Genomic DNA, 89,241 nt, shown 5'->3' with positions numbered 1-89,241 from the left:
ATTGCGCAAGCAAGTAAGATCCCTCAAAGACGATGAGGTAGATAGGTTCGGGGTGGAAGCGCGGCGACGCGTGCAGCTGACGAATACTAATCGATCGAGGACTTAACCAAACAGTTTGTTCAATGTCGCATATCCGGTTTTGAGGGCGCAAGTGAAAAGTTTTTTCAAAAAAAGCTTGATATACTTTATATTATTGGTATAATAAAACTTGTCTTTCAAAATAAAATTAGTCTGGTAATGATGGCAAAGAGGCCACACCCGTTCCCATCCCGAACACGGCAGTTAAGCTCTTTTGCGCCAATGGTAGTTGGGGGTTTCCCCCTGTGAGAGTAGGACGTTGCCAGGCTGATCAATATTATTCCGAAGTAGCTCAGTGGTAGAGCACCGCACTGTTAATGCGATGGTCGTAGGTTCGAATCCTACCTTCGGAGCCATTCTTTTGGAGAGCTGTCCGAGTGGCCGAAGGAGCATGATTGGAAATCATGTAGGCGGGCAACCGTCTCAAGGGTTCGAATCCCTTGCTCTCCGCCAGTAGATATCTTCAATAATTAAGGCCCCTTGGTCAAGCGGTTAAGACACCGCCCTTTCACGGCGGTAACACGGGTTCGAATCCCGTAGGGGTCACCAACACTTTAAATACCTGGAGGATTAGCTCAGCTGGGAGAGCATCTGCCTTACAAGCAGAGGGTCGGCGGTTCGATCCCGTCATCCTCCACCATTTCCTAAATACATAAACTTCAACAAGGCATTAAAAAGTTTCTTCTATATAATACAATGGCTATTGAAGAAAGTATAAGGAAAGAAAATCATCACCTATATTATTGTCGCGGGGTAGAGCAGTTCGGTAGCTCGTCGGGCTCATAACCCGGAGGTCGCAGGTTCAAATCCTGCCCCCGCAACCAAAATGGTCCCGTGGTGTAGCGGTTAACATGCCTGCCTGTCACGCAGGAGATCGCCGGTTCGATCCCGGTCGGGACCGCCATTTTTACAGAACAAAATGGGTCAGTAGCTCAGTTGGTAGAGCATTAGATTGAAGCTCTAAGTGTCGGCGGTTCGATTCCGTCCTGACCCACCATTTTTTTATATCTCCATGCCGGAGTAGCTCAACTGGTAGAGCAACTGACTTGTAATCAGTAGGTTGAGGGTTCAAGTCCTTTCTCCGGCACCACTAGGTGGGGTAGCGAAGTGGCTAAACGCGGCGGACTGTAAATCCGCTCCTTCGGGTTCGGCAGTTCGAATCTGCCCCCCACCACCAGTTTTATAGGGGCATAGTTTAACGGTAGAACAGAGGTCTCCAAAACCTCCGATGTGGGTTCGATTCCTACTGCCCCTGCCAATTTTTAAATTATATGATGGCGGTCGTGGCGAAGTGGTTAACGCACCGGATTGTGATTCCGGCACTCGGGGGTTCAATTCCCCTCGTCCGCCCCATGTTTTTTATTTTAATGAATGATTTAGATACTAATGATAATATGGCGGTCGTGGCGAAGTGGTTAACGCACCGGATTGTGATTCCGGCATTCGGGGGTTCAATTCCCCTCGTCCGCCCCATCCAGTTATTGGGGTATAGCCAAGCGGTAAGGCAACGGGTTTTGATCCCGTCATGCCCTGGTTCGAATCCAGGTACCCCAGCTTTTGCGGAAGTAGTTCAGTGGTAGAACGCCACCTTGCCAAGGTGGAGGTCGCGGGTTCGACCCCCGTCTTCCGCTCCAATAGTTCTGGCGGCATAGCCAAGTGGTAAGGCATGGGTCTGCAACACCCTTATCACCGGTTCGAGTCCGGTTGCCGCCTCCATAATAATTTGCCGGCGTGGCGGAATTGGCAGACGCGCGGGACTCAAAATCCCGTTCCTTCACGGGAGTGTCGGTTCGACCCCGACCGCCGGTATCTTCGAAAAGGACCTGCCTGTCCTTTATAAACCACCAGTTTTGATTAACTTCAAAACTGGTGGTTTTTTTGTGGTTTCTTCCTTTAGCATAGAACTTTGCATCTTTTATTATAAATGATATTGTTATTAATATTCAGATAACTTATCGAAGTGGAGGAAATGCTATGGCTTATAAATTGATTAAAAATGGGCATTTAATTGATGGAACAGGGAATCCGATATTTCATGAAGCAGCAATACTTTTAAACGGCAACCGCATAGAAGCTGTAGGGAAGCTTTCAGAAATGAAAATTCCTGAAGAAGGTGTAGAGGAGCTTGATGCACAAGGCGGTTATATTCTTCCAGGATTGATTGATGCACATGTGCATATCGCCATGCAGATAAAAGATATACGCGAAACTTTAAATACACCGTTCGCCTTAAAATTTTATGAAGCAATCGGCTATATGAAAAGCACTCTGAATGCCGGAGTGACTACTGTCCGTGATGCAGGGTTTGCGGATTTCGGCATTAAACAAGCAGTAGAAAAAAGGTTGGTTGCGGGTCCGCGGATGCAGCTGAGCATTACTCCTTTAACAATTACAGGTGGGCATGGAGACTCATGGATGAGATCGGGGCTGGACATTACCGCTAAAAGCTATCCGGGAATGCCAGAAGGGATTTGTGACGGCCCTGAACAAGTGAGGCAAAGGGTTAGGGAAATGCTCAGAGCGGGTGCTGAAGTAATTAAAGTTCATGCGACAGGAGGGGTGATGAGCCCGACAGATCATCCGGAATTCACTCAGTATTCCCAAGAAGAGTTGTCGATTATTGTAGAAGAAGCGACATTCCGGCGTGGCATAAAAGTAATGGCACATGCGCAAGGAGCAGAAGGTATAAAAAATGCCGTGCGTGCAGGCATCCATTCAATTGAACATGGCATCTTTTTGGATGATGAAGCGATACAGCTGATGCTGGAAAAAGGGACTTATCTGGTGCCGACTTTACTGGCCCCGGTATCAGTTGTAGAAGCGAGTAAAATGAATGAAAGCATGCCGGATTATGCAGTAAAAAAAGCGGCTGAAATAGTGGAGGTCCATAAAGAAAGCATAGCAAAAGCTCATCAAGCTGGAGTCAAAATCGCAATGGGGACTGATGCTGGGGTAATGGCCCATGGCACAAACTTGCGTGAACTGGGCTTAATGTGTGAGATTGGCATGTCTCCAATGGAGGCCATTGTAGCAACCACTAAAGTAGCTGCAGAGTGTTTGGGATGGGATGAACAAATTGGAACTGTCGAGGCCGGAAAATTGGCGGATATAATTATCGCAAAAAATAATCCTCTAGAAGATATTCGCTCTCTTGAAAATACAGACAATATAGTAGCCGTGATCAAAGATGGATTTATAGAAAAGAATTTGATTTTCTAAACACCTTAATTAGGCAGAAATATAGACGGAGTCGAAAAAAGCGAGTAATGCAGTTTTTGAATAATTTTGTAATGTTACAGCAATGTAAATTTATATTAATATAGTATGAATTTAATGTAAATTAGTATATTATATAAAAGCTCAGAGTTTACTTTATGAATATAGCGGAGGTAAGAAAATGGCTTTCAAAAAGAAAGACAAGTTTGCAGTTTTGTTAAGTAATATCGCGTTGAATTTAAAAGAAAGTGCTGCCTATTTTGCAGACTTTAAGTTGAGAGAAGCCAGCGATTTGAAAATTTTCTCTAACACAATGAAAGATTATGAGACCAAAGGGGACAATTATGTCCATACAATCATTCAAGATCTAAACCAAGCTTTCATCACGCCGATTGAACGGGAAGATATCTTGGCGCTTGCTATGAATATGGATGATGTTTTGGACGGCTTGGATCACACAGCTTCTATGTTTGAGATGTATTCCATTGTTAATGCCGATGAATTTATGCTGGAATTCGTTGAAGCGATTCGTTTAAGCACAATCGAAATCGAAACTGCAGTAGATTTGATGTCTTCTAAGAAATTGCCTGCAATGAGAGAGCATGCGATAAAAATCAAAGACTACGAATCAAAATGTGACGTCATCAGACGCCATGCCATCAAGCATTTGTTTCAGACGGAAAAAGATCCAATCCGCATTATGCAATACAAAGAAATTTATGAAGAATTAGAAGAAATTGCAGACCATTGCCAAAAGGTAGCAAATACATTCGAATCAATCATAATGAAAAACGCTTAAGGAGCAAGATGACTCATGGATATGGTTCTGCTTTTAACGGTATTAATTGTCGTTTTTGCTGTAGTCTTTGACTTCATAAACGGATTTCATGATACGGCCAACTCAATCGCTACTGCGGTGTCAACGAAAGCATTGAAACCGCGCCATGCCATTTTATTGGCTGCTGTAATGAACTTTGTAGGAGCTATGGCATTTACTGGCGTTGCTAAAACAATCACTAAAGATATTGTGGATCCGTTCACTTTAACTAACGGATCAGTTGTGATTCTTGCAGCTTTGCTGGCTGCAATTGTCTGGAACTTGGTTACATGGTATTACGGGATTCCAAGTAGTTCATCCCATGCCTTAATCGGCTCTATTGCTGGTGCAGCGATTGCCGCAGCAGGCTTTGCAGCTTTGAATTATGGAGGATTTTTAAAGATTCTTCAAGCATTGATCTTTTCGCCAATTCTGGCCTTTGTTGCCGGTTATATTGTCTACAGCATCTTTAAAGTGGTGTTTAGAAATCACAATCTTACCAAAACAAATCGAAATTTCCGCTTTGTTCAAATTGCGACTGCGGCTTTGCAGTCTTTCTCCCATGGGACAAACGATGCCCAGAAAGCAATGGGGATCATAACGATGGCATTGATTGTAAATAACTATCAATCTTCGGACGACATTCAGTTCTGGGTACAGTTTGTGTGTGCGCTTGCGATGGCTCTAGGGACTTCAGTAGGCGGTTGGAGAATTATTAAAACAGTAGGCGGCAAGATTATGAAAATTCGTCCTGTTAACGGAGTAGCGGCTGACATTACGGGTGCTGCGGTGATCTTCGGAGCGACATTCATCCATTTGCCAGTCAGTACTACACACGTCATTTCTTCATCCATTATGGGTGTAGGTGCTGCTCACCGGCTTAAAGGTGTTAAATGGGGGACAGCACAAACAATGTTGATCACATGGATCATCACCATGCCAATTTCTGCACTGCTGGCTGCAGGTTTTTACTTTATTCTTAATATTTTCCTATAAGGTAATAAAAAAAGAACTTTGAAATTCAAAGTTCTTTTTTTATTAATACTATCGCGAAAAACTATTGGCGTTTCAACTAATATATGTTATATTTATTAATGTCCTTTTTGACATGCCGGCGTGGCGGAATTGGCAGACGCGCGGGACTCAAAATCCCGTTCCTTCACCGGAGTGTCGGTTCGACCCCGACCGCCGGTATCATTATCATCGCCATGCCAAGCGATGACTTAAGAAAGCCAATGTTCTGAGACCTTCAGAGCATTGGCTTTTTTTGAGTTTCATAAAGACATCAGCTATTATTTCCTTGGTTAAAAGCAGTTAGTGCGGGGGAGCAGCGGCCTTGCCCGTGATGATCGGACTCGCCTATGGCAATCTGCAATAAGGGTTAATTGCAGAATTGGAGGCTTTACCTATCTATACGTGTTTAACATCCCCTATGCGCAGCAGGCAAAGAAAATCTTTTCGGTAGTTCCGTTCTTGTCCCTGGTTACTTATTTAGGGACAATCAGTGCCTCTTGTCCTTTGGCAGTTGCTATCCTCATGAGATTTAATTAAAAACAGTTATTCAAATACAAAAGCCAGTGCAGAAGAATCACTTCTGCACTGGCTTTTTTGTTATTCATTTTTGCCCAGTCATTTAGCGAATTTACAGCTTACCAGCTTGTTCTCCGGTGTAAACATTCCGTCCGGATTCTTTTTAAAGAGCCATGCATGCAAGTCATAATGCTTACCTTTAGAACCATCGTGGTTTTTCATTGGTCCCTGGAATTTCTGGTTGAATAATTTTGGCGTTTTATCAGTTTTTTCATCCGGCACATACCATTCAGCTGCGACTAACTTATAGCTTCCATCTTTCAGTGGCTCATAAACCAAAATTTCAGGTTTTCTAATGTCAAGTTTCGCATCATCTGCCCGGCTCGGTTTAACCAAGTGAATCCCCATTTTCGGCACGCAAGCTCCAGGTACTAATCCGGTGAATCCTTCATCGAGTGCGACTTCAATGTCCCGATACTTCTTAAGTGCCTTTTTGCTGATGGCTAACTCCTTCCGAACACTGTACTTGTAATCGTCGTCATCGTCATCGTGGTGGTGTGGATGAGCACTGACTGTAGACATGGCAGACAGGCTGAGAAAAGTGACCATGAGGGCAACGAGAAGCCTTTTCATTGTACTTCCTCCTTGATGGATATTTGATATATGTATTAAATATTTAATGTTATTTTCACCTACATTATATACCTGATGCTGTAAAATGCAATACAACTGTATAAAATAATCCGAATATTTAATTGATATATAATACTTCTAATTGGTCTTTGTTTATCTAATTTCTTTTGCTGAAAGAGAATGCAGGATGCCAATAAAAGAAAGAAGCAAAGGCCGAAACATGAAGAATAAGAATTTGTTCTGTTACTTCCCCCCTTTTGAGAGGAATGCAGGCGGAATAAGTTGAAGTATTAACCATAGGAAAAGAAGAGCCAAAAGGGGATGTGAAAAGTTAAGTATCAACCGGTTGGATTAGTTGAAATAAATAGGCTGAGAGGGGCGGCTCCATGCCAACAACAAAGTGGCATCAACTCACTGTACAGGAAGTTATGGAAGTGCTGCAGACAGATGTAAACAAAGGTTTGACAGAAGAAGAAGCAGCAAATAGAAGCAGACAATGGGGATTGAATGTGCTGCCGGAACCCGAAAAGGAATCAGCCATTTTGCGTTTTATCAAACATTTTAAAGATGTACTGATTTACGTATTGATGGGAGCCGCGATCATTACCATTCTATTGGGGCATTATATTGATACATTAGTCATTTTGCTGGTAATTGTGATCAACGCGGCAATCGGGTTTATCCAGGAAAGCAAAGCGGAAAAAGCATTGGAAGGCATACGGGAAATGCTGTCCTTAAAAGCGACGGTGGTCCGGAACGGGACGAGAGCGGCTATCCGTTCTGCGGATCTGGTGTCAGGAGATATCGTTGTCTTAAGTGCTGGAGATAAAATTCCTGCAGATATTCGTATTTTCGAAGCAGTCAATCTGAATGTAGAAGAATCGTCTTTAACGGGTGAATCGGAAGCGATAGAGAAAAGCAGGGCGGCTTTGCCAAAAGAGGCAGTTCTGGCCGATCGGCAGAACATGGTATATGCAGGCACCTCTATTTCTTCAGGATCCGGCCTTGGAATAGTAGTTGAAATTGGCAATAATACGGAATTGGGAAAAATCAACGCTTCTATTTCTGCCGTGGACCAGTTGCAAACTCCATTGCTCAAACAGATTTCAGAATTTGGAAAAGTCATTTCTGCTATTATCTTGATAAGTGCGGTTGTGATGTTTCTTATTGGCTATGTCTTCCATGATTATGGAACGGCAGAGCTGCTATTGTCTATTATCGGTTTAACAGTAGCGGCGATTCCTGAAGGGCTTCCTGCTGTCTTGTCCATCATCCTGGCAATTGGTGTGCAAAGGATGGCAGGAGAAAATGCCATCGTCCGCAGTTTGCCTTCTGTTGAAACATTAGGTGCAGTGTCTGTTATTTGTTCAGATAAAACCGGGACGCTAACTAAAAATGAAATGACCGTCACATCAATTTTGCTGAAAGATGAAGACTTCGAAGTAACAGGCACAGGCTATTCTCCAGAAGGCTCCATTTTAGTGAATCAGCAAGAAGCCAGGCTTTCAGAGTCTCCAGAACTCAAGCGATTCCTGGATTGTGTTAAAACAGTCAACGAAGCAGACTTGAGACGCGACGGACAAGGTCAGTGGGTCATCAGTGGAGATGCTACAGAGGGATGTTTTGTCACATTGGCAGAAAAAGCGGATGAAAAGGTCGATAAATTGAAAAGCCTATCGAAGATTCCTTTTGATTCGTCGTATAAATATATGGCGTCGCTTGTGGAAATCGAAGGGGAAAAATTCATTTTCGTGAAAGGGGCTCCCGAACCAATCTTTGACATGGCAGAATTGGAAACAAAGTCTGATCAATTGATGATGTGGCAAAAGAAAATACAGGAACATGCGAAAAAAGGAGAACGGCTAATAGCAGCAGCTGTAAAATCGGTTGATTTTTCGGCCAGGAGCATAGACCATAGCGACATGGAAAGCGGCTTTGAAATAATCGGCCTGGCGGGAATTATCGATCCGCCCCGTGAAGAAGTGATCGACTCTATCCAGCAATGCAAAAAAGCGGGGATCCAAGTCAAAATGATTACAGGCGACCATAAGGAAACAGCGTTGGCAATCGGCTCTACAATGGGCATTGGAAGCAATGGTCTGGTACTGGAAGGCAAAGATTTGGAGCGCATGGACGATGAGGAATTGGCGGAGGCTGCTTTAAAATATGATATTTTTGCCCGCACAAGCCCGGACAACAAATTCCAATTGGTAAGGGCGCTTCAAGCTGAGGGACATATTTGTGCGATGACTGGAGATGGAGTAAATGATGCCCCCGCTTTGAAACGGGCGGATATTGGTGTGGCGATGGGCATTAAAGGGACGGAAGTATCAAAAGAGGCAGCAGAGATGGTTTTGGTGGATGATAATTTTAATACGATTGTCAAAGCGGTTAAAGAAGGCAGGCGTGTTTACGACAACTTGAAGAAAACGATTCTGTTTATCTTGCCGACTAATGTGGCGGAAGGTTTTTTGATTTTTGTCAGCATCTTGTTCGGAACAGTGATGCCATTGACTCCCGTGCAGATTCTATGGGTCAATATGATTTCAGCTGTCACGATTTCCATGGCAATCGCTTTTGAAAAGCTGGAGGCCGGTGCAATGGAAAGGCCGCCCAGAAAGCCGGACACGAAGCTGCTGAGCCCTTATTACCTTTTTCGCATCGCTTTTGTTTCTGTCGTAATCTGCGGCGGGATATTGTTTATGCTGTCTGAAGTGAGGGAGGAAAACTATGGCGCAGCCATCCTTCATACAATGGCGCTGCAAGCGCTGGTGATATCTCAATTGCTTTATTTATTCAATTGCAGAAGTGAAAAGGGCTTTGCGTTAAACCGGAATTTCTTTTCGAATAAAGCCGCCTTTTTGGTATCCGGCATTTTAATCGCTGTCCAGCTGGCGGTCACATACGTTCCCTTCATGAATGTATTATTGGGTACCGCACCACTTGCACTGGAATATTGGACTTGGCCTCTGCTTATCGGTGTCAGTGTGTTTGTAACTGTAGAACTGGAAAAATGGGTGGTCCGCAAATTTTTTAAGCCATCCTCATAAGAGCTGAAAAATCTGAACCACATAAGTTGAAAGAGTTTTCTCCAATTATTTTATCAGCTTTAAGAGGAAAGCAAGCAGTAGAGGTTGAAGCAATAATACCTGATGAAGAACACTTAAAAGAGGATGTGGAAGATGAAAATCAATCGGCTCGATCATTTGGTTTTAACAGTAGCAAGCATTGAAGACACTTGTGAGTTTTATCATCGGGTTTTGGGGATGGAAATCAATGCATTCGGAGACAATAGAAAGGCCTTGAAGTTTGGAAACCAGAAAATCAATCTTCATGAAGCAGGCATAGAATTTGAGCCGAAAGCTAAAACCCCTATGCCCGGAAGTGCCGATCTTTGTTTTATAACGGATACCCCTGTCCCTGAAGTTATTTTGCATTTGAAAAATTGCCAAGTCGAAATCGAAGAAGGGCCAGTTAAAAGGACGGGAGCAACAGCTTCAATCACATCCGTCTACATAAGAGATCCTGATGAAAATCTTATCGAAATTTCTAATTATCATTAAGGAGCCGAAGGGATTTTTGTCAAAAGAAAATCTCTTTTTTTGCATGTATAGTATTATAGAAGAAATAAATTGCAGGAGGTCATTAGATGGAGTATGACGTAATTATAGTAGGAGCTGGCTCAATGGGCATGGCAGCCGGATATTACTTGGCGAAAAAAGGGAAGCGGATCCTCTTGCTGGACTCTTATGACCCGCCGCATACAGAAGGTTCGCATCATGGAGACACCCGCATCATTCGGCATGCCTACGGGGAAGGAGAAAGCTATGTGGCGATGGCTTTAAGAGCACAGGCATTATGGAATGAGCTTCAAGAACTGTCAGATGAAAAACTATTTGTAAATACGGGAGTCATAAATATTGCTCAACCAGATTCCCTGTTCATTCAAAATGTCATTAAGAGTGGAGAAAAATATTCGCTGAACGTTGAGCAATTATCCGCGGAGGAAATCAATCAAAGATGGGAAGGCTTTCAGGTGCCAGAAGGCTATATTGGCTGCTATGAATTGGATTCCGGTGTCTTGATGAGTGAAAACTGCATCAGAGCATTCAAAAAAGAGGCAATAAAACATGGTGCTGTCTTAAAAGCTCATACCGCTGTCACTTCAATTTCCATTTTTGATGAACATGTGCAGGTGGCGACAACAGATGAAAGTTTTACAGCAGATTCGCTAATTCTCACACCAGGTGCTGCAGCCAGAAAGCTGCTGCCTTTGGTCGGTTTAGAATTGCCGCTGCAGGAGTTGAGAAATACATTTTCATGGTTTGAAACAGACGAAAGCATTTATCCTGCTAATCGTTTTCCAGCTTTCACTTTTGAACTGCCTACAGAAATGTATTATGGTTTTCCGAGCATCAACGGAGCAGGTGTTAAAATCGGGCGGCATGATGGAGGGCGTCCGCGGGATATGCGCAAACCGCCAGAGGAGTTTGGAACGCATCCACAAGATCAACAAGATGTCAGCCGTTTTGCTAATCGATATATGCCAAAGGTCGGGCAACATGTTTCGGGCCAGCCATGCACTTATACGAACACACCGGATGAGGATTTTATTATTGATAAGCACCCTGATTATGAACATGTCATTCTTGCCTGCGGTTTCTCCGGCCATGGATTTAAATTCAGCAGTGCAGTTGGAGAAATTCTAAGTGAATTGGCAACAGGAAATCGTCAATCTGCACTGGATATTAGCCCGTTCACTATTAACAGGTTTTAAACATATGGAACTAATGGAATTTAAGCCGTTTTTTAGAAACGGATTCATTCACTTTGAAAAAAAGGATTTAAGTCAATAGAGTATAAACCGGTACATGGTGTTCCGGTTTTACTCTATTCTATCTGTCATCTTTTCAAGTAGAAACTGCAGCCGTGCATAATTCTCTTCACCAATTCTCCGTCTTATCTTTCCGCGTTTCATCGTCAACGCCAATCTATGTTCATCAATCAGCAGGAGCACGTCGAAGATAAACGGCTCTGCGTATTGAAGGGAAGAAAGGATTGGATAGGCAAGGTACATTGAAACATGTTCGTGACCATAAAAATTATCTTTTTCAAGAGGCAAATGTTTGCGCACATAAGGTTTACCGATGTCATGGAGCAGTGCCGCCCACAATAAAAGTTCCCGTTCTTTAGGATCCAGGACTTCAAGGTGGATTTGTTTAAACAGTGTATACATGCAGTTAATAATTTTGCTCATTTCTTCTTGGTTGCTAAGAGCTTTGGTTTCTTTGAACGCTGCATACAATGACAGGATTTCTTCAAAAGAAGCGGCTTCTTTCTGGATGAGATGCCGGATTGGCTGGATATTTTGTGATGCCAAGGAGGTCTTGAAATCGGATAAGATGCTGACTTTATTGAACTTCTCATCTTTTCTTGGAAATTCGAAAGAACGGATATAGCGTTCGAGAATCGCTTCAGGCACCCGCTCCCTATCAGTTCGCTTCTGGTTTCGTTGTTTCAGGATTTCGTAAGACGTCCAGAACATGACCGCTTCTGTTTGGGCTCCGAGCTTTTGGATCCGGTTCAGGAAATTTCTCCTTTTTGAAGAAGCCAAGTTGGTGGCATCGTAAATAACATCATGGCCAGCTTTAAGGGAAAAAACAGTCTGCTGATACATTTCTTCAAAAACTTCGCGATGATGGATGGGCTGCCCAATTTCAAATTTTCCATGGGCGATTTGATCTGATGACAAATGCACCCATCCAGGTTCAGTTTTAACCATTCTTCTTGCATAAGTCGACTTTCCGCTGCCCGGAAGGCCAATCAGCATTTTTAAGCGAGGCATGTGCCCACTCCTCTCAAACCATTTTTCTGTCATCACGCTGTACTTAATTGTTATAATAACTGAATATCATAAATACTCTACGATAGTGCATAAAGAGGAGGGCATTCATGAAACAGATACATAGCGATATCCTGCAATTTAGAGGAACTCATTACGATTTTGGGTGGAAGCAGGGGCAGCTTTTAAAAGATTCGATCACGCTTGAAAACCGAAGAAAACAGTGGAAAGTGAAACGGCCGAGGTTTCAAATCGATATAGAAGAAACGAAAAACGCTTTCGAACGTTTTGCTCCAGGGATTTGGCAAGAGTTGAAGGGTTTGCGTGACAGCCTGGAATTGCCGATGGAAGAGATCGTGCGTGATTTTGGAGGCTATCGGATTGATGCGATGCCTTCAGGCTGTTCGATCGTTACAGGGGACGGCTTCATGGTGCGCAACTATGATTTCCATCCGCAAACTTACGAAGGACGTTTTAGCTTGTTTCAGCCGACCGACGGCGGTTATGCCATTATTGGACCGACATCGCGGATTACAGGACGCATGGATGGCATGAATGAAAAAGGCCTCGCAATGGGCTATAATTTTACCCATCGCAAAAAGCCGGGCGATGGTTTTGTCTGTTATATGATTGGCCGCATCATTTTGGAAACATGTGCGACGGTGCAGGAAGCAGTCGAGTTAGTGAAAGAAATTCCTCATCGCGGCTCCTTCAGTTATGTTGTCACGGATATCAGCGGCGAGACGTCGGTCATTGAAGCCAGCCCAAGAGCGGTTGAAGTAAGGAAAACAAATGTCTGCACCAACCATTTTGAAATTCAGACCCATGAAAACCGCAATTACTTAAAAGATTCTTATCAGCGGCTTGAAGCAATCGAGGCACAGCCTGAAGAGACGACAGATGCCTATAAAACTTACCGTCTCTTTAATGATCCGAATAAAGGCGTATTTTCATCCGATTATAAAAGCTGGGCCGGCACAATCCATACATCTGTTTATTTGCCTAAGAATAAGCAAATGTGGTTTTCAATCGGAGGCAATCAAGAACCATTTGTTTTTGACTTTGGTGAATGGCTTCAAGGAGAAAATCTGGCGGCTGATAAAATTTATGGAGAGATTGATACGGACATTGGTTTTGCCCATATGGAAAAGAACTACGCTTATAAGTGAAAAAGGAGTTGTCCCAAAAGTAATTTGGGACAACTCCTTTTACATTTCAGCCATATGGACAAATGGCAGATGTGTATCGATTTTTCCATTTACTTTTTTGGCATACAGCCGCTCACCTTGAAGCCAGCGTTCAAAATCAAACATCAGCGGGAGCCGGTCGGGACCAATCGCAAATCCGACTTCCAGGCTATGCGGGAAATAAGATGCGGTATGCAAAGTGCCGGAAGCAGTAGAGTATTTTTTGGAAAAGACGCCTTGATCGGAATCATTGAGCAAGCGAAAAGCGCTGTAGGCATCCGCCATATTCTGATATGCGAGCATGGTCTCTTCACGTCGGCGGGAATCATCTGTCTGATAGCGGTTTTCTTCTGTCAGCAATTCGAAATGATTGGTGGAAACCGCTGATTCACGGACCAGCACAGAGCGTGGTGAAGCTTCCACAACAACTGATTTTCCTCTGCGGTCAAGGAGTACATAGCTGAATGAACGGCGATGGGGAATTTCTTTCAGCAAAGCAATCGCTTCATCAATTGAAGCACAATTCTCTAAAATCAGCCGGCCAATCATATTGCAGATAAAGCCGTCTTCTGAGTTTCTGCGGTTGATGAAGTTATAGCCCATCGCCAAGCCTTTTTCGTTTAGCCCATCAGTCCGCCCGGTGATTTGCATCGTCGGGCCGATTGTAGCATAGCCGCCATCTGTCGGTTGATATAGGGCAAAACGGCCTTCATAGCCTTGCGGCGCACTGTCGTAATTGCGGACCATAAAATCGGAACCGGTGAAAATGGAACAGCCGCTTCGCACATATTCCAAATAATAACCGCCGAATTCCCGGATTGCATCATGCATATTCCATTTGAGGCTATCGGCCAATCCATTGATTTCTTCCCAAACTTTGGGTGCGAAAGCCAATAGCAACTGCTTGGTTTGCTGTTCATTTATCAATAAACTTTTGCTTGTTGAATTTCTTTGTTTGCGGCGGTTCGGCAAAAGAATCGAATCTTTCAGACCTTCGCCTTGCATATATCCGAAATCATAATGGCTTCCCCGGAATTGGATAATATCACTATGCACTCGTTTCACTTGAAGACCCTCTTTATTTAAGAATTAATCCGAGTGTACTCTACAATCCTTAGGATTTAAAGAATTTTGCTTTATCCATATATTTCTCCCTTCTAATAGAAAAAACTATTCTTCCACTATAGAAAGTTAGTGACAGGAATAAAAAATAAATAGCATTCAATATGATTATAAGGTACTATCTTTTTGTAGGTAATTATATTTATTTAGGGGGAACTATTAATGGTCAATAAAGTGCTTTTGTCAATAGTGTCGGCGGGTCTTTTAGCTATTTTTTCGGGGGCTTCAGCTGAAGCAAACACCACTGCAACATATAAAAACTTGATGGAACAACAAAGTGAAAAAAAAGCGTTTAATAATGAAGCCGCTTTATATCCGAAAGTTTTATTAGATGAGAAGTTTAAAAGCATTACTAACTTAAACAACTTTCGCTTCCAAGCAAGTAATATAGCAGCAAGTACAGATTATTTAGTTGAACAAGAGCCCAATGACGACTTTGGCTATGCTGACCTTCTGTCATACAATAAGCCGACTTTAGGACAATTACTGCCTTACGATGATTTCGATTTTTATAAAATCGTAGTTCCAAGAGATGGCATGATAGGTGTAGGCGGTTCGAGCAATACATATGCCATTAATTTACTTTATGCCGTTGTTGAAAAAGATTGGGCGGAAAGCAGTAAACTTCAATATTTAGGATACGAAGACGATGGAGAACTGGAAATCCAGTATTATCAAGCAAAAGCGGGAACATATTATGTTGTGGCAACGGATGATGATTTTTCTGAAGGATGGAACGACAATACAGAAAGTGATATCTATGCAATTACTACAGCTTTTGCGGATAATGTAGCGCCTGGAAAACCGACTGTAAACAAAGTGGATAATAACGATGTAGCAGTGACAGGAAAAGCCGAAGCGGGTGCTACAGTTACTATCAAAAGCGGGACTACTGTCATCGGTTCTGCTAAGGCATCAAGCACAGGTGCTTTTTCTGCAAAAATTGCAGTGCAAAAGTTAGGGACAAAATTAACGGCAACCGCGAAAGACAGTTCAGGGAATGTCAGCGTAAGCACCAATGTGACAGTAGTCGATGGAGTGGCCCCGACTAAACCAATTGTAAATAAAGTGGATAATAATGATGTAGCGGTAACAGGTAAAGCCGAGGCGAATTCGACAGTCACCGTTAAAAGAGGAAGTACTGTATTGAGTTCAGTTAAAGCAACTTCAACTGGAACATTTTCAGCTAAAATAGCTGTTCAAAAAGCTGGAGCTGTTTTGACGATTGCAGCAAAAGATAGCGCAGGAAATACAAGTGCAAGTGCTTTGATAACTGTAGTGGACGTTATTGCCCCAACTAAACCGGTCATTTATAAAGTAGATAGCAATGATTTAAAAGTAACCGGAAAAGCAGAAGCCAATTCAACTGTTACAGTAAAAGTGGGGACAACAACTCTGGGGTATGCCAAAGCTTCATCAACCGGTTATTATTCTGTGCCGATTAAAGCCCAAAAAAGAGGTGTGATCATCACTGTAACCGCGAAAGACAAAGCAGGAAATACTAGTGCGAAAGCTAGCCTTACTGTCGTTAATCCATAAATAAACCAAAATACCACTGCCTTTTTGAAGGTAGTGGTATTTTTTATGACAAATTAAACCACTTGAATCTCGGCTTCTCCGCCATTGATCCCTATAAACATATTAGAAGCAGCGGTCAATAACTGCAGCGCCACATCCTTCTCCATCGATGGCCGCAAATAAAAGATATGTAATGCGTTTCGAGTAGCTTCCGTCACTGCCGTCCGCTTGGAGTCGACATATGGGCTGCCAAAAGCACCTTGTTTGTCTTTCGAAACAAGAATATTCGTTAAGGTATTCACTCGGTTATTCAACCCTTCAAATTGATCACTGGAGGTGCCAAGCGCAATTTCGACATTGCCTTCAATATTGTCGGCATCATATAAGCCCAGCGGAATTTCGTATTGCAGCGACAAGAAACTGTTCATATCAACAGCAGAATGGATCGGTTTCAAGTAATTTTGTTTTTTGATGCGGCGGTACAGCGCTTCTGCAGAAGGACGGTAACGGCTTGGATCAGCGCCTAAAGCTTTCCAGATCAACTGCCATTCCAGAAGGCCTGGAAAATCGGTCAGCTCTTTTTCTTCGAGATCGAAATACAATTGTTCCTGGAAAAGCTGGAGCCGGCCTTTTAACATTTGAGGTGAATCGGAAACGGTGATATTGTTATAATGAATGAATCCTATTTTAAAGTCAGGTAAGATTTCAATAATTTTAGGATTGATTGACAGTTCCATTGCAATCTTCCTTTCAGATGATGTATTAGGGATATCGTATCATATATTAAGAATGAGAGGTTACAACATGAATCTTGATCAATTTCAAAAAGAGCTTGTTGCGTATGCCTCGGAAATCGGAATTGATAAAATCGGTTTTGCATCGGCGGAACCTTTTTATAATTTAAGACACCGGCTGATTCGCCAGCAGCAGTTGAACTACCAGTCGGGATTCGAAGAACCGGATATTGAAAAGCGGATACGGCCCGCTCTTTTGCTGGATGAGGCCGTTAGTATTATTGCGATTGCGATTGCCTATCCATCTAAGATGAAGGATGCACCTCAAGGCGTAAAAGGAGCCCGGCGAGGCATTTTTTCACGGTCGTCATGGGGGAAAGACTATCATGCGGCATTGCGTGAGCGTCTGACGCTGCTGGAGGCTTTTATCGCCGCTCATTACCCGGAAGCCCGCATGCGTTCCATGGTGGACACCGGTGAGCTGTCAGACCGTGCGGTAGCGGAACGTGCGGGAATCGGCTGGAGTGCCAAAAATACGTCCATTATTACGCCGGAATTCGGTTCTTATGTTTATTTGGGTGAAATGATCACCAATATTCCATTCCGTTTTGATGAACCGATAGAAGATCAATGCGGCGACTGCCGATTGTGCATTGATGTTTGTCCGACAGGGGCCATTGTTGAAGGCGGCCAGCTGAATGCCCAGCGTTGCATTTCTTTTTTAACGCAGACAAAAGGCTTTTTGCCGGATGAGTTCCGCAGCGTTATTGGCAACCGTTTGTATGGCTGTGATACATGCCAGACGGTCTGTCCAAAAAACAAGCGCAAAGCCAATCAGATCCATCAAGAATTCGAACCGGATCCTGAAATTGCGAAACCTCTGTTGGAACCGCTGTTGACCATTTCAAACCGGGAATTCAAAGCGAAGTTCGGCTATGTCTCCGGTTCCTGGAGAGGCAAAAAGCCGATTCAGCGCAATGCCATTCTGGCGCTGGCCCATTTTAAAGAAGAAAGTGCTGTACCAGCGTTGATCGGACTTCTAACAGGAGATGACCGGCCAGTAATCCGCGGGACAGCAGCTTGGGCACTTGGCAAGATTGGTACGGCCGAAGGGCTGGACGCGCTAAAGCAAGCGCAGCACGCAGAGAAAGATGAAGAAGCATTAGCAGAAATTCAAAAAGGGTTGGCTTTTTTCGCCGAAGAAATGAAAGGATAAGTGAAAGATTTGGCTATACACATTGTTTTATATCAACCGCTGATTCCAGCAAATACAGGAAATATTGCACGTTCATGTGCAGGAACAGGGGTAAAGCTCCATTTGGTCCGTCCGCTTGGTTTTTCAACAGATGACAAAATGTTGAAACGGGCAGGATTGGATTACTGGGAGCATGTTGATCTCATGTATCATGATTCTTTGCAAGAACTATTCGATCACTATCCCGGCGGAGAATTTTATTATATTACGAAGTTCGGGAAGAAAACGTATTCGACATTCGATTTCTCGGATCGTGAAAAGGATCATTTTTTTGTGTTCGGCCAGGAAACTAAAGGGCTGCCGAAAGAATTGATTGAACAGAACCTGGACCATTGCCTGCGCATTCCAATGAACGAGCATATCCGTTCACTGAATTTATCCAATACCGCAGCGATTCTAATGTACGAGGCATTGCGCCAGCAGGACTTTCCAGCATTAACTTAAAAAGAAGCATGAAAAAAGGACAGCCGCTGGGCTGTCCTTTTGCTTTTGCATTATTTCTTTTCGAAAGTACCTGGTTTGTCATCGTAGCCAGCAGTAAGGATAGCTGACAAGAACGCTACACAAATACCCAGAATAAGGATTAAGTTCAAACGTAACGACCTCCTTGAAATTTGCATCTGTGTTTAGTATAGCGTAATGGCGGGAAAAATGAAATATAACTGCTAATTGAAATGTGGAGAATTTCTGTCCAATGGTCCGTAATTTTCTAAGGTTTTTATTAAAAAAATGAAACTAAAGCGGATTTTAGCCGTATATAGGACAGATAGTATTAAAAAAGAGGTGAAAAGAATGAAAATGAAAATTTCAATCGCTTTATTATGGATTACCGGTTTAGCGGAAGCGGCATTGGCTATTCCGTTTATCGGCGGAAGTCTTGTCATTTCGACAGGCTATGCAGCGCTTGGTGTAATGTTTGTTCTTCACGCAATCACCTTGTTCTTCTGTTTCCGTGAATACTCACCGAAAAGCGGTTCGATTCTCGGAATTATCACTAGCTTACTGGCATGGATTCCGCTGATCGGCTGGGCAATGCACTTGCTGACCGCACTTGTGTTAATCATTACTGCTGCTGTTTCCGGATCCAGAGCTAGAATATAATAAATAAAAACCGCCTTGATGGCGGTTTTTTTCTATTTAATGAGGTGCAATTATGATTTGAATTGTGAATAACACGGCAAATACATATAAAATTGGATGAACGGTTTTTCCTTTTCCTTTGAAGATTTTCATCAGCGGATATGAGATGAAACCAAGGGCGATACCAGTGGCGATACTTGAAGTAAGCGGCATTGCAAGGACAATCAAGAAAGCCGGGAAGGCTTCATCGAATTCTTCCCATTCAATATGTTTTACCGCGCCGATCATCAAACTGCCGACAATGATCAAAGCAGGAGCGGTAATCGCTGCAACACCTGACAATGCAGAGACCAGCGGACCGAAAAAGGCGGCAAGGATAAACAATACGGCGACAGTCAAAGAAGTCAATCCTGTCCGGCCGCCAGCGGCAACACCTGCAGAGGATTCTACATAAGCGGTTGTCGGACTGGTTCCGACCATTGCGCCAGCTGTCGCTGCAACAGAATCGGCCAGTAAAGCTTGGCGCATACGTGGCATATCATTGTTTTTCATCAGCCCTGCTTGTTTAGCAACGCCAATCATTGTGCCGGTCGTATCAAAAAGAGTGACCAATAAGAAAGAGAAGACGACTCCGTATAAACCGAATTCGATGACCATCTGGAAGGCTTCAACCGGATTCCAGACGATAATGCCTTCCGGAAGTGAAGGAAGCTGAACCAGCGCACCTTCGAATTTCAATTGCCCCGTAAAGAAAGCAATGATTCCCGTCACAATCATACCGAAGAATATTCCACCATGAATGTTCAGCGACATAAAAATCAAAGTGATCAATAATCCCAACAAAGTCAGTGCAACGGGTGCAGATGTTAAATCACCCAAACCTACTAAATTTGCTTCATTGGCTACAATCAATCCACTGAGCCGCATGCCGATAAAAGCGATGAACAGCCCAATGCCAGCGGTGATGGCATGCTTCAAGTTTTCAGGAATTGCCTGAATCAATATTTTTCGCAAACGAGTCATTGATAACACAACAAATATAAGACCGGCAACGAACACAGCAGAGAAAGCAGTGAGGTAATCAATTGCCCCATCAGAGGCAAGCACCAATGAAGTGAAATATGCATTCAAGCCCATTCCTGGAGCGATAGCAATTGGGTAATTAGCGAATAATGCCATCCATAATGTGCCGATTGCGGCAGCAATAATGGTCGCCATGAAAACCTGGTCGAAAGGAACGCCTGCAGAACTTAAAATAACTGGATTGACGATTACGATATAAGCCATCGTCAAAAAAGTCGTCATGCCGGCTAGAACTTCAGTTTTAACAGTAGTGCCGTTTTCTTTTAAATGAAACATATAATAAACTCCTTTCAAAACACGAACGTTTTAAACAACATTTTATATATTATTCGCTTTTAGAAAAGAAAGCAAGAGGTTTAATTAAAAATGATCCCGATAGTCGAAATATATTGAGGACACTTGTACAATAGGAAATGAAAGGATGATGAAGATGGATTTAACAATTAAATCGACTAAAACATTACATAATGGTGTAGAAATGCCGCGCTTTGGCCTTGGTGTTTACAAGATGACCGACAAAGAAGCGGCAGTGGAAGCCATGCTGGCGGCAATAGAAGCTGGTTACCCGGCAATTGATACTGCAGCGATTTATCAAAACGAAGAAGAAGTCGGGGAAGCTGTCCGTGCATCCCGCGTTAAACGTGCAGACTTGTTTATCACTTCTAAAGTCTGGAACACCGATCAAGGTTATGACAATACGCTGCGTGCTTTTGAAGCATCGCTTAAGCGGCTTGGTTTTGATTATCTCGATTTGTATTTGACCCATTGGGCAATTCCAGAGACATATGAAGAGACTTACCGTGCTATCCAGCGTTTGTATGATGAAAAGCTGGTGCGGTCAATTGGAGTATCCAATCACCAGCAGCATCACTTGGAAAAGATATTGGCCAAAGCAAATACGAAACCGATGGTCAACCAAATTGAATTGCATCCGCAGCTCACACAGGAACCGCTACGCCAATTCTGTGCAGACAATGACATCGCTGTGACTTCCTGGTCACCGCTGGCACGCGGGCGCCTACTGGAAGACCCAGTGCTTGCGAAAATCGCTGAAGCCCATGGCAAGACGATTGCCCAAGTCGTGATCCGCTGGCATCTGCAAAGTGATTTGATCGTCATTCCGAAGACAGTTACTCCGTCACGCATCCTGGAAAATGCGGATGTCTATGACTTTATGTTATCCGAGGAAGAGATGAAGATGATTGATGGTTTGAACCAGGACTGGCGTACAGGTACGCACCCTGATCAAATCAGTGTATAAATAGTTAAAAGCCGCCAGCATTTTTGGCGGCTTTTTTTATATTGAAAGATAAAAGAAGGGAAGAAACTGTGTTATTATAAGTCTGAATATTTCGCATATTATACTAGGAAGGGGTCTTTTATGAGCAAAAAAGAATTTATCCTGGATCAGCTTGCGGTATGCCGCAATACGGACAGTTGGTTCAAACCATTAAGTAAGGCACTAGAAGGAATAACAGCGGAGCAGGCTGGCTGGAAGCCAAACGGAAATTCTCATACCATCGCTCAAATCGCGAGCCATCTGCTTTTTTATAACGAGCGGTGGATTCGGCGGTTCGATGGAGAGATGATTGATGATTATCCAGAAACCAATGCTTCTACATTCGAAAACTTAAATGAGCCTTTAGAAGTGAACTGGAGGAAGCTAGCAGAGAATATTGATCAAAGCTTGGAAAAGTGGCAACAAGCAATCAAGCAGACAAGTGAGGAAAAACTTCATAGCAATATCCCGGGATTTCCCGAAGAAGCGGTTTGGTGGGAAGCGCTATCCAATCTTTGTACCCATAATGCTTATCATATCGGACAAATCATTTACATCCGCAAAATGCAGGAATCGTGGGAAATTGCAGAAGACTGGTATTAAAGAAATAAAAATGCACCGGGAATTTTCCCGGTGCATTTTATCTTGTCAGCGTGCTGTATCTTCAACGACGATTTTTTCATTGGTGAACGGATGGATGAACGACATGCGGAACGCATGGAGGTGATATGAACCGTCTTGTGTTGACGGTCCTTCATACAGCTCATCACCAATGATTGGATGTCCGATATGGGACAAATGGGCACGGATCTGGTGCGTGCGCCCGGTTTCCAAAGTCAGATGGAGCAAAGATTTGCCTTCCATCTGCTTTAAGAGTTTATAATGCGTCACCGCACTTTGGCCGGTAGGGGAAACGCGCCGGCGCGTCGGATGGTGTCGGTCACGGCCCAGCGGAAAGTCGATTGTGCCCGATTTATTATGGACTTTGCCTTTCACGACTGCCTCATAGTCCCGGACCAGCTGTTTTTGTTCCAGCATGCGGTCGAGTACGTTTTTAGCGACCGGATGCTTGGCTACCATCAGCAAGCCGGATGTTCCTTGATCGAGCCGGTGCACGTGCTCGCCGTAAGTTCCGCCGCCTCGAATGATATGGCCGAGGATGGCATTGATGAATGTATCGGTCTGCCCGATTTCGTTCGGATGCGTCGCCATGCCTTTTGGTTTTCTGGCAATGATAAAATGGTCATCTTCAAATAAAATCGGTAGTTCTATATCGTGATTCGGTTCATAAGGGGAATCCGCCGGCGGCAAGTCAAAATGCAGCATAGTTCCTTTTGGCAGCGGTTCTTTCCAAATGACTTCCTGGAATTTATCATTCTTAACGCTTTTCGCCATCCGCATTTCGTGGACGACTTTTTTACCGAGGCCCCAATCTTTTCTTAATAACTCTTCAACGGTCATGCCATCGTCTTGCACTTCATAACTCCATGTCATCTTTATTCCTCCATATAAAAGGGCCATGCGCACAGCACATGACCCTTATGCCTATTATTTTAAAACTACTTGGTTAAAGAATTCTTCAATGTTTTCTTTCGGCTGAGATCCAACCCAGCGAGCCACTTCTTTGCCGTCCTCAAAATGTATGAGTGTCGGCGTTGCTTCGATGAAATATTGCTGCCAGCCTTGCTCATACTCTAACAGATTGTACTGCTTGACGTCTACGCCCATATCTTCAGCAACTGGCATTAACACCGGCGTAGTAGCCTGGCAATGTGGGCAAGTCGGGCTGAAGAAGTAAACCGTAGTCGGCTCACCGCTTGCAATCTGCTCATCCAAGGCATCGGGCAGAATGATGTTCTGGTAATTCTCATCATCCAACTGATCAATTGTCGCTTGGTTTAAATCTTCTTTATCATATGGATTGTCGGCCAGTTTTTGATTGTTCGATTGGTTAGTCAAAAAGATGATTAACCCGAAAATCAGAACTACAACCGCACCGATGATTAACATTTTCTTCATTTTACTTTTCCTCCTTCAAAGACTTCCATAAGTAAAGGCTCATCCCGGCAATCAATATGAAAGCGATCAGCGCTAAAAATGGAATGGTGATGAATCCGAAATAATTGATGTACTGGCCTGTGCAGGGCACACGTCCGCATGCCGGAGCTGAGTCGGACAGAAAGTCCAGTTTTTGGATTCCGTAATGGTAGAGTGAGATGCATCCGCCAATCACTGAAAATATAAGTGTGGTAAGTGCAATTCTAACATTTTTCTGAACATAGGCGACGCCGATAATAATTACGAGCGGGTACATGAATATCCGCTGAATCCAGCACAACTCGCATGGCTCATATCCCCGGATCTCAGAAAAATACAGTGAACCCATTGTAGCAACAAGTGCCACTCCCCACATTGAAAGCAAAATATTCTCTTGGCGCTTCGACATTGGCTGGTACCTCATTTCAAAATTTACTTCCTTAAAAGTATAATTGTTATATGCAAACAAGTAAATTAATATTAACTTGCGCATTTATCCTATATAATAAAGTTTGAAACTTTTGTGAAGGAGTGTCTGCAGTGCCAGAACAATTCGATTTATCCGATTTCGAAAAAAGTATGGTCATTCGGGAAATGACTTATTCTGATATTAATGCCATCCTGGAAATGCAGCGTCTGTGTTTTCCTGGGATGGACCCATGGAAAGAAGAACAATTACGAAGCCATTTAGGCATTTTTCCTCAAGGTCAGCTTGTCGCAGAATTGGATGGCAAAGTCATTGGTTCCTGTTCAAGCTTATTGATCAACTTTGATGAATACGACGATCGCCATACATGGGACGATGTGACTGACGGTGGTTATATTACGAATCATAACCCGGATGGTTACAATATGTATGGAATTGAAGTAATGGTGCATCCGGATTTTCGCCGGATGCAAGTAGGGCAGCGGCTCTATGAAGCAAGAAAAGAACTGGCTCGTGAATTGAATTTAAAATCCATCATTCTTGGAGGGCGCATTCCGAATTACCATAAGCATGCGGATGAAATGTCACCCCGGGAATATGTGGATGCAGTATCACGCCATAAAATCTATGATCCAGTTTTAACATTCCAATTGATGAACGGTTTCCAATTGATGCGCATCAATCCGAATTATCTGCAGGATGATTTGGCATCCGGGAAGTACGCGACATTAATGGAATGGAACAACGTCGATTATAAACCGATTTCCAAGCGGCATTTTAAAACAAGCTTACCGGTGCGGATTTGTGTGGTCCAGTACTTGATGCGTGCCATTGAATCATTTGACGACCTTGCCAATCAAGTAGAATACTTCGTGGATGTAGCATCAGATGCACATTCCGATTTCGTAGTATTCCCGGAGATTTTTACAACGCAATTGATGTCATTCTTGAATGAGCCATCACCTAGTCAGGCAGTCCGCAAATTGACGGAATACACGCCGCAGTATATTGAATTGTTTACGGACCTTGCGGTGCGCTACAACGTCAACATCATCGGCGGATCGCATTTCGTGAAAGAAGAAAACGATGAAATTTACAATATCGCTTATTTATTCCGCCGGGATGGTTCCATTGATAAACAATACAAAATCCACATCACACCGAATGAGCGGAAATGGTGGGGAATTTCTGCTGGAGACTCCGTGCGTGTATTTGATACGGATTGCGGTAAAATCGCTATTCAGATTTGCTACGATATCGAGTTCCCGGAACTTGCGCGTATTGCGACAGATATGGGTGCGAATATCATCTTTTCGCCTTTCTGTACAGAAGACCGCCAAGGCTATTTGCGCGTTCGTTATTGTGCACAAGCCCGCGCTGTGGAAAATCAGATTTATACTGTTATTTCCGGAACGGTCGGCAACTTGCCGCAAACAGAAAATATGGATATCCAGTATGCCCAGTCCGGCATCTTTGCGCCGTCTGATTTTGAATTTGCCCGTGACGGCATTGTTGGAGAAACCAATGCAAATCTTGAAATGGTGCTGATCGGGGATGTCGATCTTGAAATCCTTCGCCGCCAGCGCCAAAACGGTACCGTCAAGCAGCTGAAAGACCGCCGCCATGACGTTTACAGCATAAATTATAAAAAAGATTGATCGCCAAGCCGCTTCCAAAAAAGGAAGCGGTTTTTCTTTGGAATTTTTGGTAAACTATATGGTATGGAGGGATGCATATGACATGGAAAGAACGTATCAAACGATGGTTGGAACATGACAAGCTCGATGAACAGACAAAAGAGAGTTTGACGCTGCTAAAAGATGATGAAAAATTGGCAGAAGACGCGTTTTATCAAGATTTGGTGTTTGGTACAGGAGGCATGCGAGGCGAAATTGGTCCTGGCACGAACCGCATGAATGTCTACACAGTCCGGAAAGCATCTCAAGGAATAGCGAATTACATTAAAAAAAATGGCGAACAGGCTATGGCGCGCGGGATGGTCATTGCCTATGACAGCCGCCGGATGTCTCCGGAATTTGCGCAGGAAGCAGCGCGCACATTTGCGGCAAATGGCATCCATACGTATTTATACAGCGGACCGCGGACAACGCCCCAGTTGTCATTCAGTGTCCGGTATCTGAACGCCTTCATGGGCATTGTCATCACAGCAAGCCACAATCCGCCTGAATACAATGGCTATAAAGTTTATGGCGAAGACGGTGCACAGCTGAATCTGGAAGACGCGGACCGGGTTATTGAATACGTCAGCAAAGTGGAAGATGAACTGAATATTGTCAATGACACCTATCAGCAAGATCTTCTTGTGGCCATTGACGAGAAACTTGACCAAGCTTATATCACAAATGCTTTAACGGTCCAGGAACATTCCGCATCACCCATTTCAGCGGTTTTCACTCCGCTTCACGGAGCGTCAGGAGCCACTGTTAAACGGCTGCTTGAAGCTGCAGGCTATAACGGCATCACCTATGTGAAAGAACAGATGGAACCGGACGGTGAATTTCCGACTGTTAAATCACCGAACCCTGAAGAAGCATCGGCTTTTGAGATGGCGCAAGTTTACGGCAAAGATAACGGAGCGGATTTATTGATAGCAGTGGATCCCGACGGTGACCGTGTTGGAATCGCAGTCTGGAGCGGCAGCCATTACGAATTGCTGTCGGGCAATCAAACAGGTGCCATTCTGATTGAATACGTACTGCGGCAAAAACAGAAAAAAGCTACGTTGCCGGAAAACGGCCGCATCTTTAAAACCATTGTCACTTCGGAGTTTGGCCGCGTCATTGCCGATTCCTATGGCGTCGACTGTGTCGATGTATTGACTGGTTTTAAATTTATCGGAGAAAAGCTGAAAGAAAATGACAGCACGAAAGAATTTGAGTTTTTATTCGGCTATGAGGAAAGTTATGGCTACCTGATCCGTGATTTTGCCCGTGACAAAGATGCCGTGCAGGCCGTCTTATTGCTTGTAGAAGCTGCTGCTTATTACAAAACACAAGGCCAAAGCCTGCATGATGTGCTGATCGAGTTATATGGCCGTTTTGGCTGGTACCGTGAATCGCTTGTTTCGGTAACGAAAAAAGGCGTAGAAGGCGCGCAGGAGATCCAGAACTTGCTGGCAGGCATGCGTGAAAAACCGCTTCAGGCCATTGCTGGAATTCCAGTAGTTTCTATAGAAGATTATGAAACACAAAACCGCATTTTCGTGGATTTGAACACGGATGAAAAAATCGAACTGCCGCAAGCGAACGTCATCAAGTATTTCTTGAAAGACGGTTCCTGGGTTTGCCTGCGTCCGAGCGGCACCGAACCGAAAGTGAAATATTATTTCGGTGTCTTTGCCGATACGGAGCAGGAAAGCGACGAAAAATTGGAGCTTATTAAAGAATCGTTTCTTGATGAAGTAAATAGCAGGTAATGAGATGCTTCACTCAGTAAGGAGTAAAGCAGGATAACAAGAAAGCTCCCTCATGAAGGGAGCTGAGCTTGTAGACAAAAGAATATACTTTCAATCAAGTGAATAACTATCAAAAACAAGGTTCTCCCCTCGGTTCCTGCGCTTCAACCGGACGCTTTCCGCGGGCTCGCGCCGAACTAACTCGGGACTGGCGCCCGAGTTAGTTCGGCACTTCGCTATCCCGCAGGAGACGCCGGTTTCCGCTGCGGAACCTGGCGTGAAGTGAAAAGCGGCATCCTGGATGGAAGGGATTCCTTGAAGTAACGCGACACCCCCAACCGGACCGGCCACGAGACTCCTGTGGGAACAGCTCGAGCTGAAGACCCCGCAGGAACGCCAGTGACGAGGAGGCTGAAGCCGAGCCCACGGAAAGCGAAGTGGCCGGTCCGGTTGGGGTTTATACATTCTTATTCATTTCAAGCACACTTTGTCTACAGTCTGAGCTCCCTCATGAAGGGAGCTTTTTCATTCAAAAGTACGAGGCAAAGGTCTTTGGAAAACGTGTATGGTAGAACTAACGGTGATGGGGTGAAGAAAATGGTGTTGGATGATCATTCCAATGTGACATTATTAAAGGAAATTGCAGAGCTGTTGAATGAGGAAACCGACATGGACCGCATGCTTGAAGGGGCTGTTTGGAAACTGTTGAATGGTTCCAATTTTGAGACTGCGTGGATTTTCTTCATTGATGGACAGGGCAAGCATCGATTAGTGGCGGAGGCAAATTTGCCTCCGGCTTTAAAAAACAACGGCTGCCGGCATCTGCAAAAAGGCGGCTGCTGGTGCGTCAAACGTTTTCGCGACGGGGAACTTGAAAAAGCTTCCAATATTATTGCTTGCCAACGCATTGAAAATTCCATCGTGTCGAATTCGGGAGATTCCGGGGGCATCACCCACCATGCGACGGTGCCGTTGCAGTCGGGAACTGAAAAGTTTGGGCTTCTCAATATCGCTGCTTCTGAAAGAATCGGTTTTTCAAAAGATGAATTGGCGCTTCTGGAGTCAGTGGCTTTCCAAATCGGTTCAGCGATAAAGCGAATCGGTTTAACGAGACAAGAGCAAGAGTTGGCTCTTGTAAAAGAACGCAATCGGTTGGCGCGTGATCTGCATGATTCGGTAAACCAGCTGCTGTTTTCTGTCACGCTGACGGCCAGAGGCGGCATTGAAATGTCCGAAGACCCGGAAATTCAGGACACTTTCCGAGACATCCAACATTTGACACAGGAAGCGTTGAATGAAATGCGGGCTCTTATTTGGCAATTGCGTCCGAAAGGCCTGGAAAGCGGATTGCTTGAAGCGATTAAAGGGTATGCTGAAATGCTTGGATTATCTATGGAGCTGAAAGTGACAGGGGTCATCCAGCTGCCTTCCCGGACAGAGGAGACGCTATTCCGGATTTCGCAGGAAGCATTGAATAATATAAGGAAACATGCAGGCGTTAACAACGTTCAACTGTATATGTCTATAACTTCTTCAGATGTTTTGCTGGTCATAAAAGATGAAGGCCGTGGATTTCTGATTGACGAGCGGCTGTATATTCCATCAATCGGCATTCAAAGCATGCGTGACCGTGCAAGTGCTGAAGGCGGCACAGTCGACTGGTCAAGCAAAATAGGGAAAGGGACAGAAATTCTCGTTCGGATTCCGTATTAAATAAGGAGTGAGTAGCAAGGTGAAAGTACTGATTGCTGATGATCACCATGTAGTTAGGCGCGGATTGTTATTTTTTCTGAAGACGCAGAAAGACATTGAAGTTGTCGGTGAAGCGGTAAATGGAAAAGAAGCGGTGGCCATGGCTGGGCAATTGCAGCCGGATATTGTGCTGATGGATTTGGTAATGCCGGAAATGGACGGCATCGAAGCCACCAGGGAAATCAAAGAACGCCATCCCCACATTATTGTATTGATGCTGACAAGTTTTTCTGACCGAGATCATGTAGTGCCCGCCATCGAAGCAGGAGCTGCGGGTTATCAGCTAAAAGATATTGAACCGGATGAACTGGTGGCATCGCTGCGCAGTTTGATGCGAGGAGAAAATATCCTGCACCCGAAAGCGACTTCAGAGCTGATGAAAGAGCCAGCCGAAGCTGCGCCGCATACCGTCAATTTATTAACGCCGCGGGAAAAAGATGTTTTGGCGGAATTGACAAAAGGCAAAAGCAACCGGGAAATTGCATCGGCTTTGTATGTAACTGAAAAGACGGTCAAGACGCATATATCCAATATTTTCACTAAACTTGAAGTCCAGGACCGGACGCAGGCGGCTCTTTATGCGGTCAAGCATGGCTTGACCAAAGCGCCAAAATAAAAGAAGCAGACCGTACGGAAGACCGTATTGTGTCTGCTTCTTTTATTACTTTCACTATATGCAGGGAAATACCCTCATGGAGCAAAGTTTCCATTAACGTTTTTTGACGGGGCGCTTTCTGTTGTCTTTCGTAATTTGTTTCCATTTATTGCGTTCCGCTTTCTGGGCAGCGGCATCGCTTTTTCGTTCCATATGCGCCAGTTCCCGTTTCAGCTTGACATAACTTCTAAAACGATCGTGCTGCAATTCACCTGTCAACAAGGCTTCCTGCACGCGGCATCCGGGTTCGTTGCCATGCTGGCAATCACGGAACCGGCACTCATCTGCCAATTGTTCGACATCCGAAAAACCGCTTTCAATGCCTTCTTCGTAATCCCCGAGCTGGAACTCACGCATTCCCGGCGTATCGATCAATAACCCTCCACCAGGCAGCCGGACCAGCTCACGGTGTGTTGTGGTGTGCCGGCCTTTGCTGTCGTCTTCACGGATGTCCTGGACAGCCATCAATTCACTGCCGGACAAAGCATTGATCAGTGATGATTTTCCAACACCAGATGAACCGAGCAATGCGCCGGTTTTATTTGGCGCAAGGAGATTTTGCAGGTCTTCAATTCCTTCGCCGGTTACATTGGACACCGCATGGACCGGAACACCGAAAGCCACCGATTCAACGTCCCGCAAATAAGGTGCCAAATCGGCACATTGATCTTTTTTAGTCAGCACGACGATGGGATTTGATCCTGAATCCCAAGCTGCCAGTAAATATCGTTCCAAGCGGCGGACGTTAAAGTCATGGTTCAAGGACATCACCAAAAAAACATAGTCGACATTGACTGCAATCAATTGGATATTCGATGTATCACCAGCCGCTTTTCGTGAAAACTGAGAAGAGCGGGGAAGGACTTGATGAATAATTCCTTTTTCCTCACCAGGCATCTGTTCCACCATGACCCAATCGCCGACCGCAGGAAATTCGCTGTGCAAGTGCTGATGACGGTATTTTCCGGAAAGGGTGCTTAGCCATTCTCCGTTATTCGTAACTACCCGATAAACATTTTTATGTTCCAATGTAACGCGCCCCGGTATACCAGCAGCACCAATTTTTTCTTGCAATGAATTGTTCCATCCAAATTGTTCAATTAAATTCAATGTTAGTTCCTCCTATTATGCATAATAAAAAACCATGGATGCGCGCAAATCGCAATCCATGGTCCCCGGGCATAATGGAAGAAGCGTATCGTCAGCGATACACAGAGCGGGACATTATGGATTGGATTTGCGTATTCAAAAATAAAATAGCCATAATGCCTCACCTCTTTCTTCAAGTTAATTTAAAGATACTGCAACCGGATACAAGGGTCAAGGTTTTTTTAAATTGAAAATATAAATTTATCCAACGATTCAGGATTTTTGTTATTTTCATTGCCGAAAAGGGAATAAAAGAAAAAGGACATAAAAGAGAAATATACATCGTATGAAAGGAGGAAATCGTATGGTTGAAGCTAAATGGCTTAAATTAGGCGCAGCTGCCGCTCTTTCTATTAGCATGCTCGGTGCTTGTGGGGATGGAGACGGAGACGACGATAATATTGAAGTTGAAGACCCGGCACGTGATGAAAACGATCAAGATGACGATAGCGGTACAGACTCAGACGAAGAATTGGAAGATGACAGCGATGAAAAGAAACAAGATGGAGATGCACCGTAATACTGGTAAAGAAGCCACAGCAATGTGGCTTTTTTTATTTATGAATAAAAAGGATAGAAATGAAAAGTTTGGATGAAACGCTCTTGCTTTTATAAATTGGAAGCGCTACCATTAAGCTAATATTCTGAACATACCGGATGGTTAGCAATAGAGAGGTGGAAAGTTAAAATGGATTTTTCATATTCAGAGAAAACAGTTAAACTCCAGGAAAAATTGATTTTATTCATGGAGGAGCATGTCTATCCGAGTGAAAAGATTTTTGAAGAGCAATTGAATGCACAGCAAAGCCGCTGGGCCCGAGTTCCGCCAATTATGGAAGAATTGAAACAAAAAGCGAGAGAAGCGGGCTTATGGAATTTGTTCCTGCCGGAAAGCGAGTACGGGGCAGGATTGTCCAATCAGGAGTATGCACCGTTATGCGAAATAATGGGAAGGTCACTGATCGGCCCGGAAGTCTTTAATTGCAACGCGCCGGATACCGGCAATATGGAAGTGCTGGTCCGTTACGGCACGGAAGAACAAAAAGAAAAATGGCTGAAACCGCTTCTTGCAGGAGAAATCCGTTCGTGTTTTTCCATGACTGAACCGGACGCAGCTTCAAGCGATGCGACGAATATTGAAGCTTCGATTGTCAGGGACGGCGATGAATATGTCGTTAATGGCCGTAAGTGGTGGTCGTCAGGAGCAGGGGACCCGCGCTGCAAGATTTCCATCGTAATGGGGAAGACCAATCCTGATGGACCAAAATATGAACAGCAGTCCATGATCTTGGTGCCACTCGATGCACCAGGCGTGAAAATTGAACGGCTGTTGTCTGTTTTCGGCTACGATCATGCGCCGCATGGCCATGCGGAAATCATGTTTGACAATGTGCGGGTGCCGGCAGCCAATATGATCTGGGCGGAAGGAAAAGGGTTTGCCATCGCTCAGGGACGCTTAGGACCAGGCCGCATCCATCATTGCATGCGGCTGATTGGCGCAGCAGAACGCGCGCTCGAGGAAATGTGCAGACGTGTGCAAAGCCGGCAGCCTTTTGGCAAGCCGCTCGCAAGCCAAGGCGTTGTCCGCGAATGGATTGCTGATTCAAGAATTGAGATTGAACAAGCCCGTTTGTTGACGCTAAAAGCCGCTTATATGATGGATACAGTTGGCAATAAAGAAGCAAAAGCGGAAATAGCGATGATAAAAGTGACAGCCCCAAATATGGCGCTCCGTGTAATTGACCGGGCAATTCAGGCATTCGGGGCAGCAGGAGTAAGCGAAGACTTTACATTGGCGGCACAATGGGCGAACGCACGGACACTTCGGTTGGCGGATGGGCCGGACGAAGTTCACCGCAACCAAATTGCCAGCCTGGAATTAAAAAAGTATAAGGAGCCTGAAGAAGCGAAAGACGGTATAACACCCATGAAAGCAAGATAACCATAACGAACAGCAAAAATATCTTGTTTTCCAATTGCAAGAAGGACGGCAAATACTGAGGAGGTTTTGCAGGTGGCAAAAAAAGTGGAAACTGTAACAGGGCCGATTGTTCCGGAAGCTATGGGAAAAACATTAATCCATGAACATTTCATTTTTGGTTATCCAGGATTTCAAGGAGACATTACGCTGGGGCCATTCAATCGGGAAAGGGCGATAGCGACTGGCGTTGAAGCTGCTAAGAAAATGATGGCTCATGGTGTACAGACTGTTGTAGACCCAACTCCGAATGAATGTGGACGTGACCCGGAAATATTAGAAGAGATATCCCGGCAAAGCGGACTGCAAATCATCTGCGCCACCGGCTATTATTACGAAGGGGAAGGTGCAACTCCATATTTTAAATTCCGTGCCACCCTTGGCAGTGCTGAACAGGAAATCAATGAAATGTTTTTGGCGGAAATAAAAGATGGAATCGGCGGGACGAATATCAAGCCGGGAATTATTAAACTGGCTTCCAGCAAAGATGTTATCACGGATTATGAAAAAATGTTTTTCAGAGCTGCTGCACGAGCTCAAAAAGAAACTGGCATCACGTTGTTGACCCATACTCAAGAAGGGACTATGGGACCCGAACAGGCGCAGTTTCTGCTGGAACATGATGCAAATCCGGCTGGAATCGTCATTGGTCATATGTGCGGCAATACGGATACTGCCTATCATAAAAGAACACTCGAAACGGGTGTATACATTTCATTCGACCGTTTTGGGCTGCAAGGGATAGTTGGAGCACCGTTAGACCATCAGCGAATCAGCACTTTACTAGAGCTGCTGGATGCAGGTTTTGAAGACCGCATCATGCTTTCACATGATTCAATCAGCACTTGGCTTGGCCGCCCTCCTGTGATTCCAGAGGCTGTACGACCGGCAGTAGCGAACTGGCATCCGACACATATATTTGAAAATGTGGTGCCAGAACTTAAAAAGGCCGGAGTAACAGAAAGCCAGATCGATAAAATGTTTACGGATAATGCAAGGAAATTATTTGCAGGGGAAACGGCTGCAGTATAAACGACAGCCCTTGCTTTTAATAAAACGTAGGTTAATACTATTGCTCCTGCATTGCTCCTGCATCGCTCCGCTAGCTTCGTCGCAAAGGAGTTGTCCCAATTTACTTTTGGGACGACTCCTTTTTTGTTTCTAAAATTGGAAATTTAAGCATATAGAACGAGACAGAAAGTTGGAAGTGCGGGTATATGTATGAAAAAGGAGGGGAAACGATGAATATGCACAATTCAGGTGAAGCAGGATTATTTACAGAAGGTTTTATCCAAAACCCATATCCAATCTATGAGAAGCTTCGAAAAGAAGATCCAGTGCATCGGGTGCGCTTTCCGGATGGTCAGCTCGGCTGGCTGGTAACTGATTATGAAGATGCAGTTGCCGTATTGAAAGACCAGCGCTTTACGAAAGATATGTCGAAATTATTCGGTGGATCGATGGATCAATTGTCAGTTTTTACACAGAATATGCTATTTTCCGATCCGCCAGACCATAAACGCTTGCGCGGCCTTGCTCAACAAGCGTTTACTCCAAAAATGATTTCAGGGATGCGAAATCGTATTCAGGAAATCACCGATGGATTACTGGATGAAATGGAAAAGAAACAGCAAATCGACTTAATCGACGAATTTGCTTTTCCGCTCCCCATCAGTGTCATTTGTGAGATTTTAGGAGTTCCAGTAGAAGACCAAGACAAATTCCGTCTTTGGTCAAACTCATTGATTGAAGGAACGAGCGGTGAAATTGGAGTCACTGTTTATGAACATATGAATCAGTTTATTCAATATTTAGGGCAATGGTTTGCGAAAGTGCATGAACACCCGGGAGATGACTTGATCAGCCAGTTGATCATTGCTGAAGAAGAAGGAGACCGGCTGACGGAAAAGGAATTATACGGCATTGTTACGCTGCTCATTATTGCTGGCCATGAGACAACAGTAAATTTGATCGGCAATACGGTGCTGGCATTATTGGCATTTCCAGAGCAGCAGCAGAAACTAAGAGAACAACCGGAATTGGTTTCTCAAGCAATCGAAGAATCGCTTCGCTTTAATGGACCGGTCGAGTTTAGCACTTCCCGTTGGGCAAACGAAGATATGGAGTTTAGAGGCAAACGGATTCAAAGAGGAGATTTAGTGGTGGTTTCGCTGAATGCTGCTAACCATGACCCTGAAAAGTTCAAGGACCCTCAACTTTATGACATTCAGCGGGAAAAAAGCCCGCACCTTGCTTTTGGCATGGGCATCCATTTTTGCCTTGGGGCACCTCTTGCAAGGCTGGAAGGAGAGATTGCCATTTCCAGTTTACTTAAGCGTTTTCCGAAATTGAAACTGGCAATCGATGAAAGTGAACTTGTATGGCGGCCAGGAATGATTGTCCGTGGCGTTAAAGAAATTCCGCTGCTAGTTGAATAAATAAACAGCCGGGCTGGCCAGTCCGGCTGTTTATTTTGCATTGTTTGTTGAAAGGGAATAGGGCAAAAAGATGCTAATCGAAAAAGAAAGAAGGGATGACGTTGAAGCCCATTTCATATTATCGACCTTTCAAATCTGGTGGAGCTGGCAAGAGAAAATGACTGTGCAATTGAAGTAGCCATAAAAAAGGGGGATTATGTCTATGAAGGCAAACCGCTCTTTTATCTTTATTCCGATAAGAAAAAGGAGCTTCCTTTAAATCAATATATAACCATTGGAGATGAAAGGACAGCAGACCAGGACCTCGGCTATGCAATCCAAAAAATTGTGGAAGTCGCGATACGGGCAACTTCCCCAGGCCGGCAAGACCCGAATAACGCAAAAGATATCCTCATCCGCCTCGGGCATTTACTGGGAGATATGAGCCACTTAAAGACAGATGGCCTGGTCTTGACCGATGAAGCAGGCAATAACCGTCTCCTTTACCGATTTGAATCTTATAGCGATATTCTTTATAAGGCTTTTTATCAAATATCCTACCATAGTAAAAAAGACATTTCTCTCCATTCTTCCATGACAGACGCTTTAATCGTCACAGCGGCGCTTGCTCCGGCGTTGAGGTATGACACCATCTGGAAACTCCAACTTTATCTGCTGGAAGCCATAGATGACGGCGAATTGAAAATCCTCGACCGTGAGTTTCTTCAAAAAAAAATCGATGAATTAGCAAGAATTACTAACCAGCATTCCGTTGCTTTAAAAGCTAATGAATGAGCGGAAAAATAAAAAAAGAGAAAAGTCAAGAAAAAATTTAAAAAGCGATTAAAAATTTAGCAAATGGGTAAAAAATCAGTAACAACAAGTAAAGGGGGAAAGAAAAATGAATCACTTGAAAGCATTGGTAATGAAGTTCGTCATGATTGCAGCAGTCTTACTAATTATTCTTACTTTGATGTTTAATGTGCCTTTTGCTGATACGTTATGGATTAGTTTAGTGTTGACATTAGTCGCTTATGTGATGGGCGATTTGATGATTTTCCGAAAAGCCGGAAATCGCTCAGACCAAAACAAACGAAATGCAATTGCTACCGTTTCAGATATTGTGGTTGCATTTTTGGTTATTTGGCTGATGGGAGATGCACTTGTTGGCAATAATATAGATATTATTACGCCAGCAATTATTTCAGCCTTGGTTATCGGTGGCGGGGAATGGTTCTTCCACAAATATCTCGACCGCAGTGTCTTCACTGAAAAACACGACAACACGAGACCAGCAGCACGATAGATAAGAAAAAGACTCCTGAAAAGGAGTCTTTTTTGTTGCTTCTATTCTTCTAAATCAATCCGTTCGTGGCTTCCGCCAGCCTCTTTAATATTGCTGATCAGTGTGCCGCTCATCTCAAAAATCTTGCCTGATGACATTTCAATGACATCACCATTCTTAAAGAACATAGCGACAGATTGTACCGAGCGGGTATTGTCTTGCGTTCCAATCCGTTCTTCAATTTTCTCGAAGTCCTCCCATTGATAGCTTTGAGAAGAAATAGAGAAAGGGCCGTTATAAGTAAATCCATTCGGCGTCACATAATAATAATCACTGAGCGACAGCAAAACCCCTAATATTCCTACTGCAAACAAAAGGCCCGCAGCCAAATACCTCTTCATGCGGTTTTCAAGCAGTGCCAGTGCGAAAAAACCTGCGGCAATCAATGCGAGGCCAAGTCCTCCGGTAATTAGCGAGACAAAAGAAGTTCCGACTGCTGTTGCAGCAGAAGTGATAAAGATTACTTTTAATGGATAGAAAACAGCAACTGGTGCCACTGCAGAAGAAATCAATAAAATAATAGCGAACGCGATGTAGACAATTCTTTTTTGATCGGCAAAGTCATACATAAGCCATATCTCCTCATTCGGACCATTCTGGATTGTCGTAGTCCGGTTCTATATGTACGAGTATGACGCAATTCGGTTTCACTTTTTGAATTTTCCTCTCAATTTCTTCTGTTATCCAATGGCTTTCTATTACATTCAACGAAGGATTTACAGCAATAGTCAAATCGATGAACATAACATTGCCGTGATTGCGGCCTTTGAAGTCCCGCAAAATGCTGACTCCCGGCACTTTTCTGACCAGCACCGACATCGTTTCTACTTCATCTTCATTAAAGCCATCTGTTAAGGTCAAAACAGATTCTTTAAAAATATCCAAAGCTGTTTTGAGAATGATTAGACCGACGATAAATGCAGTGATGATATCAAGTATCGGAGCGCCAAAAACGGCTCCAATGATTCCAATGCCCGCACCGATACTGACAAGCGCATCGGAGCGGTTGTCATAAGCCGCAGCTCTGACAGCAGAACTTTTGATTTGCCGGCTGAGCTTCAGGTTATAGCGGTACACTACGTACATTACCAAAGCACTGAAAAAAGCTATAGCTGCTGTGTAAAGCGATGGAGCAGCTTCAGCAGGGTCGAAAAAGTTACGGATGGCCCCGAAAAGCACTTGCAGCCCGATAACCGCCATAATAAACGAAGCGAGCAAAGATGCGATCGTTTCTGCACGCAAATGGCCGTAATGATGATTTTCATCCGGCGGCTTCTGCGAAATCCGCAAGCCGACCAATACGGCTACTGAAGCTATAATGTCGGTCAAGTTGTTTAAACCATCCGCTTTTAATGCTTCGGAAGACCCCGCAAAGCCGAAGGAGAGCTTTATTGCGCTTAGAAAAACGTAAGCCCCGATGCTGATCCAGGCCCCTTTTTCCCCTTTACGCAAATTTGTATAGAGCTCCATAATGTTTCCCGCCTCCAAGTCTTCTAAACAAAGGGAAACGACCCTCGAATGAGAGCCGTTTCATAAAATTTCTTCATTTATCATTATTTTCGCTTTTATAGTTCCGAGTAAAGGATTGAGGACTATCAACCTCTTTGGCTAAAAACCTGGTTTACTCCGAAATTTTGCATTTTTATTGTAGCAAAACTTTTAAACATAAGCTATCCTCAGAAAGTATTATTTTTATCTTCCATTTCAGTCTTGAAGAAAGCATTTATGCTCTGTATCTGAATTTTGGTCGTTAACACATAATAGAATTTCTACACGTTAGAAAGAACCATTAAAATCATTGTTGTAATTAAATTTACAAAGTTGTAATAGTCACTCATATAAGCAATCAGTTATGCTTGAGAGAATGGTTAAGGTAATTCTAAAAAAGAAAAAACAGCTTGACCAAAGAAATAAACTTTTAAAGGAGAGAATTATGGCACAGAAAAATTACATAGAAATTTTAAAAGCTTCTACAAAATTAGGGCTGACATCATTCGGAGGACCAACTGCACACTTAGGTTATTTCCGGGAAGAGTATGTAGTAAAACGAAAGTGGCTGGACGAAAAAGCTTATGCGGATTTAGTGGCATTGTGTCAATTCCTTCCGGGACCGGCAAGTTCACAAGTAGGGATTTCAGTCGGCATGCTGAGAGGTGGAATATTTGGCGGCTTTCTGTCTTGGTTCGGTTTTACGATGCCGTCTGTAATCTTATTGGTGTTATTTGCGTTGCTTGTGACAAACGGATCGTTCGACAGCGGCTGGATTCAAGGCTTAAAAATAGTAGCTGTGGCAGTAGTGGCGCATGCATTAATGGGAATGGGCAAATCGCTCGCTCCTGATAAACCGAGGATTGCCATTGCAGTTGGTTCTACAGTAGCAATTTTAATGATGCCTACGGCTTGGGCGCAAATCGGAGTCATCGTGCTGACGGGAATTATCGGTTATTTTCTTTATAAAGACGTAGAAGCACCGGAAGCAGTAAAGCTGGCTTTGTCTTTTGGCAAAAAGACGGGACTGGCAGCATGGGCGATTTTTGCGGGGCTGCTGATTGGCTTGCCATTGCTTCGCCCGGTCATTGAATCAAGCTATTATGCCATATTTGATATTTTCTACCGCGTCGGATCAATTGTTTTTGGCGGGGGGCATGTGATATTGCCGATGCTTGAACGGGAAGTAGTGCCGGGTTGGATGTCAGCGGATCTCTTTATTTCCGGTTATGGGGCTGCTCAAGCCGTCCCTGGTCCATTGTTCACGTTGTCCGGTTATCTGGGACAATTAATGGGCGGTGGCTTTGGAGTCTTGCTAGCTGTAGTTGCCATGTTTTTGCCATCGTTTTTATTGGTAATCGGCACATTGCCGTTTTGGAGCATCATCCGTACCAAGTCTGGAGTCCAAGCTGCCTTAAAAGGAGTTAATGCGGGTGTTGTCGGCATTTTGCTTGCGGCTTTGTATGATCCGGTTTTCACATCTGGAATCCGCGGGCCCGTTGACTTTGCGATTGCGATTATCGCCTTTACAATGTTAGTCTATTTTAAACTGGCACCTTGGATTGTCGTATTGGTTACCGCAATTCTGGGAGCGGGGGCATACGCATTTCTATAAGAAGGGGGATGTAGGATGGCAAACGCAGATAAACGAGAACGGGAAGACTCGCTTGATCGTTTTAAAGAAGAGTTTTATCAAGGGGAAAACCAGATTTACATGGACGGAAATTCACTTGGGCTGATGTCGAAAAGAGCGGAAACCAAGCTACTGGAATTGGCAGGCAGCTGGAGAAGCCATGGCATCGACGGCTGGACAGAAGGCAGCCACCCGTGGTTTACACTAGCAGAAGAGTTGAGTGCACGGATTGCCCCTCTCGTCGGGGCATTGCCACATGAAGTGATGGTCACCGGATCAATTACTTCGAATATCCACCAGATGCTTTCGACGGTTTTCCATCCAACGGAAAACCGTTCCGTCATTGTAGTGGATGAGTTGAATTTCCCATCGGATATATATGCGGTGGACAGCCATCTCCGCCTACGCGGGTTAGAGCCTGAAAAGGCCATCAGAAAAATTCAGAGCCGAGATGGCTATACGTTGGCTCTGGAGGACATTGTAAAAGAATTAACGGAAGATGTAGCTGTTTTATTGCTGCCATCCGTTTTGTACCGAAGCGGGCAATTGCTGCCGATTCGAGAAATTACACAAGCTGCGCATCAAAAAGGCATTCTCGTCGGTTTTGATTTGGCCCATTCGATCGGTGCGCTTCCACATGACTTGCATAACGATGGAGTGGATTTTGCTGTCTGGTGTCATTACAAGTATATGAATTCCGGTCCAGGCGGCACAGGCGGATTGTACCTCCATGAGCGCCACCACCATTTGCTGCCAGGAATGGCTGGTTGGTTCGGTTCGGATAAAACAAAGCAATTCGATATGGATCATTCATTTACAAAAGCGGAAGGGGCGGGAGCTTACCAAATGGGAACCCCGAATATCTTCAGTATGGCACCGCTGCTTGGCAGCATCGAGATATTCGAAGAAGCGGGCATTGGGGCCATCCGTAAAAAGTCGCTACAGTTGACCCGGTTATTGCGGGAATTGGTAGCCGAACAGATTCCAGAATTGAAAGATGTGACACCGGATAAAGATGAAGAACGGGGAGGGCATATCGCACTGGCCCATGAAGAAGCCGCCCGGATCTGCAAAGCTTTAAAAGAAGCGGGCGTTGTACCTGATTTCCGGGCACCTAACATCATTCGGCTGGCGCCAGTCGCTTTATACACTTCTTTTGAAGATGTGGAAAAAATGGTCAGCCGCCTGAAAATGATCATGGACAGGGAATTGTACAAGAACTATACCAATGAACGAAATGTGGTGGCGTAGATGAGGAATAGAAAAATTTACGATATTTCAATGGAACTTAGTGGACAGACACCGGAATGGCCAGGAGACATCCCATTTCAATATGAGCTAGCGGCAACGATTGAACAAAGCGGTTCGGTCAACGTCGGGAAAGTAGTCACCAGTACGCATATCGGGACGCATGTCGATGCCCCATTCCATTATGACAATGACGGCATAAAAATTGACGAACTGCCGCTTGACTATTATTTGACTACAGCACAAGTGATTGATGTAAGAGGCAAAGCCGAGATTACCCGCACTGATTTGCCGGATGTGGCACCTGAAGTAACAGCAATCTTGCTGAAGAGTGATTCGTGGGAAGACCGAACAAAATTTCCGGAAACCTGGCCGCTTTTTGATCCAACGATTGCAGAATGGATGGCAGAGCAGGAGATTAAGCTTTTGGGGGTGGATGTGCCTTCAGTAGACGCCAAGACGAGCAAAGACCTGCCAATGCATATGGCGATGAGCCGCAATAATCGGTACATCCTTGAAGGGCTTGTTCTGAACGAAGTACCAGAAGGCATATATCAACTTGTGGCATTGCCGCTTAAGATTAAAGGCGCCGAAGGAAGTCCGGTCCGGGCTGTTCTCCATACATGAAAAAACCCTTCACTTTTTTATAAGTGAAGGGTTTTACATATAAACGGAACGGAAATAAGGTTCCAGTTTTTTTATGTTCATCGCAATTTCATCACAGACTTCCTGATAAAGTGCCCATTGCTCGGATTTATCAGATGTGCGCAGTTCCGGATTTTTGATATCCCATCGCACTAGTTTTTGCGCTGGCAAGTCGGCGGGAATGTCGGCGATATCAAATTCTCCATCATGCAAAGCAATGATCAAATCCGCTTCGCTTACTTCTTTTGAGTTATAAATGCGTGGTTGGACTTCCGGCAAGTCCAATACAATCTCTTTCATAATCTCAAAGGGAGTATCCGTAAAAGAAGGCTGGCCACCCCATGCAGCACTCCTAATATCCCAGTCGGCGAGCTCCAGGCGGTTAGCCCAAATTTCAGCCATGAGACCGCGGTGCTGGTGAGGAGAAAGAAAATATACGGTATGTTTAGACATGGCTGATTCCCTTCTTCCTCTTTAATAGCTTTTCTACTTAGTATTCTATACCCACCCCAAAAGCTTCTAAACTAATAAAATTGTGCCATTTTATAGCACGGAAACAATATTTTATCATAAAAATAGTCTACCCTAGCAGATGTTAAGACCTACTGCTCATCGGGTAGACTAAGGTTTATTTTACTACTAATACCGAGCAAGAAGATTCTTTAATGAGTTTACGGCTGACAGATCCTACAAAAAACTTTTGCAGTCCCGATTTCCCGCTGTTTCCAATGATCAATAAATCTACATTTTGTTCTTCGATAAAAGCAGGAATGGTTTTACCAGCGCTTCCTTCTAATGCTAATACATCTGCCTCTACGCCTTTCGAATCGAGTTGCTGATGAATGGAATTATGCATATGCTTAGAAAACTCGATTGAGGTATCCACATAATCATTCGTGCGGCGCTGAGGGCCGCTTTCCATATCAGGCGGCATAAATTGTGCATACGTGCTGTCGACATTTGCTGAAACTACACGAGGAGCAGCTGCGCCGCCGGATTCCATCAGCCCCATGCTTTCGTGAAATTGTTCATTGACATAGATAATGGTCATTTTGACATCGGGAAGCAATTTTTTAAATTCAATTGCTTTATCAAAGGCCAAGCGGCTTCCATCCGAACCGTCATAGGCAACAGCAATGTTTTGGTACATACTATTCAACTCCGATTCAGTTTTCTTATTAATAAATTACCCTAGACCTGGAAATTGAAACCTTTGGCATTTGATGATAGGAATATTTGTTCTCTTTTTTTATTATTGTCGTTTTATAGCACAACAACAAAGCTTCAAAAGTATCGAATTGACAAGAAGATTCAATTTATTTCGAAAAATCTTGACAATCCAAAAATGCCGGTGTTACTCTTAAATTACCAAATCAAAGGAAAAGGAGGTTTTTGACAATGAAAAAAATAACAATTGCATTGTTGCCTAACTCTATATTGTTGTCAGACCATCCGTTTTTTTGCCTTTGAATTTATTTCGGAAGCGAAAATATATGGGACTGGTCTGAATACCAGTCCTTTTTTCATGCGCACGCGCCTAGAAAATAGGTGCGTGTTTTTTTATTGGCAAAACTTTTAACGTGTTTTGTCCAGCCCTGGGCTGTTCAAATATAAAAAACTAAAGGGGAGAATGAAGATGAAACGACTTCGGCAACTGAAAATTATGATCAAGGAATCGTTGGAAGGCGATTAGCAGAAATTGGAACAGAAAGAAGGAGTAACTGATGTTTAGTGTGTTATGGAAATTAAGATGGTTTTTTAAAGAAAATTGGCTTCGCTATACCATTGCGGTCGGCTTATTGATGGTAGCGAATGTCATTGAAATTGTTCCGCCTTGGCTTATTGGTATCGCAATCGATTCGATTGCCCAGCAGGAACTGACAAGCCAGTTACTTTGGCAATATATTGCCGTTCTTGTTATCTCGCTGGTATTGGCTTATTTGATTAACTTTGTCTGGCAATATCAGCTGTTTGGAGGGGCGTATGTGATTGAACGCCAGCTCCGCTCAAGCTTGATGGGGCAGTTTTTGAAAATGACGCCGACCTTTTATGAAAAAAATCGGACCGGTGATTTAATGGCACGGGCAACAAATGATCTGCGGGCCATTTCCGAGACTGCCGGATTTGGGATTTTGACGTTGGTCGACTCTACCTTGTATATGGCGACAATCATTGTCGCCATGGGCTATTTGGTGTCATGGGAGTTGACGTTTTTTGCACTCATCCCATTGCCGATTCTTGCGATTGTTGTTCAAATACTCGGCAAGAAAATTCATGTGCGCTATACAGCAGCCCAAGATGCTTTCGGTGGAATGAACGATAGCGTGTTGGAATCTGTGGGGGGTGTCCGGGTAATCCGGGCATACGTACAGGAGCGGGCGTCTGAGAAAGAGTTCTCGGATATGACAAATGATGTGTACGAAAAAAACATGGCAGTTGAGCGCATTGACGCCTTATTTATGCCGGTCACAAAAGTGCTGACCACCATTAGCTATATGATCGGTTTGGGTTACGGTGCCGTTCTCGTAGCGGAAGGCACCATGTCATTGGGCGATTTGGTTGCCTTTAACGTTTATCTCGGAATGATTGTCTGGCCGATGTTTGCTATCGGTGAAATGATTAACATTCTGCAGCGGGGCAATGCGTCAGTGGACCGGGTGAACGAAACACTCGATTATCAGGAAGATGTAAAAGATCCGTCAAATCCGGAATTCATCGATAAACCAAGCCATATCGGCTTCCGGGATTTCAGTTTCACTTATCCACAATCGAGCTCCATCAATCTGCAAGGCATCAATCTCTCGATGAACAGCGGCCAAACACTGGGCATTGTCGGAAAGACAGGCAGTGGCAAAACGACTTTCGTGAAGCAATTATTGAGAGAATATCCGATCGGCGAAGGGTCTGTCATGATGAATGGCGTTGAATTGAGCGATTTAACAAAAGATCAGCTGCGCAGTTGGATTGGTTATGTACCGCAGGACCATGTGCTGTTTTCCCGTACAATCCGGGCCAATATTTTATTTGGAAAATCGGATGCCACCGAAGAAGATATCCAAGAAGCGATCCGGCTTTCACATTTCGAAAAAGATTTAGAGATGCTGCCGAATGGTTTAGAGACTTTAGTGGGAGAAAAAGGCGTCGCTTTATCCGGCGGCCAAAAACAGCGGATATCCATTGCACGGGCATTGATCAAAAATCCGGAAATTCTTATTCTGGATGATTCACTTTCTGCCGTGGATGCGAAAACAGAAGCAAAGATCATTGAGAACATCCAGGCAGAGCGTTCTGGAAAAACAACAATTATTACGACTCATCGGCTGTCAGCAGTTCAGCACGCCGACTGGATTGTAGTACTGGATGACGGCAAAGTCATCGAAGAAGGAACACATGAAGATTTGCTGAAAACAAAAGGTTGGTACAGTGAACAATTCCTCCGCCAGCAGATCGAGGAGGTGTAAGCATGGGGACAGGAAAACGATTACTCCAATACGCCATGCATTTTAAAGGGGTATTAATCTGGGGATTGGTGCTTTTAGCCATTACAGTGGCAGCTGACTTGGCTGCCCCGCTTGTGGCCAAGGAAATCATCGACAACCACATCGCACCGGCCGGCGGCGCATTAAACTTTGAGCCGATCGCGTATTTATTGGCTATTTACTTAGGGCTTGGAGTGGTAGCGGCAGTATTCCGCTTTTTGGAGTATTTATACTTGCAGAAAGGGGCAAACCGCATCATCCAAAAAATGCGCAATGATGTCTATAAACATGTACAGACATTGCCAATCCGTTATTTCGACAGCTTGCCTGCCGGAAAGGTAGTATCCCGCATTACAAACGATACGGAAGCGATTCGTGAATTGTTCGTTACGGTGCTGTCGCAATTTGCCACAAGCTTTATGTATATGGCCGGTATTTATATAGCGATGTTTTATCTGAACTGGCAATTGGCAGCGATGATGCTGGTGCTGGTTCCTCTTCTTTACGGCTGGATGCTCATATACCGGAAATTCGCGGCTAAATATAATCATGTTGTCCGCGAAAAGTTGAGTGATATGAACGCCATGATCAATGAATCCATTCAAGGAATGACAATCATTCAGGCGTTCCGCCGTGAAAAGCAGATGAAAGAAGAATTTGAAGAAATGAATAATAAGCATTACAAATTCCAGCAGAAGCTGCTCATTTTGGAGGCAACCGCTTCCTATAATATGGTCGGCGTGCTGCGTTCATTGGTTTTTGTGTTGTTTATCTGGTATTTCGGAACAAATGCCATTACGGCAAATTCGGCTGTAACAGTGGGTGTGCTTTATGCCTTTGTCGATTACATTATCCGCTTATTCAATCCAATAAGCGGCATTGTCAACCAGTTTGCCAAGCTGGAACAAGCACTCGTTGCAGCGGAGCGGGTTTTCCGCTTGCTTGACCGAAGCGGCGAACCGGTAAATGACGAAAAAGTGGCTCGCTACAGAGGGAATGTCCGTTTTGAAAATGTTTGGTTTGCTTATGAAAAAGAAGAGTATGTCTTAAAGGATATTTCTTTTGAAGCGAAACAAGGCGAAACAATCGCATTGGTTGGCCATACAGGTTCGGGGAAAAGTTCCATCATGAACTTGCTGTTCCGCTTTTATGATGCTACCAAAGGACGGATCACCATCGATGGAACCGACATTGCGGGCATGTCCCGCCAGTCGGTCCGTGAACATATGGGCATCGTATTGCAAGATCCGTATCTGTTTACAGGCACAATCGAGTCGAATATCTCGCTTGGCGATCAACGGATTACCCGCAAAATGGTGGAGGATGCGCTTGCTGCCGTTGGAGGAGACCGTGTGCTGAAGCATTTACCTGGCGGCATTGATGAGCCTGTAGTGGAAAAAGGCAGTACTTTATCTTCCGGACAGCGCCAATTGGTGTCTTTTGCCCGGGCTTTGGCATTTGACCCGGCTATTCTGATTTTGGATGAAGCGACATCAAATATCGATACTGAAACGGAAGAAATTATTCAGCACGCGATGGAAGTGCTGAAAAAAGGGCGTACTACTTTCATTATCGCCCACCGCCTGTCGACCATCAAAAACGCAGACCGCATTTTAGTGCTCGACCGCGGGGAAATCGCAGAAGCGGGCTCCCATGATGAGTTGATGAAACTTGGCGGCCAGTATTACCAGATGTATCAAATCCAGTCCGGAATGTCCCATACCCAGCACGTTGGGTAAAGGGCATTCCTTTTTTATTGATTGGATAATTACTAAGTTCTTTTAAGGCCGTATCGAAGAGAGGAAAAGAGGGGGATATACCATGGAAACTTCAGCCAAATCAAAGGGCGGCTTTTGGAATTGAAGGAGTATACAGACAAGAAGCTTTTTAAAAAGACCGTCCTGTTCCAAAGCTAAATGCAAATACTGTTAAAATCCTGTTTCCTTACATATAATAATAAAGCGGTAAATAAAAAACGCCGGAACTTTCCGGCGCTTCAATCGTATACATGAAAGAGCATCAGCTCATGTATCATTTTTTTAACACTTTCTTCATCCTCGGGTTGTTTGGACAGCCAGACAATGCTGCCGTCAGGATGGTATTCTCCATTTATCCGTTCATTTTTATAAAAAAAGGATATGTTCCAGCCGGGCAGCTGGGAATTTTCAAACATCGGTTTAAACTTAAAATGCTGCAGCATACAAATCCTCCTTATCATTCAACTCCATTATAAGCGGATTCTATGTGATTGACAAAGATGAAAAAAGAAATGAGTGAAGATAGTGAACAGTATAATAACAATCGTTTTTATGGCAGTCATCGGCGCTTTGATTGGAGGCGTCACAAATTTCATTGCCATCAAAATGCTTTTCCGCCCTTATAAGGCCATCTATATCGGCAGCTGGCGGCTGCCATTTACTCCTGGCTTGATCCCTAAGCGGCGTGATGAACTATCGACGCAATTAGGGCGCACCATTGTCCAGCATTTGCTGACACCAGAAACCTTTAAAAAGCGCTTTTTTAATGAAGAAATGCGTCAAAGAATGGAAGCGTGGATTTATAAACAACTGAAAGCTCATGTTTTCGAATCGCCACGGACCATAAATGACTGGCTGGAGATTGCCGGCCAAAAAAACATCGATGTCCGGATTGGATTAAAACTGGACGAATTGGTTGACCGCCAAGCATTGGGATTGCGTGATTATATTGAAGGCAAGACAATTGGAGAGCTGCTTCCGGAGAACTGGAAAGAAGAAACAGAACAAAAAATGATTCACGGGGTGAAGTATGGCATCGACCAAGGATCGGATTATTTCGCTTCGATTGAAGGACGCCAAACGGTGAAAACATTTTTTGATGAATTTCTGGAATCACGCGGCCGTTTCGGACATATGCTCCATTCCCTATTGGGCGAATCGAAACCGATTGTCGACCGGATTCAGCCCGAAATCATCAAATTTCTTAACTCGCCGAAAACATTTGAGTTAATAATTACCTTAGCTTATGGAGAATGGGAAAAACTTCAGGACCGACGTGCGGATGAATTACTGAAAGAATTTGATTTTGATCCGGCGCTTGATGCCGTTAAACAATATGTGCACGAGATTGCCAATGTGGAAGGCCGCATGGACCGAACACTTGCAGAGACTTGGCCGACAGGGTTAGAATGGACAAGTGCAAACTTTATCCCGCTGCTGACGGATTTTGTTTTCGAGCAAGGGGAAGTGAAATTGGAAGATGCCTTGCAGAAGATAGACATTCAAAGCATGGTAAAAGAGCAGGTAGATTCTCTGCCATTAAGCCGCCTGGAAGAATTGGTTCTGGGAATTTCACAAAGGGAATTAAAAATGATTACTGCACTCGGCTTTTTGCTTGGAGGTTTTATTGGGATATTCCAAGGACTCTTTAGCTTAGCCATGAATACAATGTAGAGGAGAATGATGATGACAGTCAATATTTATGATGATATCAACAAACTTGAAAGCACGTTCCGCAGCACAGAGGAATTCAGCAAATTGAAGCAAGCGGTGGAAGCTGTATCAGCGGACAGCGAATCGAGCCAATTGTTCAAAAACTTCCGTGACCTGCAAATTACGCTTCAGCAAAAGCAAGCGCAAGGCGAAGAAATTACTGAAGAAGAAATGGTCAGCGCTCAAGCGACAGCTCAAGCAGCACAGGCAGATCCGAAAATTTTGGCAATGCTTGAAGCCGAAATGGGCTTAAGCCAAATTATCGATGAAGTAAACCGCGTTTTGATCAAGCCGGTTCAGTCACTATACGAATCAATGTAATTTCCGTTAAATAAAGGATTTTAACAAGAAGACACCGAATACGTAAGATGAATGACAATTCATTTTTGCGAAAGGGTGTCTTTTTGTATGTTTGAAACAATTGAACTGACAAAACAAGGGCGCATTGGCTATTTAAAGCTGAACCGACCTCAATCGATGAACGCGATGAATGGAAAAATGATGGCGGAACTGGCGGAATGCTTTGAATCGCTATTGGCGGAAAGCACGCTGCAAGTGCTGATTATCCACGGGGACGGAAGAGCATTTTCAGCAGGCGGGGACATCAAAGAAATGATGGATCCTGAACATCCGATGGATATTGATGTAGTCATGAAAGAAGTGACACGGCTGGCCAAATCACTTTATACCTTGCCGCAAATCACAGTGGCAGCGATCCACGGCGCTTCTGCAGGTCTCGGTTTCAGCATGGCGCTTGCCTGCGATTACATCATTGCAGAAGAAAACAGCAAATTGGCGATGAACTTTATTGGCATTGGCCTCGTGCCTGATGGAGGCGGCCATTTCTTTATGAAAGAGCGCATAGGTGTGCCGAAAGCAAAACAGCTGATTTGGTCTGGACAGATTTTGAAAGCACATGACTCACTGGCAAAAGGATTGATTGATGAAGTGACTGCTGAAGGCCTGGCACTAGAGCACGCTGAAAACTATGCGGAACAAGTACTGCAATCCCCTGTTAAAGCCCGGCTCGCTTCCAAGCATATCCTGCATCAATTGAAAGTTAAAGAACTGGAGCAGGTGCTGGAAATGGAAGCGGCGGCACAATCCCAGATGCGCAAAAGCGCCGACCATCTGGAAGGCATACAGGCTTTTGTAGAAAAGCGCAAACCAGAGTTTCAAGGGAAATGAGAAAAAGCATGGCGCTTTGCCATGCTTTTTTCTTATGAATGAAACAACAAGAGTTTGCCTGCAGGTGAAGCGAGGCGGTGGGTCTGGTTAACAAGATCTTTTTCTTCCAGGATAGCTTGCCCTTTGTCTTTTGCTTGTTCGTCGTTTTCAGCTGTGAATGTTTCTTCTATTATTAACTTGCCGGTTTGCTCATATGCGGTCAGTTTATAGGTTCTCATGAAACACAACTCCTTCTGAATGCTTATTCAGTTTAAGTATATCGGGTTTCCTTTAAAAAGTCCTCCACTTTTGAAACATTTTGACAGTTGTCTCGTATAATAACTAGTGAAAGGAGGAATAGACGTGGCTTTGATAGTGGAACATGCAACAAAAAAATTCGGTGATTTTACTGCAGTCGATAATCTGTCTTTATCGGTTGAGCAAGGACAGATGCATGGGTTCTTGGGTGCCAATGGAGCCGGAAAAACCACTACTTTCCGAATGATTCTTGGACTCTTGAATCCAACGGCGGGAACGATCCACTGGAATGGGAAACCTATTACATATGCTGAAAGCCCGGAAATTGGCTATTTGCCGGAAGAACGGGGATTGTACCCGAAAATGAAGGTGGAGGACCAGTTGGTTTATTTGGCTCAATTGCGCAATATGCCAAGCGCAGAAGCAAAACGGGAAGTCCATAAATGGCTGGAGCGTTTTGAGGTTCCGCATTATGCATCCAAAAAAGTGGAGGAGCTGTCAAAAGGAAACCAGCAGAAAATTCAGCTGATCGCTTCTTTATTACATAAACCATCTTTGCTGATATTGGATGAACCTTTTTCCGGACTTGACCCTGTAAATGTGGAGATGCTGAAAAGCGCGATTTTGGATTTTCAAAAACAAGGCGCGACCATCGTTTTTTCCAGTCATCGCATGGACCATGTGGAAGAATTGTGTGATGACATGAGCATTTTGGACAGAGGGAAAATTGTTGTTGGCGGCTCTATTCGCCAAGTGAAGCGATCGTTTGGCAAACAGAACGTCCGGATTAAAATGGATCAGGACCTTTCTGAGTTAAGCGGCATAAGTGGTGTGGAAAACTTCACTAAAACCCATGACGGAGCTTTATTCCAGATAACGGATGAAGCCACAGCCCAGCATCTTTTAGAAGAAGCGATGAAGCTTGGCGCACTTCGCCATTTTGCCATTGAAGAGCCTTCTTTAGAGGAAATATTTATCGCGAAGGTGGGAAAAGCTTATGCATAGTTTCTGGATTATTTTTAAACAGGCTTTTCTGACGAAGGCGAAAACAAAATCCTTCATTATTACAACTGTTGTCGTATGTGCTGCATTTTTCCTGCTGGCGAATTTATCAAATATCATTGAAGCCTTTCAAGGCAATGATGAAAAGGCAAATGTCCTTCCTGTGATTGACGATTCTGGTGAACTCGTGCCGGTCCTGCAGCGACAGCTTGAGATGGCCAATAGTGACACACAGGCCATGCCAACTGATTTGACGGAACAGCAATTAAAAGAAGGGGTCAGCGAAGGAACTATTGAGGCATATTTGGTATTGGAACAAGATGGCCAGTTATCAGCCCGCTATGTGTCGGAATCTGCGAATGAAATGGGCAGCGGCGCAGACATCGAACAAGCCGTACAGTCTCTTCAAACAGCCGTGACAGCTGAAACCATGGGTCTCGATAACAATGAAGTCAGTCAATTGTTTCTGCCGGCATCATTTGAGCGGGAAGCTATTTCAGAATCCTCCAAATCACAAGAAGAATTGAGCCAGGCTAGAGGACTCGTGTATATATTGATCATGATTATTTACGTAGCGGTCATTTACTATCCGAATATGATTGCGATGGAAGTGGCCACCGAAAAGTCTTCGCGTGTGATGGAGATTTTGATATCCAGCGTTTCGCCGGTCAAGCATATGTTTGCCAAAATTGCTGGAATTGGGACCCTTGGAATTTTGCAGATGCTGGTATTTGGATTGGCCGGTTTTACTGCTATTAAAACGGCTGGCACTAATCTTTCAGAAGGTGCATTCAGTGTTTTTGGTTTTTCAGATGTGAAAATCAGCACTTTCTTATTTGCAGTCCTATTTTTCTTGCTGGGCTACTTCTTATACGCTGTTCTTGCGGCATTGCTCGGTTCACTGGTCAGCCGGACCGAAGATGTCCAGCAATTGATGCTGCCAATGATGTTTTTAATCATAATCGCTTCATTTATCGCCTTTTCAGGAATTTCAGTTCCAGAAGCGAAGTTTGTCACGATATCCTCTTATATTCCATTTTTTGCGCCTCTCGTGATGTTCTTGCGCGTCGGAATGCTGGATATTCCGCTATGGGAACCACTTCTGTCAATCGCCATCATGCTCATAACAATCGGCATTTTAGGGTGGTTCGGAGCAAGGGTTTACCGCGGTGGCGTGTTAATGTACGGCTCTTCGCAATCATTGAAAGATATCCGCAAAGCGATTCGTTTGGGTGAAAATAAATAACACCTCTACTGTTTGCAGGAAGTTTTCTGCAAACAGTTTTTTTTCGTTCATTATCATGTTAAAATAAGAACAAATATTCGGTTTTCGAAGGAGTTTAATTATGCAGGAAATTCGATTTTTTCATACGGCAGATTTGCATTTAGGCAGTCCATTTTCCGGCATGAGAGGTTTGCAGAAAGATCAGTGGAAAAAGCTGAAAGACAGTACATTGGATGCGTTTGACCGGCTGATCGATTACGCGGTAGAAGAGCAGCCGGATTTTTTGTTGATTGCCGGGGATGTTTATGACGGGGAAGATCGCAGCATCCGGTCGCAGCACCGCTTTCAGCAGGGGATGCAACGGCTTTTTGATGCTGATATCCCAGTGGTACTAAGCCATGGCAACCATGATCATTTGAGTGGCAAATGGACGCGTTTTGAACTGCCGGAAAATGTGCATGTTTTTGGCGAGTCCGTTTCCCAATTCCACTTGGCAACCCGAAATGGAGATGTAGTCATTACCGGATTCAGTTATGGGCAACGCCATGTAAAAGAGCCGATGATCGATTATTATCCGCCTGCTGAAGAAAAGGATGCGGTATATATTGGCATGCTCCATGGCAGCATGGAAGGAGAAACTTCCCATGCAGTGTATGCTCCGTTTACAAAACAGCAATTGCTCAGTAAGAATTATGATTATTGGGCGCTCGGCCATATTCATGTCCGACAGGAATTGCATATGGATCCGCCAATCGTTTATCCGGGCAACCTGCAAGGCCGGCACCGGAACGAAAACGGCAAAAAAGGGTTTTATGATGTACGCATTTCAGGCGGAACTTCGCAGCTGTCCTTTATTCCATCCTCTGTCATTCAGTTTGATACGATCAATATCGATTGCAGCGGTTTGATGCATATGAACGAATTGCTTGAGGCCTGTGTATCAGAAGCCCAAAAGTTTGCCGAACGTTTCGGCTCTGGCATAGTTGAATTGAAATTCAGCAATATGGACCAGGAAGCAACGGAAATGTTAAAGGAACCGTCTGGAGAAGAACTGATGGACACGATCCGTGAATCTTTCGGATTGCTGGATGAATTTGTTTGGGCGCAAGCCGTTTCTTTTGATGACACGCTTGCCGATGCTGAACTGACACCGCTTGGCGAAGAAATTATGAAGGCAATGGAAAGCTGGCAGCTGCATGAGTGGAAAGATGTGCTGAAAGATTTATACCGGCATCCCAAAGGCAGCCGTTTTTTAGAGCCGTTAAATTCTTCAGCAACGGCTGAAATTCGGGCAGCAGCAGCGCAAAAAATCCGTCTTGGCATGCAAATGGAGGAGTGAGCAGATGAAAATCGAGAAATTAGTCATCTACGGATTCGGCAAGCACCAAGACCGGACAATCACAGTTGACCCCGAAATGTCCATTTTTTATGGAGTAAACGAAGCAGGGAAAACAACAATCCAACAGTTTATCATCCAGACCTTATTTGGTTATCCTACCCGCAATCAGAATATGCAGCGCTATGAGCCTAAGTCGGGCGGCAAGTATGGCGGTCAGCTACATATCAATGATGATGTTTTTGGACGCGTGATTATAGAACGGGTAAAAGGCAAATCCGCCGGGGATGTGACCGTTTATTTTGAAGATGGGACCCGCGGAGCAGATGCGGAATTGAAAATGATTCTGCGTGATTATGACAGAGCTTCATATGAATCCATTTTTTCATTTTCCATCCATGAGCTGCAAGGGCTTGAACGCATGACAGAAAATGAGCTGAGCCGGACTTTGCTCGCTTCCGGGACAACGGGTGTGGACGCCATTACAAAACTGGAAAGCCGTTTAGAAAAAGAAATGGCAGCGGTTTTTAAAAAGTCAGGGCGCAATCCGGAGATCAATCAGATCATCGAAGAATTGAAAAAAATTGAAAGCGAGTTAAAAGAATACAGGTCCCGCACAGAATTATACGGACCGTACTTAAGCCGGCTCCAAGCCATTGAACAGCGCCTGCATGAAATGAATGATGTAGAGAAGAAGTTCAGCGGGCAATTGAAATCACTGGAAAAATGGCAGCAAGCGGCACCGCTGATGGACAAAAAAGACAGTCTGGAAAGAGAAATCAATGAAATAGCCATTTTCGATTTTCCATCAGATGGCAGGCGGCGGATGGATCGTTTGTCAGATCGACTGTCAGAAGTGAAGGCTAAAGTGGACTACACAGAAAAAGAAATGACAGGGATGGCGGGACGGACTGAAGGTCCAGCGGATACGGAAGAGCTCGAGCAAATGCTTGCCAGAGAATCAGAATGGCTTCAGCTGCGCTCAGTGTTGCGCCAGAAAAAAGAAGAGGCCTTAAAACTGGTTGATGAACAGCAAAGAATTCTTGCTTTAATCGGGATGACTGAGGAAGATGCCCTTCAGGCGGATGTTTCTTTAAGCCAAGAAGAACTGCTTCTCGAGCATATTAAAAAAGCGGATTTAGAAGAAGAAGAAAAGCGTTATCGGGACAGAAAATTGGCAGAAGAGAAGAACAAATTGGCAGAAGCAGAAAAAGAGCTAAAGTATTTCTTAAGTGCAGAACCAACAGAAGAAGAACGGGAGCTGGCAGAAGAGTGGATGGCTGCCCAGCCAAAACTAGCCCAGGCTAAAGCGGCCCAACAACTGCAGCAATCAGGCAATTCGCCGACTTTGTTCTATTTGCTTATGGCTCTTGGAATCCTTGGGATCACTGCAGGCCTTGTGCAGACGAACGTTCTAATGGCGGCTCTTGGCATACTGGCAGCTGCAGGGGGAATCTGGTTCGGTTTAACGAACAAAAAACCCGAAAGCCTGTCAAAAGAATACACGAAATTATTGGAGCGCTACTTTGGAAAAGAAGCCGAGCTTGAAGCATTGATGCAAAAATTGGATCGATTTGACCGCAAACTGGACAATTTGCTTGAAAACGTGGATACAGCTAAAGGAAGAGTTGCGGATTTATCTGGAGAAGCAGCAACTCAGACGGCAAAAGAAGCGTATGGTACTTTTCTTCAGCAACTCGGTCTCAATCCGGGTACCAGCCGAAACACGGTGTTAAGTTTGTTTGAAAATCTGCGTCAAGCCCATGCATTTCATTCAAGAGCGCAGCGGATAAACGAAGAGGTTGCAGTTCTTTTACAGCAGCTTCAGGAGTGGCTGGAGCAAGCTTCAGAAATATATGGCAAGCCACTGACTGCGGAGAATCTATATGCTGTCTTACGGTCAGAATTGAATCTTCGCAAGCAGAAACTTGAAGAACATATTAAAGAGCAGGAAAAGAATGCGGGATTACAGGAAAACCTAGAGCAATTGTCTGCTTTATCGGAGCAAATCCAAAAAGAGCAGCAGCATTTATTAACAGAAGCCGGTGCGCAAACAGTTGAAGAATTTTATCGTTTCTGTGATGAGTGGGAGAGAAAAGCTGAGTTGGAAAGAGAGCTGGCACCGATCGAGTCTCAGCTTAAAGCCTTTGGCGATTTTGTGGTCCCGGATGGTTTGGATCATACAAACGCAGAAAGCCATGTGGCGGAGAGTGAAGCCGCTTTGCAGAAGTTAAAAGAAGAGCGCAATATGCTGCTGGCAGAACAAGCAGAAAAACGGCAAACGACGAAATCACTTTTAGAAGATGAAGCGTACGAAGATAAATTGCAACAGTTTGAAGAGAAAAAAGAAGAATTGGCTGAACTTGCAAGACGCTGGTCCATCGATAAAGCAATCATCGCTGCAATTAAACAAACGATGGAAGAGCTGAAAGAAAAGAAATTGCCGGCGGTGATAACTTCAGCACAATCCTATTTCAAGAAGCTGACTTCAGGCGCCTATAACGGACTGGAAATGAACCCGCAAGGATTTTTTGAAGCGGTCCGCAGTGATGGCATGCGTTTTCACATTGCCGAACTGAGTCAAGCGACAAAAGAGCAGGCATATATATCGCTGCGGTTGTCATTGGCCGTGTCCATGCAGTCAAGCCATCCTTTTCCGTTGATCATGGATGACGCCTTTGTTCATTTTGATCGCAGCCGGCTGCAGCAAATGATAAACTTAATAACAGAGCTGCAAGCGAACCATCAATTCATCTATTTTACTTGTCATGAAGCAATGCCGGAAGCTTGGCCGAATGCTTCAGTAATTGACGTGGCTACTATCGAGAGGAGTGTTCGAATATGATAAAAGGAATCACCCAGCGTGCAGTTGGAGAAACGGTTGATGAATTTTTGCTGATCAAGCAGTCAGTAAAAGGCGTCACGACAACCGGTAATCCGTTTATGTCACTTGTACTTCAAGATAAGAGCGGAGATATCGAAGCGAAATTATGGGACACCAAAGACGAACATGAAAAACTATTCGCCGCTGAAACAATTGTCAGGGTGGGAGGAGAAATCCATAATTACCGCGGGAAGAACCAACTGCGCATCAAAAGCATCCGCCCGGCTAAACCGGAAGAAAATCAATCGATTGCCGATTTGCTTCCTTCTTCAGATAAAACGACAGACCAGTTGTTTGAAGAAATTATGCAGTATTTATTTCAAATGGAAAACCCGCATATTCAGCGGATCACCCGCCATATTTTGAAAAAATACCAGCAGCAATTCTTGACGTTCCCGGCAGCAACCAGAAACCATCATGATTATGTCTCTGGGCTCGCTGACCATGTAGTGTCTATGCTGAAAATCGGCAAAGCGCTATACGAGATTTACCCGTCATTAAATAAGGACTTGCTGTATTCAGGCATCATCCTTCATGATGTCGGAAAAGTATTTGAATTGTCAGGTCCGATTGCCACGACCTACACACTTGAAGGGAACTTGCTTGGCCATATCTCCATTATGGTCACGGAAATCTCTAAAACGGCAGAAGAGTTGGATATAGATGGAGAAGAAGTGCTTTTGCTTCAGCATATGGTTTTGTCCCACCATGGAAAAGAAGAGTGGGGAAGCCCGAAAAAGCCGATGATCAAAGAAGCGGAAATCCTCCATTATATAGACAATATCGATGCGAAGATGATGATGCTCGATCGGGCACTGGACAAAGCCAAGCCAGGCGAATTCACGGAGCGCTTATTCCCGTTGGATAACCGGTCATTTTATAAACCTACTATTGAATAGAAAAACTCCCGCTGCAAAGAACGGGAGTTCCAGACTGTAGACAAACTCGAAAGATTCGAGCTGTCTATGGTCTTTTTTATATTGCTTGAAGCAACCCAACCACTGCAGCCGCTTTGAAACGAGCTTGCGCAGGAGCACCTGTTTTGTGGCCGAGGGTTGTGAGGCCAAGTCTTTGCGACGAAGCGCGCAGCGCTGCAGGAGCATAGGGTTTCAGCCGCGGGCGAGCGCCAAGCCGCTTCGTCGCTTACGCTCCTGTTTCTGTCTCTGCATCGCTGCGCTAGCTTCGAGACATGGAAAGCAGGGTCTCGGCTGTCTCCTCGCTTACGCTGCCCCGCAGGCAAGACATTAGCCGACGCCTGCGAGGCTGAGTCTTTGCGACGAGCTTGCGCAGGAGCAGTACGGTTTTCTCCGCTATTTGGCTCCATATCTAGAGAACAGGAAACAACAAAAGAGAGCTTTCTCAAACAAGTCATACTTTTAGATAGTTTCTAAAAGTGGTAAAAGGAAGCTGAATGCAGCGGAAGGCGGCGAAGGGCAAAGATGTGCTCCTGCATCGCTGCGCTAGCTTCGTCGCAAACGAATCGTGCAAAAGTACTTTTGCCCAATTCGCTTTCTGCGGGAACAGTGCGAGTCCTGAGACCCCAGAGGGAGCGCCAGCGAGCGAGGAGGCTCAGGCCGCACCCCGCGAAAAGCTTCCGTCCTGGAGCGAAATGACAGAAGAACATACGAGTTTCTTGACAGCCTAAAAACCCCCACGTTCCAAAGAACGAGGGGGTTTCCATTGCTTATTGAGCTGGTGCAGCTTCAGCGTTGATGATTTCATCAAGGGCGCCTTTTAAATCTTCGTCCTTGATCTCGACATCCGCTTCTTTCATCATTTCAGCGATTTTAGGAACTAAAGTCGTTTGATCTGCTTTTGCAATAGCCAGGTCTGAACGAATTTGCTCTTTCTGATCTTCCAATTTCGGCTGATCTTTAACTTCGCGTTTATCCGTTACCTGGATAATATGGAAGCCGTGCTGTGATTGAACCGGTTCACTGATTTCATCCACTTCTAATGCGTATGCGGCTTCTTCGAACTCAGGCACCATTGCGCCTGTACCGAACCAGTCAAGGCTGCCGCCGTTTGCTGCTGAACCTGTATCAGTTGAGTGCTCTTCAGCAAGGGCTGCAAAATCTCCGCCAGCATCCAATTCTTTTTTCACTTTGTTCGCTGTTTCTTCATCTGCCACTAGAATATGGCGGGCATTCAATTCAGTGCCTTGGCGGTCATACTGCGCTTGAATTTCTTCATCCGTTACTTCAACGCCATCTGTCAAAGCTTTTTCCTGCAATAAATTCAAACGGATCACTTTTTTATAGCTTTCCTCGGTTTGATTGTTTTGTGCTAGGAATTGTTCGAAGCTTTCACCCATTTGCTCTTTATTGCTTTTGAATTCAGCATCAATTTCTTCGTCTGTTACTTCATATTTATCGGCAAGCACTTTTTCAATCATTAAGATTTGAAGTGCCTGATCTCCGACAGAAGTTTTCATTTCTTCATATAAATCTTCGTGTGTAATATCCCCGACTTTTGATTCTACGATAACTTCATCGCTTGATCCACTGTCGCTGCATGCAGCCAACGCAAGAACTGACGCGGCCAAAGACAAGGTAAGTATTGATTTTTTCATTTTTTTCGCTCCCAACTTTCTATCTAAATCCAGTTGTTACTATAACATAAACGTTTAAAAAATCAAAAAGTTTCTTTTTGAAGAGAGAATGCAGCCAATAGAAGGGGTTCACCGCTAATGACCATTAAAACGGGATAAAAAAAGTTCAAATGCCCGAGGCAAATGAACTTAAGGAGTAAATTCTACGCCAACGTACAACGATACCAATAAAATGGTAATCAATATATTGATTGTACGAAAAATTTTCTGGTGGTTTTCTTCAGGAATTTCCCGTGAAGTTACAAGTGCCAATGTCATTCGATTGATCTGAAACAAGTAAAACACAGAGAACATTACTACAAATGCGATAATCATGAGTTTCCTCCCCTCTGACTTTAGGTTCTAGTATAACAAAGACGGGAAGAAAAAACAGGATTAGGCTACCGGTTCAGGAACAAGAATTTCAAAACCTGAATCGGTTTCTTCGATTAACGCATCTTTAGGTGAATGTGCCAAGTTCCGCATATAAACTACATCAGTCAAACATAGCCCGCAGTGATAGGCAAGCAGCATCGCAAAGTAATGGCTGTAGACAGGCATCAGCAAACTCATTACGACAATTGACGTATTGATGAGCAGGAAAGGGGAGGCGAGAGTCAGGATAAAGCGCATTTTTGATACAGGTTCATTGATGTGCAACGAGATCATCGGAAATACTTTAAGCTGTTTTTTTACAATCAATTTTATGCATTTGCGGCAGCCGATGAGCGGCAGGAAATGACATACTTTATGCAATGGATATATTGCAAGAATGGCACCAAGGAATAATAAGAAGTTTTGATCGGACAAAGGATCGGAATAAAGGATGTTCAGCACCACATAGAAGCTCATAAAAACTCCCAATGCGATTAACGCAGACATCATATATAAACGATCGAGCCCGTATTGTTTTTTTACGTTAATGGTTTTCCAGCAGTGCATATTTTGCATCTCCTAAAAGTGAATTTCTCTTTTGATTCGTTACATACAATACAACGAATTGGCAGGAAATGCAATAAAGATTAACATTAAATTTTATAGAGCGTTTTCATCATTTCTCAACCGCTTCAATAATGTGATTTTCTTCATTGAACTTCGATTCAATATTTTTGAATGACGCTTCAAAGATTTCCATGAAATCATCTCCGTAGATGTTGCGGATGACAGCCATGACATCCATGAATTCTGGGAACTTACCGTATAAATCTCTTATAGGCATGGAGCCGTCAATGACGGCATGAGGGGTATCATGATACTTCTCAATCATTTCCTGCATTAAGGCCTCTCCTTTGGGAGTCAACTCTACATATGTATTGCGTTTGTCTGTATCCCGTTTCGAAAAAGCCAATAATTCACGTTCCTCCAGCTTTTTAGAAAAATTAAACGCAGTAGACACATGCATCACTCCGAATTTTGCCACATCGGAAATGGAAGCACCTTTTAAATGATAGGAAATCCATAGAATATGATGTTCATTAATATTTAAATCATAAGGTTTTATCCACAACTGCCAATCTTTTTCGACAGCTTTCCATAATGCTTTTGACAGCTGGCCGATGCGCTGGCTAAACAACATGGCTTCTTTATAGGTATAATTTCGATCGCTCATTAAAGCACCAACTTTCCCCCAAAATGTTTTTCTTTATTATAGCAATAAAGCAAACCTTATTGAAGTGTGAATAATAAAAAAATTTAAAAATATAATAATTAAACCAACAATGTTTGAATTTAACTAACAATGTGAGGTGAAATAAGCTGCGGCAGGCCTGGAAAAAACAAAAAAGCTGCACAAGGCAGCTTATTCGTTGTCGCAATCATCTTTTCTATCTTTTTTGTCACTTTTATCTTTGCTGATGGAATTCTGCAGAGCTTCAATTGCATTTTGGATCGCCAAAATTTCAAGTTGAAGATGTTCTTTTGCTGGAGCGGTGCTTTCCTGCCATTCCTGCATAGACGCTTTTAATCCATCAGTTGCCTCTGGAACGGTGGTTTTCGCTTCATCTGATAGTTTCGCAACAGATTCTTTCAATCCATTCACTTTTTCTTTTACATCTGATAATTTCTCTTTCCAATCCGTGGATGCCGTTTTCACTGAGCTTCTAAGCTCTTTCCCGGATTGAGGAGTTGAAAATAATGTAGCTGCAGCTCCTGCCGCAAGCCCTGTAGCAAGTCCTATAAAAAATGTTGATGCTTTCATTAGCCAAACGCCCCTTTCGTCCTATAACGTTCTTTTCCTTTATTTCACTTAATTAAAACATAAAGATGAATAGGGATTCAATGAAAAAAAGCTTTTCGGCAATATTACTGCCGAAAAGCTTCTATTTTATACGGTTTGTGTAACGGCTGTTTCAAATTTCGAGCGTTTTACAAGTTTGATGACGATCGGATAAATGATCGCAAACGCAACGGCGTTCAAAACGATAGCCGGCAATACCACGGTTAGGAACAAAGCGCCGAAAGGAATTTCTGCACCGATGACAAAAATCGCCGCTGACAGGAAAATCGAACCGGACAATACCGTGCCGAGCCCGCATAAGAAAATAGCAACTGGAAGTTTGGTAACAAATTTTTTCATAATAAGGACCAAGGCTAAAAAGACGAATGCGGTGATGAATTTATCAATGATGTTCGGTAAAAATCCGCCTGGAAATGTTGAAAACAATCCGGATAAAACTCCCGTGGTAACCGCCAGTAAAAACACGGACTTCACATTAGGGAAAAGCAAGATTCCAATAAACATCATCGTTAACATAAAGTCTGGCTTCATCCCGCCGCTAAATCCGGGAATCACCACATAAAGTGCAGCCCCTACACTGACCAGCAACGCCATTAAAACTAAATTCTTCGTATTCATTTTCTCATCTCTCCTCAGCTCTACGCTATTTTTCTTTTCCCGGACGTGCCCTCATAGCCGCCGGCGAAAAAACTTATTCTGATTTTATCCTGTATAGTGCATTAAATCAAGTATTCGAAACTAATTTTTCTTTTACTTGTTCAGCCAGTTCCTGAATACGCTCTGAAGTATATTCTTTTTCTTTTGTGATCCATTTCGCGCCAAAGCCGTCGGTCTGATCATAACGGGGGATAAAGTGCAGATGAAAATGATGCACACTTTGCCCCGCTTTGGCGCCATTGTTATTCAATAGATTCATACCTTCCAGTCCGAAAGTTTCTTTTAAGGCACTGGCAATTTTAGGAGCTACGGAAAACAAATGAGCAGCTTCTTCAGGCGCCAAATCATAAATATACGCCCGATGGGTTTTCGGAATGAGCAGGGTATGGCCTTTAGAAAGCGGCATGATATCCATGAAGGCATAAACATGCTCGTCTTCGTACACTTTCACGCTTGGGATATCGCCGGCAATAATCTTGCAGAAAATACAATTGGTCATTGTCATCATCCTTTCCATTTTTTCCAGTTTATCATATTTAATTGTTGGTAAAAGAAATCAGCGGCCAGTTTTGATACAATAGTTTGAAAGAAAGAGGTGTTTAGATTGGCAATATTAGAAGTCCAGTCCTTGACAGGCGGCTATACAAGAAAGCCTGTATTGCAAGACGTGACGTTTTCAATCAATAAAGGAGAACTGGTCGGTTTGATCGGATTGAACGGAGCAGGGAAAAGTACAACTATCAAGCATATTATTGGTTTAATGCAGCCACAGTCCGGAGAAATCCGCTTAAACGGCAAAACATTCGAAGAAGACATGGATGCTTACCGGTCCTTGTTTACATATATTCCAGAAACACCGGTTCTCTACGAAGAATTAACATTGAGGGAGCATTTAGAACTGACGGCCATGGCGTACAATATCGATTCGGCAGCTTTTGAAAAGCGGTCAGCTGCATTGCTCAAGGAATTCCGTATGGAAAAACGGCTGAAATGGTTCCCGTCCCACTTTTCTAAAGGGATGCGGCAAAAAGTGATGATCATGAGCGCTTTTCTGGTAAATCCGGCTCTTTATATTATCGATGAACCTTTTGTAGGGCTCGATCCACTGGGCATCAAATCATTGCTTGACCAGATGGAACAGCAAAAGAAAAAAGGGGCATCGGTACTGATGTCGACTCATATTCTGTCGACGGCAGAACGCTATTGCGACCGAATTATTTTGTTGCATAATGGGCGCATCCGCGCTATGGGCACCATGAATGACTTGCGGTCAGCATTCAATATGCCGAATGCTTCGTTGGATGATTTATATATTGCGATGACTGAGGATGCTGTCAATGAAGAACTTGCATGAAGTATGGTCCACACGGCTTCAGAAATATACCATTGAAGTCCAGAATTATTTAAAATATGTATTTACCGGACATATTGCTGTCGTCTTGCTTTTCGCTATCGGAGCGGCTGGCTATGCGTATAGCGAATGGGTGCAGAACGTGCCGCCTGATTTTCCGGGAGCCTGGCTGCTTGCGGTCGTTTTCGGACTGCTTTTGGCATACAGTCCACCGACTACATTATTGAAAGAAGCGGATATGGTTTATTTTCTGCCGCTTGAAAGCAAACTGGACCAATTTTTAAAACCGGCATTAAAATGGTCGTTCTTTTCCCAGCTGTACTTGCCGGTGATTGCTTTTGTCGTTTCCTTGCCGATGGTGAACGCCCTGTATGGCTTGCCTTCGTCGCTGCTCATCGGGTTTCCGATATTGGTATTGCTTTTAAAATGGTGGAATGTCCAAACGGAATTCGCATTCAGAAAAGCGCGTGCTGGAGACAAAGCTTGGATAGATCGCTTGGTCCGTTTCACTTTGGTCTTGGTTTTTGTTTATCTCTATGTCAGTGGACAAATGCTGTTTGCGATACTGGTTTTGTTTGCCATCATCATTTATGGGAAATGGGTACAGCAGCAAGCGGCAGGAAAGCCGTTCGCTTACGAGCATTTTATCGCGCTGGAAGAAAACCGGATGCTGCGTTTCTATCAGTTCGCCAATTATTTCACCGATGTCCCGCATATTAAAGGGAAGATTAAAGAGCGCGCTTGGCTAAATTGGGTTTACCGGTTTATCAAGAGAGGGCCGGAAAATGCGCATTATTATTTAATATGGCGGACGTTCATCCGCTCTGATGAATTGTTTTATCTATGGGTGCGGCTGACGGTTATTGCGATGGCAGGAGCTTGGCTCATTCCGTTTCCAATTGCTGTCGTGATCTTTTCGGCTGCGCTCGCTTTCGCATCAGCCATCCAAATTTGGCAGGGCTTAAACCAAACCCAGCATTTCCGGATGGATAATTTGTTCCCGCTTAAAAATTTCAGCAGGGAACGGGCAGTCAGAAAACTTGTCATTGTGATGCAAGTGCTGCAGGCTCTTCTTATTGCTGCGGTACTTTTAATAGCTGGAGCTCCTCTGGTGGCTCTTGTTGCATTTGCAGCAGTATTGATTGTTTCAGCTGCAACGCTGGCTGTATCGAAGAAAAAGAAATAATGAAAATCCCCCGCAAATTGAATTGCGGGGGATTTTCTTATTCATGGGCATTTAATGCAGCAGCCGCCAAGGTTTTAGCGGCTACGAGCATCGCCTCTTCTTTAAAATCGAATTTAGGATGGTGGTGAGGGTAAACATCACCATCCAGCATAGCACCTGTAAAGAAGAAGGTTCCTGGCACATGCTGCAAATAATAAGCGAAATCTTCTCCGCCCATGCTCGGTGCGCAATTGAAAACTTCGGTGACGCCTGGAACGGTTGCCGCAATCTCTTTTAAGTACATCGTTTCTTTCTCGTGATTCACGACAGCCGGGTAACCGCGCATAAAATTGAATTCATACAAGCTGTCAGTTGCAATGCTGGTGCCTTCGATGACGCGCTGCATTTCTTTTTCCATTAATACACGATTCTGTTCGGTGAAGGTACGGACGGTACCGCCAAGTACCGCATTGTCAGCAATGATATTATAAGGGTTCTTTGCGGCAAAGGATGTAACGGAAAGGACAGCTGATTCCAGTGGGTCTACACGGCGGGAAACGAGTTGCTGCAAGTTGGTGACGAGCTGAGAACCGATGACGACAGCATCTTTTGTTTCATGCGGGTTGGCGCCATGTCCGCCGCGTCCTTGAATTTTTATTTCAAATGAATCTGCTGCAGCCATAATCGGTCCTACGCGGCAATCGATTCTGCCAAAAGGCGTAGTGGACCAAAGGTGGGTGCCGAAAATAACGTCTACGCCGTCAAGCGCACCCGCTTCGATCATTGATTTAGCACCGCCTGGAGCCAGTTCTTCTGCATGCTGATGAATCAGAACATAAGTGCCGCTGAGTTCTTTGCGGAAAGTATGCAAAACTTTGCCGAGTATGAGCAATGTGGCTGTATGTCCATCATGGCCACAAGCATGCATGACGCCTGGAACAGTCGATTTATAAGGGACATCTTTCTGGTCTTGGATGGAAAGTGCATCAAAGTCAGCGCGCAAAGCGACAGTCTTTCCGGGTTTACTGCCCCGGATGGTGGCGACAACTCCATTTCCACCGACCCCATGCTTTACTTCTACGCCAAGCTGTTCATAAAAATGCCGGATGTAATAAGCAGTTTTAGTTTCATTGAAAGAAGGTTCCGGATGCATATGCAGATGTCTGCGGATGTCTACCATTTCTTCATAGCTTGAATCTAATTCTTCATAAATTTTCTCAATCATTTTGTAAACCCCTTTCAATTGTCAAAATAATGTTACTTAAATGATAGCACAAAAAAAAGAGCATTTAGCTCTTTTTTAATGTGTGAGATTCGAATAGCAAACTATGAAGCAAGCTATGTTCCACATATAACGGCGCTTTGCTGCAAAGGCATCAAGTCTTTCAATTAATGAAGAGCTTATTCCTCTTCCGGTTTTGCTTTATAGGTGGTGATATAAGAAGCGCCAGAGAAAATATTCGGCCGTTTTTCTCCCGCATTATCTGCAGGTTTTGCATGTGCTTTGGAAAAGGCTTGAGATTCTTTCCATTTCTCGAAGAATGCCGGTGATTCCCATTCAGTCAAAACCACATACGTATCCGAATCACGTGGGCGCAAGACGCGGAAAGCGATATAGCCAGGTTCGTTCTCAATCGCTCCTGCACGATTTTTAAAGCGGTGCTCGAAAATCGGGCGGCCTTCATCCGTCACTGGGATATTATTGAAGACAAAAAAGCCTTTTTCTTTAAAAGTTCCTGTACCGTCCACGACTTCGTAGCGGCGAGGGGTTTGAAAGATGGTCTTGCCATCTGTTTCGTGGAGCAGCAAAGTGGTGTTTTCCCCCTGCATTAATACCATGGTTTCATTGGGGTGTTTTTCACGCATTTTCTTCATGTAATCGTAAGTTCCTGTGGTCATATATAAATTCATCAAAATTCCTCCTTGAACAAGTCTTTTACTATATACGATTCCCTCAAAACATTAGCTGAAACACAAAATGGCGAACCGGTGAAGGCAGAAGCGTCTAATTTATGACATTTGATTAAGGAATCTATACAATAGAAAACATAAAGTCTATAGTATATACGGATATAGACTGCATAAGATGAAACGATCTGAAGGGATGAATATTAAAATGACAGCATTTAATGACACATTTTTGAAGGCGGCGCGTGGAGAAAAAGCCGATCACACACCTGTATGGTTTATGAGGCAAGCTGGCCGTTCTCAGCCGGAGTACCGAAAAATCAAAGAAAAATACTCGTTAGAAGAAATTACACATCAACCGGAACTTTGCGCTTATGTGACAAAGCTTCCTGTCGACCAATACAATGTGGATGCCGCTGTTTTATATAAAGACATCGTAACTCCATTGCCGGCGATTGGTGTAGATGTGAAAATCAAATCGGGTGTTGGCCCTGTTATCGACAATCCGATCCGGACAATGGCGGATATTGAACGATTGGGCGAGATCAATCCTGAGAAAGATGTGGATTTTGTACTGGAAACAATCCGCATTCTGACAAAGGAACAATTGAATGTTCCGCTGATCGGCTTTTCAGGGGCACCATTTACGCTTGCGAGCTATATGATCGAAGGAGGACCATCGAAAAGCTATAACAAAACCAAAGCTATGATGGTGTCTCAGCCGGAAATGTGGTTTTTATTGATGGATAAGCTTGCTGATACGATCATCCCTTACGTAAAAGCACAAATCAAAGCGGGTGCGAAAATTATTCAGATATTTGATTCATGGGTAGGAGCTTTGAATGTGGAAGATTACCGCATATTCATCAAACCGGTAATGGAACGCATTTTCGCTGAGCTTCGCACAGAAGGCGTACCGCTTATCATCTTTGGCGTTGGCGCAACCCACCTTGCAAAAGAATGGCACGACCTTCCAGTGGACATAGTCGGCTTGGACTGGCGTTTGCCAATTTCAGAAGCACGCGCTATGGGATTGACGAAAACCCTTCAAGGGAACTTTGATCCTTCTTATTTGCTGGCAGACTGGCCAATCATCGAAAAACGGGCAAAAGCAATTTTGGATATGGGCTTGCAGCAAGATGGCTACATTTTCAATCTTGGTCACGGGGTATTCCCGGAAGTGCAGCCTGATACATTGAAGCGTTTGACTTCGTTTGTACATGAATACAGCGCTGCCCATAAAGCACGCAATTAATTGAATGACAAATTTCCTTTGAGGTGATCAGATTGAAAAAGACAATGGGATTATTGGTAATGGCGTATGGTACGCCTTATGAAGAAGCGGATATCGAACGTTATTACACGCACATCCGACATGGCCGCAAACCAAGCGAGGAAAGCCTGGAAGATTTGCGCAGCCGCTATAAAGCAATCGGGGGGCTTTCGCCGCTTGCGAAAATTACGCAAGATCAAGCGCAAGCACTTTGCAGCCGTTTGAATGAAGTACAAGATGACATCGATTTTAAAGTTTATCTTGGCTTGAAGCACATTGAACCGTTTGTAGAAGACGGAGTTGAAGCAATGCAGCGCGACGGCATTACAGAAGCGGTTTCCATTGTATTGGCACCTCATTTCTCTACATTCTCTGTAAAATCATATAATGGCCGGGCTGCAGAAGCAGCAGAAAAAGCAGGAATCTCCTTAACGTCTGTTGAAAGCTGGTATCAAGAGCCGAAATTCATCCAATACTGGAGCGAAAAAGTAGGCGCGGCTTTCGCTGAAATGTCTGAAGGAGAGCGGGAAAAAGCCTGCTTGATCGTTTCCGCGCATTCTTTGCCGGAAAAAATCATTGCAAATGGCGACCCTTATCCGGAGCAGTTAAAAGAAACCGCGGCATTGATATCAGAAGCTGCAGGAATCGAAAATGTAGAAGTCGGCTGGCAAAGTGCCGGGCAAACTCCAGAGCCTTGGATTGGTCCGGATGTCCAGGATTTGACGCGTGAATTATTTGTCCAAAAAGGATATACTTCTTTTGTTTATACGCCAGTCGGCTTTGTGGCTGACCATTTAGAAGTATTATTCGATAATGATTACGAGTGCAAAGTAGTATGCGACGAAATCGGAGCGACTTACAGACGCCCGGAAATGCCAAACGTCCAGCCTTTGTTTATCGACGGTTTGGCGGACGTAGTTTTAAAGAAATTAGCAGAAAAATAATAGAATTTCATTAGCGAAAGAGAGGCGAAACGTGACGGAACGAACGCGAAAAGTAGCAGTCGTGGGCGGAGGAATCACAGGTCTGTCTGCTGCTTACTATTTACAAAAACAAGCGAAAGAGCAAAACATTTCGTTGGAGGTTACGTTAATCGAAGCAACACACCGTTTAGGCGGTAAAATTCAGACGCTTCGTAAAAACGGTTTTGTGATAGAGCGTGGACCTGACTCGTTTCTCGCCCGAACAAATAGCATCAATCTATTAGCCAAGGAATTAGGGATCGATGATCAATTGATTGAAAGCGGAGCGGGTAAAACCTATGTGATGGTTGAAGATAAACTGCATCCTGTACCGGAAGGTTCTGTAATGGGAGTGCCGACTGCATTTGGTCCATTCCTTACTTCGAGTCTGTATTCCTGGAGCGGTAAAATTCGTGCAGTTGGTGACTTGGTATTGCCTAAGTCTCCTGCTGCAACGGACCAGCCGGTGGGACCATTTGTCCGTCGCCGTTTTGGTACGGAAGTTGTTGAAAACTTGATCGAGCCACTGTTTTCTGGATACTTCTCGGGGGATATTGACCGGTTGAGCATAAATGCCACATTTCCGGCATTCTATGAAATCGAACAGCAGCATCGCAGTTTGATTTTCGGAATGAAAAAAAACGGGAATATTCTACCGGAAGAATTTACTACCGATAAGAACGGGGTTTTTCAAACATTCCAGCATGGTTTAGAAACGTTAGTGGCAGCACTGGAAAAAGAACTTTCCGCTAGTACCGTTTTAAAAGGTGTGAAAGTGGAAAGCATTGAAAACGACAATGCTAAAGCCGTGCTGACATTAAATAACGATTCAACGATCATTGCGGATGACGTGATTTTTGCACTTCCGCATTCGAAAGTTCAATCGTTGTTTGAACCTTATGGCTTAATGAAAGAATTGAAGGAAATGCCGGCGACGTCAGTGGCAACTGTATCCATGGCTTTTCCCGCTGAAGCGGTCAAGCAATACACGGATAATGCAATCGGTTTTGTGGTTTCGCGAAACAGCGATTTTGCTATTACGGCATGTATTGCCTCACATTGCAAGTGGCCATCGCAAACTCCGGACGGAAAAATGCTGTTCAAGGCATTTATCGGCCGTGTTGGCGATGAAGCCGTTGTGGAATTATCAGACAAAGAAATTGAAAAAACTGTCTTGGCGGATTTGAGGAAATCGATGGCAATCGAAGCAGATCCGGAATTCACAATCGTTTCCCGTTGGAAAGAAGCAATGCCGCAATATTTAGTCGGGCATAAAGAACGCATTGAAAAAATGCGAAAAGAAATGAAAACAGCTTTTCCCATGGTTCAAATGATCGGAAGCTCATTTGAAGGATATGGGCTGCCTAGTTGTGTTGACCAAGGTGCAGCCGCAGCCCGCGAAATCATTGAACGATGCCATGTGGAACAATAAAGCGGAGGTACGATATGAAGAAGTTAATTTGGCTGGCATTGCCTTTTTTGCTGCTCGCAGCATGCGGCAGTGAGGAAGCCGATTCTGCAGGGGCAGGAAATTCGCTGGAAGAAATAGTGGTGGAAATCAATACGCCTGAAACTGCAGAAGCAGCAGAAGAAGTGGTTTTGTCTGCTTCAGTAACACAAGGCGATGAAGCGGTAGAAGATGCGGATGAAGTCGTTTATGAAGTGTGGCAATCCGGACACCGTGACAGTGGAGAAATGATTGAAGCTGAACATACGGGGAATGGTGTATACGAAGCAGAAACGGTTTTTGAAGAAGAAGGCCTTTATTTCATGCAGGCCCATACCAGCGCACGCCGTCTGCATGTGATGCCGAAGCAGGAAATAACAGTAGGAGATCCAGATCCGGCTTCCATTGTGCCTGACGACAGTGAAGATTCAGAAGGCATGGACAAGATGGAAGATCATTCTGGTCATTGAGGTAAATAGAGAACCGGCTGCATCATGCAGCCGGCTTTTGTTATTTTAGATGAACTTAAGAAATAGTGTGATCTTCACTGCTCGTCGCGGAAGTCCTGCCCAAAGAGGCCGAAGCGGTGTAGTAGTGGGTCATTCTTTATACATTTAAAATAGTACAGAAATTAATACAGCAAAATCATCTCCAAACAAAAATAAAAGAAGCGGACGCTGATTGACAGCGTCCGCTTCTTTTATGGATTCTTATAGATTATTGCACGATTCACATTGGCTACCATAACATTCATGCTGTTCTTCAACTTTTTCTCCACAATTCGAGCATTGTTTCGGGGGCAGATTCTTGAAAAATTCCACTACGTTTTCAATCATTTGTTCCAGCTCCTTTGTTATAGTACTGTGTTGGTTTATTGAATTGTATTATAACAGAAAGAGTTCGTCAACCCTTAATCGTGAATTTTTTTAAATAATCCGTTAAACTAGAGAAAGAATGAACTTCAAAGGAGAGAAATTATGTATTTTGTAGATAATAAGGGCATTACTGATCCGCGCATTAACTTGGCAATCGAAGAGTATTTATTGAAAACGATGGATGTCGAAAAAGATCCATTTTTACTGTTTTACATAAATGAACCCTCCATTATCATCGGGAAAAACCAGAACACCGCTGAAGAAATCAATACCGATTATGTTGATTCAAATGGCATCCATGTGGTCCGCCGGTTGTCAGGCGGCGGTGCGGTTTACCACGACCTCGGAAACTTGAATTACAGCTTTATCACCGTCGACGACGGCAATAGCTTCCGCAACTTCCGAAAATTCACGGAACCTGTAGTGCGCGCTTTGCATAGCCTTGGCGTCAATGCAGAACTTTCAGGACGCAATGATTTGATCGTGGAAGGCCGCAAGATTTCAGGGAATGCCCAGTTCTCGACCCGTGGCCGAATGTTTAGCCATGGAACGCTGATGTTTGATACAGAAATAGATGCAGTCGTCTCCGCATTGAAAGTCAGCAAAGAAAAAATCGAATCAAAAGGCATCAAGTCCATCCGCAGCCGCGTGGCCAATATTTCAGAGTTTTTAAAAGAGCCGATGACTGTTACGGAATTCCGTTCTGCTATTCTAGCTTCATTGTTTGAAGGTGAAGAAAACATTCAGTACTGGGAATTGACTGATCAAGATTGGGAAAACATCCGTGAGCTTTCGAAAGAGCGATATGGCAACTGGGACTGGAACTACGGCAAATCCCCTAAATTCAATGTGAAGCATTCTCACCGTTTCCCTGTCGGCGGTATTGATGTCCGCCTTCAAGTAGAAAACGGAATCGTACAGGATGCCAATATTTACGGCGACTTTTTCGGAGTAGGCGATGTATCTGAAATCGAACAAGCCATCACAGGGATCAAGTATGAACGGGCATCGCTGGATGAAGCCATCAGCAATTTCGATATTCCAAAATATCTCGGCGGCATCACAAAAGAAGAGTTTTTAAAATTAATTTATTAAGAATTCATGAAGAGCCTGCTATTGAGCAGGCTCTTTTGTTAAAATGGAAAGAAACAGGAAAGGGGGAATCGATGTGGCAGCTCAACGGATTTTCATCGTAGAAGATGATTTGAAAATTGCGGCATTGCTGGCTGAAACTTTGCGCAAATACCATTACGAAGTGGAAACCGCGAAAGATTTCGACCGCATCCTCGATGAGTTTGAAGTATTTGATCCCCATATGGTTCTGCTTGATATAAACTTGCCTTCTTATGATGGGTATTATTGGTGCCGTCAGCTGCGTCAAATATCCACTTGCCCTATATTATTCATATCAGCCAGATCTGGAGAAATGGATCAGGTATTTGCTTTGGAGAATGGCGGAGATGATTTCATCACGAAACCTTTCCATTATGAAATCGTCCTTGCAAAAATAAGAAGTCATCTGCGCAGGGCCTATGGGGAATACGCACCAAAACAAGAAGAGCGTTCTGTGAAAGCGGGCCGCATTGCTTTATTTCTGGAGCGAATGGAGCTTCACGTCAAAACAATTATCATCCCATTGCAGAAAAAAGAATGCACAATCATGGAATTGCTGCTGTCCCAGTTTCCAAAAGTAGTGACGCGTGAGCAGCTGCTGGAAGAATTATGGGATGATCAAGCTTTTGTTGATGAGAACACATTAAATGTAAACATGACGCGCGTTCGGAAAAAATTGGCTGACTATGAAGTGCTTTCATCAATCGAAACAGTTCGGGGATCCGGTTATCGCTTGCTGATCCATGAGGAGGAACTGTAATGTTCCGACTGTTCTTTAAAGAGCACGCAGCTTTTATCGTCTTTCAAGTTGTCTTAGTGGCTTTTATCATGGCGCTTTATTGGCTGGATGGCTTTCGCAATTTGGATACAGCCATTTATTCTTTTGTGATTAGCACGCTATTAGTCGGTACTTTTCTGGCTGCCCGTTTCGTTAAGAGATATCATTTCTACCGAAAAATCCTGGCCATTCCGGAAAACATGGAACACGCGATACAACGGGAAGGAAAATCGCCTGAACAGCTTCAAAGTGAAAAATATTTACAAGAGCTGTACCGTCTTTACCAAAATGAAGCGCAGGCGCTTTATGCAACTCAAAAACGCCATTTGCAATTTATGAACCAATGGGTGCATCAGATGAAAACGCCTTTATCCGTGATGCAGTTATTGCTGCAGGAAGAAGGGGAACTCGACAAAAACAGCGTCCGGGAAGAAGTGGATCGGCTGAAGTCAGGGCTTGATACCGTCTTGATGAATGCGCGTCTTGATACATTTGAAGAAGATATGCAAATTGAACAAATTTCTCTGCGCACCTTGGTGTCAGAAACCATCACAGAAAATAAACGTTTGTTCATTTCTAAACGCATTTATCCTGAAATTGATATGGCGGAAGACTGTATGGTGGCGACTGATAAAAAGTGGATGAAGTTCATTTTTAGCCAGTTTTTGACAAATTCTTTAAAATACACATTTGAACCGAATAAAAAAGTGTACATTCATGCAGAATGTGCAGATGGCCATGCGGTTTTAACCATTCGAGATGAAGGCATCGGCATCCCATCATCCGATTTGCCGCGCATCACAAAAGCTTTTTTCACCGGCGAGAATGGTCGTAAAATAGGGGAATCGACCGGCATGGGCTTATATTTGGCCAAAGAAGTATGTGAAAAACTTGGGCATAAATTGGCCATTTCCTCAGTCCATGGACAAGGCACGACGGTATCGGTGTCGTTCTACAACCAAGACATACCAACAGGAGGAAAAGACGATGTCGTTATTGAAAATCGACGAAGTGACGAAGGTGTACGAGGGGAAAGTCACACATCGGGCACTGAATCAGCTGAGCTTCGAAGTGGAAAAAGGTGAGTTTCTCGCTGTTATGGGACCATCCGGGAGCGGAAAAACAACGTTGCTGAATTTGATTTCCACTATCGATACACTGACTGCTGGTGAAATTCTGATTGATGGGGTTAATCCGCATCGCCTGGATAAAAATGATTTAGCATTATTCAGAAGACGCAAACTCGGCTTTGTTTTTCAGGATTTCAATTTGCTGCAAATGCTGACAGTTGAAGAGAATCTTGTCTTGCCGCTGACGCTCGATTATGTGCCGACCAATGAAATGGCATTGCGGGTGCTGGAGCTTGCCAAACGGCTCGATTTGACTTCGATACTTCATAAACGCCCCAACGAAATTTCAGGCGGGGAAGCACAGCGCACAGCAATCGGGCGTGCACTTATTCACAAACCGGCCATTATTCTGGCGGATGAACCGACGGGCAACCTGGATTCAAAAGCTTCCCGTGACGTGCTGGACTTATTGTCAAAAGTCAGTGCCAACGAAGGGGCTACCATTGTGATGGTTACCCACGACCCCATCGCCGCCAGCTATTGTGATCGGGTCTTGTTTATCAAAGACGGTGAATTTTTCAATGAAATATACGGCGATGAACGCCGCCAGACGTTCTATCAAAGAATCTTGAATGTTCTATCCTTGCTTGGGGGAAATGTGAATGACCTTTCGGCAACTCGCTTACCATAACGTCCTTCGAAACCGGCGGAGCTACGCCGCTTTTTTTCTGGCCAGTGTTTTTTCCGTTATGGTGTTTTTTGTTTACTCGATGTTTATTTTTCATCCGCTTTTTAAAGAAGACGGATTGCAGGAATTAGCCGTCCGCGGCATGTTCATCGCAGAAATTGTATTATATGTTTTCACACTGTTTTTCTTATTGTATTCCATGAGCGCCTTTTTGCAGGCACGTTCTAAAGAATTTGGCATTCTGATGCATTTGGGGATGACAAAAAAACAATTGAACAAATTGATTTTCTTCGAAACAATCATTCTCGGCGCTGTTTCGACTATAGCTGGGATTGCTCTTGGTTTTGCCTTCTCCAAGTTCTTCTTTATGATAGGACGCGAAATCATGGAACTGGAATCCTTGCCGCTCTATGTTTCATGGAAGCCTTTTGCATTGACTATAGGAGCTTTCACCAGTTTGTTCATCATCATTTCCTTTATCAGTGTTGCGTTTATCCGGACAAAAGGAATCTTGGATTTGCTGCAGGGCTATTGGAAAACGGAAGAAGTATCAAATGTGTCAAAAGTATTATCAGTTCTTGGAATCGTACTTCTTATATGTACATATATTTTAGCTTCCATTGTGACTGATAAAACCGTTTATCAACTGGCAGTGATCATACCGCCGCTTGCTACGCTCGGAACTTATTTGTTTTTTACCCATTCGATTCATTCGATGCTGAATATATACAAGCGGAAAAAAGGGATTTACTGGCACAAAACACGTCTTGTATCTCTTGCTGAAGCTTCGGTGAAACTAAAAGACAGCGCCCAGATGTTTTTTATCGTGACGATTGTGTCGACAGTCGCTTTCTTGACGGTAGGGACATTGGCTTCTTTCATGTCTTATACAGGAGATTTCCGGGAATCCAACCCATTGGGACTGGTTTATATTTCATTCCAGGGCAATGAAGCAGAGCAGGAACACATAGAAGGGCTGACTTCGCAATTAGAAGAAAAGCAATTGGCCTATGATCTGGTGCCCATTCCTATAAAACGCCAAACTTCAGCATTAACTGGGAATGACGTGGATATTGTCCCGGCCTCACAGTTCAACCGTTTAGCTTTTGCGCTCGATTTTGAACCGGTTTATCCTGAACGAGGGAAAGGGCTGTTTATTCCATACTCAAGAGAATCGTTAAAAGAGTTGGAAAACCTGACTTCCCAAACCACTTTGGTGGAAAGCGGCATCTCGTTGTCAATTGATGAAGTTTATCAGCGAATTATGTTTCCGAACCATACGATGAATGTAAACAGCATCGTCGTTAATGACGAAGACTATGAAGCAATAGATGAACCGCTTGCCGGCTATGCACGAGGAGAATCAACTTTTACTTATTATGCTTTTGCCATCCCTGAGTGGGAAGAAACAGTGACGGTCGGTGAAGAGTTGACTGAGCTGATGCAACAAGCGATAGCAAAGGCGGATTTCAGCAATGTGAATTTCTTCTTTGAAAATCCTGGGGAAGATTATCGATGGTTCAAGTCGTCCTTTGCGATTCTCTTATTCATCGGTGTGATGGTAGCGGCTGTGTTCTTGCTGGCAGCCGGCAGCTTTATTTACTTCAAGCTTTATACAGGGCTCGAACGTGACCGGAAACAATATTTGCTGCTGGTCCGCCTTGGCATGACAGAAAAGGAACTCGGAAAAATTGTCAACCGGCAGCTGATTCCTCAATTCTTTTTGCCTTGGGCAGTAGCGCTGCTTCACAGTACGTTCGCTTTCATCTCACTTCAAGTAGTATGGGATGAATTTGCCGAATTATCGATTTTGGGCGAAATGGTCCTTGTATTGAGCGGCTTTACAGTTGCTCAAATCTTGTATTTCTTTTTAATACGCTGGCGTTACATCGCCCATCTGCAAGCATCGTAATTTTACGATGCTTTTTGTGTTGTTGGGAAAGCTGAAAATCATTTTGAATGGAGTCGCTAAACCGATATTCCATGAAAAAGCTCAGAAGCTATTGCGTAGGCCTTATTAAATCGCGAACCTTATTGTATTGTCTGAACATTTATTTTATAATGAATACAAAGTAAATTATGAATGAGTATTCATTCAACGCGAAAGAGGGATGGGAAATGAATTTAGGGAAGCTTGTTCATGAAATTTCGCAGCAAGATCCAAGCAAGACGGCGTATCATTTTATGGGGAAAGATACATCGTACGGCGAGTTTGATCAATCCGTTACGAAATTCGCAGGAGCATTGAAATCACTGGGAATCGAAAAAGGGGACCATGTCGCATTTTTGTTAGGCAATACACCGCATTTCCTCATTTCGTTGTACGCGACTATGCGATTAGGAGCGACCGCTGTTCCGATTAACCCGATTTATGCACCTAATGAAATCGCTTACATACTGAAAGACAGTGACGCAAAAGCAGTCATTGCACTCGATGCTCTCTTGCCGCTTATTGAAAAAGCTCATCTGGCGCTGCCAGCGGTTTCTTCTTTTATCGTTTGTGAGACTGCCCCGGAAACGGCAGCCAAGCTGGCTGAATTGCCGGCAGATGTAAAAGCGAAAGTGCATGCATTTTCAGACCTTATCCGTAAACCGAGATCATTTGAGCAAACCGTCGAGGTGCAAACAGATGACAATGCAGTCATTTTGTACACATCGGGGACGACGGGCAAGCCGAAAGGTGCCATGCTGACGCATGAAAACCTTTACTCAAACGCACGCGATGTGGGTGCTTACTTGGGCATAACACCTGACGACCGGGTGGTGGCCACTTTGCCGGTATTCCATGTTTTTGCTTTGACAGTCGTAGTAAATGCGCCTCTGATGCAAGGAGCCACTATTATTCTAGTGCCGCGCTTCAATCCGAAAGAAGTTTTTGAAGCGATCAAATCACAAAAGGCGACGATTTTTGCCGGGGTGCCGACGATGTTCAATTTCATGTACCAGTTCCCGGAAGCTCAGACAGCCGATTTTGAAACAGTCCGGCTAGCCATTTCAGGCGGTTCTGCAATGCCGGTTGCACTGCTCCACAATTTCGAGGAAAAGTTCAAGGTCCGTGTTTCGGAAGGCTATGGTTTATCAGAAGCTTCACCGGTGACTTGCTTTAATCCGATTGACCGCGAACGCAAAGCCGGTTCGATCGGCACATCGATTATCAACGTTGAAAACAAAGTCGTCAATGAACTCGGGGAAGAAGTGCCGGCCGGCGAAGTCGGTGAATTGATTGTCCGTGGCCCGAATGTGATGAAAGGCTATTACAAAATGCCGGAAGAGACCAATGCCGCCCTCCGTGACGGCTGGCTCTATACGGGCGACTTAGCCCGGGTTGACGAAGAAGGTTATTTCTATATTGTGGACCGCAAGAAGGACATGATTATTGTTGGCGGCTATAACGTGTATCCGCGTGAAGTTGAAGAAGTGCTGTTTGCCCATCCAGGAGTCTTGGAAGCCGCTGTTGTGGGTTTACCAGATCCAAATTTCGGTGAAGCCGTCCATGCTTATGTCGTATTAAAGGATGCTTCAGTGACTACCGAAGACTTGCACACATATTGCGTGGAACATTTAGCCAAATACAAAGTGCCAAGACATTTCGAGATTCTCGAAGATCTGCCGAAAAACACAACCGGCAAAATTCTTCGCCGTTCTTTGAAAGAGCAAGCATTGAATAAATGATAGAATGGCTTCAGCAATTAATGCTGAAGCTTTTTTGTTTGGGACTTGATTGAAAAAACTGACAGTTTTCCTTATACTAAAGAAACAAGTATTGCGAGTTTCGAAATAGATTTCACTAGGAGGATTTTCATTGGATAAAAATGCAGTAGAAATAAAAGATTTAACAAATTTAGTGTCAGTCACTGATCCCCATATCTCACCAGATGGTACGAGAGCATTATTTATCCGGACTCATATGGACGAAGAAGAAAATACATACGTTGCCCATCTATATCATATTCATTTGGAAAGTGGAAAAGTGACGCAATGGACGCATGGCAAAGAGCGGGTTTCTGCTCCGGCATGGTCAGCGGACGGCAATTATGTCGCTTTTTTATCTACACGCGATGAAAAAAATCAATTATATGTAATGCCGTCAACAGGCGGGGAAGCACGGGCAATGACCGATTTTGAAAAAGGAGTCGATGCTTTCCTTTGGTCGCCATGCGGCAAAAAAATCTGGTTCAATGCACTTGCTAAAGAAGGGAAGACTTTTACAGACAAAGAAGATAAAGATGAAAAGAAAAAGCCGGAACCGGTTTTTGTAACAAAGCTGAAGTATAAAATGGATGGCATGGGCTTACTGCCGATGGACTTTCATCGCCATATCGGTGTAATTGATATCGATTCTAATGATGTCGAACAGATTACGGAAGGCAATTATCATTATGGGCTGGAAGCAGTATCACACCGAGGAGATAAACTGGTTTATGGCGTAACACGTGAAGAAAATCTTGATTTCATTTTCCGCCAGCCGCTTTATCTGTATGAAGTCAAAACAAAAAAAGAAATTCCGATAGTGGAAGAAGAAGGCTATTTTGAAGGAGCTGCTTTTTCCCATGATGATTCAAAAATCGCTTTTGCGGGGACTACACGCCAATTTGAAAACGCCACACATTCGAACATTTATGTCTACGATGTCGCACAAGAATCTCTTTTCTGTTTGACAGAAGGCTTGGATGCTCCGGTTGGTGATTACGTCGTGGCAGATTTCCAGCAAGGGGCAAATGCGCCGGCGGTGGTGTGGACAAAAGATGATCATTTGTATTTTCAAGTTTCTGCCATGGGAGATGTGCGTCTATACTTTGCGTCGCTTGATGGCGCCGTTTATCCTGCATCTCCGGAGATGGAGCATGTTTACGGCTATGATATTTCAAAAGACGGTGTATTCGCTATAGCGGCAATCAGCACGCCGGTGAATCCAGGAGAGTTGTATAAATTGACAATTGCTACAGGAGAACGCCAGGCATTGACCGAGTTCAACAAGACTTATATAGAAGAAACCGAATTGATTGAGCCTGCTTCAATCATTGTAAAAGGAGATAAAGACTGGGACGTCCATGGCTGGCTCATGAAACCGCGCGGCTTTGAACAAGGAGAGAAATATCCGCTTGTGGTCAATATCCATGGAGGGCCGCATGCCATGTATGCCAATACATTTTTCCATGAAATGCAAGTGCTTGCTGCACGTGGTTTCGGTGTGTTGTACGTTAATCCTCGCGGCAGCCATGGCTATAGCCAGGAATTTGTCGATGCAGTGCGAGGAGACTACGGCGGATCGGATTATCAGGACATCATGAAGTCCCTTGAAGGAATGATCGAAGAACATAGCTGGATTGATACAGAGCGACTTGGCGTTACAGGCGGCAGTTATGGCGGCTTTATGACGAATTGGATTGTCGGGCATACGGACCGTTTTAAAGCGGCCGCGACACAGCGGTCAATTTCCAACTGGGTATCATTTTTCGGAGTATCAGATATCGGCTATTATTTCAGCGACTGGCAATTAGGTGCTAATCTGACGGATGTCGATAAGCTATGGCATCATTCGCCGCTGAAATATGCGGAAAATGTGAAAACGCCTTTACTGATTTTGCATTCGGAAAACGATTACCGATGCCCGATCGAGCAGTCTGAACAGCTTTACGTGGCCTTGAAGAGCATGGGGAAAGAAACCGAATTTGTGCGTTTCCCCGAAGCCGACCATAACTTGTCGCGTACAGGAAAACCGAATCTGCGCTTTGCGCGCCTCGAACAGATTACCGGTTGGATGGAGAAGTACTTATAAGAATTAGAATTTCAAGAACGCCCGACTTCTGTTGGGCGTTTTGCTTTTATAGACCGCTATTCATCTGAACGATAAACATGAAATTATGGGCCATGACAACAAAGGCGACCCAGCTGGCATGAAGAAACAAAATTAGGAAGTATAAAACATTAGCGGAAATTAGCAGGTAGCGCCAGTGGCGGGAGTGATTTGAAATGAATGGCGTAAAAAGCAAACTGAAAAGGCAAAGGGATAAGAAGAACTTGATTGTTAGAATGGAGAAAGGAGAAAAAGAGCTTAATAAGGGATTGCCTTCTGTTATATAACCAAATTTGATGCCAAAGAAAGTCAGGATTCCATCGAGAATATTCAAAATGCCCAGTATCCAAACATGAGTTTTTAATGGAGTGTTTTGCTCAGCCATAACTATGCTTCACCTCTCGCATTTATTGAAATCATTTTAGAATGAACTCTTTTTGTCCGAGTTAACGGTTATTAATATAGAAGTACCCATTTGTTTTGCTATTCAGACGTACAATTAGACTATAAGAAATTTTTTAAATTAAAAATATTATTTTTCATAGTTAATTTATCCCTCAAACTGCTAGGCTGCTAAAAGGCATTCTGTAACTAATTAAGGATTTACGTGCAAAGGCCTTTTGGCCATAAGGAAATTGGCAGCCAATAGAAAAAGAAGGAGCACTCCGAAGAGATGCTCCTTCTTTTTATGGGTTTTCTTCAAGTTGTCTGCGTCAACGCAACGCCAATCAAAAAGCCGTGCATCCAGCACGGCTTTTTTCTGATCCGATATTATTTCCCTTTAAACACAGGTTTCCGTTTTTCACTGAATGCCATCAATGCCTCAACCCGGTCCTCTGTCGGAATGGTCAGCTCGTAAGCTTTCCGTTCGATGTTCAGGCCGGTCTGCAAATCGGCGTTCATGCCATTTTTAATGGCAAATTTCGCTTGCTGCAAGGCAATTGGGCCGTTAGCCAGCATCATATCGGCAAACTGGGCGGTGACGTCGACCAGCTCGTTGCGCGGCGCTACTTTGGTGACGAGGCCATAGTCCAGCGCTTCAGCCGGTTTTAATCGGCGTGCCGTCAAAATCAGTTCCATCGCTTTTGACTCGCCGATCAAACGCGGCAGCCGTTGTGTGCCCCCGGCTCCTGGGATGATGGCAAGGCTGGTTTCGGTTAACCCGAGCAGCGTATCATCCGTGACGATGCGGAAATCACAAGCGAGTGCCAGCTCCATTCCGCCGCCGAAGGCAAAGCCGTTAATCATGGCAATGGTCGGCTGCGGCAAGTTTTCAATCGTAGTAAAAACTTCCCCGATTTTAAAGATATTGCGCTTCACATGCTGTTCAGTCAATGTCTTGCGTTCTTTCAAGTCAGCTCCGACACTGAATGCCTTTTCTCCAGCACCTGTAAAGATGACAACACGGATATCCGGATTGATCCGGATTGCTTCGACCACTTGTCCCAGTTCAGCCAACATGTCATAGTTGAAGGCGTTCATGGAATCCGGCCGGTTCAATGTGATGAAGGCCAAATTGCCATGCTGTTCATAATGAATTGTGTCCATTTCCATCCCCCTTTTAATCGTTCCATCCGTTAAAAACATACCACTTTTTGGACTATTCCGCCATCAGACTCTATAATTAAGCGCAGAGAGGGGACTTTTTTATGAACCGTATCGCTTTGATCCGCATTTATCGGATTGTTTATATGGCCATTAAATTTTACACTCAAGCGATGCTTTTCCAGCGCCGCTACCGCGGAAATTGGAATCCGCTTGTTGAAGAGAAATGGGAAAAGCTTGTTACGAAGCAGGCAAAAAATTATAAAATTTTAGCTTTGAAGCTTGGCGGGCTTATGATTAAACTGGGACAATTTTTGTCGACGCGGGCGGATATTATGCCTCCGACATTTCTTCAGGAACTCGAAGGTTTGACAGACCGTGTACCTTCAGTGTCACGCAAAAAAATCGTTTCTGTTCTTGAAAAAGACTGGAACTCTCCATATTCCAGTTTTTTGACCGATTTATCGGATGCTGCTGTGGCATCAGCCTCTATCGGAGAAGTTTACAAAGGCGTGCTAAGAGACGGAACCGAAGTGGCTGTAAAAGTGCAACGGCCTGGGACAGACCGTATTTTGCGGGCTGATTTTCAAGCGATGCGGATTGTTGTTTGGATGTTGAAAACGTTCACGCCGCTGTCCAAACAAATCGACTTCCGGCAATTGTACCGGGAAATGACCGAAACAATTGGAGCAGAGTTGAACTTTTTGCAGGAACTTCAAAGCGGACGCTCATTTTCCGACCGTTTCAAAGAGATGGAAGGCGTTCGTTTTCCAATTTATTTTGACGATCTCTCAACGCGCCGCGTACTGGTAATGGAGTGGATCGAAGGCGCGCGCATAACCGACCTCGCTTTTATTGAGAAACATAATCTTGATCGCCATGCCATCGCAGAACGGCTGTTTATTTTATTTTTGGAACAGGTCCTTAATGGCGGCCAATTTCATGCCGATCCGCATGGCGGCAATATTTTGTTGAAACCGGACGGCACTATTGTGCTGATAGATTTCGGCATGACCGGAACTATTTCCAAGTCGGACGCCCAAGCAGTGCTGCGGATAGCTGAAGGCATTGTTTTTCAAAACTATGATCAAGTGCTGGATGCCCTTGAAGAATTGCGTTTCCTCTTGCCGCATGCGGATCGGGATCTTTTAGCAGACACCATTGCACGGCTGGTTGCAGCGTATCAGTCTAATGAATTGATGCAGATGGACAGTTTTGTTGTAGAGCGCTTGCTCCGCGATATACAGGATATTGTCCGGACACAGCCTGTCCAGTTGCCTGCTGAATTCGCATTTTTTGGCCGGGCTACATCAATTTTTGTAGGCGTTCTCCATGTGCTGGACCCCGCTATTGATTTATTGGCGCTCGCCCGGCCGCGCATATTGGAATGGGCGGCTTCTCAAAAAGAAGGCAAGCGGATTATTGGCAAAGAAGACGTGCTGCGCTGGGCAATTAATGCAACAGGGCCGCTCCGTGTTTTGCCGCAAAAAATCATCAACTATCTCGAAGAGCCGGAACGGATGCGCCATTACTTGGAAAATCGGGATGGGCGGCAGCGGGAGCATCAGCGGGATTTACAGAGCCGGATGTTTGCTGGAATCTTCACAATTTTATCGTTTAGCGGCATATCGATAGCTGTCTGGTTTTCACATGAAGCTTTTATGTGGGTTTCATCCATTTTCTTTGTCGGTTCACTATGGGTTTACCGATCGATTAAATAAGAAATAACAATAAGATAAAAAAATCTGTGCCAATAGCGGCACAGATTTTTTTTGCTTTCAAGTCTTGCAATTTACTGAATTCGGAGTAGAATTAATAAAGAGAACAAACGTTCCCTTTTTGAGGAGGTGTAAAAATGCCGTTGATCTCACAAGAGGAAATTGTCCATTTTGAAAAAGCCATTTATTTGCCGATGGTTTTAATCATCTTGGAACGTGACCGTATGTTATTCGAAAAAGGATCTTTTAAACTAAAGAGGCCGTATATTGAATTAGTGGATGGCGCCATCAAGCAGGTTCATAAAGAGCTGCAAGAAACAAAAATCCATATGCGCAAGCACCATATGAAGATGATAAAAGGAACTGGAGATGATACATTCACCGAATACGTATTTTACCATGGGGGTTATGAAGACCACCGGCGCTATTTGAATGTGCGTTTGCGCAACCGGGTAGAGGAATTGCTGCGTGTTTATTTAGCGATGTCTTACCAGGAAATTTAAGATGTTTTTATAATGAAGGTCTTGGCAGCGGGCAGATTACAAAGAGGCAGAGCTATACATACAGGAGCGTGATGCTTAAAAGGCTGCAGCAGTTTCAGTCTGTCTCTTTGTTATTTCAATCGGAAAACTCAATCAAGAGGATGTTGTCTTCTGGGGGGATATCTGCGTTTCGTCAAATATACCATTTGATGCTGATGGACTTGCTGAGCATTTTTAAAAAACCTGCGCAGAGAACCTGCAAAAGAATGCTGGTTTCTTAAAGCGACAGGAGACACATCAAGTGGGACAGCTACACCATTGCTTAAGGAAATTATGCTGCCTTTTCCGGTGTCATCGCTTTCGACTAGCTCGACAGCATCAAAGTTGAACCAAACCGATTCTTTGTTTTTCGGAGAGTGAGTAGGAAAGAACAGAAGCGGATTGCCGTAATACTCACCGATGATAATGGGGGGCTTATGTTTGACGCGAACTGCTTTTTGAGAATAAAGAGTGGCGCTTTCCATCGATCCTCTGTAGAAAGTACAAGAAGAACTTACAATTTTAAAAACCGATTCTTCCACAATGAATTCACTTCGATCTTCAATTACACGTGTCCACGTTCGATGTCCGTCTATATACGGCAAAAGTGCATATGTATTGCTGCACACCGTATATGAAGAGGGATTATGATTCTTATTGCCCATTAACTTATACCCCCTAAATTTACTATACATAAATATTGTAACAACAAATGGAAGATTAGCAATGGCTTAGTCTAAAAATAAAATCTTTTCTATTTCATTAGAATTTTCAAAAAACATTTGATTATTGATAGACTTTTAATGTATACTAATGAAAAGCATTCGGGGTGATGAAGAATGGAAAACTATTATTCTTATGCTGACTTCATGAAAGCGATGGCTCAAACAAAGAAAATTACAGAAGCGGAAAAACTGCTCAATGATATCTATTTGGATTTGTTTTTGAAGCATGTACACCGCTCTCAGCAAGAAGAACAGCTCATGACGCTTATCGACCAAGCCCTGGACACTAATGACCGTGAAGCATTCGCCAACTATTCAGCCCAATTGCAGGCTTTAAAATGCGATGAAGAATAACGAAAAAACCGCTCCTCAGTGAGCGGTTTTTTTATTTTGTCTAAAAAAAGACAAGAGAAAAAACATACGTTCGCTTTTTGTTAGGGGAATTTTAGGGCATATGATAAAATAGAGAGAGTGAAACAAACAGGAGGACATCAATTATGAAACAGGAATTCAAACTCCAGGCGCCTTATGAACCGGCAGGTGATCAGCCTCAAGCAATTGCGGAGTTGACTCAAGGAATCATAAACGGCAAGCGCTGCCAGACTTTGCTTGGAGCAACAGGCACTGGGAAGACCTACACCATGTCAAATGTGATTCAGCAAGTGAAAAAACCTACATTGGTTATGGCCCATAACAAAACCTTAGCAGGGCAGCTTTACAGTGAATTCAAGGAATTTTTTCCGGATAATGCGGTTGAATACTTCGTCAGCTATTATGATTACTATCAACCGGAAGCCTATGTGCCGCAATCGGATACTTATATAGAAAAAGATGCCAGCATCAATGATGAAATCGATAAATTGCGGCACTCGGCGACAAGTTCGCTGTTCGAACGGGATGATGTCATCGTCATAGCTTCGGTATCGTGCATATATGGCCTCGGTTCGCCAAAGGAATACCGTGAACTTGTAGTATCCCTTAGAAAAGGAATGGAAATCGAGCGCAATCAGCTTTTGCGAAAATTAGTCGACGTTCAATATGAACGCAATGACATCAACTTTATCCGCGGAACTTTCCGGGTACGGGGCGATGTAGTGGAAATCTTTCCGGCATCTCGCGATGAACGCTGTTTGCGTGTTGAGTTTTTTGGAGATGAAATTGACCGGATCCGTGAAGTGGATGCTTTGACGGGTGAAATCATCGGTGAACGGGAACATGTGGCCATTTTCCCGGCATCCCACTTTGTTACGCGGGAAGAAAAAATGGTCAAAGCCATTGAGAACATCGAAGCGGAACTGGAAGAGCGATTAAAGGAAATGCGGGCAGAAGATAAGTTGCTCGAAGCTCAGCGCCTCGAACAGCGTACACGCTATGACTTGGAAATGATGCGCGAAATGGGCTTTTGTTCAGGCATTGAAAACTACTCCCGCCATTTGACGCTGCGGCCTCCAGGTGCTCAGCCCTATACGCTCATTGATTATTTCCCGGATGATTTCCTGCTGGTAGTGGATGAAAGCCATGTGACCTTGCCGCAAGTCCGCGGCATGTTCAATGGGGACCAGGCACGCAAAAAAGTATTAGTGGATCACGGATTCCGTTTGCCTTCGGCTATGGACAACCGGCCGCTGACATTTGACGAATTCGAAAAGCATATCCACCAGGCTGTTTTCGTATCAGCGACGCCAGGCCCTTATGAGCTTGAACATACACCGGAAATGGTGGAACAAATCATTCGGCCGACAGGACTATTGGACCCGACCATTGAAGTGCGTCCGATAGAAGGGCAGATTGATGACTTGATGGACGAAATCCGGCAGCGCACTGAGCGCAATGAACGGGTGCTTGTAACGACATTGACAAAAAAAATGTCCGAAGATTTGACGGCGTATTTAAAAGAAGCAGGCATAAAAGTCAATTACCTGCATTCGGAGATTAAGACATTAGAACGGATTGAAATCATCCGGGAATTGCGGATGGGTGTTTATGACGTTCTTGTCGGCATTAACTTGCTTCGGGAAGGACTCGATATTCCGGAAGTCTCCTTGGTGACCATACTCGACGCAGACAAAGAAGGCTTCTTGCGCTCAGAGCGTTCACTTATTCAGACGATGGGGCGCGCTGCACGAAACTCCAATGGCCATGTCATTATGTATGCTGACAAAATGACCGATTCAATGCGGAAAGCGATTGATGAAACGACTCGCCGGCGTACCATACAAGCCGAATACAATGAAAAACACGGCATTACACCGATTACCATACAAAAGAAAATCAGAGATGTTATTCGGGCTACTACAGCAGCTGAAGAGACAGAAGAATATGTTTCAAAAGCGGCAGCAGGCAAAAAACTCAAAAAAGAAGACCGCGTGAAACTGATTACGCTGCTGGAAAAAGAAATGAAAGAAGCGGCAAAAGCGCTCGATTTCGAACGGGCAGCCGAACTTCGGGACACTGTGCTCGAATTGAAAGCGGAAGGGTGATAAAACTTGAAAAATCAGGAAATACGTATACAAGGTGCACGTGCACATAATTTAAAAAATATAGATGTCGTCATTCCACGGGATCAGCTGGTGGTAATGACAGGCCTTTCCGGTTCAGGCAAATCTTCTTTGGCATTTGATACGATTTATGCAGAAGGACAGCGCCGGTACGTCGAATCGCTGTCTTCTTATGCCCGCCAATTTCTTGGGCAAATGGACAAACCGGATGTCGATTTGATTGAAGGGTTATCACCGGCGATATCGATCGATCAAAAAACAACCAGCAAAAACCCCCGTTCTACTGTAGCGACGGTAACAGAAATTTATGATTATATGCGGCTGATGTATGCGCGCATTGGTAAACCGGTCTGCCCCAATCATGGCATTGAAATTTCTTCCCAGACGATTGAACAAATGGTGGACCGCTTGCTGGAGTATCCGGAACGGACAAAAATGCAGATTTTAGCACCGGTAGTGGCAGGCAGAAAAGGGACGCATGTCAAATTACTGGAGGACATCAAAAAGCAAGGTTATGTCCGCGTCCGTGTCAACGGCGATTTAATAGATCTTGATGACAATATCGACTTGGATAAAAACAAAAAACACTCGATTGAAGTGGTCATCGACCGGATCATTATGAAAGAAGGCATTGCGCCGCGGCTGAGCGATTCTCTGGAATCCGCGCTGCGAATTGCGGATGGCCGGGTTCTGGTAGATGTCATGGAACAGGAAGAATTGCTGTTTAGTGAACACCATGCTTGTCCGATTTGTGGATTTTCCATCGGCGAACTGGAACCGCGCATGTTTTCGTTCAACTCACCGTTCGGTGCTTGCGCAGAATGCGACGGAATTGGCCATAAACTGGAAGTAGATCCGGAACTGGTTATTCCGGATTGGAACTTATCGTTGGAAAATGACGCGATAGCTCCGTGGAAGCCGACGAGCTCACAGTATTATCCTCAAATGCTCAAAGCCGTCTGCAAACATTATAAGATTGATATGACGGTTCCAGTCAGCGAATTGCCGGAAGAGCATGTCCAGATTTTGCTGTATGGTTCCGGCCATGATAAAATCCGTTTCCGTTATGAAAATGATTACGGGCAAATCCGTGATAACCATATTCATTTTGAGGGTGTCGTAACCAATGTAGACCGCCGTTTCCGTGAAACATCTTCAGATTGGACACGGGAACAAATGGAAAAATATATGGGCGAGCAGCCATGTCCGGCTTGCCAAGGGTACCGCTTAAAACCCGAAACCCTCGCAGTGAAAGTGAATAAATTGCATATTGGTGCAGTTTCCGAGTTTTCTATCGTGGAAGCGGACGAATTTTTTGCAAACCTGGTTTTATCGGAAAAAGACGCGCAGATTGCCAGTGCGATTGTCCGTGAAATTCGTGAACGGGTTAGCTTCTTGATCAATGTCGGCCTCGATTATTTGACTTTGAACCGGGCATCCGGCACGTTGTCGGGCGGAGAAGCCCAGCGCATCCGGCTTGCGACGCAAATCGGTTCAAGGCTGACAGGAGTGCTCTATATCTTGGATGAACCTTCAATCGGCCTTCACCAAAGAGATAATGACCGCTTGATTGGCGCATTGAAAGAAATGCGTGATCTTGGCAATACATTAATCGTCGTAGAGCATGATGAAGATACTATGCTCGCGGCAGACTATTTAATTGATATCGGGCCTGGAGCAGGAGTACACGGAGGCGAAATTATCGCCGCAGGCACGCCTGAAAAAGTGATGAAGAATAAAAAATCATTGACTGGCCAGTATTTGAATGGAACGAAATTTATTCCACTGCCTGCAGAGCGCAGAGAATCCGATGGCCGGGCGATATCCATTCGTGGAGCAAATGAAAATAACTTAAAAAAAGTGGATGTTGATATTCCGCTGGGCTTATTCGTTGCCGTCACGGGTGTCTCTGGATCAGGAAAAAGTACATTGGTCAATGA

The 89,241-nt window shown here is 44.2% G+C and carries 82 protein-coding genes, 17 tRNA genes and 2 rRNA genes (1 of these 101 running past the window's edge); 73 read left to right on the top strand and 28 right to left on the bottom strand.

Going from position 1 to position 89,241, the window contains the following annotated elements; translation table 11 throughout:
* The 22 genes from ACSFXN_RS17395 to ACSFXN_RS17290 form a co-directional block, all read left to right on the top strand.
* Positions 1-110, top strand: a 23S ribosomal RNA gene (locus ACSFXN_RS17395); the annotation flags it as partial.
* 120 nt (positions 111-230) lie between these two features.
* A 5S ribosomal RNA gene (rrf, locus tag ACSFXN_RS17390) occupies positions 231-346 on the top strand.
* Between the two features lie 13 nt (positions 347-359).
* A tRNA-Asn gene (locus ACSFXN_RS17385) sits at positions 360-434 on the top strand.
* Between the two features lie 7 nt (positions 435-441).
* A tRNA-Ser gene (locus ACSFXN_RS17380) sits at positions 442-531 on the top strand.
* A gap of 21 nt (positions 532-552) precedes the next feature.
* Positions 553-627 (top strand) — tRNA-Glu (locus tag ACSFXN_RS17375).
* Positions 628-642: 15 nt separating this feature from the next.
* Positions 643-718: transfer RNA gene (locus ACSFXN_RS17370), tRNA-Val, on the top strand.
* Positions 719-825: 107 nt separating this feature from the next.
* Positions 826-902: transfer RNA gene (locus tag ACSFXN_RS17365), tRNA-Met, on the top strand.
* A gap of 4 nt (positions 903-906) precedes the next feature.
* Positions 907-982: transfer RNA gene (locus tag ACSFXN_RS17360), tRNA-Asp, on the top strand.
* A gap of 17 nt (positions 983-999) precedes the next feature.
* Positions 1,000-1,075 (top strand) — tRNA-Phe (locus ACSFXN_RS17355).
* Between the two features lie 17 nt (positions 1,076-1,092).
* A tRNA-Thr gene (locus ACSFXN_RS17350) sits at positions 1,093-1,168 on the top strand.
* A 3-nt stretch (positions 1,169-1,171) separates the two neighbouring features.
* Positions 1,172-1,255: transfer RNA gene (locus tag ACSFXN_RS17345), tRNA-Tyr, on the top strand.
* 7 nt (positions 1,256-1,262) lie between these two features.
* Positions 1,263-1,336, top strand: a tRNA-Trp gene (locus tag ACSFXN_RS17340).
* A gap of 19 nt (positions 1,337-1,355) precedes the next feature.
* Positions 1,356-1,431 (top strand) — tRNA-His (locus tag ACSFXN_RS17335).
* Positions 1,432-1,475: 44 nt separating this feature from the next.
* A tRNA-His gene (locus tag ACSFXN_RS17330) sits at positions 1,476-1,551 on the top strand.
* A 9-nt stretch (positions 1,552-1,560) separates the two neighbouring features.
* Positions 1,561-1,632: transfer RNA gene (locus ACSFXN_RS17325), tRNA-Gln, on the top strand.
* A gap of 5 nt (positions 1,633-1,637) precedes the next feature.
* Positions 1,638-1,712 (top strand) — tRNA-Gly (locus tag ACSFXN_RS17320).
* 8 nt (positions 1,713-1,720) lie between these two features.
* Positions 1,721-1,794, top strand: a tRNA-Cys gene (locus ACSFXN_RS17315).
* A 9-nt stretch (positions 1,795-1,803) separates the two neighbouring features.
* Positions 1,804-1,887 (top strand) — tRNA-Leu (locus ACSFXN_RS17310).
* A gap of 165 nt (positions 1,888-2,052) precedes the next feature.
* Positions 2,053-3,297 carry an amidohydrolase family protein gene (locus tag ACSFXN_RS17305; RefSeq protein ID WP_437151393.1) on the top strand — a complete coding sequence of 415 codons (1,245 nt, stop codon included), beginning with the start codon at positions 2,053-2,055 and terminating at the stop codon, positions 3,295-3,297.
* 178 nt (positions 3,298-3,475) lie between these two features.
* Positions 3,476-4,093 (top strand): DUF47 domain-containing protein, encoded by a 618-nt coding sequence (locus tag ACSFXN_RS17300; RefSeq protein WP_437151391.1) that lies wholly within the window; start codon positions 3,476-3,478, stop codon positions 4,091-4,093.
* 15 nt (positions 4,094-4,108) lie between these two features.
* Positions 4,109-5,107: an anion permease gene (locus tag ACSFXN_RS17295; RefSeq protein WP_437151389.1), complete on the top strand. Its 999-nt coding sequence runs from the start codon at positions 4,109-4,111 to the stop codon at positions 5,105-5,107.
* A gap of 114 nt (positions 5,108-5,221) precedes the next feature.
* Positions 5,222-5,305, top strand: a tRNA-Leu gene (locus tag ACSFXN_RS17290).
* A 435-nt stretch (positions 5,306-5,740) separates the two neighbouring features.
* Here the strand turns inward: ACSFXN_RS17290 and ACSFXN_RS17285 are convergent.
* A complete protein-coding gene (locus ACSFXN_RS17285; protein ID WP_437151388.1) occupies positions 5,741-6,274 on the bottom strand; it encodes a hypothetical protein in 534 nt (177 codons plus the stop codon).
* Positions 6,275-6,660: 386 nt separating this feature from the next.
* On the opposite strand from ACSFXN_RS17285, the gene ACSFXN_RS17280 reads away from it, so the two are divergent.
* The 3 genes from ACSFXN_RS17280 (at position 6,661) to solA (ending at position 11,051) form a co-directional block, all read left to right on the top strand.
* Positions 6,661-9,324 carry a cation-transporting P-type ATPase gene (locus ACSFXN_RS17280; RefSeq protein ID WP_437151386.1) on the top strand — a complete coding sequence of 888 codons (2,664 nt, stop codon included), beginning with the start codon at positions 6,661-6,663 and terminating at the stop codon, positions 9,322-9,324.
* A 132-nt stretch (positions 9,325-9,456) separates the two neighbouring features.
* Positions 9,457-9,837 carry a VOC family protein gene (locus ACSFXN_RS17275; protein ID WP_437151384.1) on the top strand — a complete coding sequence of 127 codons (381 nt, stop codon included), beginning with the start codon at positions 9,457-9,459 and terminating at the stop codon, positions 9,835-9,837.
* Between the two features lie 86 nt (positions 9,838-9,923).
* A complete protein-coding gene (gene solA, locus ACSFXN_RS17270; RefSeq protein ID WP_437151382.1) occupies positions 9,924-11,051 on the top strand; it encodes an N-methyl-L-tryptophan oxidase in 1,128 nt (375 codons plus the stop codon).
* Positions 11,052-11,159: 108 nt separating this feature from the next.
* On the opposite strand, the gene ACSFXN_RS17265 is transcribed toward solA, so the two are convergent.
* On the bottom strand, positions 11,160-12,119 hold the full coding sequence (locus tag ACSFXN_RS17265) for an AAA family ATPase (RefSeq protein ID WP_437151381.1): 960 nt from the start codon (positions 12,117-12,119) through the stop codon (positions 11,160-11,162).
* Between the two features lie 107 nt (positions 12,120-12,226).
* Between ACSFXN_RS17265 and ACSFXN_RS17260 the strand changes: the two genes are divergently transcribed.
* Positions 12,227-13,285: a C45 family autoproteolytic acyltransferase/hydolase gene (locus tag ACSFXN_RS17260; RefSeq protein ID WP_437151380.1), complete on the top strand. Its 1,059-nt coding sequence runs from the start codon at positions 12,227-12,229 to the stop codon at positions 13,283-13,285.
* Between the two features lie 39 nt (positions 13,286-13,324).
* Here the strand turns inward: ACSFXN_RS17260 and ACSFXN_RS17255 are convergent, their stop codons facing one another.
* Positions 13,325-14,368 (bottom strand): C45 family autoproteolytic acyltransferase/hydolase, encoded by a 1,044-nt coding sequence (locus ACSFXN_RS17255; RefSeq protein WP_437151379.1) that lies wholly within the window; start codon positions 14,366-14,368, stop codon positions 13,325-13,327.
* A 219-nt stretch (positions 14,369-14,587) separates the two neighbouring features.
* Between ACSFXN_RS17255 and ACSFXN_RS17250 the strand changes: the two genes are divergently transcribed.
* Positions 14,588-15,964 carry an Ig-like domain-containing protein gene (locus ACSFXN_RS17250; protein ID WP_437151378.1) on the top strand — a complete coding sequence of 459 codons (1,377 nt, stop codon included), beginning with the start codon at positions 14,588-14,590 and terminating at the stop codon, positions 15,962-15,964.
* 53 nt (positions 15,965-16,017) lie between these two features.
* On the opposite strand, the gene ACSFXN_RS17245 is transcribed toward ACSFXN_RS17250, so the two are convergent.
* Entirely contained in the window at positions 16,018-16,680 is a 663-nt protein-coding gene (locus tag ACSFXN_RS17245) for a B3/B4 domain-containing protein (protein WP_437151377.1), read from the bottom strand.
* Between the two features lie 67 nt (positions 16,681-16,747).
* Between ACSFXN_RS17245 and queG the strand changes: the two genes are divergently transcribed.
* The 3 genes from queG to ACSFXN_RS17230 all read left to right on the top strand — a co-directional run bounded on the left by queG (position 16,748) and on the right by ACSFXN_RS17230 (position 19,033).
* Positions 16,748-17,893, top strand: coding sequence for a tRNA epoxyqueuosine(34) reductase QueG (queG, locus tag ACSFXN_RS17240; RefSeq protein ID WP_437151376.1), 1,146 nt, complete (start codon positions 16,748-16,750; stop codon positions 17,891-17,893).
* A 9-nt stretch (positions 17,894-17,902) separates the two neighbouring features.
* A complete protein-coding gene (gene trmL / locus ACSFXN_RS17235) occupies positions 17,903-18,376 on the top strand; it encodes a tRNA (uridine(34)/cytosine(34)/5-carboxymethylaminomethyluridine(34)-2'-O)-methyltransferase TrmL (protein WP_437151375.1) in 474 nt (157 codons plus the stop codon).
* Between the two features lie 354 nt (positions 18,377-18,730).
* Entirely contained in the window at positions 18,731-19,033 is a 303-nt protein-coding gene (locus ACSFXN_RS17230) for a hypothetical protein (protein ID WP_437151409.1), read from the top strand.
* A 36-nt stretch (positions 19,034-19,069) separates the two neighbouring features.
* Here the strand turns inward: ACSFXN_RS17230 and ACSFXN_RS17225 are convergent, their stop codons facing one another.
* Positions 19,070-20,371, bottom strand: a complete 1,302-nt coding sequence (locus tag ACSFXN_RS17225; protein ID WP_437151374.1) for an NCS2 family permease — start codon at positions 20,369-20,371, stop codon at positions 19,070-19,072.
* 154 nt (positions 20,372-20,525) lie between these two features.
* Here ACSFXN_RS17225 and ACSFXN_RS17220 point away from each other — a divergent pair, with 154 nt between their 5' ends.
* Both ACSFXN_RS17220 and ACSFXN_RS17215 read left to right on the top strand, forming a co-directional pair.
* The gene (locus ACSFXN_RS17220; RefSeq protein ID WP_437151372.1) at positions 20,526-21,356 is read left to right on the top strand and encodes an aldo/keto reductase; all 831 of its coding nucleotides are present in this window, start codon (positions 20,526-20,528) and stop codon (positions 21,354-21,356) included.
* A gap of 120 nt (positions 21,357-21,476) precedes the next feature.
* Positions 21,477-21,977 carry a DinB family protein gene (locus ACSFXN_RS17215; protein WP_437151371.1) on the top strand — a complete coding sequence of 167 codons (501 nt, stop codon included), beginning with the start codon at positions 21,477-21,479 and terminating at the stop codon, positions 21,975-21,977.
* Positions 21,978-22,022: 45 nt separating this feature from the next.
* On the opposite strand, the gene ACSFXN_RS17210 is transcribed toward ACSFXN_RS17215, so the two are convergent.
* From ACSFXN_RS17210 to ACSFXN_RS17200, 3 genes are read right to left on the bottom strand one after another with little or no spacing between them, the layout of a single operon-like run.
* Positions 22,023-22,868, bottom strand: coding sequence for an RluA family pseudouridine synthase (locus ACSFXN_RS17210; RefSeq protein WP_437151370.1), 846 nt, complete (start codon positions 22,866-22,868; stop codon positions 22,023-22,025).
* Positions 22,869-22,922: 54 nt separating this feature from the next.
* Positions 22,923-23,393 carry a thioredoxin family protein gene (locus ACSFXN_RS17205; RefSeq protein WP_437151368.1) on the bottom strand — a complete coding sequence of 157 codons (471 nt, stop codon included), beginning with the start codon at positions 23,391-23,393 and terminating at the stop codon, positions 22,923-22,925.
* Between the two features lies 1 nt (position 23,394).
* Complete coding sequence (locus ACSFXN_RS17200) at positions 23,395-23,820, bottom strand: disulfide formation protein C (protein ID WP_300991958.1); 426 nt, start codon at positions 23,818-23,820, stop codon at positions 23,395-23,397.
* 131 nt (positions 23,821-23,951) lie between these two features.
* On the opposite strand from ACSFXN_RS17200, the gene ACSFXN_RS17195 reads away from it, so the two are divergent.
* The 4 genes from ACSFXN_RS17195 (at position 23,952) to ACSFXN_RS17180 (ending at position 29,621) form a co-directional block, all read left to right on the top strand.
* Entirely contained in the window at positions 23,952-25,496 is a 1,545-nt protein-coding gene (locus ACSFXN_RS17195) for a GNAT family N-acetyltransferase (protein WP_437151366.1), read from the top strand.
* Positions 25,497-25,573: 77 nt separating this feature from the next.
* A complete protein-coding gene (locus ACSFXN_RS17190) occupies positions 25,574-27,274 on the top strand; it encodes a phospho-sugar mutase (RefSeq protein ID WP_437151364.1) in 1,701 nt (566 codons plus the stop codon).
* Positions 27,275-27,850: 576 nt separating this feature from the next.
* Positions 27,851-28,966: a GAF domain-containing sensor histidine kinase gene (locus ACSFXN_RS17185; RefSeq protein WP_437151407.1), complete on the top strand. Its 1,116-nt coding sequence runs from the start codon at positions 27,851-27,853 to the stop codon at positions 28,964-28,966.
* A gap of 19 nt (positions 28,967-28,985) precedes the next feature.
* The gene (locus ACSFXN_RS17180) at positions 28,986-29,621 is read left to right on the top strand and encodes a response regulator (RefSeq protein ID WP_437151362.1); all 636 of its coding nucleotides are present in this window, start codon (positions 28,986-28,988) and stop codon (positions 29,619-29,621) included.
* 93 nt (positions 29,622-29,714) lie between these two features.
* Here the strand turns inward: ACSFXN_RS17180 and rsgA are convergent, their stop codons facing one another.
* Entirely contained in the window at positions 29,715-30,770 is a 1,056-nt protein-coding gene (rsgA, locus tag ACSFXN_RS17175) for a ribosome small subunit-dependent GTPase A (protein ID WP_437151361.1), read from the bottom strand.
* A 343-nt stretch (positions 30,771-31,113) separates the two neighbouring features.
* Here rsgA and ACSFXN_RS17170 point away from each other — a divergent pair, with 343 nt between their 5' ends.
* The 6 genes from ACSFXN_RS17170 to ACSFXN_RS17145 all read left to right on the top strand — a co-directional run bounded on the left by ACSFXN_RS17170 (position 31,114) and on the right by ACSFXN_RS17145 (position 36,510).
* A complete protein-coding gene (locus ACSFXN_RS17170; RefSeq protein ID WP_437151360.1) occupies positions 31,114-31,329 on the top strand; it encodes a hypothetical protein in 216 nt (71 codons plus the stop codon).
* A 168-nt stretch (positions 31,330-31,497) separates the two neighbouring features.
* Positions 31,498-32,751 (top strand): acyl-CoA dehydrogenase, encoded by a 1,254-nt coding sequence (locus ACSFXN_RS17165; protein WP_437151358.1) that lies wholly within the window; start codon positions 31,498-31,500, stop codon positions 32,749-32,751.
* A 72-nt stretch (positions 32,752-32,823) separates the two neighbouring features.
* Positions 32,824-33,819, top strand: a complete 996-nt coding sequence (locus ACSFXN_RS17160) for a phosphotriesterase family protein (RefSeq protein ID WP_437151357.1) — start codon at positions 32,824-32,826, stop codon at positions 33,817-33,819.
* A gap of 209 nt (positions 33,820-34,028) precedes the next feature.
* Complete coding sequence (locus ACSFXN_RS17155) at positions 34,029-35,225, top strand: cytochrome P450 family protein (protein ID WP_437151356.1); 1,197 nt, start codon at positions 34,029-34,031, stop codon at positions 35,223-35,225.
* Between the two features lie 117 nt (positions 35,226-35,342).
* The gene (locus ACSFXN_RS17150; protein ID WP_437151405.1) at positions 35,343-35,999 is read left to right on the top strand and encodes a DUF2254 family protein; all 657 of its coding nucleotides are present in this window, start codon (positions 35,343-35,345) and stop codon (positions 35,997-35,999) included.
* Between the two features lie 106 nt (positions 36,000-36,105).
* Positions 36,106-36,510 carry a YndM family protein gene (locus ACSFXN_RS17145; RefSeq protein ID WP_437151355.1) on the top strand — a complete coding sequence of 135 codons (405 nt, stop codon included), beginning with the start codon at positions 36,106-36,108 and terminating at the stop codon, positions 36,508-36,510.
* A gap of 41 nt (positions 36,511-36,551) precedes the next feature.
* On the opposite strand, the gene ACSFXN_RS17140 is transcribed toward ACSFXN_RS17145, so the two are convergent.
* Both ACSFXN_RS17140 and ACSFXN_RS17135 read right to left on the bottom strand, forming a co-directional pair.
* The gene (locus ACSFXN_RS17140) at positions 36,552-37,118 is read right to left on the bottom strand and encodes a hypothetical protein (RefSeq protein ID WP_437151354.1); all 567 of its coding nucleotides are present in this window, start codon (positions 37,116-37,118) and stop codon (positions 36,552-36,554) included.
* 13 nt (positions 37,119-37,131) lie between these two features.
* The gene (locus tag ACSFXN_RS17135) at positions 37,132-38,019 is read right to left on the bottom strand and encodes a cation diffusion facilitator family transporter (protein WP_437151353.1); all 888 of its coding nucleotides are present in this window, start codon (positions 38,017-38,019) and stop codon (positions 37,132-37,134) included.
* A gap of 463 nt (positions 38,020-38,482) precedes the next feature.
* Here ACSFXN_RS17135 and chrA point away from each other — a divergent pair, with 463 nt between their 5' ends.
* The 3 genes from chrA to ACSFXN_RS17120 are packed head-to-tail and all read left to right on the top strand — an operon-like array spanning position 38,483 to position 41,545.
* A complete protein-coding gene (gene chrA, locus ACSFXN_RS17130; RefSeq protein ID WP_437151352.1) occupies positions 38,483-39,652 on the top strand; it encodes a chromate efflux transporter in 1,170 nt (389 codons plus the stop codon).
* 15 nt (positions 39,653-39,667) lie between these two features.
* Positions 39,668-40,921, top strand: coding sequence for a kynureninase (gene kynU / locus ACSFXN_RS17125; protein WP_437151350.1), 1,254 nt, complete (start codon positions 39,668-39,670; stop codon positions 40,919-40,921).
* Complete coding sequence (locus ACSFXN_RS17120) at positions 40,922-41,545, top strand: cyclase family protein (RefSeq protein WP_437151349.1); 624 nt, start codon at positions 40,922-40,924, stop codon at positions 41,543-41,545. It begins immediately after the preceding gene.
* Positions 41,546-41,578: 33 nt separating this feature from the next.
* Here ACSFXN_RS17120 and ACSFXN_RS17115 read toward each other — a convergent pair whose 3' ends face one another.
* Together ACSFXN_RS17115 and ACSFXN_RS17110 are read right to left on the bottom strand one after the other, a co-directional pair.
* Entirely contained in the window at positions 41,579-42,016 is a 438-nt protein-coding gene (locus ACSFXN_RS17115) for a phosphatase (RefSeq protein WP_437151348.1), read from the bottom strand.
* 175 nt (positions 42,017-42,191) lie between these two features.
* Positions 42,192-42,713 carry a universal stress protein gene (locus tag ACSFXN_RS17110; RefSeq protein WP_437151346.1) on the bottom strand — a complete coding sequence of 174 codons (522 nt, stop codon included), beginning with the start codon at positions 42,711-42,713 and terminating at the stop codon, positions 42,192-42,194.
* A gap of 574 nt (positions 42,714-43,287) precedes the next feature.
* On the opposite strand from ACSFXN_RS17110, the gene ACSFXN_RS17105 reads away from it, so the two are divergent.
* Both ACSFXN_RS17105 and ACSFXN_RS17100 read left to right on the top strand, forming a co-directional pair.
* Positions 43,288-45,024, top strand: a complete 1,737-nt coding sequence (locus ACSFXN_RS17105; RefSeq protein WP_437151344.1) for an ABC transporter ATP-binding protein — start codon at positions 43,288-43,290, stop codon at positions 45,022-45,024.
* Positions 45,025-45,026: 2 nt separating this feature from the next.
* Positions 45,027-46,781, top strand: a complete 1,755-nt coding sequence (locus ACSFXN_RS17100; protein ID WP_437151342.1) for an ABC transporter ATP-binding protein — start codon at positions 45,027-45,029, stop codon at positions 46,779-46,781.
* Between the two features lie 257 nt (positions 46,782-47,038).
* Here the strand turns inward: ACSFXN_RS17100 and ACSFXN_RS17095 are convergent, their stop codons facing one another.
* Positions 47,039-47,242 (bottom strand): YheE family protein, encoded by a 204-nt coding sequence (locus tag ACSFXN_RS17095; RefSeq protein ID WP_437151340.1) that lies wholly within the window; start codon positions 47,240-47,242, stop codon positions 47,039-47,041.
* An 82-nt stretch (positions 47,243-47,324) separates the two neighbouring features.
* Between ACSFXN_RS17095 and ACSFXN_RS17090 the strand changes: the two genes are divergently transcribed.
* The 3 genes from ACSFXN_RS17090 to ACSFXN_RS17080 all read left to right on the top strand — a co-directional run bounded on the left by ACSFXN_RS17090 (position 47,325) and on the right by ACSFXN_RS17080 (position 49,700).
* Positions 47,325-48,473 (top strand): DUF445 domain-containing protein, encoded by a 1,149-nt coding sequence (locus ACSFXN_RS17090; protein WP_437151338.1) that lies wholly within the window; start codon positions 47,325-47,327, stop codon positions 48,471-48,473.
* Positions 48,474-48,485: 12 nt separating this feature from the next.
* A complete protein-coding gene (locus ACSFXN_RS17085; RefSeq protein ID WP_300993313.1) occupies positions 48,486-48,833 on the top strand; it encodes a YlbF family regulator in 348 nt (115 codons plus the stop codon).
* An 87-nt stretch (positions 48,834-48,920) separates the two neighbouring features.
* Positions 48,921-49,700, top strand: coding sequence for an enoyl-CoA hydratase (locus tag ACSFXN_RS17080; protein WP_437151337.1), 780 nt, complete (start codon positions 48,921-48,923; stop codon positions 49,698-49,700).
* Positions 49,701-49,732: 32 nt separating this feature from the next.
* On the opposite strand, the gene ACSFXN_RS17075 is transcribed toward ACSFXN_RS17080, so the two are convergent.
* A complete protein-coding gene (locus ACSFXN_RS17075) occupies positions 49,733-49,918 on the bottom strand; it encodes a YhzD family protein (RefSeq protein WP_301857580.1) in 186 nt (61 codons plus the stop codon).
* A gap of 124 nt (positions 49,919-50,042) precedes the next feature.
* Here ACSFXN_RS17075 and ACSFXN_RS17070 point away from each other — a divergent pair, with 124 nt between their 5' ends.
* The 5 genes from ACSFXN_RS17070 (at position 50,043) to yhaM (ending at position 57,283) form a co-directional block, all read left to right on the top strand.
* Entirely contained in the window at positions 50,043-50,942 is a 900-nt protein-coding gene (locus ACSFXN_RS17070; protein WP_437151336.1) for an ABC transporter ATP-binding protein, read from the top strand.
* Positions 50,935-52,185, top strand: coding sequence for an ABC transporter permease (locus ACSFXN_RS17065; RefSeq protein WP_437151335.1), 1,251 nt, complete (start codon positions 50,935-50,937; stop codon positions 52,183-52,185). The genes ACSFXN_RS17070 and ACSFXN_RS17065 overlap by 8 nt, the downstream gene beginning before the upstream one ends.
* A gap of 100 nt (positions 52,186-52,285) precedes the next feature.
* Positions 52,286-53,503 (top strand): metallophosphoesterase family protein, encoded by a 1,218-nt coding sequence (locus ACSFXN_RS17060; RefSeq protein ID WP_437151333.1) that lies wholly within the window; start codon positions 52,286-52,288, stop codon positions 53,501-53,503.
* Positions 53,504-53,507: 4 nt separating this feature from the next.
* Positions 53,508-56,345 (top strand): AAA family ATPase, encoded by a 2,838-nt coding sequence (locus ACSFXN_RS17055; RefSeq protein ID WP_437151332.1) that lies wholly within the window; start codon positions 53,508-53,510, stop codon positions 56,343-56,345.
* On the top strand, positions 56,345-57,283 hold the full coding sequence (gene yhaM, locus ACSFXN_RS17050; protein WP_300993315.1) for a 3'-5' exoribonuclease YhaM: 939 nt from the start codon (positions 56,345-56,347) through the stop codon (positions 57,281-57,283). Before ACSFXN_RS17055 ends, yhaM begins: the two co-directional genes overlap by 1 nt.
* Before the next feature lie 785 nt (positions 57,284-58,068).
* Here yhaM and ACSFXN_RS17045 read toward each other — a convergent pair.
* The 7 genes from ACSFXN_RS17045 to ACSFXN_RS17015 form a co-directional block, all read right to left on the bottom strand.
* Entirely contained in the window at positions 58,069-58,956 is an 888-nt protein-coding gene (locus ACSFXN_RS17045; protein ID WP_437151331.1) for a peptidylprolyl isomerase, read from the bottom strand.
* Positions 58,957-59,124: 168 nt separating this feature from the next.
* Positions 59,125-59,310, bottom strand: coding sequence for a hypothetical protein (locus tag ACSFXN_RS17040; RefSeq protein WP_300991993.1), 186 nt, complete (start codon positions 59,308-59,310; stop codon positions 59,125-59,127).
* A gap of 60 nt (positions 59,311-59,370) precedes the next feature.
* The gene (locus tag ACSFXN_RS17035) at positions 59,371-59,916 is read right to left on the bottom strand and encodes a DUF3267 domain-containing protein (protein WP_300991994.1); all 546 of its coding nucleotides are present in this window, start codon (positions 59,914-59,916) and stop codon (positions 59,371-59,373) included.
* A gap of 109 nt (positions 59,917-60,025) precedes the next feature.
* The gene (locus ACSFXN_RS17030; RefSeq protein WP_300991995.1) at positions 60,026-60,583 is read right to left on the bottom strand and encodes an HTH-type transcriptional regulator Hpr; all 558 of its coding nucleotides are present in this window, start codon (positions 60,581-60,583) and stop codon (positions 60,026-60,028) included.
* Positions 60,584-60,772: 189 nt separating this feature from the next.
* Positions 60,773-61,171, bottom strand: a complete 399-nt coding sequence (locus tag ACSFXN_RS17025) for a YtxH domain-containing protein (protein ID WP_437151329.1) — start codon at positions 61,169-61,171, stop codon at positions 60,773-60,775.
* A gap of 126 nt (positions 61,172-61,297) precedes the next feature.
* Positions 61,298-61,828, bottom strand: coding sequence for a tryptophan transporter (locus ACSFXN_RS17020; RefSeq protein WP_437151327.1), 531 nt, complete (start codon positions 61,826-61,828; stop codon positions 61,298-61,300).
* Positions 61,829-61,934: 106 nt separating this feature from the next.
* On the bottom strand, positions 61,935-62,366 hold the full coding sequence (locus ACSFXN_RS17015) for an HIT family protein (protein ID WP_437151325.1): 432 nt from the start codon (positions 62,364-62,366) through the stop codon (positions 61,935-61,937).
* A gap of 105 nt (positions 62,367-62,471) precedes the next feature.
* Here ACSFXN_RS17015 and ACSFXN_RS17010 point away from each other — a divergent pair, with 105 nt between their 5' ends.
* Both ACSFXN_RS17010 and ACSFXN_RS17005 read left to right on the top strand, forming a co-directional pair.
* Positions 62,472-63,221, top strand: coding sequence for an ABC transporter ATP-binding protein (locus tag ACSFXN_RS17010; protein ID WP_300991999.1), 750 nt, complete (start codon positions 62,472-62,474; stop codon positions 63,219-63,221).
* Positions 63,205-64,404 carry an ABC transporter permease gene (locus ACSFXN_RS17005; protein WP_437151323.1) on the top strand — a complete coding sequence of 400 codons (1,200 nt, stop codon included), beginning with the start codon at positions 63,205-63,207 and terminating at the stop codon, positions 64,402-64,404. The genes ACSFXN_RS17010 and ACSFXN_RS17005 overlap by 17 nt, the downstream gene beginning before the upstream one ends.
* A gap of 37 nt (positions 64,405-64,441) precedes the next feature.
* On the opposite strand, the gene ACSFXN_RS17000 is transcribed toward ACSFXN_RS17005, so the two are convergent.
* Together ACSFXN_RS17000 and ACSFXN_RS16995 are read right to left on the bottom strand one after the other, a co-directional pair.
* Entirely contained in the window at positions 64,442-65,608 is a 1,167-nt protein-coding gene (locus tag ACSFXN_RS17000; RefSeq protein WP_437151321.1) for an amidohydrolase, read from the bottom strand.
* Between the two features lie 176 nt (positions 65,609-65,784).
* A complete protein-coding gene (locus ACSFXN_RS16995; RefSeq protein ID WP_437151319.1) occupies positions 65,785-66,294 on the bottom strand; it encodes an antibiotic biosynthesis monooxygenase family protein in 510 nt (169 codons plus the stop codon).
* A 205-nt stretch (positions 66,295-66,499) separates the two neighbouring features.
* Between ACSFXN_RS16995 and hemE the strand changes: the two genes are divergently transcribed.
* From hemE to ACSFXN_RS16975, 4 genes are read left to right on the top strand one after another with little or no spacing between them, the layout of a single operon-like run.
* Positions 66,500-67,546 (top strand): uroporphyrinogen decarboxylase, encoded by a 1,047-nt coding sequence (gene hemE / locus ACSFXN_RS16990; RefSeq protein WP_437151318.1) that lies wholly within the window; start codon positions 66,500-66,502, stop codon positions 67,544-67,546.
* A 44-nt stretch (positions 67,547-67,590) separates the two neighbouring features.
* On the top strand, positions 67,591-68,508 hold the full coding sequence (hemH, locus tag ACSFXN_RS16985; protein ID WP_437151403.1) for a ferrochelatase: 918 nt from the start codon (positions 67,591-67,593) through the stop codon (positions 68,506-68,508).
* Between the two features lie 31 nt (positions 68,509-68,539).
* Positions 68,540-69,958 carry a protoporphyrinogen oxidase gene (gene hemY, locus ACSFXN_RS16980; protein WP_437151316.1) on the top strand — a complete coding sequence of 473 codons (1,419 nt, stop codon included), beginning with the start codon at positions 68,540-68,542 and terminating at the stop codon, positions 69,956-69,958.
* Positions 69,959-69,972: 14 nt separating this feature from the next.
* The gene (locus tag ACSFXN_RS16975) at positions 69,973-70,443 is read left to right on the top strand and encodes a FixH family protein (RefSeq protein ID WP_437151314.1); all 471 of its coding nucleotides are present in this window, start codon (positions 69,973-69,975) and stop codon (positions 70,441-70,443) included.
* A gap of 240 nt (positions 70,444-70,683) precedes the next feature.
* Here the strand turns inward: ACSFXN_RS16975 and yhfH are convergent, their stop codons facing one another.
* Entirely contained in the window at positions 70,684-70,809 is a 126-nt protein-coding gene (gene yhfH, locus ACSFXN_RS16970) for a protein YhfH (protein ID WP_300992006.1), read from the bottom strand.
* Between the two features lie 141 nt (positions 70,810-70,950).
* On the opposite strand from yhfH, the gene ACSFXN_RS16965 reads away from it, so the two are divergent.
* The 7 genes from ACSFXN_RS16965 (at position 70,951) to ACSFXN_RS16935 (ending at position 80,276) form a co-directional block, all read left to right on the top strand.
* Positions 70,951-71,943 carry a lipoate--protein ligase gene (locus ACSFXN_RS16965; RefSeq protein ID WP_437151312.1) on the top strand — a complete coding sequence of 331 codons (993 nt, stop codon included), beginning with the start codon at positions 70,951-70,953 and terminating at the stop codon, positions 71,941-71,943.
* A 73-nt stretch (positions 71,944-72,016) separates the two neighbouring features.
* On the top strand, positions 72,017-72,721 hold the full coding sequence (locus ACSFXN_RS16960; protein WP_300992008.1) for a response regulator transcription factor: 705 nt from the start codon (positions 72,017-72,019) through the stop codon (positions 72,719-72,721).
* On the top strand, positions 72,721-73,824 hold the full coding sequence (locus tag ACSFXN_RS16955; protein ID WP_437151311.1) for a sensor histidine kinase: 1,104 nt from the start codon (positions 72,721-72,723) through the stop codon (positions 73,822-73,824). The genes ACSFXN_RS16960 and ACSFXN_RS16955 overlap by 1 nt, the downstream gene beginning before the upstream one ends.
* On the top strand, positions 73,727-74,500 hold the full coding sequence (locus tag ACSFXN_RS16950; RefSeq protein ID WP_437151309.1) for an ABC transporter ATP-binding protein: 774 nt from the start codon (positions 73,727-73,729) through the stop codon (positions 74,498-74,500). Before ACSFXN_RS16955 ends, ACSFXN_RS16950 begins: the two co-directional genes overlap by 98 nt.
* Positions 74,472-76,409 (top strand): FtsX-like permease family protein, encoded by a 1,938-nt coding sequence (locus ACSFXN_RS16945; protein WP_437151308.1) that lies wholly within the window; start codon positions 74,472-74,474, stop codon positions 76,407-76,409. Before ACSFXN_RS16950 ends, ACSFXN_RS16945 begins: the two co-directional genes overlap by 29 nt.
* Before the next feature lie 206 nt (positions 76,410-76,615).
* Positions 76,616-78,169, top strand: a complete 1,554-nt coding sequence (locus ACSFXN_RS16940; protein ID WP_437151306.1) for a fatty acid--CoA ligase family protein — start codon at positions 76,616-76,618, stop codon at positions 78,167-78,169.
* Positions 78,170-78,299: 130 nt separating this feature from the next.
* On the top strand, positions 78,300-80,276 hold the full coding sequence (locus tag ACSFXN_RS16935; protein ID WP_437151305.1) for a S9 family peptidase: 1,977 nt from the start codon (positions 78,300-78,302) through the stop codon (positions 80,274-80,276).
* 46 nt (positions 80,277-80,322) lie between these two features.
* On the opposite strand, the gene ACSFXN_RS16930 is transcribed toward ACSFXN_RS16935, so the two are convergent.
* Positions 80,323-80,679: a DUF5658 family protein gene (locus ACSFXN_RS16930; RefSeq protein WP_437151304.1), complete on the bottom strand. Its 357-nt coding sequence runs from the start codon at positions 80,677-80,679 to the stop codon at positions 80,323-80,325.
* Between the two features lie 386 nt (positions 80,680-81,065).
* Positions 81,066-81,842 carry an enoyl-CoA hydratase-related protein gene (locus ACSFXN_RS16925; RefSeq protein ID WP_437151303.1) on the bottom strand — a complete coding sequence of 259 codons (777 nt, stop codon included), beginning with the start codon at positions 81,840-81,842 and terminating at the stop codon, positions 81,066-81,068.
* Between the two features lie 101 nt (positions 81,843-81,943).
* On the opposite strand from ACSFXN_RS16925, the gene ACSFXN_RS16920 reads away from it, so the two are divergent.
* Both ACSFXN_RS16920 and ACSFXN_RS16915 read left to right on the top strand, forming a co-directional pair.
* Positions 81,944-83,560: an ABC1 kinase family protein gene (locus tag ACSFXN_RS16920; RefSeq protein WP_437151302.1), complete on the top strand. Its 1,617-nt coding sequence runs from the start codon at positions 81,944-81,946 to the stop codon at positions 83,558-83,560.
* 134 nt (positions 83,561-83,694) lie between these two features.
* The gene (locus tag ACSFXN_RS16915; protein ID WP_301857559.1) at positions 83,695-84,060 is read left to right on the top strand and encodes a hypothetical protein; all 366 of its coding nucleotides are present in this window, start codon (positions 83,695-83,697) and stop codon (positions 84,058-84,060) included.
* 128 nt (positions 84,061-84,188) lie between these two features.
* Here ACSFXN_RS16915 and ACSFXN_RS16910 read toward each other — a convergent pair whose 3' ends face one another.
* Complete coding sequence (locus ACSFXN_RS16910; protein ID WP_437151300.1) at positions 84,189-84,743, bottom strand: competence protein ComK; 555 nt, start codon at positions 84,741-84,743, stop codon at positions 84,189-84,191.
* Between the two features lie 174 nt (positions 84,744-84,917).
* Between ACSFXN_RS16910 and ACSFXN_RS16905 the strand changes: the two genes are divergently transcribed.
* The 3 genes from ACSFXN_RS16905 to uvrA form a co-directional block, all read left to right on the top strand.
* The gene (locus ACSFXN_RS16905; RefSeq protein WP_300992020.1) at positions 84,918-85,157 is read left to right on the top strand and encodes an IDEAL domain-containing protein; all 240 of its coding nucleotides are present in this window, start codon (positions 84,918-84,920) and stop codon (positions 85,155-85,157) included.
* Between the two features lie 143 nt (positions 85,158-85,300).
* Complete coding sequence (uvrB, locus tag ACSFXN_RS16900) at positions 85,301-87,283, top strand: excinuclease ABC subunit UvrB (protein ID WP_437151298.1); 1,983 nt, start codon at positions 85,301-85,303, stop codon at positions 87,281-87,283.
* 6 nt (positions 87,284-87,289) lie between these two features.
* Positions 87,290-89,241, top strand: the 5' portion of a protein-coding gene (gene uvrA / locus ACSFXN_RS16895; protein WP_437151296.1) for an excinuclease ABC subunit UvrA. It continues 931 nt past the right edge of the window; 1,952 of the gene's 2,883 nt are visible here — the first part of the coding sequence; the start codon lies at positions 87,290-87,292; its stop codon lies off the right edge, out of view.

The organism is Planococcus sp. 1R117A (assembly GCF_051417975.1).
In the GTDB taxonomy this organism is placed as follows: Bacteria; Bacillota; Bacilli; order Bacillales_A; family Planococcaceae; genus Planococcus; species Planococcus shenhongbingii.
The sequence above is the reverse complement of the archived record's forward strand: the minus strand, read 5'-3'. Positions and strand labels throughout refer to the sequence as shown.

What these genes read in the sequence shown, in the direction of transcription:
- ACSFXN_RS17205 (WP_437151368.1), bottom strand. Translation starts at nt 23,393, where the DNA reads ATGAAGAAAATGTTAATCATCGGTGCGGTTGTAGTTCTGATTTTCGGG.
- ACSFXN_RS17025 (WP_437151329.1), bottom strand. Translation starts at nt 61,171, where the DNA reads ATGAAAGCATCAACATTTTTTATAGGACTTGCTACAGGGCTTGCGGCA.
- ACSFXN_RS17115 (WP_437151348.1), bottom strand. Translation starts at nt 42,016, where the DNA reads ATGTCTAAACATACCGTATATTTTCTTTCTCCTCACCAGCACCGCGGT.
- ACSFXN_RS17275 (WP_437151384.1), top strand. Translation starts at nt 9,457, where the DNA reads ATGAAAATCAATCGGCTCGATCATTTGGTTTTAACAGTAGCAAGCATT.
- ACSFXN_RS17100 (WP_437151342.1), top strand. Translation starts at nt 45,027, where the DNA reads ATGGGGACAGGAAAACGATTACTCCAATACGCCATGCATTTTAAAGGG.
- ACSFXN_RS17145 (WP_437151355.1), top strand. Translation starts at nt 36,106, where the DNA reads ATGAATCACTTGAAAGCATTGGTAATGAAGTTCGTCATGATTGCAGCA.
- ACSFXN_RS17200 (WP_300991958.1), bottom strand. Translation starts at nt 23,820, where the DNA reads ATGTCGAAGCGCCAAGAGAATATTTTGCTTTCAATGTGGGGAGTGGCA.
- ACSFXN_RS17155 (WP_437151356.1), top strand. Translation starts at nt 34,029, where the DNA reads ATGAATATGCACAATTCAGGTGAAGCAGGATTATTTACAGAAGGTTTT.
- ACSFXN_RS17135 (WP_437151353.1), bottom strand. Translation starts at nt 38,019, where the DNA reads ATGGAGCTCTATACAAATTTGCGTAAAGGGGAAAAAGGGGCCTGGATC.
- ACSFXN_RS17250 (WP_437151378.1), top strand. Translation starts at nt 14,588, where the DNA reads ATGGTCAATAAAGTGCTTTTGTCAATAGTGTCGGCGGGTCTTTTAGCT.
- ACSFXN_RS16965 (WP_437151312.1), top strand. Translation starts at nt 70,951, where the DNA reads ATGTATTTTGTAGATAATAAGGGCATTACTGATCCGCGCATTAACTTG.
- ACSFXN_RS17060 (WP_437151333.1), top strand. Translation starts at nt 52,286, where the DNA reads ATGCAGGAAATTCGATTTTTTCATACGGCAGATTTGCATTTAGGCAGT.
- ACSFXN_RS16945 (WP_437151308.1), top strand. Translation starts at nt 74,472, where the DNA reads ATGACCTTTCGGCAACTCGCTTACCATAACGTCCTTCGAAACCGGCGG.
- ACSFXN_RS17080 (WP_437151337.1), top strand. Translation starts at nt 48,921, where the DNA reads ATGTTTGAAACAATTGAACTGACAAAACAAGGGCGCATTGGCTATTTA.
- ACSFXN_RS17040 (WP_300991993.1), bottom strand. Translation starts at nt 59,310, where the DNA reads ATGATTATCGCATTTGTAGTAATGTTCTCTGTGTTTTACTTGTTTCAG.
- ACSFXN_RS16915 (WP_301857559.1), top strand. Translation starts at nt 83,695, where the DNA reads ATGCCGTTGATCTCACAAGAGGAAATTGTCCATTTTGAAAAAGCCATT.
- chrA (WP_437151352.1), top strand. Translation starts at nt 38,483, where the DNA reads ATGGCACAGAAAAATTACATAGAAATTTTAAAAGCTTCTACAAAATTA.
- ACSFXN_RS17170 (WP_437151360.1), top strand. Translation starts at nt 31,114, where the DNA reads ATGGTTGAAGCTAAATGGCTTAAATTAGGCGCAGCTGCCGCTCTTTCT.
- ACSFXN_RS17030 (WP_300991995.1), bottom strand. Translation starts at nt 60,583, where the DNA reads ATGAGCGATCGAAATTATACCTATAAAGAAGCCATGTTGTTTAGCCAG.
- ACSFXN_RS16930 (WP_437151304.1), bottom strand. Translation starts at nt 80,679, where the DNA reads ATGGCTGAGCAAAACACTCCATTAAAAACTCATGTTTGGATACTGGGC.
- uvrB (WP_437151298.1), top strand. Translation starts at nt 85,301, where the DNA reads ATGAAACAGGAATTCAAACTCCAGGCGCCTTATGAACCGGCAGGTGAT.
- ACSFXN_RS17055 (WP_437151332.1), top strand. Translation starts at nt 53,508, where the DNA reads ATGAAAATCGAGAAATTAGTCATCTACGGATTCGGCAAGCACCAAGAC.
- ACSFXN_RS17280 (WP_437151386.1), top strand. Translation starts at nt 6,661, where the DNA reads ATGCCAACAACAAAGTGGCATCAACTCACTGTACAGGAAGTTATGGAA.
- yhfH (WP_300992006.1), bottom strand. Translation starts at nt 70,809, where the DNA reads ATGATTGAAAACGTAGTGGAATTTTTCAAGAATCTGCCCCCGAAACAA.
- ACSFXN_RS17065 (WP_437151335.1), top strand. Translation starts at nt 50,935, where the DNA reads ATGCATAGTTTCTGGATTATTTTTAAACAGGCTTTTCTGACGAAGGCG.
- ACSFXN_RS17265 (WP_437151381.1), bottom strand. Translation starts at nt 12,119, where the DNA reads ATGCCTCGCTTAAAAATGCTGATTGGCCTTCCGGGCAGCGGAAAGTCG.
- ACSFXN_RS17245 (WP_437151377.1), bottom strand. Translation starts at nt 16,680, where the DNA reads ATGGAACTGTCAATCAATCCTAAAATTATTGAAATCTTACCTGACTTT.
- ACSFXN_RS16925 (WP_437151303.1), bottom strand. Translation starts at nt 81,842, where the DNA reads ATGGACACAATTCATTATGAACAGCATGGCAATTTGGCCTTCATCACA.
- ACSFXN_RS17305 (WP_437151393.1), top strand. Translation starts at nt 2,053, where the DNA reads ATGGCTTATAAATTGATTAAAAATGGGCATTTAATTGATGGAACAGGG.
- ACSFXN_RS17165 (WP_437151358.1), top strand. Translation starts at nt 31,498, where the DNA reads ATGGATTTTTCATATTCAGAGAAAACAGTTAAACTCCAGGAAAAATTG.
- ACSFXN_RS17075 (WP_301857580.1), bottom strand. Translation starts at nt 49,918, where the DNA reads ATGAGAACCTATAAACTGACCGCATATGAGCAAACCGGCAAGTTAATA.
- ACSFXN_RS17210 (WP_437151370.1), bottom strand. Translation starts at nt 22,868, where the DNA reads ATGACATGGAGTTATGAAGTGCAAGACGATGGCATGACCGTTGAAGAG.
- ACSFXN_RS16950 (WP_437151309.1), top strand. Translation starts at nt 73,727, where the DNA reads ATGTCGTTATTGAAAATCGACGAAGTGACGAAGGTGTACGAGGGGAAA.
- ACSFXN_RS16905 (WP_300992020.1), top strand. Translation starts at nt 84,918, where the DNA reads ATGGAAAACTATTATTCTTATGCTGACTTCATGAAAGCGATGGCTCAA.
- hemE (WP_437151318.1), top strand. Translation starts at nt 66,500, where the DNA reads ATGACAGCATTTAATGACACATTTTTGAAGGCGGCGCGTGGAGAAAAA.
- ACSFXN_RS17035 (WP_300991994.1), bottom strand. Translation starts at nt 59,916, where the DNA reads ATGCACTGCTGGAAAACCATTAACGTAAAAAAACAATACGGGCTCGAT.
- ACSFXN_RS16920 (WP_437151302.1), top strand. Translation starts at nt 81,944, where the DNA reads ATGAACCGTATCGCTTTGATCCGCATTTATCGGATTGTTTATATGGCC.
- ACSFXN_RS16995 (WP_437151319.1), bottom strand. Translation starts at nt 66,294, where the DNA reads ATGAATTTATATATGACCACAGGAACTTACGATTACATGAAGAAAATG.
- ACSFXN_RS17020 (WP_437151327.1), bottom strand. Translation starts at nt 61,828, where the DNA reads ATGAATACGAAGAATTTAGTTTTAATGGCGTTGCTGGTCAGTGTAGGG.
- ACSFXN_RS17110 (WP_437151346.1), bottom strand. Translation starts at nt 42,713, where the DNA reads ATGTACCAAAACATTGCTGTTGCCTATGACGGTTCGGATGGAAGCCGC.
- ACSFXN_RS16975 (WP_437151314.1), top strand. Translation starts at nt 69,973, where the DNA reads ATGAAGAAGTTAATTTGGCTGGCATTGCCTTTTTTGCTGCTCGCAGCA.
- kynU (WP_437151350.1), top strand. Translation starts at nt 39,668, where the DNA reads ATGGCAAACGCAGATAAACGAGAACGGGAAGACTCGCTTGATCGTTTT.
- ACSFXN_RS17300 (WP_437151391.1), top strand. Translation starts at nt 3,476, where the DNA reads ATGGCTTTCAAAAAGAAAGACAAGTTTGCAGTTTTGTTAAGTAATATC.
- ACSFXN_RS17190 (WP_437151364.1), top strand. Translation starts at nt 25,574, where the DNA reads ATGACATGGAAAGAACGTATCAAACGATGGTTGGAACATGACAAGCTC.
- ACSFXN_RS17015 (WP_437151325.1), bottom strand. Translation starts at nt 62,366, where the DNA reads ATGACCAATTGTATTTTCTGCAAGATTATTGCCGGCGATATCCCAAGC.
- ACSFXN_RS17120 (WP_437151349.1), top strand. Translation starts at nt 40,922, where the DNA reads ATGAGGAATAGAAAAATTTACGATATTTCAATGGAACTTAGTGGACAG.
- ACSFXN_RS17225 (WP_437151374.1), bottom strand. Translation starts at nt 20,371, where the DNA reads ATGTTTCATTTAAAAGAAAACGGCACTACTGTTAAAACTGAAGTTCTA.
- ACSFXN_RS17285 (WP_437151388.1), bottom strand. Translation starts at nt 6,274, where the DNA reads ATGAAAAGGCTTCTCGTTGCCCTCATGGTCACTTTTCTCAGCCTGTCT.
- queG (WP_437151376.1), top strand. Translation starts at nt 16,748, where the DNA reads ATGAATCTTGATCAATTTCAAAAAGAGCTTGTTGCGTATGCCTCGGAA.
- ACSFXN_RS17295 (WP_437151389.1), top strand. Translation starts at nt 4,109, where the DNA reads ATGGATATGGTTCTGCTTTTAACGGTATTAATTGTCGTTTTTGCTGTA.
- ACSFXN_RS17095 (WP_437151340.1), bottom strand. Translation starts at nt 47,242, where the DNA reads ATGCTGCAGCATTTTAAGTTTAAACCGATGTTTGAAAATTCCCAGCTG.
- ACSFXN_RS17220 (WP_437151372.1), top strand. Translation starts at nt 20,526, where the DNA reads ATGGATTTAACAATTAAATCGACTAAAACATTACATAATGGTGTAGAA.
- ACSFXN_RS16955 (WP_437151311.1), top strand. Translation starts at nt 72,721, where the DNA reads ATGTTCCGACTGTTCTTTAAAGAGCACGCAGCTTTTATCGTCTTTCAA.
- ACSFXN_RS17140 (WP_437151354.1), bottom strand. Translation starts at nt 37,118, where the DNA reads ATGTATGACTTTGCCGATCAAAAAAGAATTGTCTACATCGCGTTCGCT.
- ACSFXN_RS16910 (WP_437151300.1), bottom strand. Translation starts at nt 84,743, where the DNA reads ATGGGCAATAAGAATCATAATCCCTCTTCATATACGGTGTGCAGCAAT.
- solA (WP_437151382.1), top strand. Translation starts at nt 9,924, where the DNA reads ATGGAGTATGACGTAATTATAGTAGGAGCTGGCTCAATGGGCATGGCA.
- ACSFXN_RS16940 (WP_437151306.1), top strand. Translation starts at nt 76,616, where the DNA reads ATGAATTTAGGGAAGCTTGTTCATGAAATTTCGCAGCAAGATCCAAGC.
- ACSFXN_RS17085 (WP_300993313.1), top strand. Translation starts at nt 48,486, where the DNA reads ATGACAGTCAATATTTATGATGATATCAACAAACTTGAAAGCACGTTC.
- ACSFXN_RS17230 (WP_437151409.1), top strand. Translation starts at nt 18,731, where the DNA reads ATGAAAATTTCAATCGCTTTATTATGGATTACCGGTTTAGCGGAAGCG.
- ACSFXN_RS17185 (WP_437151407.1), top strand. Translation starts at nt 27,851, where the DNA reads ATGGTGTTGGATGATCATTCCAATGTGACATTATTAAAGGAAATTGCA.
- ACSFXN_RS17105 (WP_437151344.1), top strand. Translation starts at nt 43,288, where the DNA reads ATGTTTAGTGTGTTATGGAAATTAAGATGGTTTTTTAAAGAAAATTGG.
- hemH (WP_437151403.1), top strand. Translation starts at nt 67,591, where the DNA reads ATGGGATTATTGGTAATGGCGTATGGTACGCCTTATGAAGAAGCGGAT.
- ACSFXN_RS17045 (WP_437151331.1), bottom strand. Translation starts at nt 58,956, where the DNA reads ATGAAAAAATCAATACTTACCTTGTCTTTGGCCGCGTCAGTTCTTGCG.
- ACSFXN_RS17000 (WP_437151321.1), bottom strand. Translation starts at nt 65,608, where the DNA reads ATGATTGAGAAAATTTATGAAGAATTAGATTCAAGCTATGAAGAAATG.
- ACSFXN_RS17215 (WP_437151371.1), top strand. Translation starts at nt 21,477, where the DNA reads ATGAGCAAAAAAGAATTTATCCTGGATCAGCTTGCGGTATGCCGCAAT.
- ACSFXN_RS17005 (WP_437151323.1), top strand. Translation starts at nt 63,205, where the DNA reads ATGAAGAACTTGCATGAAGTATGGTCCACACGGCTTCAGAAATATACC.
- ACSFXN_RS17260 (WP_437151380.1), top strand. Translation starts at nt 12,227, where the DNA reads ATGAAACAGATACATAGCGATATCCTGCAATTTAGAGGAACTCATTAC.